The following is a 101,446-nucleotide window of genomic DNA, read 5'->3' as shown; positions in this document are numbered from 1 at the left end:
TAATTTACTTTTATTGGCAGATCCATCAATTGAAATAATCAATGAATATATACATAGAGGGGAATGTTTTATTGCATGTATTGATAACAAGATAGTCGGAGTATATGTAATTGTTAAAACTAGACCATTAACCTTAGAGCTTATAAATATTGCTGTAGATGAATCATATCAAGGAAGAGGAATTGGCAAAAAATTAATTTCTAGTGCAATAGATTATGCAAGAAAAGAAAATGCGAAGATATTAGAAGTTGGAACGGGAAATTCTAGTATATATCAATTAGCTCTTTATCAAAAATGTGGCTTTCGTATAGTTGGGATTGATAAAGATTTTTTCATAAAGCATTACGAAGAAAAGATAACAGAAAATGGAATACGATGTGTTGATATGGTTAGACTAAGTATAGATTTATAATATCAAACAATACAAAAAGCTCACTAGGCAAACTGGTGAGCTTTTTATGTTTAGAAAAACTTATTATTGCGTTATCATTTTGATAATGATATAATTCTATTATCAAAATGATAATTAATTATGAGGAGGATACATATGAGCGGTACATTTTTTTCAGAATTCTTGATGATAACAAACATACTAACTTTAGTAATGATTATAGTACTTATTGGACTATTTCTTGTTATTAATAAATTAAGCAAAAAACTAAAGTTTACAAAGTTAATGATAGTTTCAATTTTTTTAGGATTAGGATTGGGATTGGTAATACAACTGATTGCAAAGTTTCCAGATGATCCATCAAAGATTACTTGGCTTACAGAAGTAAGCAAGTGGTATGGGTTAGTTGGAGATGGATTTATGGATTTACTAAAGATGCTAGTAGTTCCTTTAGTACTTGCATCTATTATTAGAGTAATAATGAATATGAAGGAAGATAATTTAAGCAAACTGACATTTAAATCGGTAATGATGTTTTTTGCAACTACAGCTATAGCAGCAATAGTTGCTACAATAGTTGGTAATTTATTTAAGCTAGGTCTTGGTAGAGAAATAGTAAATCCTGTAGGTGAAATGAGAGAAATAACATCCTTAGTTGATACACTAAGAGGTTTACTACCTTCGAATCCTATAAAAGCAATGGCTGAAGGAAATACAGTAGCAGTAGTAATATTTGCAGTATTTATCGGATTAGCTGTAAAAAGGCTAAAGAAAAAATATTTAGAAACAATAAATCCTTTCATAAAGCTAATAGAAGCATTTTATAAAATAATAGTAAGTGTAGCAATAACAGTTATAAAACTTATGCCATATGCAGTAATAGCATTAATGGCAAACACTATAGCAAATAGAGGATTACATTCACTAGTAGAAGTATTAGATTTTATATTAGCACTTTACTTAAGTGTTGCCATTATGTTTGTAGTACATCTACTTATAATATGGGCAAATGGAATCAATCCGATATCTTATATAAAAAAGGTTTCAAAGGTATTAATTCTTGCTTTTACATCTCGTTCGAGTCTTGGAACATTGCCAGTTACAATAGAGACTTTAACAGACAATGTTGGAGTAGATTCGGGGACTGCAAGCTTTGTTACTAGTTTAGGTTCTAATATGGGTATGAATGGGTGTGCAGGTGTATACCCAGCACTAATGGCTGTTACTATTGCAAATATGGCAGGCGTTGAGATGAACTTTACTTTTTATGTTATGTTAATAATAGTTATAACAATAAGCTCACTTGGAATTGCAGGTATACCAGGAACAGCTACAATGGCAGTATCAGTGGTTATATCTGGTATGGGTATGGGAGCATATTTCCCACTAGCAGGGGCAATTATTGCTATAGATCCTATTTTAGATATGGCACGTACTTTGTTAAATGTTAATGGTGCCATGACAACATCTATTGCTGTAGCTAAATCATTTAATACTTTGGATGTAAAAAATGATGGTGATATAGATAAAAGTGAATAGTCAGAGACTATATAAATTGATTTTTAAATTAAAGCCTTGATCTTATAATTACTATAAGATGCAAGGCTATTATTGTATTTACATCTATTTATAATTAAAGTGAAAATAATAAGAAGTTATTCTTGAAATATATATGCTAAAAGCCAATTCTAAGCTATAATTATAATATAAAATAAAAAAATGATAAAATATGGGTAAACATAAAAAAATTGGGTATAACTTGTTAAAGAGTATTACTCAAATAAGATTATATACTATACAAATAGTATAAAAGTTTTTGTAGAAATGTGATATAATGTCGAGTCAGAGAATCGGATGAGAGTTCCGAGCTACCCCAGTAACCGTAATACAGACGAAATCTTAAAATGCCACTGAATTTATAATTTGGGAAGGTTAGAAAGTAGGATGAAGTTAAGCCGGGAGAACTGCCTAATATGCTAATATCTGCTGTGGGCAAGATTTTAGGTGCAATTTGATAAATTACATATATAAGATATTTATGAATTTATCATCTTACTTAAAACCCCAAAATAGAGAAGGGAGGAGATTAAGATGAGCAAATATTTAGCATACCCATTTTTATATGATAAATCTTGTGATTTAAGGTGTGACTTTGAGATACTTACCGATGAAATTTCAAGTCAGATAGGTCTTTTAAGATCATTTATAAAAGATGATAAATTAAGAGATGAACTTAGTAAGGTCAATGAGATAATGTATCATATAAACCCGTCATTGAGAACAAAAACCACAGTTACAAAAGAAGAGCTTACATGGATTGAAGAAAGAGCTTTGTGTTACAAAGATGAAGTAGCAGAAAGATATGAAAAATTTGTATTACCAGAAGGCTGTACAGAGGCTTCTCATTGCCATGTAATAAGAAGCAAATGTAAATCTTTAGTTAGATTATTAAGTAGATATAAAGAACAAGGTAATAATGTGGATGAAATATTATTTGATTTCACTAACCTTTATTCAAACTATTTCTTTGTATTATCATTAAAATTAAATAAAGATAATAACGTCAATGAAACTGAATTTATAAGCAGGAATTATAAATAATAAGGAGATACTAATGAAAAAAAGATTTTTAGCAATATTTGCAACTTGTGCAATGTTAATAACTACTGGATGTAGTAGCCAAGTAGATAGACAAGTAACTGATAGAGAGGGAACAGAAGTAAATATCCCTACAAAAATAGAAAAAATAATATCAAGTGCACCATCTAATACAGAGGTATTAGTAGAACTTGGATTAGCTGATAAGTTAGTAGCTGTAGATAAATACTCTACAGATATAGATGGATTAAGTGAAGACTTAACTCAAATAGATTTTTCAAGCCCAGATGCAGAGGTAATAGTGGGACTAGAGCCAGATTTAATAATAGCATCAGGGCACAATAAAACTGGTTCTGCAGAAGATCCATTTAAGGCAGTTAGCGATGCTGGAATACCTGTAGTTTACATACCAAGTAGTGATAGTATAGAAGGAATATATAAAGATATAGAATTTATAGCAAGTGTTGTTGGTGAAAACAAAAAAGGTGAAGAAATTATAAATAATATGAAATCTCAAATAGCTGAGATAAAAGCTATTGGTGATACTATAGATGAAGAAAAGTCAGTATACTTTGAAATATCACCAGCTCCATCACTATTTACATTTGGGAATTCTACTTTCTTAAATGAAATGATAGAAATCATAGGAGCTAAAAACATATTTGCAGATGAAAAAGGATGGATATCTCCAACTGAAGAGTCTATACTAGATGCAAACCCAGATGTAATAATAACTAATGTAGATTACATAGATAACCCAATAGATGAAATAAAATCTCGTGAAGGATGGAATAACATTACTGCAGTTAAAGAGGGTGCAGTATATCAAGTAGATAAAAATTCAGCATCTCGTCCATCACAAAAGATAATATTAGCCTTAACTCAAATGGCAGAGGCTATATACCCAGAACACTATGGCAAATAAAAAAAAGATATTGATTAGTGTGTTAATAGCATTAATAATTATAAGTATTGGAACTTCCTATGGAAGTTCCAATATTAATATAATGGACACTATATCAATACTAGGACATAAATTATTTAATATTCCTCTTAAAGAAAATATAGATCCTAAAAATATTTCTATAGTATGGAACTTAAGGCTACCTAGAGTACTGTTAGCATTTTTAGTTGGAGGATGTTTAGCGGCAAGTGGAGCAGTAGTTCAATCAATACTAAAAAATCAACTTGCATCACCTTATACACTAGGTGTATCTGCAGGGTCATCTTTGGGTGCGGCAATGATAATAGTAAGTGGGGTATCACTTCCAATAATAGGCGGATTTACTTTACCAGTAGTTGGTTTTTTATTTGGACTAATAACCGTTTATTTAGTAGTCGTATTCTCATCAAAGATAGATAAGACAATGTCAAACAACACAATAATATTATCTGGTATGGTATTTTCATTATTTGTAAATGCATTACTTACTACTGTAACAGCCTTATTTTCACAGGATTTAAAAAGTATATCTCTTTGGCAGATGGGAAGCTTTGCTATGAAGGGGTGGTCTTATGTAAGGCTGATTATTCCGTTTGCATTAATTGGTATGTTAGGTGTACTTAAGTTTACAAGAGAAATGGATATATTAACTTTTGGAGAAGAACAAGCTATGTCTGTAGGTGTTGATACTTCAAAGGTAAAGAAAAAATTATTTATTTTCTCAGCAGTACTTACAGGTGGAGCAGTATCATTAAGTGGTACTATTGGATTTGTTGATTTAATTGCACCTCATGTTGTAAGAAAAATATTTGGATCAAATCACAAATATGTTATACCAATGTCTTTTGTATTTGGAGGATGTCTTATGATAGTATCAGATTTGATTGCTAGAACAATAGTATCCCCATCAGAGTTACCAGTAGGAGCAGTCACTGCAATCATAGGGGCACCATTTTTTGCATATGTATATTTTAATAAATCTAGGAGATAAAAATGTTAGAAATAAAAGAGCTTTTTAGTGGTTATGAGGATATAGATATTATTAAAGAGATAAATATATCTATAAATAAAGGAGAGAACTTATTTATAATAGGTCCAAACGGATGTGGAAAGAGTACTCTTTTAAAGTCTATGGCAAATATTATTGAATATAGAGGAAGTGTAAAAATTGATGAAGAAGAAGTTTCTTCTTTGGATAGAATAACTTTGGCAAGAAAAATTGGATTAATGAGCCAGACTTCACAAATTCATTTTCCATATAGTGTATATGATACAGTTGCACTAGGAAGATATGCATATTCAAAGGGAGCGCTTTCTGGAATATCAAAAAAAGATAAGAAAATAATTTTAGAAAGTATTGAAAATGTAGGATTAAGTGATTTAAAGGATAAGATGATAACTGAACTATCAGGAGGGCAATTACAGAGAGTATTTCTAGCAAGAGTATTTGCTCAAGATCCAGACGTAATACTTCTTGACGAGCCTACAAATCATCTTGATTTAAAGCATCAAATAGAAATTTTACAGTATTTGAAAAAATGGGTGAAAGATAATAATAAGATTTTAATAGGTGTATTGCATGATTTGAATTTAGTTCATTATTTTGCTGACAGGGTAATGTTACTTGATAAGGGTGAGGTTGTATCTTATGGAAAGGCAAGTGAAGTACTAAATAATGAGAGAATAGAATCTATATATGGAATTGATATAAAAGGATTTATGCAAAATGTATTAGAAAAATGGAGGTAGATATCGTGATGATACTATCTCCATTTTTATTTAATCTATAATAAAGAAAATTATTTATGTTGTTAACTATGTCGCATCGTGATATAGTTTAAGTATGATATATCACAATGTGATATAGTGGAGGTGAAATCGTGAGTTTGGAAAAAGTACTAAAGTCATTCATGCCAATGTCAGAAACTGCATATTACATTTTACTTTCATTAACAGAACCTAGACATGGATATGGAATAATACAACATGTAGATAAAATAACTAATAAAAGAATAAAGTTAGGGTCTGGAACTGTGTATGGTACTTTGACAAAGATGCATAAAAGTGGAGTTATTACTATATACTCTGATGAAGATAGAAAAACAGTATATGAGATTACTTATATAGGAAAGACTTTAATAACAGCAGAGATAAATAGAATAAAAGAGCTGTATGATAATGGGATTAAATATGAGGGGGATTTTTATGAAGAAGGTGATTAAACCATTTTGGACTTATAACATAGTAAAAATAGAAAAATGGTTATCAGAAATGATATCAAGAGGATATATATTAAAAGATGTAAATATATTAACTCGGGTATTTGTATTTGAAAAGAGTGAAAATAAAAAGGTATCTTATAAGATTAGCTATGAGAACGTAGGCGTAAATGATATAAATAACTCACTTAAAAAAGAAGGATGGAATAGGGTAGTAAGTAAAAATAGATGGATGTTTTCCTGTACAGATAAAAACAATGAAGATATAAAAATAAGTCCATCAAGAGAAGGCATATTAAAAAGAAATAAAGTAATAAAATATTTTTTATTCTTTATATCGTTACTATATTTTGGGATGTACATACCTGTATTGTTGATACTTGGATTTGCATCATTAGGTGTAGTACTTGGATTTATACCAGTGGAATATGATAATTCTATAGTGGTAGATCCTAGCATATCAACTAATGAAACCATGATAGGACCTGTAGTGTTTTTCTCTATTTTAATTTTTATATTTTATACAATATTAAAATTAAATAAACTAGATAAAGAAATACGAAAAGAGCTAGGATATAATAAGAAAAAATATATGTATGATGTAGAGGAAGTAAGCAATAAGGATAAGCAAATTAAGAAATTCAAACCAGCATGGCAATATGCACCAGACAAGTTAGAGAAGTGGCTTGACGATATGGAAAGTAAAGGATATAACTTATACAAAGTTAATAAAATAGGTGCAATGTTTTATTTTACCAAGGGACAATCTAGAAAGATAAAGTACATAGTAGATTACCAAAACTCAACAGATGAAGGTTACTTTGAAATTCACAAAGAAGACGGATGGAAACTGAATTTTAAGAGTATTGGAAGTATAACCACATGGTCCATCTGGTCTAAAGAGTATGATGATACAGTCCCTGAAATTTATACAAACAATGAAGACTTGCTAAAGTATGCAAAGAAAACGCTAATAATTAATACTATAACTCTTCTTCCTGCATTAGTTATATTTACATCATTATTATGTCAGGATATATACTTTGTTATGAATGGGTTAACTCCAATTTATAGTGTGATAATTAAGATTGTAGTAATAATTGAATTTGCAATATTTTATAATAGTAGTTTAAAATATTATTTTAGAACTAAAAAGAAAATTATTCATTAAAATAGATAAATTAGCAGAATTTCTAAATAATAAAAGGGGTGGGGAGATTGAAACAAATAAAAATATTGAAATCTAATAATAAAATACTGAGTGAGCGTAGTAATTTTTTACAGATTCAAGACAATAATGAACTTATAGAATTACGTAATTACATATTAGAAAAAACGGATTTGGTAAAGTATAAAGATCCAGAAATATTTTTTAAGACTATGGAATGGGTAAACTCTTTGTGGAAGCATGATGGTATAAATAATCCTGGAAATGCAACTTCTTTAGAAATATTACAACGAGCATCAAGGGGAGAGAATTTTCGATGTGTGGAGTATGCAAAGATAACAAGAGATATTTTGGTTTCTCTTGGATATATAGCTAGAAGTATATCAATACAAAGTGAGAATGCAGACTATGGGGGTATAGGCCAATCTCATGTTGTAGCAGAAGTATGGTCGAGTAAGAAAGAGAAGTGGGTATTTTTAGATCCTCAAATGAATTGCTATGCAGTAAAAGATAATATACCAGTTAGTTATTATGAAATTTACAAATCATTTAATGAAGTAAAGTTTATATTTTCAGAGGATACATACAAGAACTGTAATAATCCAGATTATGACTATAGAAAATTCATTAAAAACTATATGGGTTATATGGTAGTAGATGGAGTAATAAATGAAAATAATGTGAGATTATACTTACACCTAGATGGGAAACGTCAACTTTTAGCATTTCAGGCAGGAGATTTATCAAATGCAATATTCACAAAAAATGTAGACGATATTTATTTTAATCCAAATGCTACAATGGCTATGTTAGAATATAAAGAAAAGGTTGATTTTGTTAAGATTATACAAGAAAATAGACTAAAAGATCTTAAAGAGATGGAAGAAAATTTAGATTTATTTTCTGTAGATCCAAACTTCAAAGTAAGATTTACAACAAATGCACCTAATCACCAATATTATGAGCTGAAAATAAATGATAGACCTTTAATAAAGTTAGAAACAGATACATATGATTTGAGTTTATCCGAGGGTTTACATGATATTTGCGTATATTCCATAAATAAGCAAGGCATAAAAGGAAGCTCTACTAATATGAAAATATTTTATGGAGAGATTGAGAATAGGTAGTTAAATTAAATATGTTAAGTTTGGTTGACAAATCTCCATTTTTACTTGATAGAAAGTACTATTAGTTTTTAGTATACTAAATTTATAAATGTATGAAATTAAGAAAGATTGGTGATTATTATGTCATTAGGCGAAAGATTATTAGACTTACGTAAAAAAGTAGGTCTATCACAAGAAGAAGTTGCAGAAAAATTAAGTGTATCTAGACAAACTGTAAGTAAGTGGGAAACTGACCAAACTGTTCCTGAATTGAATAACGCGAAATTACTGAGTCAACTGTATAATGTAAGCTATGATTATTTGATTAGTGGAAGTCATATTGGTGGTGATGTTACAAGTATTGAAATGATAGTTGATGAAATTGATTGGACGAATGCTTGGAGTAAAAAGTACCCAATTTTAGCTACATATCAAGGAATACATGGAATAAATACATATTGCGAAAAAATATCCGAGCTATATGATACTTTCAAAGACGAGTTTAACTTGGATGATCAAGATACAGTTTTAGTTCTAAAAGATATACTTTATCAAAAATTTAAAACTTCAAAAAAGAAAACAAAGTAAAATTAATAGAGTATGTATGTAATACGATTTATAATTTTATCTAAATAATAATTAAAAGTGATTATTAATATTAAGATGTTCTTAATACTAATAATCATTTTTTATTTTTGTTTTTATAATAAACTGTATATAGAAATTAGATTACATATTTAATCATAATAAAATTATATATAGTATAAAACATACAAATAGGTTATATTAAAATTTATGAAGAATAAATATTTAAAATTTCACATATGTTGTATATAATAGTAACTATATGATTAATTAGATAAAAAATTTATATCATGTTAATTTATGGTGAATACTAATATACTAGTAGATACAATTACGTAAATTACTTGTGTTGATTATATAACGGAGGAGAAATAGAATGATACTTTTTGAAAAAAAACATAAGGAAACAGGAAAGTCTTACGCCTATAGAGTACTAAAAGATAATATAATGTCTTTAGAGTTAAAACCAGGGGATTTATTAAGTGAATCGGATTTATCAGAAAAGCTAAATATATCAAGAACTCCAATAAGAGAAGTCCTAATGAGGTTGAAAAATGAACATCTTATAGAAGTTAAGCCTCAGTCTGGAACTTATGTATCTCTAATAGACTATAGTTTAATAAATGAAGCTATATTTATGAGAACTACATTAGAAAAAGAAGTGCTAAGAGAAGCTTGTAATGATTTTCCTGAGGAATTATTTATGGAGCTTGAGAAAAACTTATTTGCTCAAAAGCTTCTAGCAGATAAAGAAGGTAAGGAAATTGAGATACATAATTTAGATAAGAAGTTTCATAAGTTAATATTTCTAGGGTGCAATAAGATAAACATATGGGATAGTATTATGAATATAAGTACTCACTATAATAGGATGAGACTTTTATCTGAGATGAAGAGTAATAAAAAGCAAATAATTGATCAGCATGAAGAAATGTTAAGCATCATCAAAAACAAAGAGATTGATAAAATAGAGGCATATATAAATAAGCATATAACTGAACCAGCTAAAAAATGGGATGATATAATAAATGAAAATGAAGAATTAAAATTATATATAAAATAAAATAAACATCTGTATTATACAGATGTTTTTTATTTATAGGTACTCACTATGGTTTAGTTGAAGGGAATATCAATAAATGATATAATAATTGTAAAATAATGGGGGAATATAGAAATGAGACCAATGATAGGAATTTCATACGATATGATATTTGATTTTATAGTAATAATAGTATTTTTTATATTTATTTATAAAATGTCTAAGGCTAATAATACAAAGAAAAACTATGAGAATAAGATATTTGAATTAGAAAAAAGAATTAAGACATTAGAGGATAAAACAAAAAATATTAAATAGGATATAGGCTATTAGTGAGAAAGTTTTAATAAACTTTCTTTTTTTAATGTAGAAAAATAGGATAAATTGTAAAAAAATATAAAAAAATAGGAAAAGGTATTGCCTAACAAAAATAAATATGCTAGTATACAAGTATAGAAGATGAGAGGAAGGTACATAAATATGAAATTACCATTTAATATTGATTTAAAAGATAAGGTTTGTGTAGTAACAGGTGGAACAGGAGTACTTTGTGGAGCTATGGCAGATGCATTAGCTGAATGTGGAGCTAAGGTAGCTATACTTGCATTAGGAAAAGAAGCTTGCGAAGCAAAAGCTAAAAGTATAAATGATAATGGTGGATGTGCCATAGGAATAGAGACTAACGTTTTAGAAAAAGAAAGTTTAAAAAGAGCACATGAGATAATACTTAATGAATTAGGACCATGTGATATATTAATAAATGGAGCTGGTGGAAACCATCCAAAAGGAACTACAACTAAGGAATATTTATTAGAAGAAGACTTAGATAACGATGAATTAACATCATTCTATGATTTAGATCCAAAGGGTGTTGAATTTGTATTTAACTTAAACTTCTTAGGAACATTACTTCCATCACAAGAGTTTAGTAAAGACATGTTAAATAGAAAAGGATGTTCAATAATAAATATATCTTCAATGAATGCTTACACTCCGCTTACTAAGATACCTGCATATTCAGGAGCTAAGGCAGCAGTAAGTAACTTCACTCAATGGTTAGCGGTACATATGTCAAAAGTTGGTGTAAGAGTAAACGCTATAGCACCAGGATTCTTCGTAACAGCTCAAAATGAGAAGTTATTATTTAATGAAGATGGAACTCCAACAGAAAGATCTGAAAAAATATTAAACAGCACTCCAATGGGAAGATTTGGGGAAGCTAATGAATTATTAGGTACTTTATTATTCTTAGTATGTGAAGATGCATCTAGCTTTGTAAATGGTGTAGTAGTACCAGTAGATGGAGCATTCTCAGCATACTCAGGTGTATAGGGGGAAAAATATGTTAGATATAATAAAAAATGAAGGTATTGTTGCTGTAATAAGAGCAAAAGATCATAATGAAGCAAAAGGATATATAAACGCTTGTGTAAAGGGTGGAATAAGAGCAGTAGAGCTTACATACTCAATACCAAACGTTGTTGATTTAATAAATGAATTAAGAGATGACAAAGAATTAATATTAGGTGTTGGAAGTGTACTAAATGGCAAAATGGCTAAAGATGCAATCTTAGCTGGTGCCAAATATGTAGTAAGTCCAGGATATAGTGAAGAAGTAAACACAGTTTGTAGAGAATTAAATACACTTTACTTACCAGGATGTATGACTGTTACTGAAATAATGCACGCACTTGAAAAAGGTAATAAGATGGTTAAATTATTCCCAGGAGACGTATTTGGTGCAAAATATGTAAAAGCTGTAAAAGCACCAATACCTCATGTTGAAATAATGCCAACTGGTGGAGTTAGTATAGACAATGTAGACAAGTGGTTCGAAATGGGAGTATCTTGCGTAGGTGTAGGTAGCTCATTATTTAACGCAGGAAGTTTAGAAGATATAGAAAACTTAGCAAAAGAATTTGTGGAGAAAATAAAAGATGTTAGAAGCAAATAAAAAGGTATTAGGATTTGGTGAAATAATGCTAAGACTTACACCTTCAAATAATCAAAAGATAATTCAATCAAATTCTTTTGATGCAACTTATGGTGGTGGTGAGGCAAATGTAGTAGCAAGCTTAGCTACATTTGGTCACGATACGAAATATGTAACTAAATTACCAGATAGCTCTTTAGGGGATAAGGTGATTAGAGATTTAAAAGCTTATAATGTTGATACTAAAGATATTGTACTAGGTGACGGAAGACTTGGAATATACTTTTTAGAAATAGGACATGGGCTTAGAAGTACAGAGGTCATCTATGACAGAAAATACTCAGCAATATCTATGGCAAGTAAAGATGAGTTTGATATAGAGAAAATGCTTGAAGGTGTTTCTATGGTTCACTTATCTGGTATTACTCCAGCACTAAGCAAAGACTTATATGATTTAACAATAGCTATAGCAAAGTACGCCAAACAAACTGGTATACTAATATCCTTGGATTCTAATTATAGAGCTAAGCTTTGGAGCTTAGGTGATGCTAAAGGATTTTTGGAAGAGATACTTCCGTATGTTGATATAGCATTTTTAGGAAATTTAGATATGACAAACATATTAAATTATGAATCTAAAGACTTAGAATTTGATGATAATTTACTTGATTTATATAAGAGGTTATTTGAAAAATATCCTAACTTAAAATATGCTTCTTGCACAAGAAGAGAAGTTAAGTCTATAAATAATAACTCTTTAACTGGATATTTATTTGATAGAGAAAACTTACATATATCAAACACTCACAACTTTGATATCTTAGATAGAGTTGGCGGTGGAGATGCTTATACTGCTGGTATACTTCATGGAATTATTGAAGGCATGAAACCACAAGATGTAGTTGAATTTGGAGTATGTGCAAGTGCATTAAAGCACTCAATAAGAGGCGATATAAATATTGTCGATAAGGACAGTGTAATGAGCTTATTGGAAAAAGGATTACAAAATATTAAAAGATAATTGGGGGAATGTTGACATGGAAATGACATTTAGATGGTATGGACAAGACGATCCTGTAAAGATCGAATACATAAAGCAAATACCAGGAATGAAAGGTATAGTTACTGCAATATATGATATACCAGTAGGAGAGGCCTGGCCTTTAGATAAAATATTAGAATTAAAAAAATCTGTTGAAGATCACGGGTTAAGACTTTCAGTAATAGAAAGTGTACCAGTACATGAAGATATAAAATTAGGTCTTCCAACAAGAGATAAGTACATAGCAAACTACCAAGAAACATTAAGAAACCTTGGAAAAGCAGGAGTTGATACAGTTTGTTATAACTTCATGCCAGTATTTGACTGGACTCGTTCAGACCTTAACTATGAACTAGAAGATGGTTCAACATGTTTAATATACGATGAAGAAACTGTTAAGAAAATGGACCCAGCTTTAGGTGAATTAGAACTTCCAGGATGGGATACTTCTTATGGAGAAGGCGGATTAAAAGGATTACTTGATCAATATAAAGATATAGATGAAGAAAGACTATGGGAAAATTTAGAATACTTCATAAAAGCAATAATTCCTGTTGCTGAAGAAAGCAATGTTAAAATGGCTATACATCCGGATGATCCACCATGGTCAATATTTGGACTTCCAAGAATAATAACTAGCTTTAAAAGTTTAGAAAGATTCATAAATCTTTATGATAGTGAATACAACGGTATAACTTTATGTACAGGGTCTTTAGGATGTACTAAGACTAATGACATAGTAGAATTAGTTAATTACTTTGGTAAAGAAAAAAATAGAATAAACTTTGCACACTTAAGAAACGTATTAATAACTGGAGACAGTAGTTTCAACGAAGTAGCTCACCTATCAGAGTGCGGATCACTTGATTTCTATGAAATAGTAAAAGCATACTGTGACTATGACTTCAAAGGGCCATACAGACCAGACCACGGAAGAATGATATGGGGAGAAACTGGTAGACCAGGATACGGATTATATGATAGAGCTTTAGGCGCTGTTTATATAAATGGTTTAATAGAAGCTATAAACAAAAACAAATAATACATAAAATTGTATAAATTTGCAAGATATATTATAATTTATAATATAAAATATAATCACATTAGAAAAAAATTCTAATGTGATTATATAAAATCTGGAGGATAATATGAAGAAATTTATGGATAACGATTTTCTATTAAATACAGATGTAGCTAAAGAGCTATATCACAATCATGCATCAAATATGCCAATATTCGATTATCACTGTCATTTACCAGCAGTTGAGATAGCTGAAGATAAAAGTTATGAAAATATAACTCAAATGTGGCTATACCACGATCATTACAAGTGGAGAGCTATGAGAAGCTTTGGAATAGATGAAAAATACATAACTGGCGATGCTAGTGATTTTGAAAAATTTTATGAATTTGCAAAGATGATGCCTTATTTAATTGGAAATCCAATATATCATTGGTCTCATCTAGAATTAAAAAGATACTTTAAGGTAGAGGAAGCTTTAAGTGAAAAGACAGCTAAAGACATATGGGAAAGATGTAATGATGCTATAGTTAAGGATAAATTAACTGCTAGAGAGCTTATAAAAATATCAAATGTAGTATATATAGGAACTACAGATGATCCAATTGATGATTTAAGATATCACAGATTAGTCAATGAAGATGAAAATTTTGTGTGTGAAGTAAGACCTTCATTTAGACCTGATAGAGCATTAAAGATACAAAACAAAGATTTCTGTGGGTATATAAGTCTATTAGGAAAAACTGAAGATACTGAGATTAATACTTATGAAGGGTTGTTAGAAGTATTAGAAAAAAGATTAGATTTCTTTGTAAGTAATGGCTGTAATATTACAGACCATAGTTTAGAAAGAGTTTATTTTGAACCAGCTACATTGACAGAAGTTTCAGACATATTTGTTAAAGTTTTAGCGGGAGAAGAAGTAACTAAGTTAGAAATGTACAAGTATATGACTTATACATTAATAGCTTTAGGAAAAATGTACAGTGAGAGAAAGATGGTTATGCAACTTCATATAGGTGCACTTAGAAATAATAATTCTAGAATGTTTGGTTTAGTTGGAGCCGATGCTGGATTTGATAGTATTGATGATGGGGAAATCGCTTACTCTTTATCAAGAATATTAGATTCATTAGACATTGAGGACAAGTTACCAAAGACTATTTTATACTGCTTAAATCCAAAAGACAATGAAGTATTAGGTACTATGATTGGTAATTTCCAAGGAAGTCAGATTGCAGGTAAGATACAATTCGGATCTGGATGGTGGTTTAATGATCAAAAGGATGGTATGCAAAGACAACTTGTAGCATTATCTCAATTAGGTTTAATAAGTAAGTTTGTAGGTATGCTTACAGACTCAAGAAGTTTCTTATCATTTACTAGACATGAGTACTTTAGAAGAATACTTTGCAATTATTTAGGTGACTTAGTAACGAATGGAGAGTATCCATACGATATAGAAATGTTAGGAAAGATAGTAGAAGATGTATGTTATAATAATGCAAAAAAATACTTTGAATAATAGTCCTAGGGGGAATTTATCATGAAAAAAAGGATCAAGATGCTTGCGATATCGCTTGCATTAGTGACTGGTTTATCAACTGTTGGATGTAGTTCTACTAGCAATGACGATGTAAGAGTTATGAGGGTTGCGCATAACCAAGGTGAGGAACATCCTATCCACTTAGCTTTAAAGGAATTTGAAAAAATAGTCGAAGAAAAAACAGAAAACAAAATAGATATACAAGTGTATCCTAATGAGTTATTAGGGGGACAACGTGAAGCTGTTGAGCTTACTCAAACTGGAGCTATAGATATAGCAGTAGGAAGTATAAGCTTACTTGAAAGTTTTAACAAGGCTTACAGCGTTTTCAACCTTCCATACTTATTTGATAGTACAGAACATTATCATAGTGTAATGAATGATGTAGATATTATGGATGGAATATATGATTCTACTAGAGAATCAGGATTTGTAGGTCTTACATGGTTTGACGCAGGTTCAAGAAACATGTACACAACAGACAAGCCTATACTAAAGCCTGAAGATTTAAAAGGTAAGAAGATAAGAGTACAACAAAGTCAAACTAATATAAGAATGATGGAACTATTAGGTGGTTCAGCTACTCCTATGAGTTTTGGGGAGGTATATACAGCTCTTCAACAAAAGGTTATAGATGGAGCAGAAAATAACGAGTTAGCTCTTACAAATAACAAACACGGTGAAGTTGCTAAGCATTATTCTTACAACCAACATGCTATGATACCAGATATTTTGATAATGAACTCTAAATTATTAGAAAGCTTAAGTGAAGAGCATAGAAAAATAATATTAGATGCGGCAGATGAAATAAACAAGTTTGAAGTTGATGCATGGGAAGATAAAGTAAATGAGGCAGTAAAGCAATCAGAAGAAATGGGTGTAAAGTTCTACTATCCAGAAATTGAGCCATTTAAGGAAAAAGTCTTACCTCTACATGAAGAGATGACTCAAGATAAAGAAATAAAAATACTATACGATAAGATTCAAAATAAAGCACCTAAAGAAAGTACAAAGTAAATACTAGTAGGAGGAACGTAAATGGATAAGTTAAGAAAGATTTTAGATAAAACATTAGAGCTTGTGTGTATGACACTGCTAGCATTTATGGTACTTTTAGGTACTTGGCAGATAATAACTAGATATGTACTTAATAATCCTAGTACAGTATCAGAAGATTTATTAATCTTTTCATTTGTTTGGATGGCTTTACTTGGAAGTGCCTATGTCTTTGGAAAAAGAGATCATATGACAATGGTATTTTTTAAAGAAAAATTCCAAGCAAAAGATCCTAAAAGAAAGATTGCACTTGATATATTAGCAGAGTTAGTTGTAATGATATTCTCTGCACTTGTTTTAGTATTAGGTGGGATTCAAATAAGTAATCTAGCTATGGGGCAAATATCACCAGCATTAGGAATACCTATGGGATATATATACTTAGCGCTACCATTATCAGGAGTGATTACTATAATATACAATATACTAAACTTAGCAGATATTAAGAAAAGTATATCTGATTTAAAGACGTTAGCAAATAATAATTAATCCGAGGGAGAGAAGATTATGGAATTAGCATTTCAAGCAGGTACGGCTATCGCAATTGTATTTCCAATATTACTTTTATTAGGGATACCTATTTCTATAACTATAGGAGTCGCTTCTATATTTGGTATATTAACTACACTTTCATGGGATGTTGCTGTTCTTACAGGAGCACAAAGAATATTTACAGGAATAAGTAGTTTCTCACTACTTGCAATACCATTTTTCGTATTAGCAGGGATAATAATGAACAATGGTGGTATAGCATTAAAATTAGTAAATTTCGCAAAAGTATTAAGTGGTAGGTTACCAGGATCTCTAGCACATACAAATGTAGTTGGAAACATGCTATTTGGTGCAGTAAGTGGATCATCAGTTGCAGCAGCGGCAGCAATTGGTGGAACTATGGCACCACTTCAAGAAGCAGAAGGATATGATAAAAACTACAGTGCAGCAGTAAATATAGCTTCTGCGCCTACAGGTCTTTTAATTCCTCCAAGTAACTCACTAATAATATATTCATTAGTAAGTGGAGGGACATCAGTTGCAGCATTATTTATGGCAGGATATATACCAGGTATACTATGGGGATTATCGGTTATGGTAGTAGCATTTATAATGGCAAAAAAATATAAGTATTCTACTAAATATAAGATTACATACAAAGAAGCAATGAAGATATTTGTTGATGCATTACCTAGTTTAGCATTAATATTTGTAATAATAGGTGGTATAGTAGGTGGTATATTTACAGCTACAGAGGGAGCGGCAGTAGCAGTAGTTTACTCATTTGTATTATCATTTTTCTTCTACAAGTCAATTAAGGTAAAAGATATACCTAAGATATTAATAGAAACAGTTCAGATGACAGGTATAATAATATTCTTAATAGGAGTATCATCTATAATGTCATGGGTTATGGCATTTACTAACATTCCAAATGCAATAACTGAATTATTACTTGGAATATCTTCAAGCCCAGTAGTTATATTATTAATAATGAACTTAATATTATTAATAGTAGGTACATTTATGGATTTAACTCCAGCAATACTTATATTTACACCTATATTCTTACCAATAGCTAAGAACTTTGGTATGGATTCAGTACAATTTGGTATAATGTTAATATTTAACTTATGCATAGGTAATATTACTCCACCAGTTGGGAATACGTTGTTTATAGGATGTAAGGTAGGTAAGACTAGGATAGAAGATGTTATTAAGTACTTACTTCCTTTCTATATAGGTATATTAGTAGTACTTATGTTAGTTACATTTATACCACAGATAAGTTTATTTATACCTAAACTTATGGGAATGATATAGATAATAGTTTAATAAAGCACAGGATTCAGAGGAAAATCTGATTTCTGTGCTTTTTAGTTACAAAAATATTTTAAAAAAATCACCAGACTACAAAATACGACAAATAATAACTTATTTATATGTTATTATTTGTAATAAATGAAATAGAAAGGTGATATTATGACTCCTCAAATGATAAAAGATAAAGATCTAAGAGAAATTGAAAAAAAGGCAATGGTATATATAATTTCAATAGTCTTGGTTATATCAGCAACTTTAGCTATTAATATTTTTTTTAAAAAGAATATAAATGATTCAGATTTTGAACTTACTTTAGTATTTATTAGATTATTCAATTCAGTACTTGCAGTACTGGCTTTTGGAAGTTGCTTAATTTCATATTACAGAGTGAAAAAAGATAGCGCATTTATTATTTCATTAATTTATTTAGTATTAGCTATAGATATATTGATGGGACAATTAGACTATCTTAGTTTTTATTATAAAGAATTCACTCTTTCAAATTATATAACAGTATCAACTTCTGTACTTAGAGTATTTTTACTTATACTTGCAATTTCTCCTAAAAATAGTTTGAGCGATTTAATTATAAATAACAAAAATAAATCAGTATTATTTGTAGTGGTATATACTATAGTATGTGGACATATCGAGCAAAAAATTAATTTATCAAGGGTCGATAATTCAAGTGTTCTATTTATATCATACAATATACTATTAATCATAATATATTTAGTATGTTCTTTTAAATTATTTAAAATGGGGATAAAAGAAAAAGAATATTTATATGTAGTATTAGGATCTAGTATACTAATGCTTGCAAGCAAGGCTATGTATGTTATTTATGGGACAAGTATAATGTCCTTTTATGTTAAAATAATTTCTGTTTCAATAACATATGTTAGTTTTTTAATAGTAATATCGGGAGTATTTATTGAGCTATATATCTACATATGTAAAACAAAAATATTAAATGATAATCTAGAGACATTTTATAATTTAGTGGAAAATAATAAGCATAGTTTTATGTATATATGTAACCAAGATGGAGAGATAATATATGCTAATAAAAAGATAAAAGAGTTCTATTTAGATTCAGAAGACTCGGATATAAGTAAAATAGATTCTATTATAAAAGAAACGACAGAAGCTTTAGCACCAGTTGAAGAGATTAAGAATTCGCTAAAGGAAAGTGGTACTTGGAGGGGGATAATAAAGAGTTCAGTAGATAACAATACTATTGATTGTTCAGCCCAAGTAATGAAGAATCACAGCGGTAAGAGTGAGATAGCAATTTCTTATATGGATATTTCAGATGAAATCAATATGGAATTAGAACTAGAAAAATTCAAAATATATGATAAGGCAAAAGATGACTATATATCTAATTTATCACATGAATTAAAGACTCCTTTGAATATATTTTACTCAACGGTACAGTTATTAGATAGAAGTAGTGAATATGATGAATGCGATTTTAGATTAATGTATAAAAAGTATAATAAAACTCTACATATAAATTGCAAGAGAATGACCAGATTAATAAATAATATTATGGATATATCAAGAATAGAAATTGGAATACTTAAGCCCAATATTGGAAACTACGATATAGTCTCTATTGTAGAGGATGTTACTTTATCTGTTGCTAATCATGCTTTATTAAAATCTATTTATATACAATTTGATACTAATGAAGAGGAGCATATTGTAAAATGTGATCCTTCTATGATTGAGAGAGTAATGCTTAATTTACTATCAAATGCAATCAAATTTTCGAAAGAAAATCAAACTATATATGTGGATGTTTTAGTAAAGAAGGAATGGATTGAAATATCTATTAAAGATGAAGGGATAGGTATTAGCAAAGAAGATAAAGATATTATATTTGAAAGATTTGTTCAAGTTGATAAATCATTTACTCGTGAGAATGAAGGAAGTGGCATAGGTCTTAGCATAGTTAAATCTATAATTGATTTGCATGATGGATTTATAGAAGTAGAGAGTAAGATTGATGAAGGTAGCATATTTACAGTGTATCTACCTAATACATGTCTTAAGTATGCTGATTTTAATAGTTATGATATTAATAAACAAAATACAGAATTAGAATTATCTGATATTTATGAGTTATCAGTTTAAAAATATAAAGAAAGTATATTTTGTTAAGCAATTTGGATAAAAGTAATATATAATAATTTCAAAGATATGTTTAATAATGTATGGCCATATTTAAAGGAGGTTAAGATGGATAAACAACAAAAAGAGAATATATATAAAAACATTGGATTTTGTATATCGATAACCTTTATATTTGGAATTACATTGCTTTTGATGCTTATGATTAAAGCAAGATGGTATGGATTTTTTATTTTAGCAGTTACAGTAGCTTTATTATGTTACTTAAGAAGTAAAAATAAATTAGGTAAGTGGAAAATTAGGCTGTGTTGGATTGGTGCTATTTGTATGGCAATTGCTACTTTATTTATTTCAAAGCCTTATGAAAATATCTCTCTAGTAGGTACAATAGTAAGTGAGGGGATTGGGATGGTTACAAAGCTACCAGCCTACTCAGAAAAATTTTTAAACGAAGAAAAATCAACATGGAAAGCACCTGATGGATATGAGCTTGAAAAACATAAGCTTTCTGCTTCAGTTATTGAATTATTAAAAACTGATAAAGATCAAGAAAAGGTAATATATCAACTGCATGGAGGATCTTATCTAAAGAAACTAAGAGATATATATCGATATAAAGCAGTAGTTTTATCTAAAAAATCTAATGGAGCATATGTTGCATCACTTGATTATCGTGTTGCACCAGAATATACTTTTCCTGCTGCATTAGAAGATGCTCTAGAGGGATGGAACTATCTTTTGGACTTAGGATATAAGCCAGAGAATATTATTATTGAAGGGGATAGTGCAGGTGGGAATTTGGCATTAGCTCTTTCACTGAAGCTACGTGATAATGGTATGGAAATGCCAGCAGGAATTATATGCATATCACCATGGGCGGATTTAACAGAAAAAGGAGATTCACATCAATATAATTTGTATCTTGATAGCTCTTTTGGAATTGAAGAAGGAGATAAGAAAAGTAAGCCTGCTGTTCCTTTGACATATGCAGGGGATACGGATTTGCGCAATCCATATCTTTCACCTGTATATGGTAATTATGATAAATTTCCACCAATGCTTATTTTAGTTGGGTCATATGAAGTACTAGAAAGTGATAGCATAACCATCTATAAAAAGGCAATTGATGCAGGTGTAGATGCCAAATTGATTGATCAATATGGTATGTTTCATGTCTATCCTTTCATGTATAATTTAACCCCTGAAAGTAGATCTGCTTGGAAAGAGATTGAAAAATTTATGATTGAATTTTTGAGAACCTAGATGGTTCTCTTTTTATTTGAAAAATATTATAAAAATATTAAAAATTTATGATAGATTACTAAGTATATATACGAAGTATTAATATGAAGGGTGAAAAAATTAAGCAAGCTTACGAGGGGAATATGTTATGAAAATTAATGAAGAGAATTTTATTATACAGCTTAGGAAGGGAAATGAAAAAGCCTTGGAGTATGTAATAGACAAATATGGATGGATAATAAATTCCATTGTAAAAAAGCACTTATATAATCTACAAAATTACCAAGAAGAGTGCATCAATGATATATTAATTGGGATTTGGAATAATATCGAAAGCTTTGATGAAAGTAAGAATAGCTTTAAGAACTGGGTAGGAGGAATATCCAAATATAAGGCTATTGATTATAGAAGAAAGTACTTGAGATACATAAATGAAGAAAGTATAGATGAAATGGAAATAAGAAGTGAGAAAAGTATTTTTATAGATATAACAAAGAATGAGCTTGATAATGAGATAGATAATCTATTAAATAATCTTAAACCTGAGGATAAAGAAATATTTTTAAAGCTTTATATAGAAGACAAAGAAGTAGATGTTGTAAGTAAAGAGATGAATATGAAGAGAGAAGTTATTTACAATAGGGTAAGTAGAGGGAAGGATAGGCTACGAAAATTATTTCAAAAATAAAGGAGATTTGTATGAGTAAAAATATATATAATCTGTTAAATGAAACTAATGTAGATTTAGATGAATATAAGGAACAAGACTTTACGAATTTTGAGAAAATAAAGATTAAAAAGAGATTTAGGAAGAATATAAATAAACATAAATATAATAAAAAGATAATAGTGTCAGCATCAGTAGTAGTAATAAGTATAGGGGTTATGGGAACTGATGTTGGTGTATATGCAAAGGAAAAGTTACAAGAAATGGCTTATGATATATCTAGAGCTTTGGGTATAAGTACAGACCTTGATGAGTATAAAAATATAATAAACAAAGCTGTAAGTAAAAATGGTTTAGAGGTTATGTTAAATGAAGTTATTTTAAATAATGATGAGATAGTCTTTTCTACAACGACTAAACGTGCTAAAAATGATGAAAGTGAAGTTGCATCAATATCATTAAAAAATATCTCTATTAATGGTAAAGAACTTAGTGCATTTGGTGGAGGAGGAATAGAAAAGGTTGATGACTACACTAGTGAGCAAGTTATGAGTATGACCTTATTTGGTTTGGAAGAGAAGGAACTTAAAGGCAATGTAGATATAAAAATTACCTTTGATGAGGCTTATTGTGATAATGATGAAGTTATAAAAGGACCATGGATATTTAAATTTAGAGCTGATGGAAGTGAATTAGCTTTAAAGACTTATGAGGTAACACTTAATGAAAATTTTACATTTGAAAATGGAGAAAAACTTGAGCTTAAAAAGTATACTAGCAATGATTTAGGTCAGAAGATATACATGAAAGCTAATATAGAAGGTGAAGGCTATGATGTATATGTAAAAGGTCATGATGAATTAGGTAATGAAGTGAGTTTTTCTATGGGAAATTGTAGCATGAATGAACCAATACTTAGCATGGATAATTATGGTGGAAAATATAAAGCAAAAGAGTTAAAGCTTAAAATATATGCGGCATCACTTAAAGAAGAAGCATTTCCTAGTTCAAGTAAATACAAGCAAGTAGGAGAGGAGTTTACTATTGATTTGAACAACTAAAATAACAAGGACTATCTATTATAAGATAGTCCATATTTATATATTCAAGCAGAATAACCTAAGCCTGGTTTAGTCATAATAATATTTAATATAGTCAAACATATTAGTTATTTTTTGTATTTTGAGAACAGCATGATTTATTTCCTTTAAATAAGAAAAATAATACACCGCCCATAACTAAGGGACATATAAAAGGAGCTATAGATGATACTAGTATAGCGCTCTTAGGTGAATATAAGCCTATAGTAGGAACAGTAAAAAGTAATAGTACAGGAATTATACAGCATAGAGACAGTGGTAAGAAACGTTTTAAGTTTTGATTATTGTTTTTATTTATTTTGAATATACCTCCATAAATTTATAAAATTATAGTATATAAAAAGTATGAATAAATTATGAAAATGAATTTAATGATAGATATTTTGTTGTGGGGGGAATACTGTATTATCTAGTATTTAACTAGATAATAAGTAAGTAAATATTGATACAGAAGAAGGGGAAATAATATAATGGAGCAAAAATAATATTTAATCTTATGGTCATTTGGGTAATATTATTATATATTCTATATCATATACTATTAATAGGAGGTGCATTATGGAAGGTAAACTTTTGTATGTCATGGCACAATATGATGAAGAAACAGAGGCTAAATTTAATAAGATACAAAAAGCTCTTTATGATGCCGGCTTTGTAGGAACTCAAACTCCTAATTTCCCAAAACATATTACCTTAGGCTCATTTGATCTTGATAAGGAATCTGAATTAATAGATAAGGTAAAAGAAATTTGCAGTAATACAAAAAAGATAAAGATGTCTTTTGACAGTATGGGTCTATTTGGAATGGAAGTACTTTTTATTGCTCCAACAGTTACACATGAGCTATTAGATTTACAGGAAAATTTTAATTACAATCATCAAAATAATTATAATTGGGTAGCACATACTACATTGTTAGTGGATAATCCAGAGGTAATACAAAAATCACTTCCAATTGTTGCACAAAACTTTTCTTCTTTTAGTGGCTATATTGAAAGCATTAGTTTGTACGAATTTTCACCTTCAAGATTTATCTTAGAGGAAAAATTATTATAGGTATGTATGTAAGTTTAATATATTGCCAATTAAAAAGGTGTCTCATTAATGATTTACAATAATCACTTTGGAGGCACCTTTTCTAATAATATTATAGCATTAAATTATTTGTTTTATAATTTTATAATTTTTTCGTTTAAATCTATGATACTCTCAGCTAATATTTGATAGTTTATAGTATTCATTAAGTGGTATTGATCTAGTGTAGTTTACAATTAATCAGGAGGTTACCTTTGGGTAGCCTCTTTTTACTTATACAGGAGCGAAAGTATGATTTGAATATAATTGCTGAAATTATTTATGGCAATAGTCTAAAATTAGTTTGAATTATAATATCCATGCTGATGTACATGGATAATGATACAATTAACGTATAAATGTAGATACTATAATTATAATGATTATATCTTTTATGGGATAGATTTGATACTAGATTTATTTAATATGCCAAGTGAGCTTATTAAAGATTCAAAAGAGTATTTGATAATTATTTTAATAGGTCTAGGCTTATTAAAGATATCTATATTTTTGACGGTGATATCATTAGGAACTAGAGTAGTTTTAGCTTATATACTTTCATCAACATCTTTAGGGGAAAGAGGTATATGGTGGTCTATTCTAATAGGATGGTCTTTATAAGATATGATACTAGAAAGGGTAGGATTGGATTTTGAAAGAGATAATAATTATAGAGACTTACAGGAGATGTATTATATTAGTAAACAACTAAGAGAGGTTATGAGATACTTAGTTTAAATAGTATTTCAGCATTTTTTTTATAGCTATTAATTTATTTATTTATTTATAAAATTAGAAAAAGGTATAAAATTCTGAAAATGAAATAATTGACATAAAATGGAAAATTATGTTAATATAAGGCTATAAAAATTTTATAGGCAAACTTAGAGAAATCTAAGGACGCAAAGCTACAGGGACTAAGGTTTATAACTATGTCAGCCAGTTGCCAAAGGGTACATTATACTTTTTGTTTTAAGCTTAGTTAGTAATATTATCGCTTATATTTATATGCAAAATATTACATTATTAGGTATATATCAAGTTACTCTTTTTGAGTAACTTTTTTTATTATAATTTCTTTATTACCATATAAAATAAGCTAACTTAATGTACTTCTGAGGGTATTAATTATTCAGGAGGAGAAAAAATGCACAAAAGAAAAATAGCAGCCGTAACTATGGCAGCAATAATTTCAAACTTTTCAGCAAGCACTGTAAGTGTTTTAGCACATGAACTAGAAAATAACAAAGTAGTTCAAAGTATATCAAATCAAAATAATCAAGAAATCCAACCAAGTGAGGCTAAGGTAAGTAAATTTAATTTACTTAACAGCAGTTATTTAGAAGAATATGATAAATCTTTTAAATTAGACAATTCAAAGATAACATCAATAACTAATAATGGAGGAAACTATGGTTCATCAGTAATATATAAGGCTATAGATGGAAATCTGAGTACCCATTGGGAGACGGGAAAAAGTAATAACTCAGAATTTAAAAATGAAGTAATATTTACACTAGAAGAAGTTACAAGCTTAAACAGAATAGTATACGGAGCAAGACAAGATGGAACTAAGGGTAAGGGATTTGCTCAAGAGTTTGAAGTATATACATCACTTACAGATGATGGCGATGATTTTAATTTAGTAACTAGAGGAGGATATAAAGGATCAACAGGAGATATAGTTGAAATTAAATTTAATCCAACTGAATTTAAAAGAATTAAATTTAAATTTACAAAGGCTAATCAAGATTGGGCTTCTGCATCAGAGTTTATGTTTTATAAAAAAGATGTTGTACAAGATAAGATAGATAGATTATTTACAGATGAAACATTAAGTCAAGTATCTGAAGAGTTTAATACAATTGAAGCAATAAATAAGTTAAAAGAAGAATCCAAAATCCATCCTTTATATGAAGAGTTTAAAGAAAAAATAGAAAACGCTAAAATATTAGTAAATAGCAATCAAGAAGTTGAAGCTACTGATGCTAGAATACGTAAATTTGATGTTTTTTACACAAAAAATAAAGAAAACTATGAAAATATGTTTAAGATGAGTAATGAAAATATACAAAATATAAGTACTAATGGTGGAAATAGGGGTAGCTATGTAAAAGAAAGAATGATTGATAATAACTTAGATACATTCTGGGAAACAGGAAGAGCAAATAGTAATGAATTTAAAAATGAAGTTGTTTTTAAGTTTAAAGAATCTATAGTATTAGATAGAGTAATATATAGATCACATGCAAATACTGTAGGGTTTGCAGATGACTTTGAAATTTATGCGTCTAAAACATCAGAAGGGGATACATTCCAATTAGTAACAACGGGAACTCCTAATAGAACAAGTGATTTACTTGAATTTAAGTTTAACCCAACTGAATTTAAAAGATTAAAATTTATTTATAATAAATCAAAAGCTAATAATGCTACGGCATCAGAATTTATGTTCTATAAGGAAGATGTAGTATCAAAAAAGGTTGAAAGTATATTCACTGATGGTACTATGAGTGCATTAAAGCCTGAATATAATAGTTTAGATGCTATTGAAAAATTAGAATTAGAAATTAGTAATCACCCATTAAAAGATAAATATACAAAAATTATAGAGTTAGCAAAACAAATTTTAGATGGAAATGTTGACTATACTGAAAGTACTTTTGTGTTAAAACAAAATGGAGATACACACACAAAAGCAAAAAATCAATTGTTAATGTCAAGTTTTGGTAATGACTTCCAATCAACAGGTATAGTTGCAAAGCCAGGAGAAGTTTTTAATATTTATGTTGAAGTTGAAGATGGAGCACCTACACCAGAAATAGTATTTACTCAACAAGAGGGGAACTATGGAAATTGGAGAAGAAATTATAGATTAAAACAAGGATTAAATACAATAACAGTTCCTAAAATTCAGGATGGTGGATGGGCACAAAAAAGTAATCCAGGTGGGGCTGTATATTTAGTAAATAAATATACACCAGATCAACAAGGAAAAGCACCTATAGTTAGAATTGAAGGTGGAGAAAAATTCCCACTATTTAATTCAGGTGATAATGTAGAGAAATTCTTAGAAGAATTAAAAGAATATAATGCAAGACTAAATGAAAATCCAGATACAATGGTTGATATATTCGAATCCAATTCAGAAAGACTTATGTTTACAGGTACTGCAAAAGCTGCATACAAAGTTTATATAAATGAAGGTGTAGATGTTAATACAAGTACTGATGTTTGGAATAAACAATTTCAACAAGGATTTGAATTTGCAGGGTTAAAAGATGATTTAAGTGATCCAACGAATGATTCTACTAATGTTAGAACTGCGGTGAGGCTAATGCAACCTTTCGGAGCAGCTTATGCAGCAGGAGATCATATTGGAATTCAAAGACATGTAATGGATGTATTTTTAAGAACAGATACGAATAGTATAAAGAGTATGATATGGGGGACTATGCATGAAGCGGGGCATCAAATGGATATACCTGCAAGAACTTGGGGAGAAGTTACTAATAATATGTGGGCAAACCAAGCTTCAATAAAAATAGGTAAAGGAGATTCTGTTGATTATTCTTCTATTTTTACAAACTTATCTCCAGAAGAAAGCCTAAAAGGGTTTGAAGATTTCGGATACTTCGATAAATTAGGTATGTATTGGCAATTACAAATAATGAAAGATACTTACTGGGCAGAGCTTGAGAGTATGTATAGAGAAAGAAGACCTAAAGTAGCAAATTATCAAGAAAAGAAAGATGTATTAGCTAAGTATTCATCAGAAATAATGGGAGTAAACTTAACTAAATATTATGAAAAATATAAGTTTACTTTATCAGAAGAATGTAAAGCTGAATTATCTAAACTACCAGATTTAGAAGTGAAACCATGGTATTTACATACCACTGCTATGAATTATAAAGGAAATGGATTTAATAAAGATATTAATGTTTCAGTAAAATCTAAGTTAAATGAAGAAGAGAAAACTTCTACTTTAAGATTTGACATAGATAATGAAAATAAAAATGATTTATTAGGATATGAAATCAAAAAAGATGGTAAAGTTTTAGGATTTACCGTAGGAAATAGTTTTGTTGTAAAAGATGTAGATTTAGATAAAAATACTACTTATGAAGTAATTGCATATGCAAAAGATTTATCAACAGCAAAAGGCATAATTGTAAATACTTTTTCTCCTTCAATAAGTGTTCAGCAAGACAAAATTTTAGTTGCTTTAAATAGAGACTTTAACGCTAATGACCTTGTATATGGATCAAACTATAAAGGACAAGATATAAGTTCTAAAATAAATGTATCAAGTAATGTAGATACAAGTAAAAAAGGAACTTACGAAGTTAATTATACTTTAAAAGATAATAATATTGATGTTTTCAAAACTATAGAAGTTGAAGTAGTAAGCTCATTTGATTATTTATCTGATAGTGAATGGAAATCTGTGACTACTCAATATGGTACTCCAAGAAGAAACTCTAACATAAAAGGTAGAGTAAATGGTGAGATAAAAACATTTGATAAAGGATTTGGAATACATGCAAATGGTAAAATAACATACGATTTATCAGGTAAAGGTTATGATAACTTTGAAGCTTTACTTGGAGTTGATATGTCAATGGTCTCTCAAAATAAATCAAGTATAACATTTAAGATAGTAGGAGATGGAAAAACTTTAGCTACTACAAATGTTATAAAGCATGAAGATAATATGGTACATATAAATGTTCCAGTTAATGGAGTAAATGAATTAGTAATAGAAGTTAATGATGGTGGAAATGGAAATTCATCAGACCATAGTGTTATAGCTAATCCTAAGTTAACAACAAACAATGCTAAACCAACAATTAATGCTAGTAATAAATCTTTAAAACTTGGTAATAAACTTGATATTATGGAAAATATTACAGCAACAGATCCTGAAGATGGAAACTTAACATCTATAATTGAAGTTGAATCAAATAATTTTAAAGAAAATAAAATAGGAAGATTTGAAGTTGTATATAAAGTAACTGATTCTAATAACAATGTAACTACTAAGAAGATATTTGTTACAGTATCAGAAGATTATACAGTTAAAAAATCTAAATTTGGTAATTTTGAAAACTTAGAACAATACAATAAGGAGTTTAAATTACCAGTAGAATCTGTAAGTAACAATGCAGGAAACTATGGAAGCAGTGTAATAGCTAATACTATAGATGGAAAGATGAACACTCACTGGGAAACAAATAAACCCAATAGTAGTTCATTTAATAATGAAGTTATATTTGATTTAGGTGAAGTTAAAGGAATAAGTAAGATGGCTTATGCTTCAAGACGTGATGCAGGAGGTAAAGGATTTGCACATGAATTTGAAATATATGCATCAGATGAAGCTGAGGGCAATGATTTCTATTTAGTAGGAGAAGGTACTTATAGAGATAGGACTACTGATGTTGTAGAATTTAATATGAATAAGGTTAATGCAAGAAGAATTAAGTTTAAGTTTGTAGAAGCTAACCAAGGATGGGCAAGTTTAAGTGAAATAGCGTTTTATAAAGCAGATGCTTTATCTGATAAAATAAACAATGATTTATTTACAGATGCTAACAAGACTGAAGTAACTGAAAGATACAATACTTTAGAGAAAGTGGAAGCTTTAAGAGAAGAAGTAAAAAATCATCCAGCATTTAGTTTATTTGAAGCTGACTTAAATAAAGCTAAAGAAATAATAATAGCAAAATTCCCTACTTTAAATGTTGAAGAAACTACTTTAGTTAAATTAAATAGTGAATTTGATTTAATGAGTAGTGTGGTTGCAAATGACCAAGAAGATGGAAATATAATTTCAAAAGTTCAAGTTAACTCTGATGGATTTACTATAAGTAAAGCTGGAAAGTATACTTTAACTTATACTGTAACTGATAGTGATTCAAATACTATAACAAAAGAAAGGAACGTTATAGTTTATAGTAAAGATAGCTATGTATCTGATATGAATTGGGAATCAGCATCATCTGGATGGAGAAGTGTTACTAAAGATACGGCAGTAGCTTCAAGTAACAAAATAAAACTTAATGTAGATGGTACTGTTAAAGAGTTTGATAAAGGTATAGGTGCTGCAACAAATGCAGAGATAGTTTATAATCTTAATGGAGATTACACTCACTTTACAACATATGTAGGTACAGATAAAAACTATAATGATAATAGAACTAGTATAATATTTAAGATATTTGCAGATGGAAAAGAAGTATATACTTCAGATACTATAAGAAAAGATTCTAAGTCAGAGTTTGTAAGTTTAGATGTAACTGGAGTAAAAGAATTTAAGTTAGTAGCTAATGATGCAGGAGATGGAGGTCTTGGAGACTTTGCATCTTGGGCAGATACTAAAGTCTATTCTACAAATTCTAAACCAAAATTAACTATACCAAAGTCAGTATCAACTAAAGTTGGACAAGAAATAGATTTAAATGAAGAGTATAGTGCAGTAGATGCGGAAGATGGAGATATAACTTCTAGTGTTGAGGTAATTGGTAAAGTAAACTTCAATAAACCAGGTAAATATCCAATAACTTATAAAGTTACTGATAGTGATGGAAATGAAGTAGCTAAAACTAGAAGTGTAGCAGTAGCAAATATGGACGACAACAAATCTTTAACAGATTATGATTGGAAGTCTACTCAAAATAGTTACACTGCACCAGTAAAAGATAAATCTATAAGTGGAAAAACTTTAAGACTGACAAATGAAAATGGTCAAGAAGTAGCTTATGAAAGAGGTATAGGAGCTCATTCAACATCTACTATAATATACGACTTAACTGATAAGGATTACGCATACTTTACTTCATATGTAGGTGTAGATAGACAAAAATTTGGAAGTGTTGGTTCTGTAAGCTTTGAAGTTTATGTAGATGGAGAGAAGAAGTTTGATAGTGGATTAATGAACTCAAGAGATGCTCAAAAGTATGTTGAAGTTGATATTAACGATGCTAAAGAATTAAAGCTTGTAGTTACAGATGGTGGTAATGGACAAGGATCAGACCATGCTACATGGGGAGATACTAAACTTCATTTTGCAAATAATAAAGAAGTAAACTACCAAGAACTAGAAGAACTAGTATCAAAATCTAATGAATATAACAAAGAATCATATACTGAAGAATCATTTAAAGTATTTGAAGAAGCTTTAATTAAAGCTAATGTTATGTTAGAAGATAAAATAAGCTCTCAAGTAGAAGTTAATACTATGATTGAAGAGTTAAACACAGCTATTGAAAATCTAGAAGAAAGTGTAGATTTAAGTGAAATAGTAAATATAAATGATAGATATCTGAAATCAAGTATAAAGAAAGAACTTAACTTATCAAGTGATACTATAACAGTTGGTGATATGCAAAAGCTTACTAAATTAAATGTTCAACATGCTGAAAGCTTAGAAGGGCTACAGTATGCTAAGAACTTAGAATCATTAAATATAGAATATAATGGAGTAAATGATTTATCACCACTTAAAGATCTTAAAAAATTAACAGATTTAAGAGCTATGTATCAAAATATAGCAGTAGGATCAATTGCTAAAGAAGATAATAAAATAACAATAAACTATGATGTTTTAAATAGAAAAGGTGAGAAGCTATCGCCAAAAAGTGTGATATTAAGAAACAACAAAACACTTGAGGATACTGCTTTAAACTTAGATGATTGTATAGATGAAAATGGAGTAATATCTTTTGATACAACAAAACTTGATGCATCTGTCTATAGTGTATATTTAGTATATGAAGATACTAATGATAATTACTTAGCACAAGTATTGTTTATGTTTAATAATAAATAAAATATAAAGTAAAATAGTGACAATATTAGCTTATTTATGAATTAAGGATAAAATAATGTAATCGTAAAAGAATTTCTGCCTATGATATGAAGTATTTTCTTGATAATATTTAAATATATTAAAAATTCAAGAAGGATTACATGACAACATCTCAGGCTATAGAATTAAATAAGTAAAATAAATTTCATAACAAAGAATCTGGTATTAAGAGAGATGTGAAAATAATTACTGGAAGTGCTACTGTATATGTACCATTAGATGATACTAAAAGTTTGGAAGCTATAATTAAGGAGCTAAGAAATGCTGAACTTAGAATTAATATTAGAAGTTCAAAATGGTATAAAGCTTGATCCTTTTGAAAAAACATTGTTTGTATTTTGTAATAGACATCACAATAGGATTAAGATATTACATTTTGATGAAGGATTTTAGCTATACTATCATAGAATTGATCATAATAACTTTAAGTGGCCTATCACAAAGGAATAAGCATTAAAAGTAGATAAATAAGAATTAAGTTGGTTATTGAAAGGATATGAGGTCAGAACGACTTCAAAATTTAAGCCAGTTATCAAAAAATACTATTAAACCCTCGGAATATCAAGGTTTTTTTAGTATACTAGAAACGGTAGGTTATGTAATTAACCATAAAGATAATCAACTTGATAATGTTACTAAAAATTTAATTCTAAGTATGGGAATAAAAATTGATGGAGATAAATTAGGAAATAATAGTAATTTATTTAATGACCAATTTATATCTGAGAAAAGAAATAGTGTATTTGATAATAAATTAGTAACTGAAAGAAAAGAAGATAAATAAATCTTTAATATATAATAAAAAATCTAGATATGACTTATAATGTCTAGATTTTTTGTTGTATAATTGTACAGTTGATTAAAGAAGCTTTATGTATTTGAACAATAAGTATGAGAGAGAGGATTTTGATATGGTTAAAGTTAATTTATTTGATAACATGCCTGAGGAATTAACTTATCCAGAGATACAAGCAAAGTTACTTGATAAGGTAGTTAGTTTTCTTGAGAAATAATTGGAATATATTTGCTGAAAAAATACTTGAGCATTTTGACATTAGTGATGATTTTGACTTTATAGTAGGTAGAGACCTAGATGGTACAAGGTTTAAAAAGAATGAAGTTATTATACATGTTTTAGAAGAAAATAAGATATAATCTTATTCAGATATTATTATGATTGGTGATAGAAAGCATGATGTCATAGGTGTTAAAAAAGTAGGGATAGAATCTATTGGGATTTTGTATGAATATAGTGATTATTAGGAGATTAATATAAGAAGATAAATTTAGTGCAGTTTGCAATTAATAAGGAGGTTACCTTTGGGTAGTCTCTTTTTACTTATACAGGAACGAAAGTATGGTTTGAATATAATTGTTGAAACAATATATGGCAATAATATAAAATTAGTTTGAATTATAATATCGATGCTGATGTATATGGATAATGATACAATTAACGTATAAATATAAATTATTTTAATAGGTCTAATATTTGTTTTTATTTATAACTTAGCTACAGCTATATTAAGGCATATATACCAGTGCAAGACTTTGGTAATGCATTCTCAACATTCGTAGCTCAAAATAAGGGTGTAAACAAAATTGATAGGATACAAGAAGGGGGTAAAGATTCAGTAAAAATTATAATAATTTTTTGTATAATTATATCAACTATTATATTAATATTCTCAAGATATATAATGCATCTATTTATAAGTAAAAATGAAACAAAAGTAATATCACTAGGAGTTGAGTATTTATCAGTAGTATCAATATTTTATCTATGGATAGGATTTTTATTTATGTTTTATGGTTTATTTAGAGGTCTAGGCTTATTAAAGATATGTATAGTTTTGACGGTGATATCATTAGGAACTATAGTAGTTTTAGCTTATATACTTGCATCAACATCTTTAGGGGAAAGAGGTATATGGTGGTCTATTCCAATAGGATGGTTTTAGCCAATATAATGGGAGTAATATATTACCGCAAAAATGTAAGTAGGAAGCTGCATTTATCTGAAAATAAAATTTAGGACGTTTACCCACTAGAAGGTACGATTTCATTTATTCGTGAATAGTATGATACTAGAAAGGGGAGGATTAAAAATGGATTTTGAAAGAGATAATAATTATAGAGACTTACAGGAGATGTATGATAAATGTAAAAGCTTAAGGTATTATCATTCTATTTTCAAAATGAAAGATGGATGTATGTTTGATGGTATTATTGAAGATGTAGATATGGATAGAGTTATTATTTTGGTTGCTGAGGATGTAGTAGAAGATGAATGTGGAAATCTACATGTATATGACGGTGAGCGACAATTTGGAGGTCGTAGAAGATTCAGACGCTTTAGACGTAGATCTTTTCCACTTGGTGCTCTATTAGCATTATCTTTATTACGTTTTGGTTTTTAGTGAAGAAAATCTAGTAAATACTTAGATAGGAGTAGTTTTTTATTATATTAGTAAACAATTAAGAGAGGTGATGAGATACTTAGTTTAAATAATATTTCAGCACTTTGTTTTTAGAGCTATTAATTTATTTACTTATAAAATTAGAAGAAGGTATAAAATTCTGAAAATGTAATAATTGACGCAAAATGGAAAATTATGTTAATATAAGGATATAAAAATTTTATAGGCAAACTTAGAGAAATCTAAGGACGCAAAGCTACAGGGACTAAGGTTTATAACTATGTCAGCCAGTTGCCAAAGGGTACATTATACTTTTTGTTTTAAGCTTAGTTAATCAGTTATTTGCTTATACTTATAATGCAAAATATTGAATTTATTAGGTATATAAAGCTACTCTTTTTGAGTAGCTTTTTTTATTAAGTATAAATAATATATTTTTTAGGTGCACTATAAAGTATAAGCTAAATTAATATTAATGTACTTCTGAGGGGAAATTAATCAGGAGGTAGAAAATGAGTAAAAAGAAAATAGCCTCGGCACTTGCAGTGTCGATAGTTATGACAAACATGTCGCCTGCAATAAATGTATTTGCAGACGAAATAGCAAAGAACAAAGCAATAGCAATTGAGAAAGAAGTATCTAACCAATTACTGGTATCTAGATTCGACTTAAAGAATAACGCAAACTTTGCTAAGTATAATGAAACGTATAAAGCACCTGTAAAGGGAATAAAGAACAATGCAGGTAATTATGGTTCTAGTACAATAGTCAAAGCAGTGGATGATAATTTAAAAACTCACTGGGAAACAAACAAAGTAAATAGTTCTAGTTTTAATAATGAAATAGTTATTGAACTAGAGAATGTAGAAACAATAGACCGTTTAGCATATGCAGTAAGACAAGATAACGGTTGGAAAGGATTCCCAAGTAGTGTAGAAATCCATGTGTCAACAACTTCAGAGGGCGACGACTTCACTCTAGCAGGAGAGGCAGCTGGAGTTAAAACAACTAAAGATATGATACAGTTCAAATTTAATCCAGTGGAAGCGAAAAGAGTTAAATTTATATTCAAATCTGCAGATGGTGGATGGGCTAGTGCATCTGAAATGTGGTTATATAGAGAAGATGCAATTATAGATAAAATGGATAAGATATTCACTAATGACAAGAAGAATGAAGTTAGTGAAGAATTTAATTCATTAGAGAAATTAGAAGACTTCGAACAAGAAGCAACGGGACATCCTTTATTTAATGATATAAAGGATGACATAGAAAATGCTAAAGCCCTTCTAGACGGGAAAGACGTGGTTTACAAAGATGCTGTGGTAACTAAGTTCTTAAATCATGGGAATGAATTATTATCTGCTTATGATGAACAATTCAAAGTACCGAGAAACAAAATAACAAACATAACAACAAACGGTGGTCACTGGTCTAGCGAAGTTATAGCACATGCAATTGACGAGAATCCAAATAGTATTTGGCATTCAAATAGCACAAATTCTAACTCACATAAAAACGAAGTTGTATTAACTTTAGATGAGTTAACAACTCTAGATAGAGTAATGTATAGAACTAACCGTAGCAGAGGATTTGCAAAAGGTTTCGACATATACGCATCTAAAACATCTGAGGGTGATACATTTGAAAAGATATCTAGTGGTAAGGCAAGCCTAACTACTGATAATTTAGAAATACAGTTTGCACCAACTGAAGTTAGAAGATTAAAATTTGTATTTACTGACAGTCACGAAGGGTGGTCTACTGCTACAGAAATAGGATTATATTCACAAGACACGGTAAGAGATGAGATGGAAAATGTATTCACAGATTCCTCTAAATATGAATTGTCTGAGGAATATAAAGACATTGTTGTACTGGAAAGATTAGAAGCTCAAGTAAAAGAGCATCCATTTGCTGAATCTTTCCTAAAGGATATAGAACTTGCCAAAGGTTTAGTAGGTAACAATGAGCAACATGTGGCGGGAGCTGGGGACTTACAAATTTCCGACATAGCTAAGTCTAAATTTTTTAAGGAATATAATAAGACTTTTAAAATAAGCAGAGATTCAATAAAAAGTATAAAGAGTAACGGCGGTCATTATGGCTCTAGTAATATAGAGAAAGCAATAGATGAAAACATAGATACTCATTGGGAAACTGGAAAAGGTAATAGTGACACATTTAAGAATGAAGTAGAAATTGTGTTTAATAATATAGAAGAAATAGAAAAGCTTATGATACGTGCTAGAAAAGATGCATCACAAAAAGGATTCCCATTAAAGTACGAAATATATGGTTCTTTAGATGAAAACTCTTCAGACTATAAACTAATATCTAAAGGTGGTTCTACAGGAGTTACTAATGAATACGTAGAAGTGAGTTTCCCAAAGACTAAATTTAAGAAACTGAAGTTTAGATTTGTAGAAGCACGTGAATATAGAGCATCTATTGCAGAAATAGGGTTCTATAAAGAAGATACCATTACTACAGAAATAAATAAAATATTTGAAGATAATTTATATACTAAGTTGTCTGAAAAATATAACAATCTAAAAGCAATAGAAACTCTAGAGAAAGAAGTTCTAAAGCATCCATTAAAGGAAGATTACATGCCTGTAATAAATCTAGCAAAAGATATATTCAATGGCGGGGCTGTAGACGAAAATAAAACTGTAACATTATCTCAAAGAGGTGATGAGAATAAACAAAGAGATGAAAAAAGACAGATATTTGCAGGAGGTAATATAGATTTAACTGGTTACTACGTAATGCCTGGAGAAACATTTGAGGTTTATGTAGATGCAGATACTAAAGGACCACTTCCTCAACTAGTTATGGCACAAGTTGGTGAAGTTGATGGAGCAGGTAACCATGGCAGAAGTTTAAAGTTAGGTAGAAATGTAATGACTGCTCCTGAAGGAACAAAAGCTTTTGCAATTCAATTTACAAATAGAGCATTACCAGAACAACAAGCTTATGCTCCAAAGGTTAGAATAAGTGGAGATAAATTACAGCCTTACCCTATTTATATCCACGGTAAAACAAATATAAATGAATTTATAGAACAAGTTAAAAATCACAAAGGTGCAAACATGACTGAGGTTATGGGAGAAAGATTCTTAATATCTGGAAGACATGACGGGGCTAAAGCAGCGTACGTAGACGGTAATAAAACTCCATTAGATGCAGTTAAGGGATTCGACCAAGTTATAGGTGCTTTTGATAAATTAGCGGGATATGATAAGAACGACCCTAATCCAGTGCACCGACCTACAAATGGGTTATATCATTACAAAGGGACTAATGCAAAAGGAATGTATGCTTCTAATTCATACATACATTACCCAGCATCTACAGCAAAAAGTATGTTTGAAGGAAACTTCGCAGACTGGGGATTTGGGCATGAATTCGGACACCAAATAGAAAACAGCGATATGAGATGGTTAGAGGTAACTAACAACCTATATTCAATAGAAGCTCATAAAGCTAATCTAGGTAGATTAGGAAGAGACTTCTCATGGAATCAAGGTAATATTGATAAGTTCTTTACATTCGAAGGAACTAAAGGATTTGGGGGATTCCCTGGTGACCCTAAATTTGAATATACGTTAGGTTTATTTGAAAGAATGCTTGTTGTTACTCAAGTAACAAATTATTTTGGAAATGACGTATATAGTAAAGCAAATAGACTCGTAAGGGAAAATCCTAAAAAGTACAATTCTAAAGGTAAGTATATGGCTATGCTAAATGCTTTATCAGAGGCATCAGGGTATAATTTATCTCCGCACTTTGAATATTATAATGTTCCAGTAACGGAGGAAACTAAGGAATTTACTTCACAGTTTAAACCTTTAGATAAGAAAATAAGATACACAACAATAGAGAGTTACAAGATGATAGAAGATGGTGTTCAAACATTTAATGAACAAACTAAAGCTAACATTGATAAAATAGCTAAGAATGAAGACGGATTCACATTAAGTCTATCTACTAATGACAACAATAACGGAACTATTGCTTACGAAATATATAGAGATGGTGAGTTTGTAGGATTCACAAGAGGAGCACAATACAAAGATAAAGTTGATACTAATAATAATTATAAGTATGAAGTAATTGCTTATGATTATAGAGCTAACGAAAGTATAAAGAGTGATGAAGTGACTAATCCTAAGGTAGGTTCTCCAATACTAGATTTATCTATGAATAATTTAACTGTAAAGATTGGAGAAACATTCAATCCTATGCAGTATGTTAAAGCTATAGATGGAAACGGAACACCAATGGACTCTAGCGAAATCAAAATAGTTGAAAATACTGTAGACAATAATAAAATAGGTACGTACATAGTTAAATATGAGGTTACAGATGAAAAGCATAATATAACTGTTTCTAAATCCATGGAAGTTAAAGTTGTGAGTGGTTATGAATTCTTATCTGATATAGAATGGGAAAGTGCAACTGGTAGTGCGAGAAAGAACAAGAATATAAAAGGTAAAATAAATGGTCAACAAAGAACTTTTGATAAAGGATTCGCTTTAAACGCAAAAGGTAAAATTGTTTACAATGTGGCTGATTTAGGATATGATACTTTCGAAGCATTAGTAGGTGTAGATGGTACAAAATCAGAAAATAATGTTAGTAGTGTTGGATTTAAAATAATTGGTGACGGAAAAGAATTAGTATCTACAAGAACTATAAAACATGATGATGACTTAGTTCATATAACTGCAGATATAAAAGGTGTAAAAGAGTTAGTTATAGAAGTTACTGATGGTGGTAATAATACATTCTGGGACCATGCAGTTATAGCTAATCCTAAGTTAACTACAGTAGATTCTAAACCAGAGATTGATGCTAGAGATAAATCAATTAAGATAGGAACTGAATTCAATCCTTTAGATGGTGTAACTGCAAGTGACGTGGAAGATGGAGATTTAACTTCTAAATTAGAAGTAGCATCATCTAACTTCGAAGAAAATAAGTTAGGTAAGTTTGAAGTAGTTTATAGAGTTACTGATAGTGATGGAAATGCTGTTGAAAAGAAAGTGTTTGTAACTGTAATTGAAGAGTTTGAAGTTAAGAAATCTAAATTCGGGCAATTCAATAATCTAGATGCTTATAACAAAGAATTCAAATTATCAATTCAATCAGTATCTAACAATGCAGGGCACTATGGTTCTAGTACTATAGATAAAGCAATAGATGGAAACATAAAAACTCATTGGGAAACTAATAAAGCAAACAGTGGCTCATTTAAGAATGAAGTTATATTTAACCTAGGGGAAGCGCAAGACGTTGGAACTATGACTTATGCGGCTAGAAGGGATGCAGGGAATAAAGGATTTGCTAAAAAGTTTGAAGTGTACATTTCTAACGAAGCAGATGGAGATAACTTCGTACTTACAGGAAATGGAAGTTATAGCGGAAACACAAACGATGTTATAGAATTCAAAATAAACAGAAAAGATGTAAAGAGAGTTAAGTTTGTATTTACAGAGGCTAGCGGTAATTTGGCTTCAATGAGTGAATTAGGGATATATAAGGAAGATACTATAGCAGATAAGATATCAAATGAACTATTCACTGACAGTTCTAAAGAAGTTGTGTCAGATACATATAATACTTTAGATAAGTTAAATGCTTTTAAAGTGGAAGTAAAAGATTATCCTGCTTATGAACTATTTAAAGAAGATTTTGATAAAGCTGAAAAACTAATAAGAGAAACATTCCCAATTTTAAATATACCTAAATCTGAGTCTACAAAAGTAGGGGAAGAAATAGACTTAACTGGAGGATTTAGCGCAATGGACACTAAAGATGGTGACTTAACTTCTAGTGTTGAAGTAACTGGAGAGGTTAACTTTAACAAACCAGGAAAATATCCTCTAACTTATAAAGTAGTTGATAGTGACGGTAATGAAGTAGTTAAGACAAGAACAGTTGCTATTGTAGATATGGAAGATTATAAGTACCTAACTGAGTATGATTGGAAGAGTGCTAACACAGGATGGGGTGCTATTAGGAAAGACAAATCAGTGAGTGATAATGCGTTACAACTTACTGGAGAAGATGGAAAAGCAGTTACTTATGCTAGAGGTATAGGAGCGCATGCACCTGCAACTATAATTTATGATTTAACTGATAAAGACTATGCTTACTTTACTTCTTATATAGGTATTGATAGAGCTATGCATGATCGCGTAGGTTCAGTAGAGTTTGAAGTTTACGTAGATGGAGAAAAGAAATTTGATAGTGGATTAATGAACTCTAGAGATACTCAAAAGTATATTGAAGTTGACATTAATGATGCTAAAGAATTAAAGCTTGTAGTAACTGATGGTGGAAATGGGAATGGTTCAGACCATGCTACATGGGGAGATACTAAACTTCATTTCGCAAATACAGATAGAGTTGTGGCAAAAGATTTAGAGTCTAAGTTAGAAGAAGCTAAAGAAATTAATGTAAACGGCTATACAGAAGATTCGATAGAAGAGTTAAATAAAGCAATAGCTAAAGCAGAAGAATTATTAAATAATGAAGCTAAGACTCAAGTAGAAGTTGATGCTATGATTGAAGAGTTAAACATAGTTATCGCAAATCTAGAGAGTGAAGATTTAAGTGAGATAGTTAACATAAAAGATAGTCATCTGAAATCAAGTATAAAGAAAGAACTTAACTTACCAAGCGATACTGTAACAGTTTATGATATGCTAAAGCTTACTAAACTAACTGTTAAGCTTGCTGAAAGCTTAGAAGGTCTAGAGCATGCTAAGAACTTAGAATCATTAAATATAGAATATAATTCTATCAATGATTTATCTCCACTTAAAGATCTTAAGAAATTAACAGATTTAAGAGCTATGTATCAAAATATAGTAGAAGGGTCAGTTGCTAAAAAAGATAATAAAGTAACAATAAGTTATAATGCTTTCAACAGAAAAGGTGAAAAGTTATATCCAAAAAGTGTGATATTAAGAAACAATACAACACTTGAGGATACTGCTTTAAACCTAGATGATTGCGTAGATGAAAATGGAGTAATATCTGTAGATACAACAACTCTTGATGCATCTGTATATAGCATATATTTAGTCTATGAAGATATTAATGACAATTATCTAGCACAAGTGTTGTTTATGTTTAATAATAAATAAAATAGTGCTAATATTAGCTTATTAATGAATTAAGGATAAAAATAATGTAATCGTAAAATAATTTCTGCCTATGATATGAAGTACCTCCTTGATAATATTTAAATATATTAAAAATTCAAGGAGGACTATATGACAATATTTCAGGCTGTAGAATTAAATAAGAGAAATAAATTTCCTAACAAAGAATCTACTATTAAGAGAGACGTTAAAATAATTATTGGAAGTGCTACTATATATGTACCATTTGATGCTACTAAAAGTTTGCAAGCTATAATTAGGGAGCTAAGTAATACTGAACTTAGAATCAATAGATAAAGTGTATTTAGTCTACGGCTTCAAAAAGTATAGATAGATTAATATTAGAAGTTCAAAATGTGCTAAAGCTTGATACTTTTGAAAACGTATTGTTTGTATTTTGTAATAGATAACAAAGTAGGATTAAGATATTACATTTTGATGAATGATTTTAGATATACTAGCCAGTTATCGAAAAAATACCTATCAATAAATACTAAAAAACCCTTGGAATATCAAGGGTTTTTTAGTATAACAGAACTATACTAGAAACGAGAGGCTACGTAATGAACAATATAGATAATCAACTTGATAATGTTACTAAAAATTTAATTCTAAGTATGGAAAAAGAAATTTTAGCCAATAGTAGTAGAAATCCAGTTTCTGAACTATTGGCTTTATTATACTAAATTAAAAATGTTTAGATTAAAATTTATAATTACTTAAAGGTATTTGCTCTTATTTGGGGCTAAAATATAACAGTGTTGAAAACTGCGATACTAAAAGGGACAGTGATTACTGTAAATTATTGCTTAGATAGTTGGTTTTCTACTTATAATTATGGATCTTTAGTGTATGTAAGGGTCAAGTATATAGAGATTTTATAAAGTTTGTGCTAGACAATTTTGTGTTAGAACTTTTATGGACGTTGGTATATAAGCAGAAGTATTGATTTCATTTAGTAAGATAGATATGAATAATATTGTACTATTATCTACACTATTATGATCTAAAGAGGGGAAGGGTAAAATGAAAAAAATAGTTAGTTTAAAACGCTATCTCTTTGTATAGTTGTATATCAAAATATTATCTAACAGATCCTTTATAAAAGATAAATATTAGTAATATATTAGCAACTTGTTAAAGTATAACCATACTATAAATAATAGGAGGGGATAGTATGGATTATAGGCATTTGTACGACGGGATAGAAGACAAAATTAAATTAGCTAATGGAGAAAGTGTAACATCAATCAACTTTGACAATGGTGCTACAACGCCACCTCTAAAAAGTGTTACAAAATTAATTCAAGATAATATAAAAAACTATGGACCGATAGCTAGAGGTGTAGGAGCTAAAGGGGAATACTGTACTACAATGTTTGAGAGAGCGAGAGAAACAATACTTAAATTTTTCGGACTAAAAGGTTCTAATAGTTATACTGTAATATATACAAAATCAGATACAGAAGGACTTAATATATTAGCAAATGTACTTATAAAAGATAAGGAAGATATGATTTTAACAACTAGAATGGAGCATCATGCCAATGATTTACCTTTTAGAAGAGTAGGAAAAGTAGTACATGTAGATGTTGATGAGTTAGGTAGAATAAACATAGATAATATTGAAGATGAACTAATAAAGGCTAATGGAAAAATAAAAGTTGTAACCGTGACTGGAGCATCAAATGTAACAGGCTATCTTAATCCGATACATGAAATAGCTAAAATTGCTCATAAATACAATGCTCTAATAGTAGTTGATGGAGCACAGTTGGTAGCCCATGAAAAAGTCAATATTAACGGTAATTGTAAAGAAGAAATGATAGATTTCTTTACATTTTCAGCACACAAAGCTTATGCACCATTTGGTAGTGGAGCAATAGTGGGTCTAAAAGAATATCTAAAAGATTCAGATCCATTCTTGTCTGGTGGTGGGTGTGTAGCTGGAGTATTTGATGAGAGTGTAATTTGGTCACCAATACCAGAAAGATATGAAGGAGGAACTCAAAACTTTTTTGGTGTAATTGCTATGGCAAAAGCACTAGATGATTTACAGAATATCGGATTTGATAATATAAAAAATCACGAAAAATATATAAAAGATTATATGATAAACTCTATGAAAAATATTAATAATGTAATGCTATATGGTGATACAAATTATACAGATGACAGACTAGGGGTAATTACTTTTAATGTAAATGATATGAACTATGAAAGTGTTGCTGTAAACATGGCAACAGAAAAAGGAATTTCTTTGAGATGTGGAAAGTTCTGCTCTCATCCTTATGTATATAGATTGTTAGGGGTGAGTGATTGTGATGGATATAAAGATATAGTTTCTGGAGAATCTTATCATGGAATGGTAAGGGCAAGTCTTGGACTTTATAATACTATAGAAGAAGCAAATATCTTTTTAGATCAATTAGATTATATTGCAAATGTAATGAAAAGATCACATCGTAAACATAGAAAACCAAATCGAAAAATTAGATTTTAGATTAATAATGATTACAAGTACAATAGAGAGTGTTAAGGTGTATTCAATAAAAGAGTCAAAAAGAGTGTAAAATGGACCCTATACAGTAGACACGAGAAAAACGTGTTTACTTGTATAGGGTCCATTTTATATTTAGAATATAGCCTTTTACAGTAACCTAAATTTATTTGTTTTCTAATTTTACTATCTTCTCATGTAAATCTATTATACTTTCAGCTAACATCTGATAGTTCATAGTATTCATTAAGTGGTCTTGAGCATGTACTAAAACAACACTCATCTCAACCTTGTTTCCACTAGCTTCTTGCTGAATAAGCTCAGTCTGACATCTATGTGCCTTATTAGACTCATCTTTAGACTCTTTTAACATTTCTCTAGCACCATCTATATCACCAGATTTAGCTTTTTCTATAGCTTCAAAAGCTATTCCTTTTGCATTTCCAGCATAGCCAATTATTTCAAAAGATAACTCAAATACTTTTTCATCCATTTTTAGTTCCTCCATAAATTACTTAGCAAGTTCTATTGCACGATCAAGGACTGCTTTTCCGTTACATGTACCGTAGTGCATCATGTTTATTACTTCAACAGGTACGTTATGAGGAGCAGCTATTTCTTGTGCTTTACCTAATACATATCTTACTTGAGGTCCTAATAGTAATACATCACATTTTGATATTTCCTCAGAGATCTTAGACTCTGCAATTGCCCATATTTCTGCATCTATATTATTTTCCTTTGCAGCAGCTTCCATCTTAGTAACTAATAAGCTTGTAGACATACCAGCTGAACAAGCTAACATTATTTTTATCATAAATAGACCCCCTAGGTTTTAATTAATAATATTTTGAAAATTTATATTTATTATATAATACAACAAACCTTTACACATAACAATATAAAAAATGTTTGTTGGATATAGAAGAAAAATGTTTTTTATTGTAAAAACATGTTTTTATAACTATATAAACATTTGAAAAAATTTTAAAAATTATTATACTAATATACATATAAATAAAAAATTTAGATTTTAAAATTATTGATAAAGCATTCAAAAATTAATAATAGCTCTGAGTAAAAGGTATTAGGAGGATTTTTAAGTTGTGAAAAATCATTTTGACCTTGAATAATAACAGGTAAAGTTGATAGTTTAGCTATTTTAGAATTAGCTTTTCCAACGAAACTAATGATTTCAATATTGCTTGATCTTGCTTGTTTGACAATATCAACAATGCTTTCTGTTTCTCCAGAATTTGAAATAACAACTAATAACACCTCATCTTTGTGTTCAGCTGAAAGAAGCTGCATGTGGGTGTTTGATATACTTCTAAATCCATTGACTGCAAAGCGTTCATTCATGTAGTTGGCAATAGTTTGAGAAATACCAACACTAAGTAGCATAATTAATTTATGTTTAGATTTATTCAATATTGAACTAAAATCCTCTAGGTTATTATCAATTTGTTTATAAGCATTTGTGTAGATATCAATATCTGATTCCTTATCAGTTTCTTGAGAATAATAACAAATATTATAGATCATATCTGAGTAACCTTCGAAGTTTAGTTTTTTAGATAATTTATATACAGTAGTAGTGGATGTATAGTTATCCTTAGCTACTTTACGAATTCCGATTTTTTTTAAGTCATCAATATTATCATATAAATACTTTAAGATAGATTTTTCTATTTGATTTAATTTGTATTTGTTGCTTAGATAGTCAAAGTCCATATATATCACCTCTTTTAGGTATTATATATGAAAAAAATATAAAGGTAAATAATGAAAAGGAGAGTTACAATGGAAAATAAATTTGTACAAGACCCATGGGCAAGAATAAAAACTCGTAATGGATTAAATGGAGATGAAGTAATATCATCACTTCAAAAATCAATAAGAAGAGGTTTAGTTGAAGAAGCTTGTCAATTTGCTTATGAAATGTATATAACATCACCTCAAATGGAAGAAAAATTATGGAGAAGATTAATAACTATAACAGTTGAAGATATAGGAATGGGTAATCCAAATGCTCCAATACTTATCAATCATTTAAACCAAATGAGAAAAGAATTTTCTTATGCAGATGGAGATCGTCCAATATTCTTTATACATGCAATAAGATACTTATGTGAGTCAGAAAAAGATCGTTCAAGTGATCTATTAAAGAACATAGTTATAAAAGGATTTGCAATGGGGCAAGTTCCAGAAATTCCAGATGTAGCGCTTGATAAGCATACAGTAAGAGGAGCGGCAATGGGACGTGATTCATTCCACTTCTTAAACGAAGCAAGTAAAGTAATACCTCAAATGGAAGTAGACAACAACTACAAAGAACGTTATGAAGAAATATTAAATGTTTATAAACCAGAGAATGCTGTAGAATCTGCATTTAAGTTCAACCCATGGCAAGAATAAATTACATATTAGGAGAAGTAAAATGAATCAAAGTCCATTATTAGAAAAACTTGATAGAACTTTATCACCAATAGGGGCAAAGGTTGGAAATCAGAGACACTTAAAAGCAGTGTCAGAAGGTATGATGATGACTTTACCGCTAATAGTTATAGGTTCAATATTTTTAATATTAGCTAATCCTCCAATAAATGTAGACCTGGTAGATCCAGCTACAGCTAATATCTTCGTAAAATTCTTGTTAAATTGGAAAGAATTTGCAGTTAATAACTATTCAATGTTAACTACACCATTTGATATGACGATGGGGATAGTTGGTATGATGTCAGCATTTACTATATCTTACTTCCTAGCTGGTGAGTATAAGATGAAAGCTCCAATATGTGGATTAATATCTACAGCAGTATTTTTAATGGTATCAGCGCCTGTAAGTGAAGGAGCAATGCCTACATCATTTTTAGGAGCTGATGGTTTATTCGTAGCAATAATAATAGCTTTATCTACAGTAGAGATAACTAGATTTGTAGAGAATAAAGGATGGCAATTTAAGTTCCCAGATAGTGTACCACCTGCAGTAACTGCTTTTGTTAATTCATTAGTACCATTATTACTTAATATAATAGTGATTTATGGAATAAATATACTTATAGTAAGTAATATGGGAGTAAATCTTCCACAAGCAATAATGAAGATATTAACACCAGCACTATCAGTAGTTGATAACGTATGGGGTTACATTTTAATAATAACTCTCAGTAATATATTATGGATACTAGGTGTAAATGGAACAAGTATAATATTCCCTATAGTATTCTCATTAGGTATTGCTAATACAGGTATAAATGCAGATTTAGTAGCAGCAGGTCAAGACCCAAATGTATATATGAACTTACAGATGTTTAGATTTGCAATACTAGGTGGAGCAGGAAATACTTTAGGTCTTATATTATTAATGATGAGAAGTAAGTCTTCTCACTTAAAAACTTTAGGTAGATTAGGTATAGTTCCAGCAATGTGCGGAATAAATGAACCAATTATATTTGGTACTCCAATAGTGTTTAACCCAATACTAGCAATACCATTTATAGTAACACCAATAATTACTGTGTTACTTGGATATTTTGCACAAGTACTTGGATTTATAACTCCTGGATATATGGTTGATCCATCATTTATACCATTCTTTGCTCAAGCATACTTCTCATCTATGGACTTTAAGAATGTTATATTTGTATTCTTACTAGTGGTTATGAGTGTGGCAACTTACTACCCATTCTTCAAGGTATATGAAAAGAATATGTTACTTCAAGAAAATGGTATGTCAGAAGATAACATAGCTTAATATAAAAAATAATAACTTAAATATATAAAAGGATACATTTAATTAGTGAAGGCTATTTAGATGTATTCTTATTTTGTTGTTTTGAGAAATGATTAATTATAATTAATAATAAATATAATATATGATTTGTTGATAATACAAAGGCGTTTGTTGAATAATGCGAATAAATTAATTATAATTAATAAAAAATACTTACCTTTAAATATGTTAATATGATATGATTATATAGTAAAATAATATATTATTACAAAATATTAAATTTAATTAATTATAAATGAAAATTTAGAATTTGTATGGTGATTTAAAGATGGGGTTACAAATATACAAATAAAAGAATCTAATAAGCTAATAAATAGATTTAAGTTAAACTAAGGAAATGATTTGGAAACATCTGCAAAACGTTTTCTAGAGTTGTTTAAGATAAGGTCATTATTATTTAAATAAAACAGAGGAGAGTATGAGTATGAATGTAAAATTATATCTAAATAAAAAAGATCAAGTATCTAAATTTGCAATAGAAGAATTAAAGGATTATCTGAAGAGGATCGATAGTGCAAGTGAAATTTTAGTCACAGAAAAAGAAGAAGAAGCATCTATACTGTTGATTATAAATGATAAATTGAATGAAGAAGTAGATGAGAACGTACTAGATGAAGTAATAGATATAAAAATAAAAGATGGTAAAGGTAGTATTTCAGGAAATAATTCAAGGGCGTTATTGCTTGCAGTATATAGATTTTTAGATGAAATTGGATGTAAGTTTTTAAGACCTGGAAAGAAACATGAATGGATACCTAGTGTAAATTTAGATAAAGTATCAGTTGAATTATTAGAAAATCCTTCATTTAGACATCGTGGAGTCTGTATAGAAGGATCAAACTCTGTTGAGAATATCTTTGACTTTATTGATTGGCTACCTAAGGTAGGATTTAATAGTTTCTTTATACAATTTGAAAATCCATATTCATTTTTAAAAAGATGGTACGAGCATGAATTTAACCCATATATGAAAAAAGAACCTTTTAGTACTGAAATAGCTCAGAAAATGAGTGATAAAATTGATAAGGAAATAGAAAAAAGGAATTTACTTCATCATAGAGTTGGGCATGGATGGACAAGTGAAACATTAGGATATTCTTCGAAATATGGATGGGAGACCGGGGTAGAACTAACAGAAGAGAGTAGAGAATATGCAGCTGAGCTTAGTGGTAAAAGAGACTTGTTCAATCAAGCACCTATTTTAACTAGTTTATGTTTTTCTAATCAAAAAGTAATGGAAAAAATGACTGATGTTATTGTTGACTATGCAAAAGAGCATAAAAGTGTTGATTATCTACATGTTTGGTTATCGGATGCAAGAAATAATATTTGTGAATGCTCTGAGTGTCAAAAGGAGATTCCTGCTGATCAATATGTACAGTTATTAAATTTATTAGATGAAAAATTACAGAGAGAAAACTTAAACACTAAAATATGTTTCTTACTGTATCATGAATTATTGTTTGCACCATTACATGAGAAAATAAATAATCCGGATAGATATGTAATGATGTTTGCGCCTATTACACGTACATTTGAAAAGAGTTATGCTGATGTGGACTACAAAAATGATATATTAAAAACACCTAAGTATATACGTAATCAAGTAGTATTGCCTAACTCTCTAGAAGAGAACTTAAGTTATTTATTTGAATGGAAAAACTCATTTAATGGAGATAGTTTTGTATATGACTATCCTTTAGGAAGAGCGCATTATGGAGATATGGGCTATATTGCAATAAGTAAAGTGATTTATAGAGATATTCAGTATCTAAATAATTTAGGTCTAAATGGCTATATTAGTTGTCAAGAATTAAGGGCAGGTTTTCCTCATAACTTCCCTAACTATGTAATGGGAAAAATGTTATGGAATAAAACTATAGATTATAATGAATTAAAAAAAGATTACTTCCAGGCAGCATATGGACCTAATTGGGAGAGTGTATATAGATATTTAGAAAAATTATCTAATTTATCAAGTTGTGACTACTTTAACTCAATAGGAGATAGAATTAATTCAAAAATGGATTTTAATTATAGAGTTGTGGGAGAGATTTGCAAAGAGTTTTTACCAGAAATAAAAAGAAATATTATAGATTCAGAAGGTATTCAAAATGAATTTTGGGAAGTGCTGGCTTACCATAGAGAATACAGTGTGAAGATATCTGAAGGATTATCATATCTTTGCTGTGGTAAAAAACAAGAAGCTCAAGATGTGTGGGAAGAACTATTAAATTTTATTCGTATAAATGAAAAGACTTATCAGTCATACCTTGATGTTTATAGATTAATAGAGGTTGCTAAGAATTATGCTGGATTTTTACTAAAAGAATAATTGTTAAGTAGAAGGTTAATTTAATAAAAAGTATTTAAAAAACCTGTATAGGATTATTCCTGCAGGTTTTGTTTATTTATACATAGTATTATATAAAAATTTATAGTACTATGTATAAATAGGTTGATGAGAAAAATATTAAAAAATACTTACTGGAAATAAACTATCAAAAATAATTTATAAAAAGATGAGGAGATTATTATGAATATACTTATTACAAATGATGATGGAATAAGGGCAGACGGTATAATTGAATTAGCAAAAGAAATATCAACTATAGCAAATGTATACGTAGTTGCACCGGAGAGTCAAAGAAGTGCAACTGGACATGCTATAACTATACACAGCCCAATAATGATTAATGATGAATACATAGATGATAAGATAAAAGCCTACTCAATATCTGGTACTCCAGCAGATTGTGTAAAGGTTGGAATAGAAGCGCTATTTAAAGATATAGATATTGATTTAGTATTAAGTGGAATAAACAATGGCCCAAACCTAGGGACAGATGTAGTTTATTCTGGAACAGCTTCAGCTGCAATAGAAGGTCTTATTCAAAATAAACCTTCAATAGCTATATCATATGATCAGTTTAATATAGGAAAAGAAGTATATAGAGAATCAGCTAGATATGTTGTAAGTCTAATAAATAGTATAAAGAACAAGTTAGAACTATTAGAGGATTGTATATTAAATGTAAATATACCAAAGGGTGAAGTAAAAGGATTTAAGATAACTAAACTAGGTGATAGAAAGTATGATAATGTAGTTGATGAGAGATTAAGCCCTTATGGAAAAAAATATATTTGGATAGGTGGAGATGTAAAAGAGCTAGATCAGGATGAAGACAGTGATATAGTAGCAGTTAATAATGGATATATATCTATAACTCCTGTTAATATAGAGATGACAAACTTAAGAAAGATTGATAAATTAAAAGAGATAGATTTATAAAAAAATACCAGCAAATTATGCTGGTATTTTTTATGTATTTTAATAGGTTAATTATATTTCTGAATATGGGAATGTATCAAAATACCAAAATAATTCGTTTTCTAGTACATACCCTTTTCTTAATTTATTATCAAAGCGATAATCTTTAAAATAATCGTCTACAGAATCATAGAACTCAACCATTTTATCCAAAGAATAGGAGTTGAGCACCTCATTCATTAGTTTGATAAAATTATTTGGAAGTTTACTACATGTATTTAATTCTTTGTATAAGTTTTTTATGCAAGGAAAGAGTACATCATTATATGCTAAAACTAAACGACAAGCATAGAAAATAGTATCATATATACATTTGTTAATCAGTAGTGTATTATCTAAGTCATCATCTGCACTATATCTACAGCTCTTCATCAATGAATAAAACTTACGGATATTCTCACTCTTTTCTTTTTCTGAGGTATGTGATTTATACTGGAGTAAATCCTCAATATCACTATCTATAGAATAAATTAACTTTGAGTAATATAATGTGCTTTTTATACTTTCATTACCATATTTCCAGACCTTAGATAAAAAATCTTTAGGGATAATTTTACCATCAATCTCGATATTAAATTCTTCAGAATCAAAATCTGTTCCCCAGAAGTAATTTTTATGTAATTTTTCATTATTAAATCTTTTATCTGTAACGACAACAAAAACATCAATATCAGATTGGTCTGTTTCAGTTCCCTTTGCTAAGGAACCACATAAAATTAGGCCTAAGATGCTGTTATCTGTTGATACATATTTTATTAATTTTTTTATAGCATTTTCTTGAGTTATATTCATATGACCCCCCTATAATAATTTAAAAAAATTACCAATTCTATCTATTATGTAACTAGCAAGCTCCATTATGTTACTTTACTTTTTAATTTATAATTATATAATATCATAATATGAGATTATAAAAATATATTTGGAGTATACTAGTGTCAATATTATCTTTAGGCATAAGTTTATCATAGTAACTATAATTATTGGCTTATAATTACTAATTTTATATTTATTACTATTCATAATAACAAGCCTTTAAGATGAAAATATATATGATTAAAAAATCATTTTAGGAGGCATCATAAATGAGAAAAGGACTAATACCAATAGCTTTAGGAACACTTGTTACAACAACAGGATTACTTGTTGATTCAAACCAAAGCAAGTCACACATGTGTAGAAGAAATGACTATACAAGTTTAGTAGGAACATTCCTTATAGGGTTAGGCGCAGCTCATATACTTTTAGGTGGTATAGATTTTGTAAAAGATGATATGTAACAAAATGTAGTGATTATATAAATGTATATATAAAATCCAATAAAATTAGTTATCTACGTTATACAAGGTCAATCTAATAACCTGTTATAACGTAGATTTTTTTATCAATTGATAGTTATACTAGATATATGCTATATATTTCAAACCGAGTGTATCTATGATATAATCTAACTTAATTTATAAGACTACGAAAGGAATGCATAAATGGAGTTAGAAAAATTAATTAATACTCATTTTGAGCTACTAACAGAAAATGATTTATTCATATGGAAATATATAAAAAATAACATTGAAAAGTGCTGCGAATTATCGTGTGAAGAGTTAGCAAAAGAATGTAGTGTATCAAGAGCTACAATACTAAGATTTTCTCGTAAGATATCTCTTAGTAGTTTTGCAGACTTAAAGCTTTATATAAAAATGTATCATCAGAGCATAGAATCTCAAGATAGTAAAAGTTTAGATTACATATGCGAAAACTATCATAAATTAATAGATAAATTTAAGAAAAAAGACTTTTATTCTGTATGTGAAAAAATACAAAAGGCTGAACGGATTTTCATATTTGGAACAGGAAATGCTCAAAAGGCTGAAGCCAATGAATTAAAGAGGGTATTTCTTACAGTAGGTAAGTGTTTTTATGAATTATTCGATATAGGGGAGTTAATGTTAATATCAGATACTTTTACGGATAAAGATTTAATGTTTATTATATCATTGTCTGGTGAAACTGAAAGTGCTTTAGAAATTGCTAAACATCTCAAGTGTAGTAATGTGCCTACTATTTCATTAACAAGACTAAAAAATAATTCACTAGCACGGATTTGTGATGAAAACTTATACGTTGGTACTACATTTATGCAGGGAGCTAATAATTTAAACTATGAGACAACAACCTTATTTTTTATTTTAATAGAGATATTATTTATTAAGTATATGGATTATGTGAGGGGAAGTACGATATGAGACTTGAAGAACTTGTAAATAAGTATTACCAAAAGCTTAACTCAAATGATTTATACATATGGTCATTTATTAGGGATAACAAAGATGTATGCTTTAACTATACAATAGATGAGTTTGCTAGCTTTTGTAATGTGTCTAATGCCACACTATTTAGGTTTTCACAGAAACTTTCTCTTAATGGATTTAGTGAACTTAGATCTAGAATAAAGTGGGAGTATGATGAAAAAGAAAACTCACCTATAAGTTCTTTAGAGACTGTGTGTGAGTGTTATCATACTTTGATTGAAGATATGAAAAATAAAGATTGTGATAGTATATTTAATTTAATAGATAATGCAAAAAGGGTATTTATATATGGGAGTGGAAATGCTCAAAAGACTGTAGCTGAGGAGCTTAAAAGGATATTTCTCTCTACTAAAAAATGTTTTTATGTTATAAGTGGTTCGGATATTGCTAACAGCTTGGTAAATATTGTAGGTGAAAATGATTTGATAATAGTTATTTCTCTTTCAGGAGAGTCATCAAATGTTATTAATATGTCGAGGAAGCTAAAGTTAAAAAATGTACCCATGATTTCTATAACAAGATTAAAAAACAATGAACTTGCATTATTAAGTGATGAGAGTCTATATATTAATACAACATCTCTTAATATTGATTCTGTATTTAAATATGAAACAACAACACCATATTTTATTTTAATTGAAATTCTATTTTTAAAGTATCAAATATATTTAAGCAAAGTATGAGAGTAACTCATACTTTTTATGTTATAAAACCATATCTAACATATTAATTTTATAAAAAAGGACTTACTACAACATAGTAAGTCCTTGATATATCTTTTATAGTATTAGTTTAATAGTAAACTATAACTTAGGTAGTTCATCATAGTGAGATATAACCTTATTTACAATACCATAATCAACAGCTTCACCAGCATTTAACCAATAATTTCTATCTGTATCATTTTCAACTTTTTCTAATGGTTGACCAGTAGCATTGCTAATTATGCAATTAATTCTTTTACGAACCCTTACTATTTCTTTTGCTTCAATACCTATATCTGTAGCTTGACCGCTACATCCACCTAGAGGTTGATGTATCATATATCTAGTGTTAGGTAATGAGTATCTATCTTCTTTGTCAGCAGCAAGGTAGATTGTAATACCTGCGCTCGCAACCCAACCTGTTCCAATTACAATAACGCGTGGCTTTACAAACTTAATCATATCATGGATAGTATCTCCCGCTTCAACATGACCACCTTGACTATTTATAAATAATTTTATAGGTTGATCATTCATTTCTTGAAGTACTAAAAGCTGTGTAGTTACCTTTTCAGCTAGTGCTTGATTTATCTCTCCAGATATAATTATTGATCTTGACTCTAATAATTTTTCTAGTGCAATACTAGAAGCTTCCTTTTCTTTTTCTTGTTTCTCCCCTTGGTAGTTCATAATATATTTTCCCCCATAAATTTAATATATTTTGATGTTATAAAAGTAATTGTACTTTATTTTATAATTATAGCACAAGTGAATCTTTTTATTTTACATGAACATATTTTCATTTCGTGAAAATCTGTGCTATTTCTACACATAATTTCTAAATTATGTACATCTATTGTAACCATTTTCCTATGCTGATAATATATGCCTATAACATATTTAAAATAAAACAGGAGGTTGAATGGACAAAAAAATTATATTTTTCGATATAGATGGAACACTAAGTGATCCTGTTTATGGAGTGCTAGACTCAACTATTGAATCTATACAGAAGCTAAAGGAGAATAAGCATCTAGTATTTATTAGTACTGGTAGGACTAAAAATACAATACAAGACGATGTATTATCTTTAGGATTTGATGGTATTATTGCTGGTGGAGGGTGCCATATTGAGTATAATGATGAGATTATACTTGAGAACTACATACCTGCAAAACTTTTAAAAGGTGTAGTTAGATTTCTTAATGAAAATAATATCTACTATAGTTTAGAGGGTAGGGATAGTGTATTTATGACTGAAGAGATGACTAAGTATCTTTTAAATAATGTTAATTTACTTAAGAAAAAACAAAACTCTGAGATGAAAAAATTAATTAGTAATAGAGAGAAAATAACATATGAAAGTAATATAAATGATTTGGATATAGATTCAGATTTGATAAGCAAGATATGTTTTGTATCTGAAGATTCTTCACAAGTTGATTTTATAAGAGAGTTTGTAGGAAATGATTTTCAGGTAATTGCTCATGAAGCACCAGATAAAAGTGTTTACAATGCTGAAGTTGTTTTAAGAGGATACAATAAAGGATTTGCTGCAAGAAAAATATGTGAATACTTAAACATTAGTACTAAAAATACCATAGCTTTTGGTGATAGTATGAATGATTTAGATTTATTAGATGCTGTTAATTATGGTGTAGCTATGGGAAACTCTATAGATGCACTTAAAGAAAAAGCTAAATCGGTTTGCGAATGTGCAGATGATGATGGTATATATAAAGAACTGTTACGAATTAAGTTAATTTAGTAATGTTTGATTATAGGGCATAAAAGTTAAGTTTATATTTTTAGAAACTAACTTTAAAAATGAATTTATTTGAAAAATTATGGGGGTTAATATGATTAAAAAGTGGTGGCAAAAAGAAGTTATATACCAAATATACCCTAAGAGTTTTTATGATTCTAATGGTGATGGTGTTGGTGATATAAAAGGAATTACAGCTAAGCTAGATTATTTGAAAAATCTAGGGATTACAATGCTTTGGATATGTCCAATATACAAATCTCCAATGGATGATAATGGATATGATATATCTGATTACTTTAGCTTAAATCCTGAGTTTGGAACTATAAAAGATCTAGAAGCATTAATAGAAGAAGGTAAAAAAAGAGATATAAAAATAATCTTAGATCTAGTAATAAATCATACTTCAGATGAACATCCTTGGTTTGTAGATGCAATAAATAGTGAGGATAGTCAGTATAAAGATTATTATATATTTAAAGAAGGAAAAGAAAATCAACCACCTACAAACTGGAGATCAATCTTTGGTGGCTCTGCTTGGGAAAAGCTTGAGAATAAAGATGAATATTACCTACATGTATTTGGCAAAAAGCAACCTGACTTAAACTGGGAAAATGAAAAAGTTAGAAATGATATTTACGATATGGTAAACTATTGGCTAGACAAAGGTATATCAGGATTTAGAGTTGATGCTATTACTTTTATAAAAAAAGACCAGAGGTATCAAAGTATTGATCCTGATGGTGTAGATGAATTAGCTAAGGTTACTAAGACTACTAGAAACCAAGATGGTATAGATAAATTTTTACTTGAGTTAAAAGAAAAGACTTTTGATAAGTACGATTGCATAACTGTTGGAGAAGCTCCTGGTGTTCCTTATGATCAACTAGAAGACTTCATAGGAAAAAATGGATATTTCTCTATGATATTTGACTTTAAATATGCAGATCTTGATGTTGAGTCAGGAAACGAGTGGTTTAAGAGAACAAATTGGGATGTTAAAGAATTTAGAGATCTAATGTTTAACAGTCAGTTAGCGATACAAAAAGTAGGTTGGGGAGCAAACTTCTTAGAAAATCACGACCAACCAAGATCTATTAGTAAGTATTTAAAAGAAGAGGATGTAAATTATTATTCAACTACAATGCTTGGTGGATTATACTTCTTCCTTAGAGGAACACCTTTTATATATCAAGGTCAAGAAATTGGTATGACAAACTTTAAGAGAAGTTCAATAGAAGAGTTTAATGATTTATCAAGTATAGATCAATATTATCGTTCTATGGAAGAAGGATTTACTGAAAAAGAGGCAATGGAATTTGTTAATTTAAGAAGTAGAGACAATGGACGTACTCCTATGCACTGGGATGAAAGCGATAATGCAGGATTTACTACAGGTAAGCCGTGGTTAAAAACTATTGAAAACTACAAGGAAATAAATGTTAAGTCTCAGGAGAATAAAGAAGGTTCTATATTAGAATTTTATAAAAAGCTTATAGATACTCGCCAAAATGGAAAATACTCTGATTGTTTAATATATGGTGATATAAAACCAATAGAGGTTAATAGTGATACTATAGTAGCTTATGAAAGATTTTACGAAAAGCAAAAGGTATTATGTTTATTCAACTTCTCAACTAAGGTACAGAGTGTAGAGCTTAAAGAAGAAAATTATGAATTGCTCTTAAATAACTATGATGGTAATACTATAAATGATTTTGTCAACCTAAGACCATTTGAAGCTTTACTAATAGGTAAATAAAAAAGTATAAGATATAGATATTAGTTATTAAAAGACAAGACATTAAAAAATTAGGATTACAGTTTTATAAAATCTACTGTAATCCTGAAGACATAAATTTAAAATAGGGGGCTGAATTATGGAAAATAAATATAAAAAAATTGCACAAGATATATTAGCTTGTATCGGGGGTAAGGAAAATGTTATCTCGCTAGCCCACTGTGCAACAAGACTTCGATTTATTGTTAAAGATAAAGATATTATAGTTAAAGAAAAAGCTGAAGAAGTAGAAAATGTAAAAGGCGTATTTTTCACTTCTGGTCAGTATCAAATAATTCTTGGAACTGGTATAGTAAACAAGGTATATGCCGAGCTAGAAAAGCTTGGTGTATCAGTTTCTACTAAAGATGAGCAAAAGGAAGTAGTGCAAAAAGAGACTAATAAGTTAAAGAGAGCTATGAGAGTATTAGCTGACGTATTTGTACCAATTATACCTGTAATAGGTGCCACTGGTTTATTTTTAGGATTAAAAGGTGTGATATTCAATGATATGGTATTATCATTATTTGGATTATCAGCTGCAAATATACCTCCATACTTTATGACTTTAGTCTCAGTACTAACTGATACAGCATTTGCTTTTTTACCTGCTTTGATATGTTGGTCTGCGTTTAAGGTATTTGGTGGTATGCCTATAATTGGGTTTGTACTGGGGTTAATGCTTGTATCTCCTGCACTACCAAATGCATATGATGTTGCTAATCCAAGTAGCGGAGTAGATCCTATTATGGCATTTGGTTTTATACCTATTGTTGGGTATCAGGGAAGTGTATTAACAGCTCTTATAACAGGATGCCTGGGTGCAAACTTGGAGAAGAAGCTTAGAAAGATTATGCCTGATGTACTTGATTTAATGTTTACTCCATTCTTTGTTTTATTAATAATGATGGTTGTTTCTTTATTAGTTCTTGGTCCGATACTTCATATAGTTGAGGTTGGTTTAGTTTCTGTTATAGAAAACCTTGTTCATCTTCCATTTGGTATAGGTGGATTTATTATAGGATTTACTTATCCGTTGGCAGTACTTACAGGACTTCATCATACATATTTAATGATAGAAACTTCATTACTTGCTTCTACAGGATTTAATCCAGTTATAACTTTATGTGCTATGTATGCATTTGCTAATGCTGGAACTTGTCTTGCAATTACTATGAAGGCTAAGAAGAAATCTGTTAAGGTGACAGGAGTAAGTGCAACTATATCACAGTTATTAGGAGTAAGTGAACCTGCTTTATTTGGAGTGGTTATGAGATATAACCTAAAGCCAATGTATATAATGCTTTTAGTTTCAAGTATAAGTGGTGGTTTATTATCAATATTTAATGTTCAGTCTAATTCGTATGGACTTGGTGGTGTACCATCTTTGTTAATGTATATATATGACTATAAGCAATTATTCTTATATGCAGCAATTTCATTATTTGCTTTAGTTTCATCATTTGCATTGACTTGTATGTTTGCCATACCAAAGGAAGTTATGAGAGAGGATAGTACTGAAGTCAATGCATAATATAAAAAAGAAGTATGGAAATTTAATTAACAAGAATTAATAGCTAAAAAGGACTATGAACATAAAATCATAATCCTTTTTAGCTATTTATCCAGATATAATTATTGATCTGGAATCTAATAGTTTTCTAGTGCTACACTAGAAGTTTTATTTTATTTTATATTTATTAATATTAATTCACATATATAGTGTATAACTTATTTTCGTGCCAATTAACAAACTTTTCAAAGTCACTGTAAGATAATCCTATAGTACACGTATTTACATTTGGATGAAAACTTACTATATCTGAAGCAGCCACATCTTTATCAATTAGTACTATAACTTCTTTATTAATATCATTTATTAAGCCAAAAGGACTTACAGAACCAGGTTTAAGACCTAGGTATTTATCTAGTCTTTCTTCTGATGCAAATGATAAACTACTACTATTAATTTGTTCAGATAGTGATTTTAGATTTACTCGTTTTGAATCCTCTATTATTACAAGATAGTGAGTATTTCCTTTGTTATTTCTAAGAAATAGATTTTTGCAAAGTGTTCCTGGAATATTAATATTTAGCTTGCTTGCATCCTCTATTGTATATACTGGCTGGTGCTCGTACCTTTTATATTCAATATTCAATGAATCAAGAATATTATAAACTTTTTGTTCGGTTTCGTTAATCAATTTTTACTTCCTCCTATTAAGAATAAACTTAAAATATTTATGTCGTGTATTACAATATCAGCTAATTACTTTTCTTAGATAGCTTTCTATTTTCATACTTAGTCAATTGTACCTATTTTATTGAAAGGAAATGCTCTGAATGCTACTTTACCAACTATATTATCTATGGAAATAGTACCTATACTTGAATCTCTACTATCTTTACTTCCTCCTCTATTATCTCCCATAGTGAATACTTCATTCTTAGGTACTACTAAATCAATATCACCATCTGTAGTTGCACCTTGTAAATAACTTTCATTTAGTTTTTGATTGTTTATGTACACTTCATTACTTTTTATTACTATCTGTTCACCTGGAAGTGCTATTACTCTTTTAACAAGGTTTTTCTTCGAATTATTTTTTTCATTTACTAAATCTGATTTAAAGACTAATACGTCGCCTCTTTCAGGAATATCTTTATTGTAAGCCAATTTATTAACAAATAAATAATCTTTGTTTTCTAAAGTAGGATACATTGATTGTCCATCAACAATTGTAGGTTGAACTACTAAAGTTATCCCAAAAGCAATTACTACAGATACTGCTATGGTTTTAACCCATTCTAATACTTCTTTTGTTATTATTTTAGTCATAATAACCCTCCCTTATTTATGCTATATATTTTAAAAACATATATTTAATTAAAAAATAAATTTAATATTCTAAGATTTAAATTGTAGTCTAATAATATCAAATATTATGAGCTATTTCAACATCAGTGTAACTAAAGACTAACGAGTATACTGCGTATAATATAAATTATAGGGTAATTATTATAGTAATAAACAGATTAAGTTTATTTATATATTTTAATAAAATAACCAAGTAACAAAGGATATTTATTTCAAATGTAATAAACTATTATATAAAGATAAAAACAATCAAAGGAGGGAGAATGTATGCGCTTTTCAATAAGGTATTCTACTATAGGGGATATGCTTAGCCTTTGTAATAAACTAAATATAGGAGAAGCTAATAAGGAGGATATTAGAAAATTACTAAAGCATGATGATTACATATTTGAATTAGAGAGATATGGAAGTAGAGTCACAGAAGATGATTTTGTAGATTACTTTTTAGATATACCTAATTTAGATGAAGATGATATTAAAAATAATGATTTAAAAATTCATCATAGGTATTACAAAGATTTGATAAATAATTTAGACTTTTATATTGGTAAATTTGAGGAATTTAAAAAGCTATTGACTAATGAACTCTTTGAAGAACAAATAAAGATTGCTTTAAAAGGTTTACCAGGTAATATAATACTTCCACAGATTAATTTTATTTTTACGATAGGAATAGGTCAAAGTTTTGGATATGCACATAAAGATGGTACTCATTTTGATTTTTTACAGTTGGCAAAAGACAAATCTATTAGTGAGTTTTGCTCAACTATATCACATGAGGTTCATCATATAGGCGTTAATATTATCCATGATAAAATTGATTTAAATTCTATTTCTCTTGAAGAGTTATTTTATTTATACTTTTCTGGAGAAGGATTGGCAGTAAAGTACTGTAATAACGCTGAGGGTATTATATCAAAGAGTATATATGATGGTCCTAAAAATATTGGACTAGATAGTTATACTTGGAAATATCTTAATGATGATTTTAATAATACCATGATACATTTTAAAGAAATTATTAATGATATTAGACGTGAAAAGATTAAATCTATAGACGACTTAAATAAGGATTGTATGGAGTACTGGATGAATCCTTATATTGAAGGACAAAGTAATGATGATATACCAAAGTTAAAACATTTTAGATATTATAGCTTTGGAAATGAAATTTTTGGAATTATACATGATTGTTTTGGTAAGGATGCAGTTTATAATACTTTAAGTAATTTAAAGACTTTTCCGGCTGTATATAATAAGGCTTTAGATAAGTTAGGGTATGGAGAATTTAAGATATAGGGTATACTTATAATGAATTAATAATTATAAGATTAAGGGGAGAGCAAATTGGTAATAACAACTTTAGTAGAAAATACTACAGTATCAAAAGATTATAAAAGCAAACATGGTTTATGTTTACATATAAAAACAAAAGAGCATAATATATTATTTGATTTAGGTCCAGATGATACGTTTATACATAATGCTAATAAGTTAAATATCAATATAGAAGATGTTGATATTGTAGTTATTTCACATGGTCATAAAGATCATGGTGGTGGACTAAGAGATTTTTTAAAAATAAATAGTAAAGCAAAGGTTTATGTTCACAAAGATGGATTTAAGGATTATTATATATCGGTATTAGGATTTATTAAGTATTATATAGGACTTGATTGTGACTTAGAAAATAATAATAGAATAGTTTTAACAGATGATAAGTTTGAGATAGATAACGGAATAAGTTTGGTTTCGAATATTAGAGATAAGGAATTTATATCTTCTTCTAATAAATCTCTTCTAATGAAAGACGAGAGGATATATATTCAAGATGAATTTAACCATGAGCAAAATCTTATTATTGAGGACGATGGAAAAAATATATTAATAGCAGGGTGTGCTCATAATGGAATAATAAATATAGTGAATAAGGCTGAAGATTCAATAGGTAGTGATATAGACTATGTAATTAGTGGTTTTCATTTGTATAATCCTGTTTCTAAAAAGGGTGAGAGTATTGATTTCATTGATAATTTTGCTGAAGGGCTTTCTAAGTTTGATGCTAAGTTTTACACTTGCCATTGTACAGGAGAAAAACAATTCAATATGTTGTATGAAAAACTCGGAGATAAGATAAACTATTTATCTACAGGACAGAGTTTATATATTTGATAAATATTATAAAGCAATTATTTATAAGCTCAGGCCACTACGTAATTAAATATTATGTAGTGGCCTAATTTATTTAGATGTAAACAATATAAATATTTTTATGCACAAAATCTAGATTTAATTATAAATAACTTGTAAAATAATGGTTAACAAGATTAAGAATTATGATTATTTCTTAAGAAAGGATGAGTGAATATGAAAGATATAATGATTGAAACTAATAGGTTAATTTTACGAAAAATAACTAATGATGATTATAAGGAAATTGCAGATATATTACAAGATATTAATGTAATGTACGCGTGGGAAAAGTCTTTTTCAGATGAAGAGGTACAAAATTGGATAAATCAAAATTTAAAGAGATACGATAACGAGGGATATAGTTACTTCTTAGCTTTAAATAAAGAGGATAATAAAGTGGTAGGAGTTATGGGACCGTTAATTGAAAACATAGAAGGCAAGGAATATATAGGAGTTGCTTACATATTAAATAAAAACTCGTGGGGGTATGGATATGCAAGTGAAGGTGTAAAAGCTTGTATTGACTATGTATTTAATAAATTGGACGTTAAGAAAGTTATAGCAGAGATAAGACCTAATAATGTTGGCTCTTTGAAAGTTGCGAAGAGATTAAATATGAAAATAGAAGGAAGCTTTATTAAAATGTATGATAATAAGGAAATGGAGCATTTGATTTATTCAATTGATAGAGGGGATTACTGCAAAAAATAAAGTAAGTAACTATATAAATTTAAGGGGGAATATTGTTTGAATAAATATACAAAAATAGGAGCAATATTAGCTGGAATTATATTGACATTTCAGTCAGTAGTAATTATTAATATACAGAAGAGGGTTAAGGAATTTGAAAATATTAGTGAAGAAATTAATATGCAGGCATCATCTCTAATAAATGATGTTAGTACTCAAGTGAAGGATGCGATTCATGAAGAGTTAGGAAAATCTTATCTTACTAAGTATGTTAAATTCAATGTAAATAAGATAGAGAAAGACAGATATATATTGGATGTAAGAGTAGAGATGAGCAAGGTAAGTAAAGATTCTAATGTTTATTTTATGTATAAGGATATTAAAGATGATACTTGGGAAGAAGAATTATTAACTGAAGAAAATAATTTAACGTATACTACTCAGTTTGATTATAAAATTAGTAGTGAATATGAATATAAAGTAGTGTTAAAAGGAGATATTTCAGAAAGTGGAGATATAGCTCAAATAGATAAGTATGATTTTATTCCATACCCACCATCTATTTCTTATGGAGAAAGTATAGAGAATGGAGAACATCTTATTTTAGGAATAAGACAGAATAAATATGATACAGATATGAATGATGAAATATATGAAGAGATAGAATCTGTTGATATGATACTTAATATAGATGGTAAAGAAAAATCTTATAAGTGTAAACATAGTATAGAAGATATTACTTATGAAGATAAGAGTACTATAAAAGAAGACGTTTTTGAGGTCAAGATTCCTAAAAAAGACTATAAAGATAAACTAGAAAATATGAAGATGAAAATTATTTATAAAAATGGACTGTTAGATATAAAGGATATCACTAGTGAGGTTGAAAATTCGTATATAAATTAATGGTTATTTGTTAGAAATAAATAATCAAAAAAGGATTTATTCTAAAATATAATATTTTAGAAATACAGTTTATTAACACTTTTACTTACTTTTTATTGTAATATAAATAGATAAGTGTTACTATTAATAGCATAAATACGGAGGTGATTAGGTAAAATGAACAATTAATCTTATTCAAAAGTTAAAGATAGTTAAAAAGTTCTAAAAAAGCATTTTTATATGCTTTATTAATAGAACATAAAACTACTTTAAATTAAGGATAGGATTAGATGTTATAGTAATCACAATGTATACAAAATGGCTTAATATAGCTTTATTTGTGTTGCTTGAATACTTATTAAACAATATCTTTCTTAATTTTAAAGTAGTTATTATTACTTAAATTTAAGGAAGTTTTTTTATGCGAAAAATTTTCTCATGATAGGAGAGGATTATTATATCACAGGTTAATATAAATAAATTAAGTTTTCAATATGATACACACGGTGAAGATATATTTAAAGATGTGTCATTTTGTATAGATACACAATGGAAATTAGGACTGATAGGTCGTAATGGTAGAGGAAAAACAACTTTTTTAAAACTTCTTATGGGAGAATATGAATACAGTGGTAAGATTACAAGTACAGTGAAATTTGAGTATTTTCCTATAAAAGTGGATGATAAAAATCAGGTGGCATTAGAAGTTATACGTCAGTCTATAGCACCTTTTACAATTTGGGAAAAGCAAATGGAAGAGTACCTTAAGATGCCTGATAAAATGGATATGTATGGAGAAATTTTAGATGAATTTATAGATAATGATGGATATACAATTAATGGAATAATAGAAAAAGAAGTACGTAATATGGGGATGGATCCTAATATACTAACCAAAAATTTTGAAACTTTAAGCTGCGGAGAGCAAACTAAATTACTTTTAGTAGGTTTGTTTTTGAGAAAAAATTATTTCTTATTGATTGATGAACCAACAAACCATCTAGATACTGAAGGAAGGGAAAGTGTAGCAAAGTATTTAGCTAGTAAAAAAGGATTTATAGTTGTATCTCATGATAGAGCATTTTTAGATGATGTAATTGACCATGTACTTTCAATTAATAAAGCCAATATAGAAATTCAAAAGGGTAATTTTTCAACTTGGCAATTTAACAAAGATAGACAAGATGAATTTGAAATACTAGAAAATGAAAAGCTACAAAATGATATTTATAGACTTAGGCAAACTGCTAAGCAAAAATCAAATTGGTCTTATAAATTAGAAGCTACTAAGAAAGGAAATGGGCCATGTGATAGAGGATTCATTGGGCATAAAGCAGCAAAAATGATGAAGCGTGCAAAATGTATTGAAGCTAGGCAAAATAAAGCTATTGAAGCTAAATCTAAGCTACTTAAGAACTTAGATGTATCTGAAAAGCTAGATTTATCAATATCAAATAATAAATTAGATGAAGTATTAGAAGTACAAAATCTCAAAATAAACTATGGAGAAGAAGATATTTTTGATGATTTAAGTTTTAATATTAAGCAAGGGGAAAGAGTTTGGTTGCGTGGTAAAAATGGATGCGGAAAGTCTAGTATAATAAAGCTATTAATTGGTGAAGACATACCTCATGAGGGTTATATCAAAAAAACAGATAATATATCTTATATTTCTCAAGAGACTTCTTTTTTAAAAGGAAGTATAGGTGATTTTATTATATATGAAAACGTAAATGAACAGCACTTAAAAAGTACATTATTCAAGCTTGGATTTGATAGTATTCAGTTTGGAAAAAATATAGAAGACTGGAGTGAAGGTCAAAAAAAGAAGTTGCTTATTGCAAGAAGCTTGTGTGACAAAGCAAATCTTTATATTTGGGATGAGCCACTTAACTTTATAGATGTTATTTCACGTATGCAAATAGAAGAGATTATATTGAGTGAGAATCCTACGATTTTATTTGTAGAACATGACACTTCTTTTGGAGAAAAGATAGCTACGAAAACAATAGCACTTTGAAATTATAGGACTCTAGCATCATTGTAAAAAGCCTGGGGATAAACCTCAGGCTCTTAAAAGTAATTTATACCTAATTAAAGTTATATATTATTTTAGAAATTTCTTAACGTACTTTAACTTCTTCTGATTAAATGGAGGGTAAGCAATAGTTATATTTATTTTACTAGATTTTTTTATTATACTTCTTTCATGAGAGAATGTATCAAAACTGTATTTACCATGATATGCCCCCATTCCAGAATTTCCAATTCCACCAAATGGAAGTTTAGGGTTTATTATATGGCTTATTGTATCATTGATAGATACACCACCAGATTGAGTTCTATTTAAAACCTCTACTTCTATATTTTTATCTTCTGCAAATAAATAAAGTGCTAATGGTTTTTCATTTTTATTTATATACTCGATTGCATCATCAATATTTTCATAATCAATAATTGGAAGTATTGGTCCAAACAGTTCTTCTTGCATAGATGCTGCATCAAAAGAGTCTATATCTAAAAGTGTTGGTTCTATATACTTACTATTTTCATCATAATTTCCGCCAAATATTATTTTATCTTTATCTTTTTCTATAACAGACTTTAGTCTATTAAAATGCCTATCATTTATTATACGACCAAAATCGTTGCTTTCTTGTATATTGACTCCATAAAATTCTTTTAAACTATTTTTCATTTCGATAATAAGTTTATCTTTTATATTTTTATCTACAAGAACATAGTCTGGAGCAATACAAGTTTGACCTGCATTCATAGTTTTCCCCCACATTATACGGCTAGCAGCTACATTTATATTGGCAGTTTTATCAACTATTACAGGACTCTTACCTCCAAGTTCCAATGTAACAGGAACTAAATTTTTTGCTGCTGCCTCCATTACTATTTTACCTACTAATACACTACCTGTAAAAAATATATAATCAAATTTAGAATTAATTAAAGAAGTATTAGTTTCTATTGAGCCTTCTAGACAACTTATATAGTTACTATCAAAGGTTTTATCAATAAGCTTTTTTACTATACTTGATACATTAGGCGAAACTTCTGAAGGTTTTAATACTACACAATTTCCAGCTGCAATAGCACCTATAAGAGGTTCCATTAATAATTGGAACGGGTAGTTGTACGGACCCATTATAAGAACTACTCCATATGGTTGCTTAATAACTTCGCTTTTTGTTGGGAATAGATGTATAGGGGTACTTACACGTTTAGGTTTTGACCATTTTTTTATGTTTTTTATTGTATGTTCTATACTTGAAAGTACGAATCCAATTTCTGTTGCATAACTTTCAAATTCGCTTTTACCTAAATCTTTATATAATGCCTCTGTTATTTCATACTCAAAGTTTTTAATAGCATTTTTTAGTTTTTTTAGACTTTCAATTCTAAAGTTTATATTTAGTGTTCTTTGAGCATTAAAAAATACATTATGATTATTTAAAATAATTTCTATATCTTTTTTATTTAATTCATTAATTATCATTTTTAAATTGTTTAACTCCTTAATTATATTTTTATTAGTATTATCAAATATACATATTGATATTGTATAAACTCTAAAATTATTATATCAGAATATATTCCACTATAAAAACAAACAAATATTTATTAATTTAGCTATAATTATCATAATAAAAAATCTTGACAATGGAATTTATAGGACTTATAATTAATTCGTACTCGAACGAACGGAGGAAGAAGAAATGGAAAATGGTTGTATATTTACTGATATAAATAAAATTAGCACTATTTCTAATAAATTTCTTTCAAAGAGAATAAAAGAAGAAAGACTGCCTATATTGCAAAATCATGTTTTGTTATTTTATATACTTCCTAAGGATGGAAGTCCTTTGATTTTTAGTGAAATATCTAGTATATGGCAAATATCAAAATCTTCTTTATCTGATATTATAAATAAATATGAACATTTAGGTTTAATAAATAAATGCGTCTCCGCTGAAGATAAAAGAAGTGTATATGTAAGCTTAAACCCAGATGGGGTACGCATAAAAAATAAGCTTAAAACTATAGAAAATGAAATTTTAAATTTAATGTTAGAGAAATTTGATGAAGATGAAAAATTAATCTTTGAAAAAAATATAAAAAAAGCTTTGATGAATATTGAAAAAGTGCTCTAGGGCATTTTTTTAGAGAAATTAGTTCGTTCACGTACGAATAAGTAAGGTGATATAAAAAGGAGATATTAGTATGAGAAGTACATTACAGGTAATAAAAGATAGAAGGTCTACAAGAAAGTTTAAATCTGAACAAATAAAAGAAGAAGAATTACAGGCTATAATAGAGGCTGGTATATACGCACCAAGTGGTCATAATAAGCAAAGTTGGAATTTTACAGTTATACAAAATAAAGAATTAATAGAAGAGTTAAATATAGAAGCTAAAAGTGTGGCAAAGAACTCTTTGGATGAATTTATGAGAAAAATGGGTAATAACGATAAATTCAATTGTTTTTACGAAGCACCAACAGTTATTTTAGTTTCAGGAGAAAGTAAGGAATCTCTTTCTTTAATAGATTGTTCAGCAGCAACGGAAAATATGCTGATTGCAGCAGAATCATTAGAGATAGGTTCTTGCTGGGCAGAGTTTATCGGTGTATTATTTGATAGTGAAAAAGGAGAAGAATACAAAAGAAAATTAAATATCCCACAAGGATATACACCATATCATGCAGCAGTATTTGGATATAAGGATGTCAAAACTACCAATGCTCCAAAACGAAAAGAAAACTCAGTACAGTATATTAGATAATATATACTAATTTATAAAACAGTATATTAGATAATATATACTAATTTATAAAACAGTATATGGCTTAACATATGTCTTATAAGTTATTTGTATATGCTGGAGAATAATTTGTAATTATATCACAAAATAAAAAAATGATTATGATATAAATCTTGCAGGATTAATTAGAAAGTCAATAGAAGATATTAAATAGGATAAAGATATGTAAACCAGAAGATAGATAATAACAAAAGTTTTACTTACATGAAAATTTTAGAATATGGTAAAATAATAATACAACGAGTAGTTTTGATAACATAAGTCCAGTTGTCAAAACTACTTTTTTACTTTATTAAGGATGGTGAGGCTTTAATGTTTAATGTTGACGATTATATAATGTATGGAATGACAGGAGTATGCAAAGTTTTAGATATAACTAAGGAGAAATTAATAAATGATGTTCAAAGAGAATACTATGTGCTAAGCCCTATTTATTCTGATAGTACAATAATAAAAACGCCTGTAGATAATAATAAAATTCTAATGAGAAACATAATATCTAAAGAAGATGTTGCTTCACTAATAAATGATATACCTAATATGGAAACCTCATGGATAGATAATGAAAAAATAAGAAGTCAGCAATTTAAAACAATGCTTAAAAGTGGACAATGTGAGGAATTAATTAAAATAATAAGAAGTATATATTTCAATAAAGAATATACAAAAACTATAGGTAAAAAATCACCTCAAGCAGACAATGATATTATGAAAGAAGCAGAAAGATTATTAAATGAAGAGTTTGCAACTATTTTAAACATTTCTCCTAACGATGTGACCTCATATATATCAAGTCAAATACCTCAATAAAGTATTTTCACACAATATTTTAATAAAAACTTATGAAAGTGTATCTAAAAAGCGTTGACTTGTAGTTAACTCCAAGAATTAGTATATAACCATAGTAAGAAATATAAAATACTCATATCAGAATTGATATGAGCATTTTTGATACAGGAAAATATTTATTACGAATTAATCCAGTATATACTTCCATCTTCAGTTCTTTTCATCATATTATACTCAATTAAGTATCTACGAACAGTAACATAATCATCAAAAATAGTTTGAATTATATTATTAACACTTTTTTCAGTATAATTCTGTGAAGAATTAAATTGTTTACATACTTCTTGTAAAATAATAATTTTTTTCTTTTCCTTCTTAGGAAGCTCAGTCAACTTACCTTCTTCAGTAAAGTAAGCTTTAAGTACCTTTTCTTTCTCATCTTGAGTAATCTCATATCTTTCATCAAGCTCGGTAACACCAGGAGGAGGTAGAACTTGCTCTTTTTGATTATTTAGTAAATCCATAATAGCTAAAAATTTAATAGCTTGTTGTTCTTTTTCTCTTAATTTAAATCTATGATTCCTAACCGTTGAAGCTGACAAATTCATTCTAGCAGCAATATCCTTATCTGATAATCCATTAGAAAAATACCTTACTATTTCAGTTTGTATTTCCGATAATCCGATATCTTTTTTATCATAGTTTAAAAGTGCATTAAGAGATCCACAATGATTTTCTTTTATATGGCGAGTAATAGCATGCTTAGCATCTTCAAATCGTTCTTTATAAGGATAAATTATACCTTCTTCAAAAGACATATCACAAAATATACAACTATAGATATTATCTTCAAAGGTATAACCATTTTTGTATTTTTCAAACTCTTTATTCATTTAAATAAATCCTTTCTATTCTATAAAGTAAATTATATTTATATTATAAACTAAAACGAGATAAAATAAAACTGAATCTAAAAATAAACAAACAAAAAATGAATAAGTTTATAAAATAGTAGACAAAATGAAAAAATATTTATATAATAAACTGTGCTGTCAGTCAAAAACACTTTGAAATCTATGATATATATGATTTGCATGAGTGAATTAACAAATAGGAGGTAAAAAATGGATCCATTAAGAAAGAAAAAATTATTATTAGAATACAAACAAATGAAGCCTGATATGGGAGTTTATATGTTTAAATCTATAAATACGAATACAGTTTACCTTGGATGCGATAAAAATATAAAAGCAACAATAAACGGAGATAGATTTAAATTAAATGCAAACTCACACAGAAACAAAAAGCTTCAAAAAGATTGGAAAGAAAATAAAGAAGAAAACTTTGAGATAAAAGTAGTCGAAATACTTGAGTATGATAAAGATGAAAGCAAAATAGACTACAGTGAGGATTTAAAAATATTAAGAGATATGTGTAAAGATAGATTTAAAAATAAAAATGTAGAGGAGATATAATTATGAAAAATAAAGAATTTAAACCAGTTATAATATGTGATAATTACGAAAGAGTAGATGGGCAAAGAGCTTATAACTCAGATGTAAAAGAACTAGAATTAGGATTTAGAAAAGATGAAGATACCAACAAACTTGAGTTGTTAGCTAGAATATTAAAAGAAGAAGGTAACTTTGAAGATATGCCAATAAATAGAGCAATAGATCTTGTTATATTAATGTGTGAGGCAAGTTTACATTTTAGAGAAGCATACAGAATGCCTAAGCTTTATAACGAAGAAAATCCAATAATAAATCGTGTAGCTATGCAAGGTGATGCAATGAATATTACTGTGTGTAAGGATAACGAGGATTTAGATAAAGATATATTCACTTTTTCAGATGAGTTAAATAGACAAGGTGAATTATTAGGTGAAAGATTTAGAGTCTTAGCAAGAACATTAGAAGAGTTAGGATATTAATAAATAGATTAGTATCCTTTTAAAAAGGCTTGGCTATATTAGCCCTCTTCATGATAAATATAGCATAAGAATAACCACACCTTAGTATTTCCAATATATTGAATTCTAAGATGTGGCTATTTATCTAATTTACTATAAATTGTTCGTAATATATTAATACTGTCTATCAAATCCACCCGATAAATTGGGATTTAGCGAACTCATTTTTGACGTTTCTAATGTAATATAAATGAGTTAATCATTCCTATAAATAATAAACCAAGCATAAAAATTGAACAACTCACACAAATTATTCCTGGAATAAATATAATCATACTATTTCTTTTATAATTGTGACTATTTTTCATTTCATAAACCTTACATACCATATAACATGCAATTACCATTGGAATAGCTCCAAATGCAAGTAATATAAACGCTTGTTCATATAGTTGAAAAAAAATCATTGCATCAGGATTGATTATGGTATCTGAGCGTGATAATGATATAATACTTAGAAGTAGTGTAATACAAGTTCCTATAGAATAAATAACTCCCCATATTATTTTAGGTATTTTTTTCATAAATGCCTCCCCCTACAAACCTCTGTCTAATTTACAATGTATAACAATTGTGAACTTTGATTACATTATACATAATATTCGATTATTTTCCAATTTCAAAATAGTAGTTCTAGTTACATATGTATCTTTAGTCGCTACATTTACTAGCATATATTTGATTCGGTCAATTGCTGTTTCTATACAAACCTGTTCTTTTGAAATTCCTCTTTTCTTCTTATCGTGTTTATCTTTACCTCTTTTTCTAGGCTTCCAAGGCATCACAAATGTAGTGATTTTGGAGTGACCACCTTTAAAAGACTCTTTAATGAAACATTCATCAACTTCAACTATACCTTCAACTTTATCATTTTTTAATGGCAGATTAATTACATCTAGTATCCTATGACGCATATAAAAGATGTTTCAACACCTACACCAACTTCTTCTGCACATTGTCTCTAATTTCAGAAGAATTAAATAAACTACTTAATACTTCTTGTGCTACTGAAATTAACTCTTTTTTAAATCTTTTATCATAGATTTTATATCTACTTTAGGCATAATATTAGGTATCCTTTTTATAAATTAGTTGAAATGCAGTTAATATCTATATTAAAACTTATTTTAGATATAGATAATCACGAAGTTAGCTAACATAGCCAAAGGATTTATTAAGTTTAAAATCATAAAGCCTTATAAGTTAGAAGGATAATTATAGGAAAAATAAACAGCATATCTCCGCTTTAGGGTGGAGAATATAATCTTGAAAAAAACATTTGATACTCTCTTTAAACTTAAGTATTTTAGGTATTTTAATTCTAAGGTTATGAAAGAAAAAGGGTTTAAAGAATAAAATATAAGTACGAAACTGCTGGAAAAATACAACTTTATTTTAAGTTAAAACTTGATAAATAAAGGATATATAATGTTACTAGCTATTATACTCTATTCGTGTTATAATAAATATTGTAGAAATACAAAATGAATTCAAGAATATCTTGATAAAGGTTCAATAGGAGAAGTAATTATGAATAATGGAACAGTAAAATGGTTTAATAATGAAAAAGGTTTTGGATTTATATCAGTAGAAGGTGGAGATGATGTTTTCGCTCATTTCTCAGCTATACAAACTGATGGATTCAAGTCATTAGAAGAAGGTCAAAAAGTAAGCTTTGATATAGTTAAAGGTGCTAGAGGTCCTCAAGCAGAAAACATAACTATATTATAATATATACATTGTTTCCGGAAAGATCCATTAAGGGGTCTTTTTTTTATAGGTATAGCTTTAGAAATACAAGTGGAGTTAAATGGGTTGGATTCTATTTTCGGATATAAAGTAAAATATAAGGAAGATGGGAGCTATAAAAGTATGTACAAAATTGGAGAGTTTATTATTTATGGTAATAATGGAGTATGCGAAGTAATTGATGTAGGTTCTATCAATATCTCAGGTATTAATAAAGATAAAATTTATTATACACTTAAGCAAATCTATGAAAATGGAAGTATATTTGCACCAATAGATACAAGAGTGTTTATGAGAGGGGTTATTACCTATGAAGAAGCTCAACAACTAATTGAGCGTATCCCTTTCATAAAAGAAGTAGAATGTAGCGAGAAAAACGGAAAGCTATTAGAAAATTACTATAAGAAGTTTTTAGAAAGTCACGAGTGTATAGATTTATTATCTATAATATCAAGTATTTATGATAAAAAAGATAATGCAATTAATAGTGGCAAAAAACTTGGTCAAATAGATGAGAAATTCATGAAGATAGCTACAGGTTTAATTCATGATGAATTTTCAGTTGCTTTAGGAATACCAAGAGAAGAAGTACAAACATATATTAATGAAAAAATAAAAGAGATTAAAAAAAATAGAGTCATATAAAAAATACTCATATCTACATTGATATGAGTATTTTTTATATGGGTAAATATAGTGCTTACAAAAGTATCTAATTTCATATAAGAAATAAAGTTATTTTAATCACCAATAAGGGTATATTAATTTTATATAAGATAAATAACAAATTATAAATATAGAATAAATAGGAGACAAAATGACTAATAAAAAAGAAATTATAGAAATGGGCTGGAATTTAGATAATAGCTATCTTACTTTACCTAAATCATTTTTTACAAAAATTAATTTAAACCCAGTTACTTCACCAAAATTAGTTATTCTCAACTATCCTTTAGCAAAATCTATAGGATTAGATAGTGATGCTCTTAAAACTAAAGAAGGTGTGTCAGTACTTGCAGGTAATGAGAATATAGAAGAAGGAGCTTTTATTGCTCAGGCTTATGCAGGCCATCAATTTGGGAACTTTACAATGCTAGGAGATGGAAGAGCAGTATTAATAGGTGAGCAGATAACACCATCAGGTGAAAGGTATGATATTCAGCTTAAGGGTTCTGGTAGAACACCATATTCTCGTGGTGGAGATGGAAGAGCTGTACTTGGACCAATGTTAAGAGAATACATAATAAGTGAAGCAATGTATGGCTTTGGTATACCTACTACTCGTAGTTTAGCGGTAGTTAAAACTGGAGAAGTTGTATACAGAGAAACTAAAAAAGAAGGTGCAATATTAACTCGTGTGGCAGCTAGTCACATTAGATTTGGTACTTTTGAATATGCAGCTAGATTTGGCGATACAAAACAAGTCAAAGAACTAGCTGACTATACAATAAAAAGACACTTTACTAATATAGACGATAATGAAAATAAGTATATTAATTTACTAAAGGAAGTAATAAAAAAGCACGCGAGTCTTGTAGCTAAGTGGCAATCTGTTGGATTTATACATGGTGTTATGAACACTGATAACATGACTATTAGTGGAGAAACAATTGACTATGGTCCATGTGCATTTATGGATAATTATAATCCTGACACGGTGTTTAGTTCTATTGATAGAAATGGTCGCTATGCATATAAGAATCAACCTAGTATGGCTATGTGGAACTTATGTAGATTTGCAGAGGCTTTACTGCCTCTAATAGATGAAAATCAAGACAAAGCTATAAAAATTGCTCAGGAAGCTATTTCTGATTTCTCTGAGTTACACTATACAAATTGGATATCTATAATGAAATCAAAGCTTGGTATATTTAATGAAGAAGCGCAAGATAAAGCTATTATTGAAGATTTACTTAGCATGATGGAAAAGTATAGTGAAGATTATACCAATACTTTTATTTCATTGACATTTGATAAAAATAAAGATAAGGGAATGTTTGCTAGTCCTGAATTTGACAACTGGAATAATATATGGCAAGAAAGACTTACAAGACAGCCACAGTCAAAAGAGGAAGTACACCAGATGATGCAAAAATCTAATCCAGCAGTGATTCCAAGAAATCATAGAGTAGAAGAAGCTATAGAAGCTGCTGATAGAGGTGATTTCAATGTTTTAAGAAAACTTCTTGAGGTGATTTCAAGACCATATGAACACTCTAAAGATCAAGAAGAATATACAAAGCTACCTAAGCGCTCAAGTTGTGGTTATAAAACTTACTGTGGTACATAAAATTAAAGAAATTTAGAATACACAATGAGAGTATTGTAATTTATAAAATGATAAAAAGAGCTATCTAATAATTATTAGGTAGCTCTTTTTGTTATATTATTGTGACATGTACTTATAAGATTTTTTATTGTAGAATTAAAAAGTTAATAAAAAATTAAAAAAAGTGATAGAAAATATTTTTATCTTCGTTATATATAGTGTAAAAAGTTTTTACGATAATGATTTAGCGCTAAACAGGAGGTTTGTATGGAATGTAATGAAAAAAATTATATAAAAAGATTAAAAAGTGGTAAAGAAGATGCTTTAGAGTATGTAGTTGATACTTATTTACCTTTGGTAAAAGGAGTGACATACAAGGTACTTTCACCTCTTAATAATGAAGGTATAATAGATGAATGTATTAACGATGTGTTCTTAGCTGTATGGAATAATTCACAAAAGTTTACAGGAGAAACTAGTGATTTTAGAAAGTGGATATGTGCAATAGCTAAATTTAAAGCTATTGATTATTACAGAAAAGAGATAAAAAAGTCTGAAATTAATTTGGAAAATGAGAGATTAATACATAATAACTCTGTGGAATATGAAGTCTTGGCTTTAGAGGGAAGAGAAGAATTACTTGAACTTGTCAATACATTGGAGCCTATATCTAGGAATATGTTTGTTATGAAGTATTTCCTTGGAATGAAATCTGATTGTATTGCGTCAAAGCTTGGAGTTACTAGAGCTAGTGTAGATAATAAGCTATCAAGAGGTAAGAAAAAACTTAGGTCAAAGTTAATCAACATAAATCTGGAGGTAATTTAATATGAAAGATATTTATGAATTATTAAATGATATTGAAATAGATGAAAGTGAGTTTGAAGAGATGAGTGTAAATGATATTGAAAGAGCAAAGGTTAAAAAGACGTTGAAGAATTCTATTAAAAGAAAGAATAATTGGAAGAAAAAAGGTATTGCTGTAGCTAGCGCAGGTATTATAACTACTAGCGTCTTGGGGATGGCATTTCCTTCATATGCAAAGGATATTCCTATTGTTAGGGATATATTTGCAGTACTAGATATTTTTGAGACTGGAGTTTATAAGGATTATAAGAAAAATTCTAATGATATTGATGTTACTAAGGTAAGTAATGGTATAAGTATTACAATTAATGATGCAATATTTGATGGAAGTACTATTATATACACATATACAATAGAGAGTGATAGAGATTTGGGTGATAAACCGAATGTTTCAGATGATGTTTCAATTAAAGGTAACTTTACTTCTGGTATGACTGGAAATTCTATATGTGAAAAGGTTGATGAAAATACTTATATTGGTCAGAGTGTTAGAACTATATCTGATTTTGTAAAAGATAAGAAAGACTCAATTGATTTTAAGATAAACATTGATAGATTAGCATCTTTTGGGTCTAGTCCTGAAGAGTATAAAGAAGAAAAGGGTAAATGGAAATTTAATATTAGTTTAGATGCAGTAAAGGGAAATACGCAAGTTGTTAATCAAAGTGTTGAAAAAGAAGGTATAGAAGCTATAATTGAAGAGATTAATATTAATCCTATGTCAATGAATATAGTATATACGCAAAAAGACTCAGAGGAAGTAATGAATAAGTGGGATAGAACAGATATAAGTGTTGATATAAGAGATGACTTAGGTAATGTATACCAAGGTGAGGATAATGGAGGAAGTGGAAATACAAAGGGAGTTATGACATGGAGTAAGACTTTTGAAAAGTTAAAAGATGGTGCAACTAAACTTATAATCACACCTAAAGCGACTCTATCAATGAACACAAAAGATAATTCTGGAGGAGTAATGTTTGATGAAGATGGAAATGAAATTGATATTACATCTGATAGAACAGGTGAAGGAGAGAGAAAAGAGATTGTATTTGATGAGATAATAATTGAATTAAATAAATAGTGTATAGTGACAAATAATAAATTTGATTAGTTTCTTGTTAAAGAATTATAGAAAATTTAATTAATGTAGTATCAAAGATAACATCCACATAGTTTAGTGGGTGTTATTTTTGTATAATATAATTTATTATAAAAATAAATAAATATATAAAATAAATTTAATTAACGGGAACCTTTCTCTAATCCATACAGTCTTATATATGAGAGGAGTGATAAAAGAGTGTTTAGTATTAGCGCTAGTATAAGTAACAAAATTATAAGCATAGGAAAAAAAGAAATGACAAAAGAAGAGTTTGTAAATTTGATAGAAATAAATAAATTATCTATGTACAAATTTGCAAAAAGTATATTGAAAAATGATGTGGAAACAGAAGATGCCATGAGTGAAGCTATATTAAAAGCATATAAAAATAAAGGTAAAATAAAAGATGCTAATAGTTTCAAATCATGGATAATGAGAATCTTAGCAAATGAATGTTATGATCTTATAAAGAAAAGTAGAAAATTTGATTTAATAGAAGACACAGAAGATTTAAATTTAGTACATATAGATAACTCTGAAAGTGGTCTAAAAGAAGTAGTTGAGAAGTTAAACAAAGAGTATAGCTCGGTGATTGTTTTATATTATTATGAAGACATGAGCATAAAAGAAATAAGCAATATACTTCAGTTGCCAGAAGGAACAATCAAATCTAGGTTAAGTAGAGCAAAGTCTAAACTTAGAGTGTTACTAAATGAAGAGGAGGTATAGATTATGGATAATTTTGATAGAAAACTTAAAGATATAGGCAAAAATGAAGTATGGGAAATACCTAAAGAAATAGATGATAATATTAGTAAATTATTAGAGGACTTAGATAAACCAAGTACTGCTAGGCATAGACCTTTAAAGGTATCAATATTAGTAGCTGCTATATCAGCTTTAACATTAACTACAGCTTTTGCTGTTGGACATATAATAGACTACTTTAATATTAATAAAGATTCTAGTTATATATCAACTAAAGATGAGCTAATAGAACTTGGTACAAATGTAGGACTAAGTACAACTGATAAGAATATAGAATTTACAATAGATAGTATATCAGCAGATGACAATTATATAAATATCTTCTACACACTAAAAAGTGATAAAAATATAAAAGAAATAAATGAGCACTATGAAGAACCTTTCTTTGCCAGGCCTTTTTTAAATATCAAGGTTGATGGTAAAGAAATATGGGAAACTACTGGAATAGAAGGAGAAGCAAAGTACGTATCAGATAAAGAGCTAAAATGTGTTCGTAGGTTAAATATAAGTCATGAGGAAGTAAAGAATAAGTTTGATATAACAGTATACACTAATGAAATATTTGAACAAAAGGGAAATTGGGAGATATCTACTAAGATAGATAAAACTGAAGCTGTTAAAACAACTAAGAAGTATGAAGTAGATAAAGATTTTGCAGTAAAAAGAATATATAAACATAATGATAAAGATACTACGTTAAATCATAAGCTAAGTATAGACAAGGTTATAATATCTCCACTTGCAAGTCAGCTTGTAGTAAATGAAGAAATTATGGATATGGATGATGATTGGCAACCATCAATTGATTATGGATTTGCACTATTTGACCAAGATGGAGAATATTTAGAGGTTATAGATAAAGGATTATCTATGCCTGCATCTGGAACTATGACAACATCATATGAATTTATAAGAGGGAATAAAGATATAACTTCTCTAAAATATGTACCAGTTCAGTATAGCGAAGAATCATCTACTTATGATTTAGAAGCTAAGGATATAGATAAGTTACCTATGGAGTTTGAAGTTAGTGAAGATGGTAAATGGATTATTGAAGATATTGAATTTAAAGATAATGAAATTGTAATTACTGGATACAAAGAAGGATTCGTAAGGGATTCGTTAGTATTGGATGTAATGATTTGTGATAAGAATGGAGAAACTTTTGATTTTGATATTAACAAAGCTCCACTAGTTACTAATACTATAGATAGAAATACTAGAAAACAAATTTGTAGAATTACTTTCAAAGATAAATATAAAGAAGAAATGAATAGAGTAAAGAAAATAAAAATGTCAAAAAGTAATGAGTTTGAGTTATTAGAAGACCAAGCTGTTGAAATTGATTTGACAAATGCAAAGAAGAATTAGATAGGGGAGATTATTAAATTTGGTAGAGAAGCATATTCTAAATTTTAGGATATGCTTCTTTTAAGTGGTGAAAATGTTTGCCTTAACTGATGATGGGTATAAAATATATATAAATTTATTCTAAATATATTTTATGGAGGGGTAATATGATGAATTATAAAGAGCTTATATCTAATAAAAGATCAGTAAGGGAATTTAAAAACAAAGAAGTAAAAAAATCTGACTTTGATTCAATAATAGAATACATAAGCAATTCAAAAAGGCTTTTGCCAAATATAAGTATTTATATAAAGGTATTTAGCAAAGATGATGCATACTCAAAGCTTAATAAAATAGCAGGTTACAATGGACATATGATAGAAGCACCTTATTACATAATTATCTTATCAGAAGCTAAAGAAGGTTATATAGAAAATTCTGGATATGTAGGAGAACACCTAACTTTAAAAGCTAGAGATTTAGGAATAGATTCATGTTGGGTTACCTTTGAAAATAGCTGTCTTATAAAAGAAAGATTAGGTATTGTATCTAATAAGGATATTACGGCTATTTTAGCTTTAGGATATGGAGATGTTGGAACTTCTAAATCGTCTAAAAATAGTTCAGAAAGATTGAGTGTAGACAAAATAGTATATTTAGATGAATGGGGAAATAGTACAAGTCTAGAAGTTTTAGAGGAGAGAGGCTTATTAGATGCATTTAGTTTTGCAACAATGGCGCCTTCTACTTTGAATAGACAGCCATGGAGATTTATAGTTGATGGGGGTAAGGTAGTACTTGTGGTTAGAAAAGACGAGTTTGCAAGTACATATGAAGGCAAAATTGACGTAGGTATATCTATGCTATATTTTGGTGTAATTATTGATACAACAATGTTTGATTTAAAATGGAATATTGGAAAGATTGATAAGGACTATAAAATACCAGCAGATTATGAAATAGTAGGATACTGTAATATATAAAAAAGATGGAGGAACGATTCGTTCCTCCATCTTTTTTATATATACTTATCTTTATATTCTTTGGTATATAAAAGCACCTTTTCAAATCCTTGGTCTTCATAAGAATAATCTAAGTATGAAGACACTTCTTTTGCAAATTTATCAAACATGCACTGAGTAGCTTCTAAGGAAGTCCATATTTTTTCTTTACTAGACATATCAAGTAGAGAAAGAAGTTTGTTGTAAGTATTTTCATCAATATAATTTTTTATGTATTTATAATTCTTTCCTATGCTGAAATCAAAACCATAGTCTATTCCTACTTTCCATGAAACCATACGAAGTAGTTCAGAGCTTAAATTATTATAAAGATGGTCTGTTGCATAAAATATTTCATCACGGCAAAGACCTTTTACTACATAAGTTGATACCCACCAAAACTCATTACAACAATCTAAAAACTTTTGTTTATTTGGTTTAGATATGTGATAATCCTCATCTGTAGAATCAGCTATTTTAGACAGATAATTACCTTTATCTAATAGGATTTTAGAAAGCTTATCACCACGATGCCAATTATCCTTTTGTTCTTTAGGGCAAAGAATAAGGTCGATTCTATTTTTATCTTCAAATAGCATAAGGTAACTAAACATACCCCCTAAACTAGGTGGAAATAACTCCATAGATTCCGGTTTTTGCATAATAATCCTATCTCCAAAGTAATCAATCCATGTTGGATCATCTATAAAAGAAAATACATTATCAACAACAAAAACCACATCGTAATCTTGAAACTCATCTTTAGGCACATTTTTATTAGTTCTTGACCCATTTAATCCAACTGCTAATACTCTATCATCGCTATTAGCATAGTTTAGTATTAAGTCAAACATCTCTTTTTCATTTCTCAATATAATCCTCCTACCTTATATTTAGATTTTGTTAAACTAAGGAGTAAGCAGAATATTCACCTAAATATAATATTATATACTAAATAATATCAAATAGGATTTAAGATTACAATTTAATATCCAAGTAACTATGCTATATTATTTATAAAAAATATTTTTAAGAATAGTGAAAATTAAATTACTAACTTATTATTTTTAATTGAGTTGAGGTACAATGAAAGTATAAGGCTATACAATATATTAACCTAGAGATTGTATTATAAGGGGTCCTATTTATAAAAAAGGAGAGTATGTTATGAGTATAATCATAGAACAAGGAATAAAAGAGGATATTGATGAACTGGCAATGCTTTATGATGACTTAAATGATTATTTACAAAAGGGAACTAATTATCCAGGGTGGTTAAAAGGAATATATCCAATTAGAGAAGACGCAACAGAAGGTATAAAAAGTAAAGGTCTGTATGCTGCTAAGGAGAAGGGTAAAATAGTTGGCTCTTTTATATTAAGTCATAAGCCTGAATCTGCATATGATAAAGTAAATTGGAAAACTGATGATGATTACTCAAGAATTCTAGTTGTTTATACATTTGTAGTTCATCCAGCTTATTTGAAAAAAGGACTAGGAAAGATGATGATAGATTTTATAATACAATATGGGGTTGAAAATAATATGAAATCTATTCGTCTTGATGTTTATGAGAAGAATATTCCAGCAATTAAATTATATGAAAAGTGTGGATTTAGTTATGTGGATACTGTAGATTTAGGACTTTCAAATCATGGATTAGATTGGTTTAAGCTATATGAAAAAGTACTACAAAAGTAGGGAGGGGATTAGGTATGAATAGTTTGTTTAATGAATTTAAAGAGATAGATTTAGATAAATACATGCTTAGAAAAATAAGATTTGAGGATGTTAAAGATATCTTTGATATGTATGGGGATAAAGAGGTAATGAAGTATGATCCTAAAAATATCATAGCATCAATTGATAAGGCTGATGAGAATATTAGTATGGTACATAAGGGATTTGAGAATAAGTGGTTTATTAGATGGGGGCTTGTTAATAAAAATACTGGCGAAGTAATCGGTACTGTAGCACTACACCATTTTGAGTTTGACAAGGAGAAGGCACAAATTGGGTATAATTTGAAGAAGTCTTATTGGAAACAAGGAATTATGAGTGAAGTTATGATGTCTACTATTGGATATTTGTCTAAAAATACATCTATTAAAGAGTTGGAGGTTTCTATAGACTGTGGGAATATTGCTTCTATTAAACTTGCTGAAAAGCTAGGTTTTATATTAGAAAAAAGGATAGATGATAATGTAATTATGAGTAGAGCATTGCAATAAGAGTATGTAGTCTTTGTTACAGGATATGCTAATTATTGCTTGGAAGGTTTTAAGGTTCATCATATTGATTTTCTTTATAGATTTCATAGGACTAAAATGATTTAGTTCAAATGATTTTGGAAATAACAAATTTGGAGGAAGTAATGAGTGACTATATAAAATGGATTAGGAGTAAGGTTGGGCATGAAATAATAATTTTGAATTTTGCAGGCATGTGTATCACTAATGAAAATGGAGATATTTTATTACAAAAGAGAAATAGATACGATGAAATATGGGGACTACCAGGTGGGGCAATTGAAATCGGTGAATCTATTGAAGAGGCTGCTATTAGAGAAGTAAAAGAAGAAACAGGGATTGATGTTAGAGTAGAACACCTTATCGGAGTTTATTCAAAATATTTTGCTGAATATGAAAATGGAGACAAAGCTCAAACTATTTGTTACCTATTCAAGGGGAATATTGTGGGAGGGGATTTAGAGGTTGATGAATCTGAGACTTTTGAGTTGAAATTCTTTGCAAAAGATAATATTCCGAAACTATTCGTACAACAACATGAGGATATGATCAATGATTTTCTAGAAAAAAGGAAGGGGATATATAGATAATATTGTATTTGTAATAATATATATTATTTTGCGATGGAGGTAAATATTATGACTCAACAAAATAAAGTTAGGATAATTGAAGTTGTAAAACCAAACCCTAGATGGAAATATGAGTATAAAGAAGAATCAGAGAAGGTATTGAGTATAATGGGAGATGAAATAGTTGAAATCCATCATATAGGTAGTACTTCCATATCTGGAATTTATGCAAAACCTATAATTGATATATTAATAGGTGTAAAAAATATTTCAGAAGTTGATAAATATGACAAAGAAATGGTGAACATAGGATATACGCCTAAGGGTGAATATGGTATTAAAGGTCGTAGATTTTATTTAAAAGGTGAAATTAAAAGAACTCACCATATACATATATTTGAAATAGACAGTCCTCATATAAAAAGGCATCTAAACTTTAGAGATTACATGAACACACATCCTAAGGATGCAAAGCGTTATGAAGATCTGAAAAAGGATTTGGCAAGTGAATTTAGGTATGATAATGAAGCTTATTGTGATGGTAAGGATGACTTTATTAAAGAGATTGATAAAAAAGCAGAGGAATGGGATAAAGAAATACAAAATTAGGGGGAATAATTATGAAGGCTTGTCCAGATTGTAATATTAGATATTCTAAAGCTAATAGATATAAGTTTTATTGGTATGGAAGATGTGGGGAAATTCAATGTGATAATTGCAAGTCAAAATATAGGATAAAATCTTTCTCAAAAATTGCTATGGCAAATGGAATATCAGCCTTTGTTGCGGGAATATCTGGTATATGGGCTAGGGATAATCTTAATAATTATAAGCCAAGTATTATAGAAGTTATTATAATTGCACTGATTATAAATTTTATATTTAATTATATAGCATATAAATTTACTAAGTATGAAAAAGTAAACTAGTTTGATGAGAGTACTTTTTATAAGAAGATCTCCTTAAAAAAGATGTAGAGAATAATTTACAAAGTCTCTACATCTTTTTATTAATCTATTTCACCTAATTTTTTCTTTAAATCTTTAACATAAGTAAATTGAATTTTTTTCAAATTCATATAAATATATGATAATAACTCCATCATACGGCTTTTTACATGTATTTCTTCTGTAAGTATTATTTCTGTACCATTATTTTCAGTTGGCTTAAAGACTCCAACCCAATGACCAGTAAAACTTATATTTCTCATACTAAACTCGTATCTCTTACAAGGCTCTTTTAGAGTTATTTCAAAATACGTTGCAAATCCATCTTTTTTGTATTCCATAAATCTTTTACCATAATCAAATACTTCAATTTTGGATAAATCACTTCTCCACTCAAAATCTCTATTATTAGTTACTATATCCCAAACTGTTTGTATATCAGAGTTAAAGGTTGCTTTTATAGTTGATTTCCTCATTTGTTTTCCTCCTGAGTAATAATTCTTCAAATAGATATAAGTTATGATCTTGATTCAAAACTTTATTAACAAAATATATTATTTGCGATTATTAGACTTTAATTCTATTGATAAGCTAGAGAGAATTTGTTGTTTATTTTAATTATAGACCTAATAAAAATAAAAATCTATATGCAGGATACTTTATTTTAATACTTTTTTGTAATATAATATTTTATCTATATTCAAAGTATGAATTATTTTTACATAAATTGTAGTATTCTGCTACAATTTAATTTATAAAAGATTATTTATATAATAAATAAGGGTAAAACCAAGGAGAGTATTAAAAATGAAACTATTTATGGAAAGAACAAATATACAAAAGTTTGATAATGTAAGTGAATTTGTAAAAGAATTCAAAATTGGGAAAGAAGATTTTATTCTTGTAAGTAAAAGTTTATATGAGAAATATTTTAAACCATTAAATTTAGAGGCTACTGTAATTTGTAAAAATAAATATGGAACAGGTGAGCCTACAGATATAATGATGGATATGCTATTGGAAGATTTTAATAACAGTAACTGTAATAGAATTATTGCTATTGGTGGTGGAGCAGTTATTGATATGGCAAAGATACTTGTGCTAAAAGATGGTAAGTCTGCTGAGGATATATTTACTAAAAGGATACCATTTGAAAAAATAAGACCTCTTATAGCTATACCAACTACTTGTGGAGCAGGGTCAGAGGTATCAAATATTAGTGTTACTGAGATGACAAAGATGGGAACTAAGTTAGGTATTGCAACAGATGAATTATATCCTGATTATGCTGTACTTATTCCAGAACTTATAACTGATCTTCCGTATAAATTTTTTGCTACAAGTGCTATAGATGCACTTATACATGCAATAGAATCTTACATGGCACCAAGTGCAAATGTTTATACAGAGGTATTTAGTAAGCAAGCTATGGAAATGATTATAGATGGATTTAAGATAATTGCAAAAGATGGGAAAGAGGCAAGATTTAATATGCTTGATAGATTCCTTACAGCTAGTAACTTAGCAGGGGTAGCATTTAGCAATGCAAGTAATGGTGCTGTTCATGCTATGAGTTATCCTTTAAGTGGATGTTACCATGTACCTCATGGAGAATCAAATTATTTATTCTTTACAGCTGTATTTAAGGAGTATATGGTTAAAAACTCAACTGGTAAGATAAGTAGTTTAAATAAAATTTTAAGTAATATATTAGATTGTGATGCTGATAATGTTTATGAAAAGATGGAAGAGTTATTAGATAAGATTATTGAAAGAAAAAAATTAAGAGAGTATGGCATGATAGAGGATGATATAGAAAGCTTTGCTTCAAGTATTGTTAAAAATCAACAGAGACTATTAAGTCAAGGATATGTTCAATTTTCACAAGAAGAGCTTGCTAATATTTACAGAAGATTATACTAGTAAGGGGAAATGAGAAAGGGGTTAATATGAAATTTAAAGATCTAAGAGATAAACTATTCTTTGAAAGAGAAGAGATAATAATAAATAAAAAAGTTACTGTTAGAGGACAAGAGATATTATTTTTAGGTTTTATTAAGGGATATAAGTGTAATAGGATGTATGTTTTGTGTAAAAATCATTGTATAGGTGATGAATATGAAGAAGGTTTAATTACCAATAGACAAGATAAAATAAATAGTGTAAAAGCAAGTAGAATAAATACTTCCATATTCCTTAAAGAGATGATGATACAAAATCAGAAGGTTACCTTTAAGTCTTCTTCTGGAAGCTCTTTAGAATACTATGATGATTTAGATATTGAGGATTTGAAGCATCTTATTAAAAATGATGCCATATCAGAAGAATGGGATGATATTGACATAACTAATATGTTTATAACATGCTACGAACAAGCTGATGGAGAAGATTTTCCACAAATTGATGCTAATGAAAAGATAACTATTACATTAAAAATTGATGAAGATTTTGAAGAAGTATTAATAGAGCATCCTATTACTGTGACTTTAGGTGATTATCCTTTAAATACTAGAATTGATTATGTTGATGAATACAATAACAAAGACTTTTTTTACATAAATGAAGTTGGTAGGTATAACTTGTGGGAAGACACACTTAAAAATTTAGATAATATAATGAATGATATAGAAGAAGATGAAAGAGAACAGTTTAAAGAAGAACATCTAACATCTATAGAATGCTTATGTCCAAAAGGTATGGATTTACTTACTATATCATATGAAACAAAAGATGGTTCTCAGTTACAATTTTTATCTAAAAATCACCTAGAATCTATGGTTGAATACAATTCACATGGAGTAGCAATGTATTTAGCAATGGATGATGGTGATAAGTATGGTAAAAATAACTATTTAAAAGGTGTTGATTTCTTAGACCCAATTGAAAGAGATTTTAATGGTGATATGGAGATTGAATTATTTTCTAAGCATATAAAAATTCCCGGTGAATTTGTCAGTTTTGAAATATAAGAACATGGTTAGGCATAAAATAAAAAATATATTAACTATGACAGTTGGGGCGATAAATATACCAGTTGGAGAAACTCAATTGAAAAAGAAAAATGCGGATGTTATCTTAAAAAGAGATGACATCCGCATTTTTTATTAAGAATTTATTACAAAAATATCTAATTTATTAAGATTTTATGTCAAAGATCATACGAAAGTTTGACATATGCTATTTATAAAATTTTTTAAGCTATACTTCACTTAAAAGCAACTTACATATGGAAAGGGGGATAATCAATTTTATATGAGATTGATTAAACAAAATGATTTTTAGCAGTTTAGTATTTTTATTTTCTTTTTTACCTATAGTACTTATACTATATTATATTTCAAATGAAAAACTTAAAAACATAATATTATTACTTGCAAGCTTATTTTTTTACGCTTGGGGGGAGCCAACGTATATATTTCTTATGATTGGATCTATTTCTTTTAACTATATATTTGGTATAAAAGTATCCTCAAATAATTTAAAAGAGAAGAAATTATGGCTAAATATAGCGGTAATTTTCAATATTTCTATATTGGTGATTTTTAAATATAGCAATTTCTTCGTAGATAATATCAACACCTTATTTGGTACTGATATAAATATTCAGGCTATAGCACTTCCTTTAGGAATATCCTTTTTCACATTCCAAACTATGAGTTATGTGATTGATGTTTATAAAAAAGATGGGAAAGTTCAGCGAAATATTTTTGATTTAGCTTTATATATTAGTTTATTTCCACAGCTTGTAGCAGGACCTATTGTAAGGTATCAGACTGTTGATGAGCAGATAAACAAAAGAACTTATTCTAGTGAAAAATTTGCAGAAGGAGTAAATCGATTCGTATGTGGACTTGCTAAAAAAGTTATTTTATCAAATCAATTAGGACTAGTAGCAGATGGGGTATTTTCAGCGAGTATATCTAATCTATCAGTAGTTGAAGCATGGGTTGGAATTACATGTTATACACTTCAAATATACTTTGACTTTGGTGGTTATAGTGATATGGCTATAGGCCTTGGAAAGATGTTTGGATTTGATTTCCTTGAGAACTTTAATTATCCATATATATCACAGTCTGTATCTGAATTTTGGAGAAGATGGCATATATCTTTAGGTAGTTGGTTTAGAGATTATGTTTATATTCCACTTGGAGGTAGTAGAGTATCTAAGCTTAAATTATATAGAAACTTATTTGTAGTATGGTTTTTAACTGGATTTTGGCATGGTGCAAGTTGGAATTTCATCATATGGGGTCTGTACTTTGGTATATTAATAGCATTAGAAAAAGCATTTTTAGAAAAATTATTATATAGGCTACCGAGATTTGTAAGACACACTTATTTATTATTAGTAGTAATACTAGGTTGGGTATTCTTTAGATCAACTGATATATTGCAAGCCTTTGAGTTTATACAAGTCATGTTTGGATTAAAATCTAACCTAATATTTAATTCCAGTGTAAGTGTTTACTTGATTGATTACTATTATATAATATTTACAGCTTTAATACTTTCAACTCCTATTGTTAAAGTATTAAAGTCTAGATTACTTAAATTAAACAAAAAGGTATTATCTAGTAATATAAGCTATGCACTTCATGGATTACTTCTGTCTGCTTATATGCTTATAGTAGTAGTAATGCTTTGTAGCTCAAGTTATAATCCATTTTTATATTTTAGATTTTAAGGAGGATGAATATTATGAATAAAAGATCAAAGTATGTAATTGCACCTTTTTTAGGTATTATATTTGGCTTCTTTGCTATTAATATTATAAATCCAGATAAGAATTATAGTGTAGCAGAAAACAGAAATCTAGAAAAAATGCCTACACTTGATAGCGTTAAAAAAGGGACTTTTTTCTCAGATTATGAAAAGTATTACAATGACCAATTTCCACTTAGAGAAGAGATGATTAGTATAAGTACTAAGTCTGAGGCTGCACTTAATAAAACAGAGGTTGGTAATTATTATTTAGGAGAGAATAATTGGATTTTAGGAAAGTTTCCTAAAATATTGACTAGTGATCAGTTAGAGTCTTACTCAAGTAATATTGATGAATTAGCTAAGATAAGCAAAAATTTAGGTAAAGATGTTTATTATACGATGATGCCTCACAAAACTAATATTTTAAAACATTTATATCCTAAATACGTTGATAATACTAAAAATATAGATATCAATAGAGCTTCCTTTGAGTCTAGTCTTGATTCAAAGCTTACAAAATATATTGATATGGACGAGTTCTTTTTAGATAATTTTAATGAGAAAGAGTTAGAGAAGTTATACTTTAAGACTGACCATCACTGGAATGGAGTAGGTGCATATGAAGGTTTTAAGATGATGGCTAGTAATATGGACCTTGGTGTATCTAAAGAGAGTCTTAAGAATCATTTTGATAGGTACAAAACTATTACTTACACTAAAAAAGAATTCATAGGAAGTTATAACCAAAACCTTGATATGCTAGTCAAGGAAAAAGAATATCCTAGTTATGCATATATAGAAGATGCTAAATATGAGTACTTATTAAATAAAAATGTAAAAAAAGAAGAGGAAATATTGGCTACATCAAGAGATAAGAATGAATGGGATTATGGTGGAGCATATATTAGAGGGGCTCAGACTAATATCTTAGAGATTAAAAATAAAGATGCACTTGTTGATAAAAAGATTCTTGTATTTAGAGATTCTTATCAAGCTCCTACCACATGGTTATTTGCGGATTTATTTAGTGAAGTTGAGATAGTTGATCCTAGAAATATAGATAAGATAGACAAGACTTATGAAGAAATTATAAAGGATAGTAATTCAGATATAGTAATGTTTATGTATAATAGCTCTGGGTTTGATTCGATGATAGATAAAATGATTGAAAAGGGAATTAAATAGGTAGTTATGGTTGATATAAATCTAGTAAAGATTTTATAGGCTAATGTGAGTTTATTTTTGTAATCCTGGGGGAATATAATTACATCGTAATTATATTAAGCAAAAGGAGCATACACAATGAGCAAAAATAAATTCAAGTACATAATACCGCCTATAATACTCTCAGTAATATTATTTACTCTTATCAATAATACTGAGAAAAATGATGATTTAAAATCACAAGAAAAGTATGTATTCAATGAAACAGTTAAAGATGGTGATAAGTCTAATGAAGCATCAAATAAGCAAATTATTGGAAATTACTATTTAGGAGAAAAAAACTGGATTTTAGGAAAGTTTTCTAAATTATTACCTGAAAGTGAGATGAAAGTATACTCAGATGCTATAAATGAACTTTCTGGTATCAGTAATGATATGGGTAAAAGTACATACTTTGTTTCAATGACGCATAAGACCAATATGTTAAAGCATCTGTACCCAAATTTTGTTACTAACAGATGTAATATAGATATTAATAAAACAATATTTAAGAAAAATTTAGACTTAAAAAATATGAAATTTATAGACTTAGATGAAGCCTTCTCAAATAGTTTCTCCAAAGAAAATCTAGAAGAATTCTATTTCAAAACGGATCATCATTGGAATGGAATAGGAGCCTATGAAGGATTTAAAATAATGGTTAAAAATATGGACTTGGGACTAACTGATGAAGAGATTGAAAATCATTTTAGCAAGTATAAAGTATTAGTTAATGGAGAGAAAGATTTCATAGGAAGCTATAATAAAAAGTTAGGATTCCCTATAGAGGAAAAAGAAAAGACCAGTTTTGTATATTTAGAGGGAGCAAAGTATAAGTACTTTTTAAGTGACACTAATAAAGATATTAAAATCAAAGAAAAGGATATAATGGCTACGCGTAGAGAAAAAGATAGCTGGGATTATGGCGGAGCTTATATGAGAGGAAGCAATTGTAATATATTAAAGATAAAAAATGCAAAGTCTCTAACTGATAAAAAAGTATTAGTTTTTAGAGATTCTTATGAAGCTCCTATGACATTGTTATTGGCAGATTTGTTTAGTGAGGTTGAGATAGTAGACCCAAGATATATTGATAACTTAGATATGACTTATGAGGATATAATAAAAAATAGTGATTCTGATACTGTTTTATTTATGTATAATAGCTTTGGATTTAGCGGTATGATTAAGGAAATGATTGATAAAGGTATAAAGTAAGAGCAAAAGGTGTGTTTCTATAATAGCACTTAGTAAAATACTGAGTGCTATTATTATGAATATAAAAATTTAACTGTGTATTATTTTATAAATTTAAAATATTAGACTTAGTATGGTCTTTTATCATATAAGAGCACTCATCTAGAATCTTATTTATAAGTGCTTCATCAACATCTGTGATAAATAATAATGGTTTTGGTTCAGATTCATGATTAATAATACTTTTTTCAAACCAGATTACATCATGCCATTTACCATGTTTATAACCTGTATTATGAAACACTCCAAGTTTTTTAAATCCAAAATACTCATGTAACTTTTCACTGTTTGGATTTGGAGATGTGACACATCCATAGAGATTATAAATATTTTGTGATTTAGAGATTTCAATAAGAGCATTGTAAAGTGCTTTGCCTATACCAAAGCGTAAATATAGTTTATCAACGTAAACGGATAATTCTACATTCCACTGGTAAGCAGCCCTTTCTTTTTGTCTACTAGTATAAGCATAGCCAACGATTTTTTCGTCTATTATACAAACTAAATAAGGATAATCTTTGGATATGTTTATAATACGATTTCTAAATTCATCTAATGTTGGGACTTCGTACTCAAATGTTATTGATGTATTTGTTATGTATGGAGTATATATTTCTAGAAGTTCTCTAGCATCATTCTCTTTTGCGATTCTTATTTGTACTTGTGTCATTAATTTAACTAAGCTCCTTTAAGATTTATTTTATCATTTACGGCATATTGGTTTTATCTAGGTAAGGACATGAGTAATAATACTATAAATGGTATTGCAATCATATTATGTGAAATAATTTTAGTCATCAAATTTATCTTTTTTATATAATTTTCAAATAAGATAAGAATTATCGAAATAATATATAATGAAGCTTTATATATTATTGTTGCTTCACTGAGTATAAAGAAAAAATATATTAAAGATGAGGTTTCTACGATGAAATCATATAGAATAATTTTATCATAGCTATACTTTGTGTTTTTATATTTGTTCTTAGATAATTTATTAAGAATATATGAACATGCTAGTACAGAAATTATAATATAAATATTGGGTTTGTCTATTATAAATATTACTGATAAGATAATACATTCTAATATTTTTAGTAGTAAATTACTACTGAATAAGGTTGATTTCATTGGTAATACTCCTTTCTTTTTAGAAATTATAATTAAAATATTATTTTATGACAAGTATAATATGGTAATTATATATAATAATGATTTTATATAGCTAAGAGATATAGTACACTTTCAAAATATTACATAAAAGTAACATATTTTAAATTTCGTTGATAGCATCTCTTAGAACTGTTATTATATTTTAAAATACCACAAATAATAGAGGGGAGAAATATTATGAGTGAAAAGATAGAAAAGTTTGAGCTATTATGCCAAGGAGATAGTAGAATATTAAAAATAAATGCAAGTAAGGGAGAATTATATAGAGTAGAAGCTGGATCAATGGTTGCTATGTCGCCTACTTTTGATTTACAAGTGAAGGCTGGTAGCTTAGGTAAAGTATTTGGAAGATTTATGTCTGGTGAGTCTGCTTTTCTTCAAGAATACAAGGCACTTTCAGATGGTGAGATACTTTTAGCTCCTACTGGTTCTGGAGATATTATGAAGTTAGATCTAGATGGAAGTAAGCAATATAGAATAAGCAATGGAAATTTTTTGGCTTGTACTGAGGGTATACATTTAGAAGCAAAGGCAAAAGTAAAGGGTGTATTTGGAAGTGGAGAAGGAATCTTTGGTCTTAGAACTGTTGGAGCAGGTACTTTATTTGTAAATTCTTGTGGGTCTATTTATAAGAAGAGTCTTTATCCTAGTGAGAAGTACATTGTTGATTCAAGTCACTTGGTACTATGGGATAATGATATGGAGTACTCTTCAGAATTGGCTGGAGGAAATTTAGCGAATTCATTTTTGAGTGGAGAAGGATTTGTTGCTAAGTTTGTTGGACCTGGGGAGATTTGGATTCAGACTAGAAAGCCTGTAGTTGCAGCATCAGGAAACTAAGCATCTACATATACTATTAGATATTATAAATATATCAGATAGGAGGGGATGAGAATTGGTTATTATTTTTATGGGAGCAATAATGTTTTTTATGGGAGTAATATGTAAATATGGACATGATGATTATAAGCATTATCCAAAACTATATGTAGGATATAAAGTTGAATATGCAATGAAAGATAGAGAGACATGGGAAGAGGCAAATACATATATTTATAAGCCATGTATGCTTGCTTTTATAATTTCAGTACTTTCAGTGATTATTCCAAAGGTATTTAAATTAGTTTTACCCGAAATTTTTTACTATATAGTATTGTCTGTAGTATTAATTGGACCTATATTAATGACAGAAATACATTTAAGAAGATTTAATAGTAGACAATAGCAATAGTATCAAGATTTATATAAAAAATAATGATATTGTATTTAGTAATTTTTTATGAATGCAATAAAGTACTTTTGGAGGAAATAATGAAGAAAAGATTAACATTAGGGGTTTTATTAAGTATACTGTCTTTAGGGTTTACAGGTTGTCAAAGTAGTAACAATTATAACGCAGAAATTAATGATGCTTATAATAACTTATTAAACCAAGAAAAAGAGTCTGAGTATGTAAAAACAACTTATAAAGATGGTTTATATATAGAAAACTATCGTAACAATTTGAGTAGTATTGAAAGAACTGATATATATGATAAGAATGGAAAGCTTGAATCTAGAGGCATAATAGATAATAAACATAGATTAATTACATCAGTATTTAAGGATGAAAATAATAAATGGATTGGTTATAAAGAAGGAATCTCTGATCCTGTAATAAAAGAAAATGCTAAGGTATTTGAAACTTCAGCTATAGATACTATATGTTAAGAAGAATTAGTATCAATACTAGATAATGATTATAAATTTAAGGAAAAAGCTAATAATCAGATAAAATATACTGATGATGAGAATAACTCTATTTATGTTAATCAAGAAACTAATATGATTTCAAAAATTGAGTTTTGTGAAACAGATAATATTATAATAGATGGTGAAAGTATTGCATCATATGAGTTTGAAATATTAGAAAAACTTAGTGAGAGTGATATGAGTATAAGTACAAAAAATAATAACAATATTGACTTATCAAAAATTAAGCTAGAAGATAGAGGTAAACAGAAAGGAATGGATGGTCCTTCTTTCGGATAATATCAATAATTTAGCATAAAAAGTGTGTACCTTCCCAGGTATGATTAACATCAATCATAGAATAATGGGCAAGACTACACACTTTATTTTATAGAACGGTATTTTTTATTGTATATTTTTAACCATGTTATTATATTCATCTACTATAAATCCGTACTTTCTATAGAATCTTATTAAATCGCTTTCTTTAATCACATTTTTGTCTGCTGCTACTAGACCTTCGATAGATTTTATAGTTTTTAAGTTACAGCTCTTTAAAAACTGATTTAATTCTATGATTTTTGCGTCTAAATTTTTAAGAAGTATACTACCATATCCTTTGTTACTAAACCTAGCTCTGAAATTGTTGATATACAGCATGGCATATTCATTAACTTCATAGCATACACAGTACATACAGGCCTTGTTTGTATTTCCTGTGAACAGAATTATTTCTACTGGAATTCCAATATCATTTGAATGTAGGTCTATAGATGTTAGTATACATACTATGTCTTCATTTTTATCTTTATCAATATCCATTATTACTTTTTTATCTTCGTTTAATTTTAAATAGAATTTTATTTTTTTAATTAATTTTGTATAATAGTCAAGTTTATGAAGCAAATGATTGTCTTTTTGAAGCAAGTTATCTTTGTCTATTTTTTTGATAAAATCTAATTTGAATTTCTTTATTTGGTTTATATCTTTCTCTATTAAATACTTCTTTATTTCTTGTATTTTCATATCTAGAGTACACATAAATCCTCCATTCAAAATTATCTTTTAATAATTTCTATATAGAGATAATACAAAAAAGAACTGATAGTTTTAAAAAACTAAATTTCAACATACAGACCGTTATTTTCGCTTAGTGCATAAATATAAAATTTAATTAAGTTTATAAAATATTGAGTGATATATTTTAGGAATGTGGGAGATGTAATTAGCATTATGCTTGAAACTATTGAAACAAATAATTCATTATTAAATATAATAACCTCCTCCAATCTATTGTATAGTTATTATTAATATATTGAAGTTATACATTTATTGTGCGAATCCAAGAGAGATAAAGAAGATAGTCATATAGAATTATATTATTATAAAAAATAGAGCTATGGAATCAAATTAGATAATAAAAAATAGGAGCAGATGCCCCTATATCTTTAGTTCGTAATATATTAAAATTGTTCATAAAATCTATTCTATAAATTGAAATTTATCTTTATAACTCCTGTTTTTAACTATTTACTTGAATTTTAATTTTATTATATTTCTCTATATATGTTTTATCATATACTTCTTTTATATTTGCAATCACAAGTAAAATTCCAAAGACTATCAATAATACACTTAATATTGCTATCATCTTAATCTCACCCCCTAAATTCATATTTATCTATATGATATTAAAAGTACCGTTACTTCGAATTATATAACAATTATTAATAAACATATATATATCAACAATACTATATTTGTCAGATTCCATGCCTATTATTTCTTAATATATAAAGACTATGAATTATTGTTAAGACAAAGCCTTAGTGATTTTTTTATATTAAATATGAATATGTAATTGTAATAAATATGCCTATAAATGAAATCACTATTATAATTCTTGATATAAATCCAGATATAAAAATATAATTTAAATTTGTTGGGTTAAAAAGTGTAAAGACCGAATTTAAGCTATTGTGTAGTATGCTATTATTTACAAATGTTAACGATAACACTCCATATTATCAATGATTTCATCAGAACTAAATAAATTACTTAAAAGTTAAAAATTATAAAACTTTTAAGGTATCTTATAGCGTCTATATATATGTAATGAAAAGGAGGCCTTCATGAAAAATGGATTTGCTAAGCTTAGAAAAATATAAAAAAGAAAAAGCATTTAAAATGTATGTTGTGGAAAATAAAGATTCATTTTATAGAATTGCTTACACATATGTAAAAAATCAAGATGATGCATTAGATATTGTTCAAGAATCTATATGCAAAGGTTTAGATAAAATTAAATCACTTAAAGACGTAGACTCTATAAAACCATGGTTTTATAAACTATTAATAAATACTTCCATAGATTACATAAGAAAAAATAAGAAGTATATACAGGGAATAGAAGAGATAGCTATAAATAGCTTTGTAGAGCATGAAATAGATGTAGATATTGATATACAAGTGGCTTTAGATAGCCTACCTAAAGACAGTAAATCTATTATCATACTTAGATATTTTGAAGATATGAAGATATCTGACATTGCGACAGTCTTAGGTGAAAATGAAAACACTATAAAAACTAGACTTTATAAGAGTTTAAAGCTATTGAAAGCTAAAATAAATATTACTGTAGAAGGAGAAGATTATGAATAATAAAAAAAACCTAGATAAACTAAGAGAAAATTATAATAATATTCAAATACCAGATGAGCTAGATAATAGAGTAAATGAAGCAATTAATAAAAAAAGATTTTCACATAAAAAAATATTTGTAAGTGCAGCTTCTGTAGTTGCTGTAGTAGGTGTGATTAATATCAGTCCTGCGTTTGCAAATGCTTTAGAGGAGATACCTGTAATAGGAGATATCGTAAAAGTTGTTAGAATTTCAAATTATAGTGTAGATAGAAATGGTTTTGATGTATCTATAGATGTTCCTAAGATTGAAGGGTTAAAAAACCAAGAGCTACAAGATAGAATAAATCAAGAAATGGAAAAGGAAGCAAAAGATTTATATAATCAATACATGAAAGAAATAGAAGAATTAGAAAAAGATAATATCCCAGGAAGAGAAATGGTTAAATCATCTGTTGAAACTAAAACTAATAATGAAAATGTGTTATCACTAGTAGTAACTAAGTATGAGGCACAGGGTTCATCTAATACAACAAGAAAATTCTATAATATTAACAAGAATAATGAAACGGCTATAACTCTTGAAGGTATGTTTAATAATAAAGATTATGTAAGTATAATAAGTGAGAACATAAAGAATCAGATGAAAGAAAGAATTAAAAATAATCCTAATGAGTATTACTGGCTAGATAGTGAATACCCTGAAAATGACTTTAAAGTTATTAAGAAGGACCAAGGATTTTATATAAATGATAAAAATGAATTGGTAATATGTTTTGATAAATATGAAGTAGGACCAGGGAGTACTGGAGTAACTGAGTTTGTCATACCTAGTGATGTTATAGACGTAAATTTAGGATAAAATATATCTAATATTTTTATAAAATAAAATCAATATATAATTGCTATGTACTATTAATCTTTATAAGGAATAAACTTAAATAAGGAATAAACGTTTCTTAAAAGTAGTTTTTAAAATGAGTTACTTAATATAAGGGGGAAGTTAATGAACTCAAATAAAATAAGATTAATATTGAGTAGTATGGTCATAATATTGTTTTTGTATGTACACCTTACTAGTGGCAAAACCTCATTAAATAATATCAATATTGGTCTTTTTGTTGTAATTGTAATATCTTTTATAGTATCTTTATTTAAAGAAATAGGGGATAGATTAAAAAGTAAAACCAAGGGATGAGTAAATACCTAAAGCCAGCAGGTCAAACTGCTGGTTTTATTTTGTTATTATTAAACTGATAGGTAATTACATATCTGATTGATAATAAAAGCCTATTTTACTTATTAGTTATGCAGATGTATAATAATTCCAATAAAGGATTTATTAAGAAGGGAGATAAAAATTATGAATGATAAGCAATCAAAATCAAAAATATTATGGACACTTTTCAAGTCTATGTTTATGCTTAGTGCATGCACATTTGGAGGTGGATTTGTTATAGTGTCTCTTATGAAAAAGAAATTTGTTGAAGAATTAAATTGGATTGAAGAAGACGAGATGCTGGATATTACAGCAATCACTCAATCATCTCCAGGACCACTTCCTGTAAATGCATCTGTTATTATAGGTTATCGTATGTGTGGTATTACAGGTTCTCTTGTAGCGATTCTAGGTACGATTATTCCACCGATGGTTATTATATCAATCATATCATTATTTTATACAGAATTTAGGACGAATAAGTATATAGCAATTGCTCTACAAGTAATGAGGGCAGGAGTAGCAGCAGTTATATTTGATGTTGTTATTAAGCTTGCTCAAAATATAGTAAAGACAAAGAGGGTAATGTATATTGCAATGATGATAGTAGCATTTGTTGCGACCTACTTCTTTAAGGTAAGTGCGATGCTTATTATATTAATTTGCCTTGGTATTGGAATTGTAGATTTATTAGCTAGCTTAAAAAGAGAAGAAGGAGGACAAGAAAAGTGCTCATTATAAAGTTATTTTTTAGTTTTTTACAAGTTGGTTTATTCAGTGTAGGTGGAGGTTATGCAGCTATTCCACTTATTAAGGATCAGATTGTTAATGTACATAGTTTGATGACTATGGAAGAATTTTCGGATTTAATTACTATTGCAGAGATGACTCCTGGACCTATTTCAATCAACTCATCAACTTTTGTTGGTACACGTGTGCTAGGACCTATGGGAGCAATAATTGCTACTCTTGGATGTATTATCCCATCTTTTATAATATGTTTAACTCTTGCACATTTTTATTATAAATACCGTAGTTTCAATGGGGTTCAAGTAGTGCTTTCTTCACTTAGACCTGCTGTTGTTGCACTTATTGCTTCTGCAGGAGCCTCTATTTTGATGCTTGGACTATTTAAAGCAGATATAAGTGATTTTAAGTTTTCTGATCTCCAGATTATTGAATTTATATTATTTGGAGGGTGTTTATATATTCTTAGAAAATATAAAGCAAGTGCTGTTTCAATAATATTTGGAAGTGGATTAGTTGGAACACTTATGTATTTAGCTAAAGATCTTATATTATAATTAAAAGTCATAGTGTGATGATATCATTACACTATGACTTTTTTAATTTAAGCATATATCAATAAACTTTTCCATTTGTGAAGAAATATGTTTATTTTTATGATATATTAATTTATTTTTACGCACAATTTTAATATCTTCAATTGGAAGTGCTTTTAATGTATTTTCTTGTATTTCTTTTTCAATCAACAGTTTTGAAAGAATTGCTATTCCCTTACCAGAGCTTACAATATTTTTTATAGCTTCAGTATTAGTGCAATACCATTTTTTATTTATATTAATATTATGATCACTTAAAAACTGTTCAAACTGATTTCGATCTGCACTTCCTTGTTCTCTTGATATAAGTACTTGATTTTCTATTTGTGCCAGATATATTTTTTCTTCATTCCAAAATGGATGAGATCTGCCAACAACTATTACCAGCTCATCATCGCTTATTGGTAGTTTAATAATTTCATTACTTTTAACTAGACCTTCAACAATTGCTAAATCTAATTCACTATTACACACCATTTGCTCAATTGTAGAAGTATTATCTATAGTAATACGTACGTCAATGCCAGGTACTTCTTCTTCTAATTGATTTATTAAGTCAATTAGTAATACTGTTCCAAGAGATACACTTGCACCAATTCTAATCTGTAGCTTTGACGATGCATCAGATAAAGCTCCTTCCATTTTTTCAAATGAGTCAATAATATATCGTGCATATGATAAAAGAAGTTTACCGTCTTCTGTTATGTAGAGTC

The 101,446-nt window shown here is 28.6% G+C and carries 100 protein-coding genes, 1 pseudogene and 3 riboswitches; of the genes and pseudogenes, 84 read left to right on the top strand and 17 right to left on the bottom strand.

Features of this window, described 5'->3' with window-relative positions; all coding sequences use genetic code 11:
• From CHL78_RS10185 to CHL78_RS10015, 37 genes are all read left to right on the top strand, one after another.
• Positions 1-412: GNAT family N-acetyltransferase (locus tag CHL78_RS10185; RefSeq protein ID WP_147295811.1), on the top strand; the 412-nt coding region annotated here is incomplete at its 5' end.
• Between the two features lie 135 nt (positions 413-547).
• Positions 548-1,930, top strand: a complete 1,383-nt coding sequence (locus tag CHL78_RS10180; RefSeq protein ID WP_094368573.1) for a cation:dicarboxylate symporter family transporter — start codon at positions 548-550, stop codon at positions 1,928-1,930.
• Positions 1,931-2,185: 255 nt separating this feature from the next.
• Positions 2,186-2,377: riboswitch (cobalamin riboswitch) on the top strand.
• Between the two features lie 105 nt (positions 2,378-2,482).
• On the top strand, positions 2,483-2,992 hold the full coding sequence (locus CHL78_RS10175; protein ID WP_094368572.1) for an ATP:cob(I)alamin adenosyltransferase: 510 nt from the start codon (positions 2,483-2,485) through the stop codon (positions 2,990-2,992).
• A 13-nt stretch (positions 2,993-3,005) separates the two neighbouring features.
• Entirely contained in the window at positions 3,006-3,914 is a 909-nt protein-coding gene (locus CHL78_RS10170) for an ABC transporter substrate-binding protein (protein WP_094368571.1), read from the top strand.
• Positions 3,904-4,923, top strand: a complete 1,020-nt coding sequence (locus CHL78_RS10165; RefSeq protein ID WP_094368570.1) for a FecCD family ABC transporter permease — start codon at positions 3,904-3,906, stop codon at positions 4,921-4,923. Before CHL78_RS10170 ends, CHL78_RS10165 begins: the two co-directional genes overlap by 11 nt.
• Positions 4,924-4,925: 2 nt before the next feature.
• Entirely contained in the window at positions 4,926-5,681 is a 756-nt protein-coding gene (locus CHL78_RS10160; protein ID WP_094368569.1) for an ABC transporter ATP-binding protein, read from the top strand.
• Positions 5,682-5,812: 131 nt separating this feature from the next.
• Positions 5,813-6,154 (top strand): PadR family transcriptional regulator, encoded by a 342-nt coding sequence (locus CHL78_RS10155; RefSeq protein ID WP_330408610.1) that lies wholly within the window; start codon positions 5,813-5,815, stop codon positions 6,152-6,154.
• Positions 6,138-7,322 (top strand): DUF2812 domain-containing protein, encoded by a 1,185-nt coding sequence (locus CHL78_RS10150; protein WP_158540678.1) that lies wholly within the window; start codon positions 6,138-6,140, stop codon positions 7,320-7,322. Before CHL78_RS10155 ends, CHL78_RS10150 begins: the two co-directional genes overlap by 17 nt.
• Positions 7,323-7,369: 47 nt before the next feature.
• Positions 7,370-8,449: a transglutaminase domain-containing protein gene (locus CHL78_RS10145; protein WP_094368567.1), complete on the top strand. Its 1,080-nt coding sequence runs from the start codon at positions 7,370-7,372 to the stop codon at positions 8,447-8,449.
• 120 nt (positions 8,450-8,569) lie between these two features.
• Positions 8,570-9,016: a helix-turn-helix domain-containing protein gene (locus tag CHL78_RS10140; protein ID WP_094368566.1), complete on the top strand. Its 447-nt coding sequence runs from the start codon at positions 8,570-8,572 to the stop codon at positions 9,014-9,016.
• Positions 9,017-9,389: 373 nt separating this feature from the next.
• On the top strand, positions 9,390-10,076 hold the full coding sequence (locus tag CHL78_RS10135) for a GntR family transcriptional regulator (protein ID WP_094368565.1): 687 nt from the start codon (positions 9,390-9,392) through the stop codon (positions 10,074-10,076).
• 114 nt (positions 10,077-10,190) lie between these two features.
• Positions 10,191-10,373, top strand: coding sequence for a hypothetical protein (locus CHL78_RS10130; RefSeq protein WP_094368564.1), 183 nt, complete (start codon positions 10,191-10,193; stop codon positions 10,371-10,373).
• 162 nt (positions 10,374-10,535) lie between these two features.
• Entirely contained in the window at positions 10,536-11,387 is an 852-nt protein-coding gene (locus CHL78_RS10125) for an SDR family oxidoreductase (RefSeq protein WP_094368563.1), read from the top strand.
• Between the two features lie 10 nt (positions 11,388-11,397).
• Positions 11,398-12,009 (top strand): bifunctional 4-hydroxy-2-oxoglutarate aldolase/2-dehydro-3-deoxy-phosphogluconate aldolase, encoded by a 612-nt coding sequence (locus tag CHL78_RS10120; RefSeq protein ID WP_094368562.1) that lies wholly within the window; start codon positions 11,398-11,400, stop codon positions 12,007-12,009.
• The gene (locus CHL78_RS10115) at positions 11,993-13,009 is read left to right on the top strand and encodes a sugar kinase (protein WP_094368561.1); all 1,017 of its coding nucleotides are present in this window, start codon (positions 11,993-11,995) and stop codon (positions 13,007-13,009) included. Before CHL78_RS10120 ends, CHL78_RS10115 begins: the two co-directional genes overlap by 17 nt.
• 16 nt (positions 13,010-13,025) lie before the next feature.
• Positions 13,026-14,072 (top strand): mannonate dehydratase, encoded by a 1,047-nt coding sequence (uxuA, locus tag CHL78_RS10110; protein WP_094368560.1) that lies wholly within the window; start codon positions 13,026-13,028, stop codon positions 14,070-14,072.
• 106 nt (positions 14,073-14,178) lie between these two features.
• On the top strand, positions 14,179-15,576 hold the full coding sequence (uxaC, locus tag CHL78_RS10105) for a glucuronate isomerase (protein WP_094368559.1): 1,398 nt from the start codon (positions 14,179-14,181) through the stop codon (positions 15,574-15,576).
• 21 nt (positions 15,577-15,597) lie between these two features.
• On the top strand, positions 15,598-16,614 hold the full coding sequence (locus CHL78_RS10100; RefSeq protein ID WP_094368558.1) for a TRAP transporter substrate-binding protein: 1,017 nt from the start codon (positions 15,598-15,600) through the stop codon (positions 16,612-16,614).
• 21 nt (positions 16,615-16,635) lie between these two features.
• Complete coding sequence (locus CHL78_RS10095) at positions 16,636-17,142, top strand: TRAP transporter small permease (protein WP_094368557.1); 507 nt, start codon at positions 16,636-16,638, stop codon at positions 17,140-17,142.
• Positions 17,143-17,160: 18 nt separating this feature from the next.
• Positions 17,161-18,468, top strand: a complete 1,308-nt coding sequence (locus CHL78_RS10090) for a TRAP transporter large permease (RefSeq protein ID WP_094368556.1) — start codon at positions 17,161-17,163, stop codon at positions 18,466-18,468.
• Positions 18,469-18,627: 159 nt separating this feature from the next.
• A complete protein-coding gene (locus CHL78_RS10085) occupies positions 18,628-20,610 on the top strand; it encodes a sensor histidine kinase (RefSeq protein WP_094368555.1) in 1,983 nt (660 codons plus the stop codon).
• Between the two features lie 105 nt (positions 20,611-20,715).
• Complete coding sequence (locus CHL78_RS10080; protein ID WP_158540677.1) at positions 20,716-21,870, top strand: alpha/beta hydrolase; 1,155 nt, start codon at positions 20,716-20,718, stop codon at positions 21,868-21,870.
• A 127-nt stretch (positions 21,871-21,997) separates the two neighbouring features.
• Positions 21,998-22,537, top strand: coding sequence for a sigma-70 family RNA polymerase sigma factor (locus CHL78_RS10075; protein WP_094368553.1), 540 nt, complete (start codon positions 21,998-22,000; stop codon positions 22,535-22,537).
• 11 nt (positions 22,538-22,548) lie between these two features.
• Positions 22,549-23,577, top strand: a complete 1,029-nt coding sequence (locus CHL78_RS10070) for a DUF4179 domain-containing protein (protein ID WP_094368552.1) — start codon at positions 22,549-22,551, stop codon at positions 23,575-23,577.
• A gap of 597 nt (positions 23,578-24,174) precedes the next feature.
• Positions 24,175-24,672 carry a 2'-5' RNA ligase family protein gene (locus CHL78_RS10065; protein WP_094368551.1) on the top strand — a complete coding sequence of 166 codons (498 nt, stop codon included), beginning with the start codon at positions 24,175-24,177 and terminating at the stop codon, positions 24,670-24,672.
• 357 nt (positions 24,673-25,029) lie between these two features.
• On the top strand, positions 25,030-25,311 hold the full coding sequence (locus CHL78_RS21430) for a hypothetical protein (RefSeq protein WP_330408609.1): 282 nt from the start codon (positions 25,030-25,032) through the stop codon (positions 25,309-25,311).
• A 246-nt stretch (positions 25,312-25,557) separates the two neighbouring features.
• Positions 25,558-25,641, top strand: a riboswitch (cyclic di-GMP riboswitch).
• A gap of 196 nt (positions 25,642-25,837) precedes the next feature.
• Positions 25,838-32,524: an NPCBM/NEW2 domain-containing protein gene (locus CHL78_RS10055; RefSeq protein WP_116041442.1), complete on the top strand. Its 6,687-nt coding sequence runs from the start codon at positions 25,838-25,840 to the stop codon at positions 32,522-32,524.
• 300 nt (positions 32,525-32,824) lie between these two features.
• Positions 32,825-32,956, top strand: coding sequence for an IS66 family insertion sequence element accessory protein TnpB (gene tnpB / locus CHL78_RS10050; RefSeq protein WP_094368361.1), 132 nt, complete (start codon positions 32,825-32,827; stop codon positions 32,954-32,956).
• A 103-nt stretch (positions 32,957-33,059) separates the two neighbouring features.
• The gene (locus CHL78_RS10045) at positions 33,060-33,347 is read left to right on the top strand and encodes a hypothetical protein (RefSeq protein ID WP_094368360.1); all 288 of its coding nucleotides are present in this window, start codon (positions 33,060-33,062) and stop codon (positions 33,345-33,347) included.
• A gap of 218 nt (positions 33,348-33,565) precedes the next feature.
• Complete coding sequence (locus CHL78_RS20760; RefSeq protein WP_158540676.1) at positions 33,566-33,718, top strand: HAD family hydrolase; 153 nt, start codon at positions 33,566-33,568, stop codon at positions 33,716-33,718.
• A gap of 386 nt (positions 33,719-34,104) precedes the next feature.
• Positions 34,105-34,524 (top strand): MATE family efflux transporter, encoded by a 420-nt coding sequence (locus tag CHL78_RS10035; protein ID WP_243446414.1) that lies wholly within the window; start codon positions 34,105-34,107, stop codon positions 34,522-34,524.
• A 147-nt stretch (positions 34,525-34,671) separates the two neighbouring features.
• The gene (locus tag CHL78_RS10030; protein ID WP_094368358.1) at positions 34,672-34,983 is read left to right on the top strand and encodes a hypothetical protein; all 312 of its coding nucleotides are present in this window, start codon (positions 34,672-34,674) and stop codon (positions 34,981-34,983) included.
• A gap of 215 nt (positions 34,984-35,198) precedes the next feature.
• Positions 35,199-35,282: riboswitch (cyclic di-GMP riboswitch) on the top strand.
• Between the two features lie 213 nt (positions 35,283-35,495).
• Positions 35,496-42,143 (top strand): NPCBM/NEW2 domain-containing protein, encoded by a 6,648-nt coding sequence (locus CHL78_RS10025; protein WP_094368357.1) that lies wholly within the window; start codon positions 35,496-35,498, stop codon positions 42,141-42,143.
• A 129-nt stretch (positions 42,144-42,272) separates the two neighbouring features.
• Positions 42,273-42,458, top strand: a complete 186-nt coding sequence (locus tag CHL78_RS10020; protein WP_094368356.1) for a hypothetical protein — start codon at positions 42,273-42,275, stop codon at positions 42,456-42,458.
• A gap of 29 nt (positions 42,459-42,487) precedes the next feature.
• Positions 42,488-42,571 carry a hypothetical protein gene (locus CHL78_RS21590; protein WP_408638603.1) on the top strand — a complete coding sequence of 28 codons (84 nt, stop codon included), beginning with the start codon at positions 42,488-42,490 and terminating at the stop codon, positions 42,569-42,571.
• 153 nt (positions 42,572-42,724) lie between these two features.
• Positions 42,725-42,847 carry a hypothetical protein gene (locus tag CHL78_RS21330; protein WP_274541849.1) on the top strand — a complete coding sequence of 41 codons (123 nt, stop codon included), beginning with the start codon at positions 42,725-42,727 and terminating at the stop codon, positions 42,845-42,847.
• Positions 42,848-43,338: 491 nt separating this feature from the next.
• Positions 43,339-44,664, top strand: coding sequence for an aminotransferase class V-fold PLP-dependent enzyme (locus CHL78_RS10015; RefSeq protein ID WP_094368355.1), 1,326 nt, complete (start codon positions 43,339-43,341; stop codon positions 44,662-44,664).
• Between the two features lie 163 nt (positions 44,665-44,827).
• Here CHL78_RS10015 and CHL78_RS10010 read toward each other — a convergent pair whose 3' ends face one another.
• The 3 genes from CHL78_RS10010 to CHL78_RS10000 form a co-directional block, all read right to left on the bottom strand.
• Complete coding sequence (locus tag CHL78_RS10010) at positions 44,828-45,154, bottom strand: PTS lactose/cellobiose transporter subunit IIA (protein WP_094368354.1); 327 nt, start codon at positions 45,152-45,154, stop codon at positions 44,828-44,830.
• An 18-nt stretch (positions 45,155-45,172) separates the two neighbouring features.
• Positions 45,173-45,478 carry a PTS sugar transporter subunit IIB gene (locus tag CHL78_RS10005; RefSeq protein WP_094368353.1) on the bottom strand — a complete coding sequence of 102 codons (306 nt, stop codon included), beginning with the start codon at positions 45,476-45,478 and terminating at the stop codon, positions 45,173-45,175.
• A gap of 209 nt (positions 45,479-45,687) precedes the next feature.
• Positions 45,688-46,395 carry a MurR/RpiR family transcriptional regulator gene (locus CHL78_RS10000; protein ID WP_094368352.1) on the bottom strand — a complete coding sequence of 236 codons (708 nt, stop codon included), beginning with the start codon at positions 46,393-46,395 and terminating at the stop codon, positions 45,688-45,690.
• Positions 46,396-46,464: 69 nt separating this feature from the next.
• Here CHL78_RS10000 and CHL78_RS09995 point away from each other — a divergent pair, with 69 nt between their 5' ends.
• The 4 genes from CHL78_RS09995 to surE all read left to right on the top strand — a co-directional run bounded on the left by CHL78_RS09995 (position 46,465) and on the right by surE (position 51,749).
• Positions 46,465-47,079 carry an AAA family ATPase gene (locus tag CHL78_RS09995; RefSeq protein WP_094368351.1) on the top strand — a complete coding sequence of 205 codons (615 nt, stop codon included), beginning with the start codon at positions 46,465-46,467 and terminating at the stop codon, positions 47,077-47,079.
• A gap of 22 nt (positions 47,080-47,101) precedes the next feature.
• The gene (locus tag CHL78_RS09990) at positions 47,102-48,418 is read left to right on the top strand and encodes a PTS sugar transporter subunit IIC (protein ID WP_094368350.1); all 1,317 of its coding nucleotides are present in this window, start codon (positions 47,102-47,104) and stop codon (positions 48,416-48,418) included.
• Positions 48,419-48,881: 463 nt separating this feature from the next.
• Positions 48,882-50,792, top strand: coding sequence for a DUF4838 domain-containing protein (locus tag CHL78_RS09985; RefSeq protein ID WP_094368349.1), 1,911 nt, complete (start codon positions 48,882-48,884; stop codon positions 50,790-50,792).
• 201 nt (positions 50,793-50,993) lie between these two features.
• Positions 50,994-51,749, top strand: coding sequence for a 5'/3'-nucleotidase SurE (gene surE / locus CHL78_RS09980; protein WP_094368348.1), 756 nt, complete (start codon positions 50,994-50,996; stop codon positions 51,747-51,749).
• Positions 51,750-51,800: 51 nt separating this feature from the next.
• Here the strand turns inward: surE and CHL78_RS09975 are convergent, their stop codons facing one another.
• Complete coding sequence (locus CHL78_RS09975; protein ID WP_094368347.1) at positions 51,801-52,580, bottom strand: nucleotidyltransferase domain-containing protein; 780 nt, start codon at positions 52,578-52,580, stop codon at positions 51,801-51,803.
• Positions 52,581-52,873: 293 nt separating this feature from the next.
• Between CHL78_RS09975 and CHL78_RS09970 the strand changes: the two genes are divergently transcribed.
• The 3 genes from CHL78_RS09970 (at position 52,874) to CHL78_RS09960 (ending at position 54,780) form a co-directional block, all read left to right on the top strand.
• Positions 52,874-53,068, top strand: coding sequence for a hypothetical protein (locus CHL78_RS09970; protein ID WP_094368346.1), 195 nt, complete (start codon positions 52,874-52,876; stop codon positions 53,066-53,068).
• Positions 53,069-53,272: 204 nt separating this feature from the next.
• Positions 53,273-54,031 carry a MurR/RpiR family transcriptional regulator gene (locus tag CHL78_RS09965; RefSeq protein ID WP_094368345.1) on the top strand — a complete coding sequence of 253 codons (759 nt, stop codon included), beginning with the start codon at positions 53,273-53,275 and terminating at the stop codon, positions 54,029-54,031.
• Positions 54,028-54,780: a MurR/RpiR family transcriptional regulator gene (locus CHL78_RS09960; protein ID WP_094368344.1), complete on the top strand. Its 753-nt coding sequence runs from the start codon at positions 54,028-54,030 to the stop codon at positions 54,778-54,780. The genes CHL78_RS09965 and CHL78_RS09960 overlap by 4 nt, the downstream gene beginning before the upstream one ends.
• A 120-nt stretch (positions 54,781-54,900) precedes the next feature.
• Here CHL78_RS09960 and CHL78_RS09955 read toward each other — a convergent pair whose 3' ends face one another.
• Positions 54,901-55,491 (bottom strand): ATP-dependent Clp protease proteolytic subunit, encoded by a 591-nt coding sequence (locus tag CHL78_RS09955; protein ID WP_094368343.1) that lies wholly within the window; start codon positions 55,489-55,491, stop codon positions 54,901-54,903.
• Between the two features lie 232 nt (positions 55,492-55,723).
• Here CHL78_RS09955 and CHL78_RS09950 point away from each other — a divergent pair, with 232 nt between their 5' ends.
• The 3 genes from CHL78_RS09950 (at position 55,724) to CHL78_RS09940 (ending at position 59,880) form a co-directional block, all read left to right on the top strand.
• Positions 55,724-56,569, top strand: coding sequence for a Cof-type HAD-IIB family hydrolase (locus CHL78_RS09950; protein WP_094368342.1), 846 nt, complete (start codon positions 55,724-55,726; stop codon positions 56,567-56,569).
• A 91-nt stretch (positions 56,570-56,660) separates the two neighbouring features.
• Positions 56,661-58,328, top strand: a complete 1,668-nt coding sequence (locus CHL78_RS09945) for a glycoside hydrolase family 13 protein (protein WP_094368341.1) — start codon at positions 56,661-56,663, stop codon at positions 58,326-58,328.
• 118 nt (positions 58,329-58,446) lie between these two features.
• Entirely contained in the window at positions 58,447-59,880 is a 1,434-nt protein-coding gene (locus CHL78_RS09940) for a PTS transporter subunit EIIC (protein WP_094368340.1), read from the top strand.
• 172 nt (positions 59,881-60,052) lie between these two features.
• Here CHL78_RS09940 and CHL78_RS09935 read toward each other — a convergent pair whose 3' ends face one another.
• Together CHL78_RS09935 and lepB are read right to left on the bottom strand one after the other, a co-directional pair.
• Positions 60,053-60,550 (bottom strand): prolyl-tRNA synthetase associated domain-containing protein, encoded by a 498-nt coding sequence (locus CHL78_RS09935; protein ID WP_330408608.1) that lies wholly within the window; start codon positions 60,548-60,550, stop codon positions 60,053-60,055.
• A gap of 98 nt (positions 60,551-60,648) precedes the next feature.
• Positions 60,649-61,185, bottom strand: a complete 537-nt coding sequence (gene lepB / locus CHL78_RS09930; RefSeq protein ID WP_094368339.1) for a signal peptidase I — start codon at positions 61,183-61,185, stop codon at positions 60,649-60,651.
• Positions 61,186-61,491: 306 nt separating this feature from the next.
• Here lepB and CHL78_RS09925 point away from each other — a divergent pair, with 306 nt between their 5' ends.
• The 5 genes from CHL78_RS09925 (at position 61,492) to abc-f (ending at position 67,012) form a co-directional block, all read left to right on the top strand.
• Positions 61,492-62,523 carry a DUF5700 domain-containing putative Zn-dependent protease gene (locus CHL78_RS09925; protein WP_094368338.1) on the top strand — a complete coding sequence of 344 codons (1,032 nt, stop codon included), beginning with the start codon at positions 61,492-61,494 and terminating at the stop codon, positions 62,521-62,523.
• Between the two features lie 48 nt (positions 62,524-62,571).
• The gene (locus CHL78_RS09920) at positions 62,572-63,396 is read left to right on the top strand and encodes an MBL fold metallo-hydrolase (protein WP_094368337.1); all 825 of its coding nucleotides are present in this window, start codon (positions 62,572-62,574) and stop codon (positions 63,394-63,396) included.
• A gap of 195 nt (positions 63,397-63,591) precedes the next feature.
• Positions 63,592-64,128 (top strand): GNAT family N-acetyltransferase, encoded by a 537-nt coding sequence (locus tag CHL78_RS09915; RefSeq protein ID WP_094368336.1) that lies wholly within the window; start codon positions 63,592-63,594, stop codon positions 64,126-64,128.
• Between the two features lie 36 nt (positions 64,129-64,164).
• Positions 64,165-65,013: a hypothetical protein gene (locus tag CHL78_RS09910; RefSeq protein ID WP_094368335.1), complete on the top strand. Its 849-nt coding sequence runs from the start codon at positions 64,165-64,167 to the stop codon at positions 65,011-65,013.
• A gap of 430 nt (positions 65,014-65,443) precedes the next feature.
• Positions 65,444-67,012: a ribosomal protection-like ABC-F family protein gene (gene abc-f, locus CHL78_RS09905; protein ID WP_330408611.1), complete on the top strand. Its 1,569-nt coding sequence runs from the start codon at positions 65,444-65,446 to the stop codon at positions 67,010-67,012.
• A gap of 87 nt (positions 67,013-67,099) precedes the next feature.
• On the opposite strand, the gene CHL78_RS09900 is transcribed toward abc-f, so the two are convergent.
• A complete protein-coding gene (locus CHL78_RS09900) occupies positions 67,100-68,500 on the bottom strand; it encodes an aldehyde dehydrogenase (protein WP_094368333.1) in 1,401 nt (466 codons plus the stop codon).
• 220 nt (positions 68,501-68,720) lie between these two features.
• Between CHL78_RS09900 and CHL78_RS09895 the strand changes: the two genes are divergently transcribed.
• From CHL78_RS09895 to CHL78_RS09885, 3 genes are all read left to right on the top strand, one after another.
• Positions 68,721-69,155, top strand: a complete 435-nt coding sequence (locus tag CHL78_RS09895) for a MarR family transcriptional regulator (RefSeq protein WP_094368332.1) — start codon at positions 68,721-68,723, stop codon at positions 69,153-69,155.
• A 70-nt stretch (positions 69,156-69,225) separates the two neighbouring features.
• Positions 69,226-69,786: a nitroreductase family protein gene (locus CHL78_RS09890; RefSeq protein ID WP_094368331.1), complete on the top strand. Its 561-nt coding sequence runs from the start codon at positions 69,226-69,228 to the stop codon at positions 69,784-69,786.
• A gap of 351 nt (positions 69,787-70,137) precedes the next feature.
• Positions 70,138-70,635: a CarD family transcriptional regulator gene (locus tag CHL78_RS09885; protein ID WP_094368330.1), complete on the top strand. Its 498-nt coding sequence runs from the start codon at positions 70,138-70,140 to the stop codon at positions 70,633-70,635.
• Between the two features lie 158 nt (positions 70,636-70,793).
• Here the strand turns inward: CHL78_RS09885 and CHL78_RS09880 are convergent, their stop codons facing one another.
• Positions 70,794-71,507, bottom strand: a complete 714-nt coding sequence (locus CHL78_RS09880) for a DUF2087 domain-containing protein (protein WP_094368329.1) — start codon at positions 71,505-71,507, stop codon at positions 70,794-70,796.
• A 231-nt stretch (positions 71,508-71,738) separates the two neighbouring features.
• Between CHL78_RS09880 and CHL78_RS09875 the strand changes: the two genes are divergently transcribed.
• Together CHL78_RS09875 and CHL78_RS09870 are read left to right on the top strand one after the other, a co-directional pair.
• Positions 71,739-72,089: a GIY-YIG nuclease family protein gene (locus CHL78_RS09875; RefSeq protein WP_094368328.1), complete on the top strand. Its 351-nt coding sequence runs from the start codon at positions 71,739-71,741 to the stop codon at positions 72,087-72,089.
• A 2-nt stretch (positions 72,090-72,091) separates the two neighbouring features.
• Positions 72,092-72,547: a DUF6530 family protein gene (locus tag CHL78_RS09870; protein ID WP_094368327.1), complete on the top strand. Its 456-nt coding sequence runs from the start codon at positions 72,092-72,094 to the stop codon at positions 72,545-72,547.
• 215 nt (positions 72,548-72,762) lie between these two features.
• Here the strand turns inward: CHL78_RS09870 and CHL78_RS09865 are convergent, their stop codons facing one another.
• Both CHL78_RS09865 and CHL78_RS09860 read right to left on the bottom strand, forming a co-directional pair.
• On the bottom strand, positions 72,763-73,110 hold the full coding sequence (locus tag CHL78_RS09865) for a hypothetical protein (protein WP_094368326.1): 348 nt from the start codon (positions 73,108-73,110) through the stop codon (positions 72,763-72,765).
• A 152-nt stretch (positions 73,111-73,262) separates the two neighbouring features.
• Positions 73,263-73,547, bottom strand: a pseudogene (locus tag CHL78_RS09860) (IS1595 family transposase); the annotation flags it as partial.
• Between the two features lie 569 nt (positions 73,548-74,116).
• Here CHL78_RS09860 and CHL78_RS09855 point away from each other — a divergent pair.
• The 8 genes from CHL78_RS09855 to CHL78_RS09820 all read left to right on the top strand — a co-directional run bounded on the left by CHL78_RS09855 (position 74,117) and on the right by CHL78_RS09820 (position 81,677).
• Positions 74,117-74,317 carry a cold-shock protein gene (locus tag CHL78_RS09855; protein ID WP_094368325.1) on the top strand — a complete coding sequence of 67 codons (201 nt, stop codon included), beginning with the start codon at positions 74,117-74,119 and terminating at the stop codon, positions 74,315-74,317.
• A 141-nt stretch (positions 74,318-74,458) separates the two neighbouring features.
• Positions 74,459-74,980: a CarD family transcriptional regulator gene (locus tag CHL78_RS09850; RefSeq protein ID WP_147295810.1), complete on the top strand. Its 522-nt coding sequence runs from the start codon at positions 74,459-74,461 to the stop codon at positions 74,978-74,980.
• Between the two features lie 172 nt (positions 74,981-75,152).
• Positions 75,153-76,625: a protein adenylyltransferase SelO gene (locus CHL78_RS09845; protein ID WP_094368323.1), complete on the top strand. Its 1,473-nt coding sequence runs from the start codon at positions 75,153-75,155 to the stop codon at positions 76,623-76,625.
• 246 nt (positions 76,626-76,871) lie between these two features.
• The gene (locus CHL78_RS09840) at positions 76,872-77,432 is read left to right on the top strand and encodes a sigma-70 family RNA polymerase sigma factor (RefSeq protein ID WP_094368322.1); all 561 of its coding nucleotides are present in this window, start codon (positions 76,872-76,874) and stop codon (positions 77,430-77,432) included.
• A gap of 1 nt (position 77,433) precedes the next feature.
• Positions 77,434-78,555, top strand: a complete 1,122-nt coding sequence (locus tag CHL78_RS09835) for a DUF4179 domain-containing protein (RefSeq protein ID WP_094368321.1) — start codon at positions 77,434-77,436, stop codon at positions 78,553-78,555.
• Between the two features lie 219 nt (positions 78,556-78,774).
• Positions 78,775-79,305: an RNA polymerase sigma factor gene (locus CHL78_RS09830; RefSeq protein WP_243446413.1), complete on the top strand. Its 531-nt coding sequence runs from the start codon at positions 78,775-78,777 to the stop codon at positions 79,303-79,305.
• A gap of 3 nt (positions 79,306-79,308) precedes the next feature.
• Entirely contained in the window at positions 79,309-80,715 is a 1,407-nt protein-coding gene (locus tag CHL78_RS09825) for a DUF4179 domain-containing protein (RefSeq protein WP_094368320.1), read from the top strand.
• A 146-nt stretch (positions 80,716-80,861) separates the two neighbouring features.
• Positions 80,862-81,677 carry a nitroreductase family protein gene (locus CHL78_RS09820; RefSeq protein ID WP_243446412.1) on the top strand — a complete coding sequence of 272 codons (816 nt, stop codon included), beginning with the start codon at positions 80,862-80,864 and terminating at the stop codon, positions 81,675-81,677.
• A gap of 35 nt (positions 81,678-81,712) precedes the next feature.
• On the opposite strand, the gene CHL78_RS09815 is transcribed toward CHL78_RS09820, so the two are convergent.
• A complete protein-coding gene (locus CHL78_RS09815) occupies positions 81,713-82,573 on the bottom strand; it encodes an aminoglycoside 6-adenylyltransferase (RefSeq protein ID WP_199534026.1) in 861 nt (286 codons plus the stop codon).
• Between the two features lie 289 nt (positions 82,574-82,862).
• Here CHL78_RS09815 and CHL78_RS09810 point away from each other — a divergent pair, with 289 nt between their 5' ends.
• The 5 genes from CHL78_RS09810 (at position 82,863) to CHL78_RS09790 (ending at position 85,442) form a co-directional block, all read left to right on the top strand.
• A complete protein-coding gene (locus tag CHL78_RS09810; protein WP_094368318.1) occupies positions 82,863-83,396 on the top strand; it encodes a GNAT family N-acetyltransferase in 534 nt (177 codons plus the stop codon).
• Positions 83,397-83,410: 14 nt separating this feature from the next.
• Positions 83,411-83,926 carry a GNAT family N-acetyltransferase gene (locus tag CHL78_RS09805; RefSeq protein WP_094368317.1) on the top strand — a complete coding sequence of 172 codons (516 nt, stop codon included), beginning with the start codon at positions 83,411-83,413 and terminating at the stop codon, positions 83,924-83,926.
• Positions 83,927-84,069: 143 nt separating this feature from the next.
• A complete protein-coding gene (locus tag CHL78_RS09800; RefSeq protein WP_094368316.1) occupies positions 84,070-84,534 on the top strand; it encodes an NUDIX hydrolase in 465 nt (154 codons plus the stop codon).
• Positions 84,535-84,582: 48 nt separating this feature from the next.
• Positions 84,583-85,122: a GrpB family protein gene (locus CHL78_RS09795; protein ID WP_094368315.1), complete on the top strand. Its 540-nt coding sequence runs from the start codon at positions 84,583-84,585 to the stop codon at positions 85,120-85,122.
• Positions 85,123-85,133: 11 nt separating this feature from the next.
• Complete coding sequence (locus tag CHL78_RS09790) at positions 85,134-85,442, top strand: hypothetical protein (protein ID WP_094368314.1); 309 nt, start codon at positions 85,134-85,136, stop codon at positions 85,440-85,442.
• An 80-nt stretch (positions 85,443-85,522) separates the two neighbouring features.
• Here the strand turns inward: CHL78_RS09790 and CHL78_RS09785 are convergent, their stop codons facing one another.
• Positions 85,523-85,936 carry an SRPBCC family protein gene (locus CHL78_RS09785; protein ID WP_094368313.1) on the bottom strand — a complete coding sequence of 138 codons (414 nt, stop codon included), beginning with the start codon at positions 85,934-85,936 and terminating at the stop codon, positions 85,523-85,525.
• Positions 85,937-86,267: 331 nt separating this feature from the next.
• On the opposite strand from CHL78_RS09785, the gene CHL78_RS09780 reads away from it, so the two are divergent.
• The 5 genes from CHL78_RS09780 (at position 86,268) to CHL78_RS09760 (ending at position 92,588) form a co-directional block, all read left to right on the top strand.
• Positions 86,268-87,383: a 4-hydroxybutyrate dehydrogenase gene (locus tag CHL78_RS09780; protein WP_094368884.1), complete on the top strand. Its 1,116-nt coding sequence runs from the start codon at positions 86,268-86,270 to the stop codon at positions 87,381-87,383.
• A gap of 26 nt (positions 87,384-87,409) precedes the next feature.
• Complete coding sequence (locus CHL78_RS09775; RefSeq protein WP_094368883.1) at positions 87,410-88,429, top strand: hypothetical protein; 1,020 nt, start codon at positions 87,410-87,412, stop codon at positions 88,427-88,429.
• A 302-nt stretch (positions 88,430-88,731) separates the two neighbouring features.
• Positions 88,732-90,147: an MBOAT family O-acyltransferase gene (locus CHL78_RS09770; RefSeq protein ID WP_094368882.1), complete on the top strand. Its 1,416-nt coding sequence runs from the start codon at positions 88,732-88,734 to the stop codon at positions 90,145-90,147.
• A 14-nt stretch (positions 90,148-90,161) separates the two neighbouring features.
• Positions 90,162-91,352, top strand: a complete 1,191-nt coding sequence (locus CHL78_RS09765) for an alginate O-acetyltransferase AlgX-related protein (RefSeq protein ID WP_094368881.1) — start codon at positions 90,162-90,164, stop codon at positions 91,350-91,352.
• A gap of 117 nt (positions 91,353-91,469) precedes the next feature.
• On the top strand, positions 91,470-92,588 hold the full coding sequence (locus tag CHL78_RS09760) for a DHHW family protein (protein WP_094368880.1): 1,119 nt from the start codon (positions 91,470-91,472) through the stop codon (positions 92,586-92,588).
• 85 nt (positions 92,589-92,673) lie between these two features.
• On the opposite strand, the gene CHL78_RS09755 is transcribed toward CHL78_RS09760, so the two are convergent.
• On the bottom strand, positions 92,674-93,297 hold the full coding sequence (locus tag CHL78_RS09755) for a GNAT family N-acetyltransferase (protein ID WP_094368879.1): 624 nt from the start codon (positions 93,295-93,297) through the stop codon (positions 92,674-92,676).
• A gap of 680 nt (positions 93,298-93,977) precedes the next feature.
• Between CHL78_RS09755 and CHL78_RS09750 the strand changes: the two genes are divergently transcribed.
• The 4 genes from CHL78_RS09750 to CHL78_RS09735 all read left to right on the top strand — a co-directional run bounded on the left by CHL78_RS09750 (position 93,978) and on the right by CHL78_RS09735 (position 95,831).
• Positions 93,978-94,640, top strand: coding sequence for a TIGR00266 family protein (locus CHL78_RS09750; protein WP_094368878.1), 663 nt, complete (start codon positions 93,978-93,980; stop codon positions 94,638-94,640).
• Between the two features lie 55 nt (positions 94,641-94,695).
• Entirely contained in the window at positions 94,696-95,025 is a 330-nt protein-coding gene (locus CHL78_RS09745; RefSeq protein ID WP_094368877.1) for an SdpI family protein, read from the top strand.
• Positions 95,026-95,111: 86 nt separating this feature from the next.
• Positions 95,112-95,510: a hypothetical protein gene (locus tag CHL78_RS09740; protein ID WP_094368876.1), complete on the top strand. Its 399-nt coding sequence runs from the start codon at positions 95,112-95,114 to the stop codon at positions 95,508-95,510.
• 114 nt (positions 95,511-95,624) lie between these two features.
• Entirely contained in the window at positions 95,625-95,831 is a 207-nt protein-coding gene (locus CHL78_RS09735) for a hypothetical protein (protein WP_094368875.1), read from the top strand.
• Positions 95,832-95,936: 105 nt separating this feature from the next.
• Here CHL78_RS09735 and CHL78_RS09730 read toward each other — a convergent pair whose 3' ends face one another.
• Together CHL78_RS09730 and CHL78_RS21325 are read right to left on the bottom strand one after the other, a co-directional pair.
• A complete protein-coding gene (locus CHL78_RS09730; protein ID WP_094368874.1) occupies positions 95,937-96,572 on the bottom strand; it encodes a hypothetical protein in 636 nt (211 codons plus the stop codon).
• A 481-nt stretch (positions 96,573-97,053) separates the two neighbouring features.
• Positions 97,054-97,182 carry a hypothetical protein gene (locus tag CHL78_RS21325; RefSeq protein ID WP_274541848.1) on the bottom strand — a complete coding sequence of 43 codons (129 nt, stop codon included), beginning with the start codon at positions 97,180-97,182 and terminating at the stop codon, positions 97,054-97,056.
• 488 nt (positions 97,183-97,670) lie between these two features.
• Here CHL78_RS21325 and CHL78_RS09725 point away from each other — a divergent pair, with 488 nt between their 5' ends.
• The 5 genes from CHL78_RS09725 (at position 97,671) to CHL78_RS09705 (ending at position 100,694) form a co-directional block, all read left to right on the top strand.
• On the top strand, positions 97,671-98,192 hold the full coding sequence (locus CHL78_RS09725; protein WP_116041438.1) for an RNA polymerase sigma factor: 522 nt from the start codon (positions 97,671-97,673) through the stop codon (positions 98,190-98,192).
• Positions 98,185-99,033, top strand: a complete 849-nt coding sequence (locus CHL78_RS09720) for a DUF3298 and DUF4163 domain-containing protein (protein WP_116041436.1) — start codon at positions 98,185-98,187, stop codon at positions 99,031-99,033. The genes CHL78_RS09725 and CHL78_RS09720 overlap by 8 nt, the downstream gene beginning before the upstream one ends.
• A gap of 144 nt (positions 99,034-99,177) precedes the next feature.
• Positions 99,178-99,369: a hypothetical protein gene (locus tag CHL78_RS09715; protein WP_116041434.1), complete on the top strand. Its 192-nt coding sequence runs from the start codon at positions 99,178-99,180 to the stop codon at positions 99,367-99,369.
• 165 nt (positions 99,370-99,534) lie between these two features.
• Positions 99,535-100,131 carry a chromate transporter gene (locus CHL78_RS09710; RefSeq protein ID WP_116041432.1) on the top strand — a complete coding sequence of 199 codons (597 nt, stop codon included), beginning with the start codon at positions 99,535-99,537 and terminating at the stop codon, positions 100,129-100,131.
• Positions 100,119-100,694: a chromate transporter gene (locus tag CHL78_RS09705; RefSeq protein ID WP_116041430.1), complete on the top strand. Its 576-nt coding sequence runs from the start codon at positions 100,119-100,121 to the stop codon at positions 100,692-100,694. Before CHL78_RS09710 ends, CHL78_RS09705 begins: the two co-directional genes overlap by 13 nt.
• A 42-nt stretch (positions 100,695-100,736) precedes the next feature.
• Here CHL78_RS09705 and CHL78_RS09700 read toward each other — a convergent pair.
• Positions 100,737-101,446: LysR substrate-binding domain-containing protein (locus CHL78_RS09700; RefSeq protein WP_116041428.1), on the bottom strand; the 710-nt coding region annotated here is incomplete at its 5' end.

This window comes from Romboutsia weinsteinii, from assembly GCF_002250835.2.
Lineage (GTDB): Bacteria > Bacillota > Clostridia > Peptostreptococcales > Peptostreptococcaceae > Romboutsia_A > Romboutsia_A weinsteinii.
The sequence above is the reverse complement of the archived record's forward strand: the minus strand, read 5'-3'. Positions and strand labels throughout refer to the sequence as shown.

What these genes read in the sequence shown, in the direction of transcription:
- CHL78_RS10180 (WP_094368573.1), top strand. Translation starts at nt 548, where the DNA reads ATGAGCGGTACATTTTTTTCAGAATTCTTGATGATAACAAACATACTA.
- CHL78_RS10175 (WP_094368572.1), top strand. Translation starts at nt 2,483, where the DNA reads ATGAGCAAATATTTAGCATACCCATTTTTATATGATAAATCTTGTGAT.
- CHL78_RS10170 (WP_094368571.1), top strand. Translation starts at nt 3,006, where the DNA reads ATGAAAAAAAGATTTTTAGCAATATTTGCAACTTGTGCAATGTTAATA.
- CHL78_RS10165 (WP_094368570.1), top strand. Translation starts at nt 3,904, where the DNA reads ATGGCAAATAAAAAAAAGATATTGATTAGTGTGTTAATAGCATTAATA.
- CHL78_RS10160 (WP_094368569.1), top strand. Translation starts at nt 4,926, where the DNA reads ATGTTAGAAATAAAAGAGCTTTTTAGTGGTTATGAGGATATAGATATT.
- CHL78_RS10150 (WP_158540678.1), top strand. Translation starts at nt 6,138, where the DNA reads ATGAAGAAGGTGATTAAACCATTTTGGACTTATAACATAGTAAAAATA.
- CHL78_RS10140 (WP_094368566.1), top strand. Translation starts at nt 8,570, where the DNA reads ATGTCATTAGGCGAAAGATTATTAGACTTACGTAAAAAAGTAGGTCTA.
- CHL78_RS10135 (WP_094368565.1), top strand. Translation starts at nt 9,390, where the DNA reads ATGATACTTTTTGAAAAAAAACATAAGGAAACAGGAAAGTCTTACGCC.
- CHL78_RS10130 (WP_094368564.1), top strand. Translation starts at nt 10,191, where the DNA reads ATGAGACCAATGATAGGAATTTCATACGATATGATATTTGATTTTATA.
- CHL78_RS10125 (WP_094368563.1), top strand. Translation starts at nt 10,536, where the DNA reads ATGAAATTACCATTTAATATTGATTTAAAAGATAAGGTTTGTGTAGTA.
- CHL78_RS10120 (WP_094368562.1), top strand. Translation starts at nt 11,398, where the DNA reads ATGTTAGATATAATAAAAAATGAAGGTATTGTTGCTGTAATAAGAGCA.
- CHL78_RS10115 (WP_094368561.1), top strand. Translation starts at nt 11,993, where the DNA reads ATGTTAGAAGCAAATAAAAAGGTATTAGGATTTGGTGAAATAATGCTA.
- uxuA (WP_094368560.1), top strand. Translation starts at nt 13,026, where the DNA reads ATGGAAATGACATTTAGATGGTATGGACAAGACGATCCTGTAAAGATC.
- uxaC (WP_094368559.1), top strand. Translation starts at nt 14,179, where the DNA reads ATGAAGAAATTTATGGATAACGATTTTCTATTAAATACAGATGTAGCT.
- CHL78_RS10100 (WP_094368558.1), top strand. Translation starts at nt 15,598, where the DNA reads ATGAAAAAAAGGATCAAGATGCTTGCGATATCGCTTGCATTAGTGACT.
- CHL78_RS10095 (WP_094368557.1), top strand. Translation starts at nt 16,636, where the DNA reads ATGGATAAGTTAAGAAAGATTTTAGATAAAACATTAGAGCTTGTGTGT.
- CHL78_RS10090 (WP_094368556.1), top strand. Translation starts at nt 17,161, where the DNA reads ATGGAATTAGCATTTCAAGCAGGTACGGCTATCGCAATTGTATTTCCA.
- CHL78_RS10085 (WP_094368555.1), top strand. Translation starts at nt 18,628, where the DNA reads ATGACTCCTCAAATGATAAAAGATAAAGATCTAAGAGAAATTGAAAAA.
- CHL78_RS10080 (WP_158540677.1), top strand. Translation starts at nt 20,716, where the DNA reads ATGGATAAACAACAAAAAGAGAATATATATAAAAACATTGGATTTTGT.
- CHL78_RS10075 (WP_094368553.1), top strand. Translation starts at nt 21,998, where the DNA reads ATGAAAATTAATGAAGAGAATTTTATTATACAGCTTAGGAAGGGAAAT.
- CHL78_RS10070 (WP_094368552.1), top strand. Translation starts at nt 22,549, where the DNA reads ATGAGTAAAAATATATATAATCTGTTAAATGAAACTAATGTAGATTTA.
- CHL78_RS10065 (WP_094368551.1), top strand. Translation starts at nt 24,175, where the DNA reads ATGGAAGGTAAACTTTTGTATGTCATGGCACAATATGATGAAGAAACA.
- CHL78_RS21430 (WP_330408609.1), top strand. Translation starts at nt 25,030, where the DNA reads ATGATACAATTAACGTATAAATGTAGATACTATAATTATAATGATTAT.
- CHL78_RS10055 (WP_116041442.1), top strand. Translation starts at nt 25,838, where the DNA reads ATGCACAAAAGAAAAATAGCAGCCGTAACTATGGCAGCAATAATTTCA.
- tnpB (WP_094368361.1), top strand. Translation starts at nt 32,825, where the DNA reads ATGCTGAACTTAGAATTAATATTAGAAGTTCAAAATGGTATAAAGCTT.
- CHL78_RS10045 (WP_094368360.1), top strand. Translation starts at nt 33,060, where the DNA reads ATGAGGTCAGAACGACTTCAAAATTTAAGCCAGTTATCAAAAAATACT.
- CHL78_RS10030 (WP_094368358.1), top strand. Translation starts at nt 34,672, where the DNA reads ATGGATTTTGAAAGAGATAATAATTATAGAGACTTACAGGAGATGTAT.
- CHL78_RS10025 (WP_094368357.1), top strand. Translation starts at nt 35,496, where the DNA reads ATGAGTAAAAAGAAAATAGCCTCGGCACTTGCAGTGTCGATAGTTATG.
- CHL78_RS10020 (WP_094368356.1), top strand. Translation starts at nt 42,273, where the DNA reads ATGACAATATTTCAGGCTGTAGAATTAAATAAGAGAAATAAATTTCCT.
- CHL78_RS21330 (WP_274541849.1), top strand. Translation starts at nt 42,725, where the DNA reads ATGAACAATATAGATAATCAACTTGATAATGTTACTAAAAATTTAATT.
- CHL78_RS10015 (WP_094368355.1), top strand. Translation starts at nt 43,339, where the DNA reads ATGGATTATAGGCATTTGTACGACGGGATAGAAGACAAAATTAAATTA.
- CHL78_RS10010 (WP_094368354.1), bottom strand. Translation starts at nt 45,154, where the DNA reads ATGGATGAAAAAGTATTTGAGTTATCTTTTGAAATAATTGGCTATGCT.
- CHL78_RS10005 (WP_094368353.1), bottom strand. Translation starts at nt 45,478, where the DNA reads ATGATAAAAATAATGTTAGCTTGTTCAGCTGGTATGTCTACAAGCTTA.
- CHL78_RS10000 (WP_094368352.1), bottom strand. Translation starts at nt 46,395, where the DNA reads ATGGACTTTGACTATCTAAGCAACAAATACAAATTAAATCAAATAGAA.
- CHL78_RS09995 (WP_094368351.1), top strand. Translation starts at nt 46,465, where the DNA reads ATGGAAAATAAATTTGTACAAGACCCATGGGCAAGAATAAAAACTCGT.
- CHL78_RS09990 (WP_094368350.1), top strand. Translation starts at nt 47,102, where the DNA reads ATGAATCAAAGTCCATTATTAGAAAAACTTGATAGAACTTTATCACCA.
- CHL78_RS09985 (WP_094368349.1), top strand. Translation starts at nt 48,882, where the DNA reads ATGAATGTAAAATTATATCTAAATAAAAAAGATCAAGTATCTAAATTT.
- surE (WP_094368348.1), top strand. Translation starts at nt 50,994, where the DNA reads ATGAATATACTTATTACAAATGATGATGGAATAAGGGCAGACGGTATA.
- CHL78_RS09975 (WP_094368347.1), bottom strand. Translation starts at nt 52,580, where the DNA reads ATGAATATAACTCAAGAAAATGCTATAAAAAAATTAATAAAATATGTA.
- CHL78_RS09970 (WP_094368346.1), top strand. Translation starts at nt 52,874, where the DNA reads ATGAGAAAAGGACTAATACCAATAGCTTTAGGAACACTTGTTACAACA.
- CHL78_RS09965 (WP_094368345.1), top strand. Translation starts at nt 53,273, where the DNA reads ATGGAGTTAGAAAAATTAATTAATACTCATTTTGAGCTACTAACAGAA.
- CHL78_RS09960 (WP_094368344.1), top strand. Translation starts at nt 54,028, where the DNA reads ATGAGACTTGAAGAACTTGTAAATAAGTATTACCAAAAGCTTAACTCA.
- CHL78_RS09955 (WP_094368343.1), bottom strand. Translation starts at nt 55,491, where the DNA reads ATGAACTACCAAGGGGAGAAACAAGAAAAAGAAAAGGAAGCTTCTAGT.
- CHL78_RS09950 (WP_094368342.1), top strand. Translation starts at nt 55,724, where the DNA reads ATGGACAAAAAAATTATATTTTTCGATATAGATGGAACACTAAGTGAT.
- CHL78_RS09945 (WP_094368341.1), top strand. Translation starts at nt 56,661, where the DNA reads ATGATTAAAAAGTGGTGGCAAAAAGAAGTTATATACCAAATATACCCT.
- CHL78_RS09940 (WP_094368340.1), top strand. Translation starts at nt 58,447, where the DNA reads ATGGAAAATAAATATAAAAAAATTGCACAAGATATATTAGCTTGTATC.
- lepB (WP_094368339.1), bottom strand. Translation starts at nt 61,185, where the DNA reads ATGACTAAAATAATAACAAAAGAAGTATTAGAATGGGTTAAAACCATA.
- CHL78_RS09925 (WP_094368338.1), top strand. Translation starts at nt 61,492, where the DNA reads ATGCGCTTTTCAATAAGGTATTCTACTATAGGGGATATGCTTAGCCTT.
- CHL78_RS09915 (WP_094368336.1), top strand. Translation starts at nt 63,592, where the DNA reads ATGAAAGATATAATGATTGAAACTAATAGGTTAATTTTACGAAAAATA.
- CHL78_RS09900 (WP_094368333.1), bottom strand. Translation starts at nt 68,500, where the DNA reads ATGATAATTAATGAATTAAATAAAAAAGATATAGAAATTATTTTAAAT.
- CHL78_RS09895 (WP_094368332.1), top strand. Translation starts at nt 68,721, where the DNA reads ATGGAAAATGGTTGTATATTTACTGATATAAATAAAATTAGCACTATT.
- CHL78_RS09890 (WP_094368331.1), top strand. Translation starts at nt 69,226, where the DNA reads ATGAGAAGTACATTACAGGTAATAAAAGATAGAAGGTCTACAAGAAAG.
- CHL78_RS09885 (WP_094368330.1), top strand. Translation starts at nt 70,138, where the DNA reads ATGTTTAATGTTGACGATTATATAATGTATGGAATGACAGGAGTATGC.
- CHL78_RS09880 (WP_094368329.1), bottom strand. Translation starts at nt 71,507, where the DNA reads ATGAATAAAGAGTTTGAAAAATACAAAAATGGTTATACCTTTGAAGAT.
- CHL78_RS09875 (WP_094368328.1), top strand. Translation starts at nt 71,739, where the DNA reads ATGGATCCATTAAGAAAGAAAAAATTATTATTAGAATACAAACAAATG.
- CHL78_RS09870 (WP_094368327.1), top strand. Translation starts at nt 72,092, where the DNA reads ATGAAAAATAAAGAATTTAAACCAGTTATAATATGTGATAATTACGAA.
- CHL78_RS09865 (WP_094368326.1), bottom strand. Translation starts at nt 73,110, where the DNA reads ATGAAAAAAATACCTAAAATAATATGGGGAGTTATTTATTCTATAGGA.
- CHL78_RS09855 (WP_094368325.1), top strand. Translation starts at nt 74,117, where the DNA reads ATGAATAATGGAACAGTAAAATGGTTTAATAATGAAAAAGGTTTTGGA.
- CHL78_RS09850 (WP_147295810.1), top strand. Translation starts at nt 74,459, where the DNA reads ATGTACAAAATTGGAGAGTTTATTATTTATGGTAATAATGGAGTATGC.
- CHL78_RS09845 (WP_094368323.1), top strand. Translation starts at nt 75,153, where the DNA reads ATGACTAATAAAAAAGAAATTATAGAAATGGGCTGGAATTTAGATAAT.
- CHL78_RS09840 (WP_094368322.1), top strand. Translation starts at nt 76,872, where the DNA reads ATGGAATGTAATGAAAAAAATTATATAAAAAGATTAAAAAGTGGTAAA.
- CHL78_RS09835 (WP_094368321.1), top strand. Translation starts at nt 77,434, where the DNA reads ATGAAAGATATTTATGAATTATTAAATGATATTGAAATAGATGAAAGT.
- CHL78_RS09825 (WP_094368320.1), top strand. Translation starts at nt 79,309, where the DNA reads ATGGATAATTTTGATAGAAAACTTAAAGATATAGGCAAAAATGAAGTA.
- CHL78_RS09820 (WP_243446412.1), top strand. Translation starts at nt 80,862, where the DNA reads ATGATGAATTATAAAGAGCTTATATCTAATAAAAGATCAGTAAGGGAA.
- CHL78_RS09810 (WP_094368318.1), top strand. Translation starts at nt 82,863, where the DNA reads ATGAGTATAATCATAGAACAAGGAATAAAAGAGGATATTGATGAACTG.
- CHL78_RS09805 (WP_094368317.1), top strand. Translation starts at nt 83,411, where the DNA reads ATGAATAGTTTGTTTAATGAATTTAAAGAGATAGATTTAGATAAATAC.
- CHL78_RS09800 (WP_094368316.1), top strand. Translation starts at nt 84,070, where the DNA reads ATGAGTGACTATATAAAATGGATTAGGAGTAAGGTTGGGCATGAAATA.
- CHL78_RS09795 (WP_094368315.1), top strand. Translation starts at nt 84,583, where the DNA reads ATGACTCAACAAAATAAAGTTAGGATAATTGAAGTTGTAAAACCAAAC.
- CHL78_RS09790 (WP_094368314.1), top strand. Translation starts at nt 85,134, where the DNA reads ATGAAGGCTTGTCCAGATTGTAATATTAGATATTCTAAAGCTAATAGA.
- CHL78_RS09785 (WP_094368313.1), bottom strand. Translation starts at nt 85,936, where the DNA reads ATGAGGAAATCAACTATAAAAGCAACCTTTAACTCTGATATACAAACA.
- CHL78_RS09780 (WP_094368884.1), top strand. Translation starts at nt 86,268, where the DNA reads ATGAAACTATTTATGGAAAGAACAAATATACAAAAGTTTGATAATGTA.
- CHL78_RS09775 (WP_094368883.1), top strand. Translation starts at nt 87,410, where the DNA reads ATGAAATTTAAAGATCTAAGAGATAAACTATTCTTTGAAAGAGAAGAG.
- CHL78_RS09770 (WP_094368882.1), top strand. Translation starts at nt 88,732, where the DNA reads ATGATTTTTAGCAGTTTAGTATTTTTATTTTCTTTTTTACCTATAGTA.
- CHL78_RS09765 (WP_094368881.1), top strand. Translation starts at nt 90,162, where the DNA reads ATGAATAAAAGATCAAAGTATGTAATTGCACCTTTTTTAGGTATTATA.
- CHL78_RS09760 (WP_094368880.1), top strand. Translation starts at nt 91,470, where the DNA reads ATGAGCAAAAATAAATTCAAGTACATAATACCGCCTATAATACTCTCA.
- CHL78_RS09755 (WP_094368879.1), bottom strand. Translation starts at nt 93,297, where the DNA reads ATGACACAAGTACAAATAAGAATCGCAAAAGAGAATGATGCTAGAGAA.
- CHL78_RS09750 (WP_094368878.1), top strand. Translation starts at nt 93,978, where the DNA reads ATGAGTGAAAAGATAGAAAAGTTTGAGCTATTATGCCAAGGAGATAGT.
- CHL78_RS09740 (WP_094368876.1), top strand. Translation starts at nt 95,112, where the DNA reads ATGAAGAAAAGATTAACATTAGGGGTTTTATTAAGTATACTGTCTTTA.
- CHL78_RS09735 (WP_094368875.1), top strand. Translation starts at nt 95,625, where the DNA reads ATGATTTCAAAAATTGAGTTTTGTGAAACAGATAATATTATAATAGAT.
- CHL78_RS09730 (WP_094368874.1), bottom strand. Translation starts at nt 96,572, where the DNA reads ATGTGTACTCTAGATATGAAAATACAAGAAATAAAGAAGTATTTAATA.
- CHL78_RS21325 (WP_274541848.1), bottom strand. Translation starts at nt 97,182, where the DNA reads ATGATAGCAATATTAAGTGTATTATTGATAGTCTTTGGAATTTTACTT.
- CHL78_RS09725 (WP_116041438.1), top strand. Translation starts at nt 97,671, where the DNA reads ATGGATTTGCTAAGCTTAGAAAAATATAAAAAAGAAAAAGCATTTAAA.
- CHL78_RS09720 (WP_116041436.1), top strand. Translation starts at nt 98,185, where the DNA reads ATGAATAATAAAAAAAACCTAGATAAACTAAGAGAAAATTATAATAAT.
- CHL78_RS09715 (WP_116041434.1), top strand. Translation starts at nt 99,178, where the DNA reads ATGAACTCAAATAAAATAAGATTAATATTGAGTAGTATGGTCATAATA.
- CHL78_RS09710 (WP_116041432.1), top strand. Translation starts at nt 99,535, where the DNA reads ATGAATGATAAGCAATCAAAATCAAAAATATTATGGACACTTTTCAAG.